Consider the following 115,343-nt stretch of genomic DNA (forward strand, 5'->3'; position numbering starts at 1 on the left):
TCCTGGCGATCAGCCTTGCTGATCTCATCGGCCTCGACGATCAGCAGCTCAATACTCATGTCGTCGAGATACGCAGCCGGCTGCGGGAGATCCACGAGACACTGAAAATCCAGTTTCCGGTGTATCTGCTGTTCACCAAGGCCGATCTTGTTTCCGGGTTCATGGACTATTTCGGCGCTTTCGACGAGCCACGCCGGCGCAGGGTCTGGGGCGCGACATTCCAGACCAGCGATCGCACCAAGAACATGGCCGCCGAAGCGCCGGCCGAATTCGATGCACTGGCAAGGCGCCTGGTCGAGGAGATGTCCGACCGCCTTCAGGAAGAGACTGACCCGGTCGCACGCATATCGGTCTTTGGCTTTCCGGCGCAGTTTGGCGCGCTGAAGGGCCGAGTTGCCAGTTTTGTCGCCAGCCTGTTCGATCCGGGCCGCAGCCAGGTGAATGCCAGCCTGCGCGGGCTCTATTTCTCGTCAGGCACGCAAGAGGGAACGCCCATCGATCAGGTGTTGGGTGCGATCGGCCGCAGCTTCGGCAGCAATTCCCGCGCCCATCTTTCCGGAAGCGGCAAAAGCTTCTTTCTGCATGATCTTCTGACCGGCGTCATTTTTGCCGAATCCGGATGGGTCTCGTACGACAAGTCGGCTGCAAGACGTGCAGCGATCGCCCGATTTGCCGGGCTTAGCGCCATCGCATTGATAGCCGCGGCCGCCCTCGGCACCCTGGCTCTGAGCTTCACCGCCAACAGGTCGCTGATCGCCTCCACCACGCAGGCCATGGGCCAGTATCGCACGACGGCGGACGCGTTGCTCAAAAGCACCGAGGTCACCGATGTCGACCTCGAAAACGTCATCGGTCCGCTCGACCAGTTACGCGACCTGCCGGCCGGGTTCGAGACCGGCGACGTGCCGGCACCGATCGAGGAAACGTTCGGCCTCAGCCAGCGGGAGCGACTGCTTTCGGCGTCCAAAACGGCTTACCGACAAGCGCTGGAACGCATGTTCCGATCACGTCTGCTGATCCAGGCCGAGCGGACGATCCAAGCCAAGATGGCCGATCCCGCCGCGCTCTACGAGCCGTTGAAAATCTATCTGATGCTTGGCGGCAAGGCGCCGAAGGTCGACGACGCGTTGATCGTTTCCTGGATGAAGCAGGATTGGGAGCAGAACCGCTATCCGGGCGAAAACAACCGCGCGGGACGCGAGCAGCTCGAAAAGCATTTGCGCGCCATGCTTGCCCTGGACGACGCCTATGATCCGGTTTTCGAACTGAACCAGCCGCTCGTCGAAGCCGCTCAGCGCTCGCTCGGGCGCATGAGCCTTGCCGACCGCGCCTCCGCCTTGATCAAGTCTGCGATATACGCGGCAGCATTGGAGGATTTTTCCGTCTCCGTCAAAGGCGGGCCGGAGGCGCCGCTGCTGTTCGAGCGTGTCGACGGCGGCGATCTGTCTGGCCTGCGTGTTCCCGGCCTCTATACCTATGCCGGCTTCAACACCTTCTATCTCGGTCAACTCTCGCGCATTGCGCAGACGCTCGTCGACGACCAGTGGGTCCTTGGCGGTGGCGGCGAACAGGGCGGTATCGATCAGGAGTTGCTCAAGCTCGGCCCCGAACTTCTCGATCGCTATGGCAAGGAATTCGCAACGGCGTGGAACAGCGTTCTCGACCAGTTGAAGTTCAAGGCGATGCTGAAAGACAAGCCGCACTACATCGCGCTTTCCGCCGTCGCCTCGCCCACCTCGCCGATCGAACAGCTGTTTACGGCGATCGCCGACGAAACCGCCCTGACGCGGGAGGCTAAAGACTCAGGCACCGGGGTTGAGGCCGGCACGGTTCAAGGCCAGTCTCCGGACGCAGCGAAGATGGTCAAGGGCCTGGCTCGCATCGGCATTCAGATCGCCACCGGAAAATCGCAAAGCCGTGCCGGCACGGGATCCGCAGCAAACCAGAATCCCGGGGCCAACATCGAAGCGCAGTTCAGGTCGTTCCAAGCCCTGGTGAGCGGTCCTGCCGGACGCCGACCGATCGATGCCTTGACGCAGAATTTCCGCGACATCTACCAGAGCCTGAAACTGGCGACCGACGTGCCGTCGCAGACGGAACGCGTCAACGCCAATCTGCAGCTGCAGATAGCCACCCTTCGCGCCAATTCCTCGCGCCTGCCCAAGCCACTCGCCAGAATGGTCAATGCGACGGCGGACGAATTCGAGGGCAACGTCACCGAGACCTCGGTGGCGAATTTGAACCAGATGCTCGACCAGGCGGTCACTGCGCCTTGCGAAGCGGCGATCAACGGCCGTTATCCGTTCTCCGGCAATGCCACCGAGGACATGGCGATGGCGGATTTCGCCAAACTGTTCGCTCCGGGCGGGCTGCTGGACCGGTTCTTCGCGCAAAACCTCGCATCGCTGATCGACATGAGCGGTCAGGACTGGAGCTGGAAACAGGATGCGCGCTTCGGCCGCGACCTGTCGAAATCGACGCTGAAAAGCTTCCAGCAGGCAGCCGAAATCCGCAGCGCGTTCTTTCCCCAGGGCGGTTCGACACCCTCGATCAGCATCACCTTCACGCCGTTCTCACTGCATGGCGATGCCGATGCGGCGGTGCTCGATGTCGACGGTCAGACCGTCCAGAGCAACCAGGCGGGCAACACGCCGAGCATCTTGACCTGGCCGAGCGGTGCGGCTTCCGGATCCGCCAGTCTGAGCCTGACGCCGGAGATGCCGGGCCGCGACTCCAGCATCAAGTTCGAAGGGCCGTGGGCGCTGAAGCGGCTCATGGACAAGGCGACCATCACCGGCACCGACAGCAATGTCGAAGCCCGCTTCGTGATCGGCGGACGCGACGTCAGCTATACGATCCAGACCGGCTCCGGCCCCAACCCGTTCCTGCTTCCGGCACTTTCCGGATTCAGCTGTCCGAAGGCGTTTTGAGATGGGATTCGCGCTTTTCAATGCGTTGACACCTTGTACGGGCCTCAGGCGGCCGGACCTTAATTTCGATACTTTAATGGCCGAGCCTGTGGCAGACTGGCGTGAGCGGGCGCCCAGGAGTGCGCCGCAGAGGACGCGTGAGACGCGTTTGGTGGCAAGGTGAGCGATGTCGCCCTTCCCTTTGACAGTTTCGGCGTGAGCCACAAAGGCTGTGTCCGCGAGCACAATGAGGACAACTATCTACTCGAGCCGCGAACCGGGCTTTGGGTGGTGGCCGACGGAATGGGCGGGCATGAGGCCGGAGAGGTCGCCTCGGCCAGCATTGTCGACCACCTGGCCACGATCGGCATCGCAAGCTCCGCTCCGGATCTGCGAGCGCGCTTCGAGGATAGGCTGAGCCGGGCCAATGCCGAGATCCGCGGCATATCGGAATCGCGCGGCATCACCATCGGCTCCACGGTCGCCGCCTTGTTGGCAATGGACGGACGGTTTGCCTGCCTTTGGGCGGGCGACAGCCGGGTCTATCTGATCCGCAACGCCGCGATCTCGCAGATTTCGAAAGACCACACCGAAGTGCAAGAGCTGCTGGATCGAGGCATGATCAGCGCGGCCGAGGCGCTCACCTGGCCACGCCGCAATGTCATCACGCATGCGGTCGGCGTCAGCGACGACTTCGTCATCGATTTCCAGCAGGGCGAACTGATGCCGGGGGACGTTTTCGTGCTGGCCACCGATGGGCTGACGGCGCACGTCACCGACGCCGAGATCGAGGCCGCGGTGGTGTCGGCAACGCCGCAGGCGGCCTGTGAAAATCTGCTGGAAACGGTGCTGGCGCGAGGCGGAACCGACAATGTCACCATCGTGCTGGTGAAGATCGCAAACGAGCGCAATGGACAATCGCTCCACCCTGATCTGTCCAGAGCGGAGGGCCGAGGCTGATGAGCGCCGACGACAAGACGCGAATATCGCCGCAGGTGGCCAACACCGCCGTCGGCACGCAGCTCAGCGGCATCTACGAGCTTGACGAGCGGATCGCATTCGGCGGCATGGGTGAGGTCTACCGCGGCCACAACATCCAGACCGGAGACCACGTCGCCATCAAGATCGTGCTGCCGGAATTTGCCCGTGACCAGACGATCCTGTCCTTGTTCCGCAAGGAGGCCTCGATCCTCAACCATCTGTCGCATGACGCGGTCGTGCGATACCACGTCTTCACCATCGATCCCGGGATCGGCCGTCCCTATCTCGCCATGGAATTCGTCGACGGCGAGTCGTTGTTCGACATCATGCGGCGTGGGCCGATGCCGACGGAAGATGTGCGCAAGCTCTGTCATCGCCTCGCATCTGGCCTGGCCGCCGTGCACCAGGCCGGAGCAATCCATCGCGACCTCTCGCCCGATAACATCATCCTGCCGGGGGGCCGGGTCGACCGCGCAAAGATCATCGATTTCGGCATCGCGCGATCGGCGACCGTGGGCGGAGAGACGCTGATCGGCGGAAAGTTCGCGGGAAAATACAACTACGTTTCACCCGAACAGCTCGGGCTGTACAGCGGCGACGTCAGCGAACAGTCCGACATCTACAGCCTTGGGCTGGTGCTCGCTGCCGCTCTGCGCGGCAAGCCGATCGACATGAGCGGATCACAGTACGAGATCATCGAAAAGCGCCGGACGGTGCCCGATCTCTCAGACATAGACGACGATTTTCGCGACATTGTCGAAGCCATGCTGCAACCGGATCCGCAAGACCGGCCGGCCAGCATGGCCGATATCGCCAGGATGACGCGCGGCGAAGACGAAGCAACAACGCCGCCGCCATCCAGGACACCCCGCGACCGGCCGGCTTTGCCAGCGGCGGGGCATACCCTTATCCCTGATCCCAAGGCACAGCCCCAGCCCTCCAATGTCGCGGGGCACGATGCGCCGGCGGCAACGGGCCCGGGCGAACAGCGCTTCGTCCCGCATGTCCGGCCCGCGCATTTGTCCGAGCCGCAGCCTCAGGCCGTCCCCAGCCCGCCGCGCACGGCCGCGAGCAATGTCCCTGGAAAACCCGCGAAGACCCGAACCATCGCGTTTGCTGCCTTGGCAGCGCTGGCCGTCGCGTCAGGCGCGGGCCTCTACCTGAGCGGCTTCATGACGCCGGCGGCGCCGCCTGCCGGCAAGACATCGCTTTCGCCCGAACCATCAAAACCTGTAGCGGAAACATCGAAGCCGACCCCCACGGACAAGGTCGCGAGCGCGCCCGAGCCGACAAAACCGGTTCCGCCCGCGCAGCCGCAGGCCAGCGTCCCTCCGGCTGAAAAACAGCCAGATGCCGCGGCGGCTCAAAAGCCGCAACCGGCCAAGCCCGCCGAGGCCCCCTCGCAGGCCGAGGAACCGCCGAAGCCGCCGACCACGGACGCGCAAACCCAAACAGAGGCGAGCGCGCCGGCGGCTGGAAGCCAGGCAGATGCCAAGCCAGTGCAAGCGCCGGAGCCGGCGAAGCCCACTGCCTCCGCGCAAAAACCCCCGAAGCCATCCGTAACGAAGGTGAAGCAGCCGCCCGAAACGGCATCGCCGGCAATCCAGCCAGATACGATGGCCAGCAACAGTCAAACGGCAGCTCCAGCGCCTGACACAACCGCTCCAGCCCCGCCAACCGAGAAGGTCGCAACGCTGCCGCCGGCCCAACCAGAGTCTGTGCAGACCCCAATGCCTGAGCCACAGATCGGCCAGCCGGAAGCACCCAAGGCGGCCGTGCCCGCACCCAAACCCAGCGTGAGCCAGACGGATGCCGCGAACGCCGAGGGCCAAAACGCCTCATCACTGCCGGCCAAACAATCGGACCAGGCTGTCGTCGCGTTGAACGTGCCCAAACCGGCGGTCCCCCCGGTCGTCGACGACAGTGCGCAACGTGTCTCCTGGGTTCGCGACTTCGGCGGCGGCGACTGTTTCTATGCGACCATGACGTCGTCAACCGACAAGGCCGCCGCGATCGAAGGGTTTGGCACGGCGGTCCAGCCGTTCGAACGGATGCTCGGCGATTTCCAGGCAAAATTCCATGTCGAGCCGGACATCAGCGTCCGCCTCATCGAGCCGAGCCAATGCGAAGTCACCAACTTTCTGCGCTTTCTCGGGCAGGCCGCGGCCGACAAGCCGCAGCTTGTTCTCGACCGGACATCGGTACCTGATGGTACGCCGATCAGCGGCACGCTGGTGACGCGCGGCGGGCTCATTTCCAGCGTCCTGCTGATCGATCACAAGGGCATGGTGTTCAATCTCGACGACCGCATCGTCGCGCAATCCGACAAGGCTACCTTCAGCATCCCGATTGGCCTCGGCGCCGCCGACAAGGCAGCCGGGAAGGCCGTGCCGCAGATCATAATGGTGATCACAGGCCCGCAGGATATTCAGGCGGCAGCCTTCTCGACGCCGACGCCAGCCTCGGTGCTGCTGCCTAAAATTCTCGAAGAGATCGAGACCGACGGATCGCAATTTTCAGCCACTGCCAAGTATTTCCGGCTCGGCGGATAGCATGGCGCCCGATGGAACTCCGCCGCGCGTGTTTGCCTCATTCGTCTGCCGACCTGCCGATAGAGCAGCGTGATCCGGCTCGAGCCCTGCTTGCCCTGACGGGCCGCATGAAGCTTGCGGTCATGGCAGGGGCGGCACTGCTGGCTGTGCTGTCGTCCGGCGAAGCGCGTGCCGAATTCACGGTCTGCAACCAGACACTCGACGTCGTCAATCTCGCGGTCGGCCAGAAGGTCGACAATGCGGACCAGACCGACGGCTGGTGGACCATCGGCGCCAATCAATGCGTGAACGTCATCCGCGAGGAACTGACGAACCGCTACATCTACATCTATGCGACGGATGTATTCGGCCATGCGATCCTGACCGGATCGACCGAGATGTGCATCGAGCGGCGGCGTTTTTCGATCCGCGGCATCGACGAGTGCTGGCAGCGCGGCCATATCGCGGCGCAATTTCTCGAAGTCGATACGCTTGAACAGGTGCGGTGGACCTTCTTCCTGACCGGAAGCAATCCGTGACGCACAGTATCGACACCAGCTTCAGGGAGAAAAAACAGGCGCGCGCCGCGCTTCGCAGGCGCACGCTTTGGCGCCGGCTCATTGCCGGGTTCGCCGTGATTGTTCTGCTTTCGATCGGCGCCGGTTTCTACCTCACCGCGGACTATTGGTCGTTCGGCGACGAAGACGAGGAGTTGCACGCGGTCGAAGGCGCGGACGACGTGCCGGCCGATGCATCCGTCTATGTGCCGGCCATTATCGACCTGGCCGGGGATCCGATGTGGATCACGCTTGCGCCCGATGCCGACACGGCAAGCAAGGGCCATGCGGTAGCGCGCCCGGCCGAGCTCGACAGTTCCGGCGCCTCGCCGCAGATCGAGATCCTCTCCGACGTAATGCTGAGTGCCAGCGAAAAGTTCATGACAACGATCCCGTCGACGCAGGAGGACTTCGCATTCTTCCAGGCACAGCGGCGGACCGCTCCGACTTCTTCGGCTGCCGCACCCACCGAGCAGGCCGCTCCGCCTGCCCCGGCGGTGGCACCGAACGACCAGCAGGGCGACCTGGACAATGACCTGGCGGCACCCGATGCGAGCGAAGCCCCGGCCGGTTCGGCGCCCAAAGCGGATGCCAACGACCCGGAGGCCGGCTGGGGAGAGACCATCGATCAGGGCGAGGCAGCGCTGCCGGCCTTCAAGAAGACCCAGATCGAGAACAATACGACCGTCGCAACCGTGACCAGCGAGTACCAGCGCTTCGAGGCGACCGAAGACACCTTCGTGAAGATCCTCAACGACCGCAGCCTGGACAGCGTTGCGCTCGACGCGCATTTCTCCGCCGACGATGCCAAGCTGGCCGGCGAAGCCCTGAAGGCGCTCTTCAACCGGGACGGTCTGGAAGCTGGTTATGTTGTTGCCATGCGTGGGTTCCGGCCGAACCGCGAGACGACGACGATGTCGCTGATGCAGGTTTCGATCTACGCCAAGAATGTCTTTGTCGGCACGCTGACACGCAACGCCACGGGCGCCTTCGTGTCGGGTGTCGATCCCTGGGTGCGCGAGGACCTGTTCAACTATTCCGGTGCCGATCAAGGCGGGCCCAAGCGGCAATACCGCCTGCTCGACGCGATCTATTCGACGGCTGCGCGCAATAAGGTTCCAACCGGCGTCATCGGCGAGGCGATCATGTACCTGTCGCGAGGACAGGACCTCGACGCCTTCGCCAGCGAAGACCAGCGCCTGGTGTTGATCTACTCGCAGACGCCGCGCGGCAAGGAAGAGACGTCCGGGCGGGTGCTTTATGTCGGCGTCCAGGGCGGTGAGAAGACCATCGACTGTTTCGTCTTCCAGCAGAGCGACGGCCAGTTCGCCTGCGTCACCGGCAATGACGAGGTGCGCTCGCTGACTGTCGCCAACGGCATGGTCACGCCGGTGAACGGGGTCATGACCTCGACCTTCGGCCCGCGCAAGCACCCGATCCTCGGCGTCGTTCGTATCCACAAGGGTGTCGATTGGGCAGCCCCTGTCGGCACGCCGATCATGGCGGCCTTCGACGGCGAGATCAGTTTCCAGGGCGATGGCGGCAGCTATGGCAATCTGGTGAAGATTTCGCACGCGAACGGACGCGAGACGCGCTACGCGCATATGCAAAAATTCGCCATTGCCAGCGGCGTCGGCACCAAGGTGAAGGCCGGCGACGTCATTGGCTATATCGGCACCACCGGGCTTTCGACCGGCCCGCATTTGCATTTCGAGCTCTACCAGAACGGCGAGGCGATCGATCCGCTGGGGACGGTCACCACGGTCGCCACCTATGATTCTGGCAATTCCGGCAATTCCGGCGATGTCGCTGTCGAAACGCTGACCGAGCGGATCGTTCATGTCGAAAGCGGCGGCAGCGCCCGCGCCAAGAACCCGAATTCCTCGGCGACCGGCGCCGGCCAGTTCATAACCAAGACCTGGATCCGGATGATGAACACCTACCGGCCGGAACTTGCACGCACGCTGTCGACCGCCGACCTGCTCGCCCTGCGCTACGACGCCACCATTTCGCGCGAGATGGTGCGCAATCTGGCGCGCGAAGGCGAGGCCTATCTGCGGGCGCGCGGTCACCAGATCACAGCCGGCCGGCTCTATCTCTGCCATTTCCTGGGCATGGAGGGCGCACACCAGGTGCTGGCCGCGCCAGGCTCGGCGCAACTGAGCGCCGTGCTGGGGTCGGCAGTCATCCAGGCCAACCCGTTTCTCGCCGGAAAGACAGCCAGCTATGTAGTGGACTGGGCCGAAAGGAAGATGGGCCAGAAGCTGAGCCGTGTGGCCACCGACGCCACCCCGCCGCCGCCGACGACGGAGATCCGCCAGACATCGCCGGAGTTCGAAAAATACAAGCAGGCCGTCACCGCCCTCATAAGCTCGATTCAGACTGCGCTTTGACCTGCCTGTGGTGGCATCAGTCGCTCAGACTATTGGTGTCACTATTTTCGGACCTTCGTGAACCAAAACTGCGGTCAAGACCACACACGTCCAGGAGCCATTTTTGGCACAGGCGACCCAGTCGCCGACGAAATTTAGCACCCTTGGTGGGTAGAGGGCTGGTCCATGAAAACGATCACAGTCTTTCTGAGCGGGATTATCCTGGTTTTCCTTGCCGCCTTCGGCGCCGGGGCCGCCGCGCCTGACGTCAAGCGCGTCGCGCTGGTGATCGGCAACAGCAACTATGTCCATGCGGTTACCTTGCCCAACCCCGCCAACGATGCCCGCCTCATCGCATCGACGCTGCGCAACGCCGGCTTCGAGGTGATCGAAGGGGTCGATCAGGACAATGCCGGCATGCACAGCCTCATCAGCCGGTTCACCGAGCAAGCCTACGACGCCGACCTCGCGGTCATTTTCTATGCCGGTCACGGCATGCAGGTCGACGGCAAGAACTACCTGATCCCAGTCGACGCCGATTTGACGTCGCCGGCCTATCTCAAGACCCGCACCATTCAGATCGACGACTTCATGGCCGCGCTGCCGCCCGACCCGGCGATTGGCGTCATCATCCTCGATGCCTGCCGCGACAATCCGCTGGCGAGGACGCTGGCGGCCTCGCTGCCGAAAAGCCGCTCCACCTCGCTGGGCACAGGCCTGGCGCCGGTCGAAGCGAGATCGGACGGTGTCGGTACCGGCGGCCTGCTGATTGCCTATGCCACGGATCCTGGCGCCATCGCCTTCGACGGCGACGGGGCCGACAGTCCTTACTCCACCGCGCTCGCCAAGCATCTGACCGAACCCGGCGTCGAAATCCAGAGCGCGCTGACGCGCGTGCGCGGCGAGGTCACCGAAACCACGCAAGGCCGCCAGCGGCCGTGGCATAACGCATCGCTGGGACGCGAGGTCTTCCTGGGAAAACTCGTCGCGGCGGCGGCTGCAAATCCCGTGGCCGACGCATCGAACGCAGCCGCGACATCCGCCTCTGCGCCTGTCGCCGGTGGTTCGCCTTCCTGGGAAATCGAGCAACGTCTTTGGGATGAGGCTTCGAAGCACAATTCCGAGCCGTTCTACCAGGCCTATCTCGACCAGTTCCCGAACGGTCGCTTCGCCACCGTGGCGCGGCTGAACATCGACGAACAGAACGGCCCGAACGCTCAAAACCGGCAGGTCGCAGGCCTCGATACGAACCAGGCGAACGCCGGTTCCGGCTCTGCCGTGCGCACCTCAGTCGGCGTTCCGGACGAGGTGAAGCAGACGCTGGGCACCGAATTGACGGAAAGTGCGATCGGCCTCGACCGCCAGGGCCGCATCGACCTGCAGTTGCGGCTCGAAGCGTTGGGCAACGAGATTGGGCGCATCGACGGAACCCTGGGCTCCCAGACCCGTGAGGCGATCGGCATCTGGCAAGCCGATAACGGACTGCCGCAAACCACCTATCTGACGCGCGAGCAACTGGCGTTCCTCGTAATCCAGTCAGATCCGCAGATCGAAGCCGTGCGTGCCGGATACGCCGCCGATCAAGCCCGTGCGGCGCAGCCGAAAAAGCAGGTGGTGCAGAAGGCCCGCACGATGAGGCCGGTGGCGCAGAAGCCCCGCAAGCAGCAGCAGGTCGTTTCGAAGTGGCGCAACCGCGAGACCATGGTGCGGCTGGATGATCCTTCGCCGCGCCGGCGCAACAACGACTTCCTGACAAGGGCACTGATCTTCGGCGCCGGTGTGGCCGTGGGTAGCGTACTCAAGCAGTGACAGCCTAGAGCAATTCACTGTTTCACGGAAACAGTGAATTGCTCTAACTCTTTGTTTTGACGCAATTCCCTAGGGAAAGCGCTACGCGCTTTTCCCGGGGAAAACCGTTCTCACTTTTCCTGGAATTGCTTTAGCGCGCTACTGCGTCTTAATTCGCATTTCCACGCGGCGGTTGAGCGGATCGTACGGGTTGGGACTGCGCGGATACTTTTCGCCCATGCCGATCGCGTTGATGCGGGCGGGATCGACACCACTGGCCGTCAGGAAGGCTGCCACTGATTTCGCTCGCCGTTGCGACAGGCCTTCGTTGTAATGCACCGTGCCGGTGGCGTCGGTGTAGCCTTCGACGACGAAGCTGAACGTGCTCAGCCGGCTGTCCTTCAGCGCCTTGGCGAACTCATCGAGTTCAGCGCGCGCGGTGGTGTCGAGTGTGGCCGAATCCAAGCCGAAATTGATCAGCATATCGAGACTGGATTTTCCTTGCGGCGCGTCCTTTGCCTTGGTCTTGCTCTTGCACTCTTCCTCGGTGCCGACGCAGATTCCCCGCGACTTGCCGAGATCGGCCGCGCCGGCAAAAAACTTCACGATGTCTTCTGATTTCTGAACGGGATCGGCGGAAGCGTGGGTCGAGAAAAACACGACCGCCAACACAAAGGCTGACTTGCCCCACTGCATAGCGGTTACTCCTGTTTGAGCATCCGATTTGGACGATGGTGATGATACCAAATTTCATGGCAATTGTCTGTCGATAAGCGCTGAGGGCATTATAGTGCCGATGGGGTGTTGCAGCAGCACAAGGTTCAGACTTGACCCGCGCCGCGCCTGAGGCTTGAGTGGCCAAGGCTTCTCGATGAAAGCGTGGCGGTCATGGCCAATGGGCTCCGATTCAAGACGGCACGAGATCTTTTCACGGCTTGTCCCGCCATTGCCCGGGACATGAGAACCCTTCCAACCGATCAAGGTTCGATCGCGTTTTGCCGCGACCTGCTGGCCGGGCGCGTTCCCGAAGAAGCGATCACATTCTGTGCCTACCTGCTTGCCGAGCGGGCCGCGGTCTGGTGGGCGCATGAATGCCTGAGCCATCTGACCGAGCTGTTTGATGGGACAGATCAGGAATTGCTTGCGCATGTTGGCGACTGTTTGAGTGAGCCGGACAATCCTCGCCATCAGGCAGCCGTCGGCACAGCGGCAGTGACACCCCCAATAACGCCGGTCGGCTGGATTGCACTCGCTGCCGGATGGCGCGACAATGGTTCGGCCATGGCCGCGACGATGGCACCAACCTTGCAACCATTTCCTGCCCAACCATTTCCTGCTGCCCATGCGGTCAATGCCGGAATTCTGGCCGGACTGGCCCGTGTCGCTCTCGCGGACCGGTTTGCCGTTCTTTCGGCCTTTGTCGAAATGGGCATCCAGATGGCCGAGATCGAGGCGCGCCAATCGGCGGATGCCTATTAGGGCGGCCTACTTGCAGCCGCCTTGCGCCCATTTGGCCAGCGCCACCTTGAAGCGTGTTCCCAGCGGATGTTGCAGGCGCAAGACAGAGACATCGTTGGCGGCGAAATTTTTCGCCTGATCGCACAGCCGGGCCTCGTTCCATTCATGGCAGCCGTCGCAGTGCTTGCCCTCCCAGACCGACTTGTCCAACCCCTCCACCGGACTGAACAGCGGCTTGCTTTTGATCAGTTCGGCGATGCTCTTGCCGTCGATCGCCGCATCGCCGAAGTCGATCGGATGGTCGAAAAGGATCGGGGCGTCCGATGCCAGCTTGGGGATTTTCTGGCGCAGCACATCGAGCGCGAGCTGATCGCCACTTTGGCCTGACGCACCGGCCGCGCCGGTGTTGCGCGCTTCGGAGCCGCCTTCGGCCTGAGGCGTGCTCGCTTCGCCCACGATCAATGGCGCCTTGAGATCGACCTTGTGCAGGACGACCTCCGTGGTCAACGAAACGTTGAGCCAGGGGCGCTGCTTGCCGGCGGTTGCCTTGAAGACGTCGCTCGTCACCCTGTTCATCGCCTCAGTGATGGACACGTTGGATTCGCCGATGTGCTGAAGCAGAGCCGATGTGAACGGCGAATGCTCGCCCGACCCGTCATAGGCGAGTTGATTGGGACTGGCGGCGAAGGCGACAAGCGTGCCGGCGCCTCCATTCTCGATCGGGATCTCGGCAAGGCCGCTGCTTGCGCCGTTGACGCCTGCGGTCTTGGCCAACACCTCTGCAAGGGGATTGTCGCGGCATGCGTCGAGAAATACCAGCCTGATGCTGGTTTCCCGCGACATCTGGCGCAGAACGAAATCAACCGGCACGGCCTCGAAGTCGAGGGAGGTCTCGTCCTCCAGCGCGGCGTCGACCGGAAGCAGATAGTTCTTGCCCGAAACCTGCAGGCCGTGGCCGGCATAGAAGAACAGCGCGATATCGGCGCCGCGCACCTGTTTTGCGAACTGGGCGATCGTTGCCTGCGTCTGCGATTTGGTCTGGTCGAATCCGGCAACCACCTCAAAGTCGAGATTCTTCAGGCGTTCAGCCATGGCCTGGGCGTCGCGCACCGGATTGGCGAGCGGCGGCGCGTGCTGGTACTGGGAGTTGCCGAGGACAAGGGCTATGCGACGCTCGGCGCTGGCGGCCGTCACAGCCAACAGCAAAGCGAGCACCGCGAGACCGGCGGCGCGAAAGAGGCCGCCGCAACGGGCGATCAGACCGGACCTCACCGCACCCTCAGAGCTTGGTCGCGGAAAACTCGATCCGCCGGTTGAGCGCCTTGTTCTTGGGCGTATCGTTGGCGGCAACCGGCCGCTCCTCGCCATACCCGATCGCCGTTATCTGCGTGCGCGGAATGCCCGCGGCAACAATGGCATCGGCGACCGCCTGGGCTCGCCGCTCAGACAGTTGCTTGTTCGCCTCCGGCGAGCCGTCGGAATCGGTGTAACCGGAGACCTCGACCTTGAGGCTCGGGCATTTGCCGACAACACCTTCGACCTCGGTCAGCAAGGGACGGCTTTTCGCATCGAGCCGCGCGCTGGCGGGACGGAAGTAGATGGCGCCGGTGCGGGAGAGCACGGCGAACCGGTTCAGGCACTCCTCGTCGCTGAAGTTCGCCTTGGCGGCATCGGTGGCAACCGGGCCAACCTCGGCCGAACTCGCCACGACGGTCGGTGCGGCTGCAGGCTTGCTGCCGTCGGCGGTGAAGACGAAATCGAACGACACCGACGCGGTGGGCACGATGTTGGTGACATTGGCCGCCTGCTGCAGCTTGTCGACGTTCGGCAGCAGGCCGAAATCCTCAACATGGACAGCGACCGGAGCCTCCGAAGCAACCGACACCATGCTGTCGCTGATCATGGTGACGACGACGCTGGCCTCGAGATCCTTGTCGACGCCGTGCAGATTGAGGCGGAACGGCAAGGTTGCCTTCACCCTGCGCTTCGTCGCCAGATCGGCGAATGCGGCGGGATCCACCTTCGCCGTCAGCTCGGCCGTCGGAAACTTGAATGTCTCGAAGAACAGGAAGCGCATGCGGACATTGCGCAGGTCGACGCCGGTATCGACGGAATTGAGGTCGAACGTGACCTTGGCATCACCCGCCGCGCTCAGCGTACCGGTGATGTTCCTGATCTTGTTGGTCTCGACGATCGTGTTCTTCTTGACCGACTGGTAGGTGATCACCGAAGCGGCGGGATCGAGCGTCCAGTTTGGCGCGGCGCTCGCGGCTTGCGGTCCGAGCAACAGCAACAACGCGACGGTCAGGCCAAGAGCTTTTGCTGCAGGGCCTTTCGACGTTGTCTTCCACCAGAATGCGACGACTTCGAACATTGACCGCCCCTGCCCAGGACCACCGTATCGATACGACACCAAGCGGAGCATAGAGCACTTGCGACTGGTTGGCGAGCACTGCCAGAAATCCTAAGAGTGCCTGCAGCGCTGGCATTCTAAGACCATACTGCACGAGGTCGGCCTTGCGCTACTGTCGTCGGTCGCTACTGACCACATCATAGTTCCAACTCGGCGAGTTCATCACCAACTGTGGCCACCGCCACCGCCACCGCCGCCGCCGCCGCCGAGAGCGGGAATGACAGGAGGCTTTTCAGGGGCTTCCTCTGCCGGAACTATCACTTTCTTGACGATCACCTTCTTGCGCTTAACTATTTTTGTCGGAGGCGTCGTCCGAACGACTTTCCGATGCTTCGTTGGCTCTGGCGTTGGCTCAATTTTGGGTGGAAGCGAGGTGCAGCCCACGAGCCCCATCAGTACGCTGGTCAGAAGTGCTCCGATAAATGCCTGCTTCACTGCCCTGCCCACCATTGCCTCCTCGTTGATTAGAACAAATCCCGACGCGGGTTGGCTTGCTCCCAGACCGCCCTGGCCGCCTTGACCAGTTGGTCGTCCAGCGAGCCGTTCGCCGCGATCTTCGACTTGAGTTCGCCGTGCAATTGCTTCAGCGCCGCCGTTTTCGCCTTCGCGCCGAATTTTGCCAGGCTCGCCTGGGCGCCCGGCAATTCCTGGCGAAGATCAAGTGCGACGGCGAAGGCTAGGTAACGCACCGCTATCGCCTGGTCGGCCTTGTCGCCCTTCTGCATTTCGAGAGCCGCGCGATCATAGGCACCGGATTGATCACCGCGTGCGGCAGCGAGTTCAAACAGTCTTTGCGCTTCATCAAGGTTCTGCCCTACGCCGACACCGTCCCGGTACATGCGGGCAAGGCTGGCCGGAGCGTAGGGCTGGCCGAGATCCATGGCCTTCTGGAAAAGCCCTTGCGCCTGGCTCGGATCTTTTTCGACGCCCACTCCGGCCAGGTAGTTGCGGCCGAGCAAGTTCATCGAATACATATCCTGCCGCTCTACGCCTGCCTTCAGAAAGGCCACCGCACGGGCCGGATCGGCGGTTATGCCATTGAGGCCCTCGGTAAAGATCGCGGCCAGCTCGTTCATGGCATAGGTGTGACCCATTGCAGCCGCTTTCAGCAGAAGGTCGAGACCCTTGCCCGTGTCGGGCTGGACGTCGTAGCCATTGAACAAGGCGCGTCCCCAGGCCATCATCCCGTAAGGATCGCCCTTGTCGGATGCCGCCGCGTAGAAGCTGTTGGCCCGCTTGCGGTCGATGGGCATTCCCGTACCCGTCGCGTTGAAGTAACCAAGCTCGAACACGGCGCGGACGTGGCCTTTGTCGGCTGCCGCCTGGATGGCTTTCTTCGCGTCCTCGACCTTGCCGACTGCCAGCAGCGCCCGGCCCAGTTCGTAGCGGAAACGAGCGACGTCGGGATAGGCCTTCACCGCCGCCTCGCAGGCCTTCACGGCCTCAGTGCCGATTTCATTCGGCAGCAGGCCTGGGACGACGCCTTGCAGGTCGAGAGGCTCGCCGGCGGCCTGGTCGCAAGGATCGACGCTTGGCGACAGCTTCATGGTGGCGGGCTTGGATGAGCTGCTGTCGGCGCGGATCTCGAAGCCGACCTCGACCGGCTGGGCGGCACCGATCTGGGGTTCGTAGCGCAACTGGTCGACCTCATCCGCCATCAGGCTCGACTCCGGCGACAGGGCACGATCCGGCAGGGACAGCGTACCCGTTGCCGGATAGCTCGCGAGTTTCAGGCTGACCGCAGGATCGTTTGTCGGGAAGTCCAGCTTCAGCGGAACCGGGCCGACACCGACCGGGACGCTGATCTCACGATTTTCGATCGCCTCGGCGGCGCCGGTGATATGGATGCCCCGCTCCAGCACCTGCTGCTTCTGCTCGGTCTCGAGCGAGGCCACGATCTTTTCGCCCTCGGCGCCCTCACTGTTTTTGACACGGAACACCATGATGCCCTGGGCTTGGCCGCCCCAATTGTCATGCGTGGCGTAGGCCAGCATGTCGACCTCTTCGGGCGCACCGACACCCTTGGGCACATCCATCTTCAGGCGCGGCAGGTCCTTGCCCTCGATCGGTTCGCCGACAGCGACAGCCTTGCCGTCCAGCAGCAGGCGCCCAAGTGCTGGCGGCCTTTCGATGCTGACGGTGATCGATCCGCCATCGACATCGACCGGTTCCGGCAGATCCAGGGCAACAGGCCCGACACCCGATGGCACCACCTTCTCCAGAACCGGCGGCAGCGAAGGCCGGCTGGCGCGGCGCATCAGGACAACCTCGTCGATGAGCGAGGAGTTTTCCCAGGGCACCTGCTTGCCTTCCGTGGCCTCGACCACATCGCGGCGCACCGCGGCCATGACCGTGCGTATCTCCTGGTTCGGCGCCAGCGCGCGACGCGAGAATGCGGAGGAAAACGGGCTGAGATCTCCGGCCCCATCATAGGCGACCGCCCCTGGCTCCGTGGCAAAGGCAATCAGCGTGTTCAGCGAGCTTTTGACCTGCGCAAGACCGGTGTTGCCGGCGGTGATCAGCTGGTCCCTCAGCCAATAATCCTTGCGCGGAAACGGATTGTTGCGACAGGCATCGAGGATGATCACCTGGATCTTCGATTTGGCGCGCAATTGCTGCAGGACATCGTCCAGCTTGACCGCCTGGACCTCTATGTCGGCCGCATTCTTCAACGAGGCATCGACGGGGATCAGGAAATTCTCGCCGCCAATCTGAAAGCCATGGCCGGAATAGTAGACGACGGAGAGATCGGCGCCGTCCGCCGCCGCGAGGTAGTTGCGGAACTGCTCCTCGAACTGCAGCTTTGTGAGATCCTTGGCGACGAACACTTCGAAGCCGGCCAGCCGAAACGTCTTGGATACGTCTTCGGCATCCTTGTCGGGGTTCTTGAGAGCGGGGATTTCCCGGTACTGGGAATTGCCGATCACCAGAGCGACCCGTCGATCGGCCGACGCATCGAAGCTCGTCAAGGCCGCTACGAGGAAGACCACGATCAATCCGCAAAGTCGGAGCATGGCAACCGCCTCAACCGCCGCGACCCGACCACCACAAGCTCCCCAGATGCGGTATCAGGTCTGTTGAAGAACTCACAATCCGCCGAGACAGAACAGGAACAAGTGTGAAAATCCGCCCCGTCAGCAGGCACCTTCCTCATCCGAATGTGTAAACTACCTCAGAGCCGAACCATCCGCAATGAGTGTCGAACTGCGTGGGTGTCCGGCTCGAGTCACAACTTTTTGAAACAGAAGGGGCCAGCAGGGCATCTCGTGTAGCAGCCACCTGCTACCAACGATGTGAAATTCGGCGCTACCTATTGTGAATGGCGGATCCGGCGATGGCGGTGTAGGGTTCGCTGCAAATAAGAATGACCCGTATCCCGGGCACCGCCAAGCCAACGAATCTGGGAGGATTCATGGTCGAGATCATCTCCAAGCGGGACGGCCTGCGGCGCGAGGATGTTCAGGTCAAGCGACTGATCGAGCAGAACCGCTCCACCATCACTCGAATTGCCGACCAGATCAGCGGCGGCGGCTACTCGGCCTCCAGGCAGCCGCGCCAGCAACCCAAGGCGGAAGGGCTGATCATCCATGTCGGCGGCAGCGCTGCAACCGCCACCGAAGCGAGCCCGTCCATCCGCGTTACCATGAACGGCCGTGTAATCTCGAAGGATCAGAACACGGGCCGCCAGCTTCACCATATCGGCGATGTCCGCAACCGCAATGGCGACCAGGTCTTCGTGCTGGCAACGAAGCAGAATGGCTTCTTCTCGCCGGTCGATGAAACCATCGCCGAGGCGCTCGCCGGGCTGGATGGGTCCCGGCTGACCGCGACCTATACCGAGGAGCAGCTTGCGGCCGACATCGGCGCGAAACTCGGCATCGACTGACGGCAGGCTATCGGGCGCGGCTCTGCACGTCCAATCCGCGACGGCATACAGAAATGGCATACCTCAAAAGGTACTGTGATGACTGAATGAGACAAGCGAGCGGCCCCAATCCGATGAAAACCGATGCTCTTGCGACGCATGCGTCGATGGCCACCGGACGACTGGTTCTGGACAGGATCGACTATGATGAGCGCGCCACCATGCGCGCCTGGGAGAGTTTTCTTTCCGACAAGCCGACATCAGCGCGCGATCCGGTCCACGTTCGCTCGCTGATCCATGATTCCTGGTATCGCAGCGCCACCGGCGGCATCAACGCACAAGGCATCGAAGCGCCGCTGAGCAGCGATCGCGACGAGATCGAATATCTGACCCGCGCCAATGCCGAACTGCTTTCGGCGGCGCGCCGGTCGTTCGCCTCGCTTGGCCAGTTGCTGGACGGGACAGGCGCGATGCTGGTTCTGGCCGACAGCGACGGCGTGCTGATCGATGCCATCGGCGACAAGAAGACGCTGCATGACGGCATGGATATCCACCTCGCCATCGGCGGCAAATGGAACGAAGGCGCCGTCGGAACCAACGGCATCGGTACAGCACTTTGGACCGGTGAGCCGACTTTCGTCCATGCGGCCGAGCATTTCTGTGCCGGCATAAAATCCTGGACCTGCGCCGGCGCGCCGATCCGCGATCCGCTGGACGGCAAGATCATCGGCGTCGTCGACCTGTCGGGCTATTCGCCGATCTTCCGGCCGCACAACACCGCACTCGTCGCCGCCACCGCCAGGCAGATCGAAAAGGCGCTGGCCGAGCAGCAGCAGGAACAGCGCACGCGCCTGCTCGAAGCCTTCATTTCCTCGGCGCCCAGCTATCGCCGGAAGGACGGGCTGGTGATCGTCGATCATCGCGGCCGCGCCATCTTCTGCAACAACGTGCCCAATGGCGACACGACCGAGATGATGGACGGCCCGATGGAGCCTGGCCGTGGCCGCTGGCTGATGAACCTGCCGGCCTCCGGCTCGGACACCGATCTCGCCAATGCGCTGCCGCCGCATCTGCGCTCCTGCCACGTCACGCCGCTGAAGCTCGACGGCGACCTTCGCGGCGCAGCCCTGGTGTTTCCTTCGGTGCCGGCCGTCACCAGCATGACGGTGATGCGGCGCGAGGAGAACAAACACCTGCGGGCAGCCGCGGCGATGATTGTCGGCGAAAGCGAAAAATTGCTGGCCGCCGTCGATATCGCGTCCCGCGTGGCCGGATCTAATGGCGTCACCTCGTTGCTGATCGAAGGCGAGACCGGCGTCGGAAAAGAGCTGTTCGCACGGCTTGTCCATGCCGGCAGCCGGCGCAGCGAAAATGACCCGTTCATCGCCATGAATTGTGGCGCGATCACCAAGGAACTGTTCGGCAGCGAATTGTTCGGTCACGTTTCCGGCGCCTTTACCGGAGCTTCGCGCGACGGCAAGCCGGGCATCTTCGAACTCGCCAATGGCGGCGTGCTCAGCCTCGACGAGATCGGCGAGTTGCCGCTCGAAATCCAGCCCTTCCTGTTGCGTGTCCTGGAAGAGCGCGTGGTCCACCGCATCGGCGACTCCCGGGGGCGGCCGGTGGATGTGCGGCTGGTCGCCTCGACCAATCGCGACCTCAAGCAAGAGGTCGCCGCCGGACGCTTCCGCAGCGATCTCTACTACCGCATCGGCGCGGTCTCGATCCATGTCCCGGCGCTACGCGATCGCGGCGATGACGTGCTGCTGCTGATCGAGCATTTCAACCGGCAGATCGCGAAGCTGGCCGGCAATGACTCGCTGGAGTTTTCAAACGAAGCGCTCGATGCGCTGCTGGCCTATCGCTGGCCGGGAAATGTGCGCGAACTGAAGAACCTGGTCGAGCGCCTGCACATCCTGGCGCGCGGCGGCACCATCGAACTGCAGGATCTTCCCGGGGAAATCAGTGCCGGCGATCGCAACGCCATGGCCGTGCACGGCGACCATCCCGCGGCCATGCTCGAAGCCCCCGTACGCACCTTCGAGGATGCGGAACGCCAGGCGATCAAGAATGCGCTTGCCGCGGAGAGCGGCAATCTCAGTAAGGTTGCGCTGCGGCTCGGCATTTCACGGCCGACGCTCTATCGCAAGCTCGGCCAATACGGCATCCGACGCGGCTTTCTCTGACACGCGGCGTAAAAAGAAACCCATGGCATTCGCGCCATGGGCTGGGGAATTGTGGCCGATGGATCAGGCCGGTGGCCTGCTTCCGAAAACCTCAGGGAACGATAACGCCGCGGCCGGTGAAACGGCGGTTCTTGAAATCGTCGAGCGCGGTGTTGATGCTGGCGAGGTTGTACTCGGTGTAGTGCATCTTCACCTTGCCGTCGGCGTTTAGCTCCATCAGTTCGACAAGCTCGGTGAAATTGCCGACCAGGCTGCCGCCGATGTTGATCTCCTCGATAACGAGATGCGCGGTCGGCACGTTGATGTTGCCGCCATAGCCGACGACGAACAATTGACCGCCCTTGCGCACCATCTTCCAGCAGATGTTCTCGACACCGAGTTCACCGACGAAGTCGATCACCACATGCGCGCCGCCGCCGGTGATCTGGCTGACCTCCTCGACGACGTTAGGCCCACCGTCGAGAATGAAATCGGCGCCAAGGTCCTTGGCCAGCACCCGCGCCGCCGGTTCGCGGTCGACGGCGATGATACGGCAGCCCGAAATCGCGTGGAGCGATTGCAGCGCGATGTGGCCGAGCCCGCCAATACCGAGCAGCACGCAATAGCTCCCTGGCCGCAGCAACTTCGCGGCGCGCTTGGCGGCGCGGTAGGCGGTGATGCCGGCATCGGCCAGCGGCGCCACTTCGATCGGCGTGATGTTGGCATTGAGCTTGATCAGCGAGCGCTCGCTGGTGATGAAGTATTCGGCGAAGCCGCCATTCATGCCGAGGCCGGGGAATTGGCCGTTGTCGCAATACATGTCCTCGCCATGGCGGCAGTTGAGACAGATGCCGCATGAGCGGAAGGGATGGCAGATCACCGCGTCACCGCGCTTGACCGATCTGACGCCGCTGCCGACCTCCTCGACCCAGCCGGCATTTTCGTGGCCCATGATGTAAGGCAACAGCGTGCCTTCGGGGTCCATGGTCGGCTTCCACACGCCTTCGATAATGTGCAGATCGGTGCGGCAGAGACCGGCAGCACCCACCCGCACGATCACCTCGTCGGGCGCGGTGATTGTCGGTGCCTTGACCTCCTCGATCTTGAGGCGGACGTTCATCGTCGGATCGTATTCATACAGTCTGGCAGCTTTCATCGTCGTCTCCTTTCAACGTCGAGATTGTCTGGATTGCTTCAGGCGCGGCCGAGCTTTTCGGAGCCGCCGCCACGTGCCGGCCCGGCCGTCGGATCTTCATCCTCGGCAAGATCGCCAATCAGCGTTTCGGTGGTCAGGATCAGCGTCGCCACGGAGGCCGCGTTGGCGAGCGCGGTGTAGGTGACGCGTACGGGGTCGATGATCCCTGCCTCGAACATGTTCTGATAGGCGCCGGTCGATGCGTTGTAGCCGTAGCCGCCATTGATGCGGGTGACCTCGATCACCACGGCTTCGGGATCGGCGCCGGCATTCGCGGCGATGCGCCAGAGCGGGCGCGACAGCACCGAGCGCACGAGGCGCACGCCCTCGGCGACATCGCCATCGACGCCGGCCGCCACCTTGTCGAGCAGCGGCGCGATCTGGGCGAGTGCGGAGCCGCCGCCGGCGACCACGCCCTCTTCTGATGCGGCACGCACTGCATTCAAGGAATCCTCGATCAGCTGGATGGTCCGCTTCTGCTCGACCGGGGTGACGCCGCCGGCATAGAGGATCGCGGTGCCGCCGGAGAGCTTGGCCAGCCGCTCGCGCAGCTTGTCCTGGTCGATATTCGGCGGCGAAGCTTCATACTGCCGCTGCACCTGGGCGCGACGCGAGGCGATGGTCGCATGGTCGCCGCCGCCACGAATGATCGAGGTGTAGGACGAGCTGGTCTTCACCCGGTCGGCCGTGCCGAGATCCTCGGGCGTGACATCCTCCAGCCGGCCGCCGAGATCGCGCGCGATCACCTTGCCGCCGGTGATGATGGCCAGATCCTCCATCATCGCCTTGCGCCAATGGCCATATTCCGGCGGGTGGACGACGAGATATCGTCCCGGTCCCTGCTTGCCGAGCAGCGTCACCACCACTTCCGGCGACATTTCCTCGGACACGATCAACAGCGGGCGCCCGGCCGCGTCGGCTATGCGGCGGACCGCATCGAGCTGCTCGGGTTCCTTGATCTTGAGATCGGTCATCAGGATGTAGGGCCGGTCGAGCACGGCCTCCATCTTCTCCTGGTCGGTCACCATGTGATGCGAGAGGTAGCCGCGTTCGAAGGACATCCCTTCGACGACATCGAGCGTGGTCTCGGTGGTGACGCTGAAATCCGTGGTGATGACGCCTTCGGCGCCCACCCGCTGATGGGCTTCAGCCACCAGTGCGCCAAGCTTGCTGTTGGTCGCCGCAATGTTGGCGACCGACGCCAGGATGCCGTTGCCCTTGGCCGGCTTGGCGGAAGCCTTGAGTGCGGCCACCACCGCCGCCACGGCAAGGTCGATGCCCTTGCACAGATCGACGGATTTCACGCCGCGTTCGTTCGCCTCGACGCCGCCCTGGATGAGCGCGTTGGCGAGCACGATGGCCGTCGTGGTGCCGTCGCCGGCGATCTCGTTGGTCTGCATCGACACTTCGCGGACGACCTGCGCGCCCATGTTTTCGAAACGGTCGTGCAGCTCGATCTCGGAGGCGATGCTGACACCGTCACGGGTCACCATCGGCGTGCCGATCGGCCGGTCGATCATGGCGTTCATGCCCTTGGGGCCGAGCGTCGGTTCGACGGCGGCGGCGAGCCGGAAGACGCCACGGGCGAGCGCACGGCGAGCCTCGGAATTGTGAAGCATTATCTTGGGCATGATTCCTCCTTCCGCCTTACGGGCGGGTTGTTGGTTAGGGGCCTCGTGCAAGGGAGGCCGTTGCTGTCGGCTCTGCTTCAGGCGGTCGGCGCTGTTCGTGCCGGCACGCGATCCATGATGAAATCGACCAGCGTCGGTTCGCCGTCGACCACATCCAGTTCCTTGTATCGGGTCTGCTTGAGCCCGCGGCACAGCGCACCGTTGAACTCCATGTTGATGCGCACACCGCGCAGTTCGGCGAGATGGGCGCTGAGTGCATCGGGCGGTATGCGATGCCCTTCCCAGGTCACGAAGACGGGATCGTCCGCCCGGCGGTCGGGAAAACCCTCGAGCAGCGCCGCCCGGTATCGCGGCTTCTGTTTGGCCGCCTCGCCCGGCTCGAACCGCGCGACGTCGTATGCCGGCAGGTCCATGCCGAGGATTTCGCGATCGGTCAGGCCGTGCGCCTTGAGGCCGCGCAGGACTGCCTCCTGGCGCCGCTTGAAGGCCTTCATCGCAAAGGTTTCGCGCAAGCCGCCGAGATCCTGATCCTCGGCGAGCACGGCGAAGATATCGCCGAAGCTCTTGCCTTCCGCCATGCCGCGATTGACCTCGTCGGCGAACATGTGGTCGTGCAGCTTGACGCGATAGGCCGGCGCCCAGGAGAGCTGGTCGAGCGCCTTGCGGACGCCGTCCAGCATCAGGAATGCGAAATTGGGCGAGCACCAGTAGGTCGGCAGGCGGAAGTCGATTTCCACGCTGCCATCGCCTGTCACATCAGCCCGCTCGACAAAGCCCATCTCTGTGATGGGTTCGTCGAGTTCCGGGTCGTTGACCTCACCAAGGCGCCGCCAGAGTTCCTTCTGGCCGTCGCCGGAAACGCTGGCGGTTGCCATGGCCCCTACTCCGCCGCGATGCTGAAGGGCGAGCTGGCAAGCGCCTTCTTCTTGGCTTCGATATCGATGTTGTAGAGACGCGCGGCGTTGAGGCCGAGGATCTTCTCCTTGATCTCGTCCGTCAGCTGCACGCCGCGTTCGGCGGCGATGTCCTCGGGTATCTGGTAGGCCCAGAACTTCTCGACCAGCCAGCGCGGCGTCCAGATCGCGTAGTCAGAACCGAACAGGATCTTCTCCGGCCCAAGCCAGAACAAAAGCTCGGCGATCACCTCGCCGAAATAGCGCGGGCGCGCGTGGATGAAAGGCAGCGCCACCGCCAGGCCACCATAGACATTGGTTTCCTGCGTCGCGATCCAACAGAAATCGTCGAGGCGCGGCAGGCCGCAATGCTCGATGATCCAGTTGAGGCCCTGGAAATCCGTCGCCGCATGGTCGACGTCATGGACGTCGAACGCATCCTTCGACAGCGGCAGGATGGTCGGGCCCTTGTGGACGTGGATGTTCTTGATGCCGAGCTTGTCGCAGAGTTCGAAGCATTTGTAGGCATCGGGATCGGTGAGTTTCCAGCCCTTGGAGGCGCCGTTCCATTCGGCCGTGTACATCTTCACGCCCTTGACGTTGTAGGTCTCCTTGAGGAAGTGGATGTATTCCAGCGCCTTCTCGCCATCGCGCGGATCGAAGGCGCCGTTGACGATGAAACGCTCGGGATAGCGCTTGGCCACCTCGGCGTTGCGCTCGATCGTGTTGAAGCCGGTCTTGTAGAAATCCTTGAGATAGGTCGACTGGACGATCGCCACATCATCGGGACCGTCGATGAACAGGTCGCGATAGAGATCGTCGGCGCTGTATTTCTCGAACTTGCTCTTCTCCCACAGCTGCTCCTTCGGGCTCAAGCCCGTGTGGTAGGCGTAGAAGCATTCGATGAACTGCTTGCCGTGGATGTTCTTCTGGTTTTCCGGGCTGCCGTCCCAGAAATGGGTGTGGCCGTCGACCACGAAAATGTCCTTGCCTTCCGGTGTTCTGTACATGGTTGCCTCCGCAGCAATCGCGTTGATCGGTTGGGCGCGCCGCACCCGGCGGCGCGCCGGATTTTCGTGGCGGCTATTCGATGTATTCGAACATCTCATCCATGTTGCCGAACAGGATCACGGTGTTGTCGTCGACGCGAACCATGCGGCCGTAATGGGTGGAGGTGTTGACCTCGAAGGTCTCGGCCGAAATCTCGCGGCCGAGGTACTCGCCGATCGCGTCCATCTTGAAGATCAGCTTGCCGTCGCCGTCGATGCGGATCAGCGCCGGCTGGTAGGTGATGGTTACCCCCGGCTTCTGGCCCATGAATTCGGCGATGGCGCGTGCCTCGACCGAGTCGTTCATGGTGACGCCGCACTGGTGCGAAATCGTCTGCTCGAAGGTGATGTCCTTCATCGCCTTGAAGATGTTGGAATGCGTTGCGTCGCGTGCAGATAGTGACATGACGATTTCTCCTGTTTCAGCGCTTGAGGCCGAGTTCGCCGAGGATCTGGCCAATCCGCTCTTCGGATTTGGCGCGGACATCCGCGAAGGCGACCGGCTTGGAATGCGGCATCGACCAGATCGGCTGCAGGCCGGTGGCTGCCTTGTCGGCGAGCGCGCCGTGTTTCTTGACCCAGCCCTGGAAGAGCTTCTTGTTGGCGGCGCCGTGCTTCTCGTCATTGGCGAGGAGATGCATGAGGTCGATCGTGTTGGCGAGGTTGCGCTCGTAGTCGGCCTCGGCCGCGGAAATCACCGCCGGGGTGATGAAGTCATGGTTGGCGGCGGCGATCTGCATCAGGAAGCCGGAGCGGAACATTTCGCCGACCAGCGGTTCGAAGACGATGTTGATGGCGAAATACTGCTCGAGATAGTCGGTCGCGCCCATGATGGTCTCGACCGCTTCGCGCGTGCCTTGCCAGTTCTTGTCCTCGAGCCAGGCCTTCTTGCCGAGTTCGTCGTCCCAGCCGGGCAGGTCCATGCCGATCTCGGCAAGGTAGAGCGTGATGTCCTGGGCAAGCCTGAGCTTGTAGGACGAGTTGGTCAGCGTCGCGTTGTTGATCATCTGGGTGTAGCCGTAACGCTGCGCCTGCATCAGCGAGGTGCCGAGTCCGAATTCGGCATGTTTCCAGGCGCCGAGCTGTGTCTGCAGGATCTTGACCCAGGCCTTGTCGAAGGTCTTGGGAGTGCCCGACTTGCGCGCATTGTTGATGACGCTCTGCACCATCGTCTCGATCTTAGACTGGCGCTGGTAGTGCGTGCGCTCCCACTCCTGGTCGGGGGCGCGGAAGGCGTGCCAGTTGGAGCTCTGGGCGGCGGTGTTCTGCTTGACATAGGCGCCCTTGCCGTCGGCGAAGGAGATGATCCAGTCCTGGATCAGATAGCGTTCCGGGTCGGGCTGGACGTCGACCGTCATATCCTCATAGTGGGTGGCGCGCTGGCCTTTCGGGTCGAAATACCGGTATTTCCGGCTGTCGGAGTCGGCGAAGATTGCCGCGCCGGCGGCTCCGGATCCGACTGAACTCGAGGTTGCAGGCATAGTCTCTCTCCCTTGTTGCAGTTGTGGTTGGCTGTGGTGTCGGCCGCCCCTCAATGGGCCGGCGTCGCACCTGCCGATGTGGTGAACTTGTCGAAGAAGATCCGCTCCGTTTCGAAGCCGTTCATGAACAGCACCGGCTGCAGCGCATCGATCATCGGCGGCGGGCCACAGGCATGGACATCGCCCTGCCCGTCGACCGCCAGTTGCTTGAGTATGGCGTCGACGCTCTGGTGCACGAAGCCACGCTCGCCTTGCCATTCGGCGTCGTCATTGGCGTGCGACAGCACGGGAATGAAGGTGACGTCGGAATGATTGCCGACCAGCTCGGCGATCCTGTCGAGATAGAACAGGTCGTTGCGGGTGCGGGCACCGTAGAAGAAATAGACCGGACGTTTTTCGCCGCTCTTCAGATGGTCGTTGAGGATCGACCAGATCGGCGACATCCCGGAGCCGGCGCCGACCAGGATCAGGGGTCCTTGCCGTTCGTCGCGGCGGAAACAGGTTCCGTAAGGTCCGACGACGGTGACTTCGGCTCCGGCGCTGATGCCTCCGGAATCGAGTTCGCCCGAGAACTTTCCCTCCGGGTATTTTTTGATGATGAAGGAGAGTTTTTCGGTTTGGTCCGGCGTATTTGCCATGGAGAACGAGCGCGTAATCGTCTCCCCTTTTTGCGTGGTAACCGTGATGTCGACATATTGCCCCGCCCAGAACTTCATTGGGGAGCCGAGTTCGATCTCGATGCCGCGAATGTCGTGGGTTAGGTGCTCGATGCGAGCAATCCGGCCCTTGTACGTTTTCACGGCGATCGCTTTCGCCAGAATCTCCTCGTCGTAGTTGAGGAGCTCGACTTCCAGGTCGGAGTAGGCAATGCAGCGGCACAACAGCACGTGCCCGCTTTCCTTCTCCATGTCGTTCAGCGCGAAGGTCGAGTATTTCAGCATGTCGACTTCGCCTTCGAGCAACACGCTTTTGCAGGCCGAGCATTGCCCTTCCTTGCAGCCGTGCGGCAGGGCGATGCCTTGGCGGAACGCGGCGTTGAGCACCGTTTCGCCATTCTCGACCTCGAATTCGACGCCGACCGGGCTGAGCCTGACCGTGTGGGTTTCCGACATACGGACCTCCAGTGAAAGGAAGGGCGGGACGAACCCGCCCCCCTTTTGGCCTGATCAGTTGCAGGGATTGATCGTGAACCCGGCCCGGTATTCGGCTAGGTGCTTCTCACGGTCGGCGGGCGACATGGCACGCAGCGCGTTGAGCGGCGATCCGAGCGTGTTGCCGCGCACATCGTCGAGCGTCCACATCTCCTTGTCGTCGAAGCGCAGATGCGGCTGTGGGACCAGCGTCTTGCCGTCGGAACGGACGAAGTTCAGGTCCTTGATCGCATCGGCCAGGTCCCAGCCGTCATAGAGCGTCTCCCACTCGCGCTTGCCGCTGAAGCGGCCCATCGCGGGCGTCGGGCGACCCTGATACTCGTCGGCGAAGGCGACCGTTGCGGTCCACTTGTCGAGCTCGTGGGCAAAGGTGTGAAGTTGGCCGTCGATCTCGCCGACCACCATGTCCTCGCGGATCAGGCAGGGAACGAGGCACGACCAGCAGCGGTGCGGATAGACGTAGCCGACGTCGCTGTTGAACAGCAGCACCTTCTCGCCCTTGTGGCTGAGCTTGGCGTACCATTTCCAGAAATCGCCGAACTCGGCGTACCAGCCCGGATACTTGTGCTCGAACCACTCGAAGTCCTTGTCAGTCTGGGCTTCGATGCGCCAGAAATTGACCGGCCAGCCGACCGCGAAGAACTGCCCGACCTTGTGGACGTAGTTCTTCTTGGTGATGCGTTCCCAGGCCGCTTGGACGTCGTCGTGATGGACCTTGATGCCGTATTTCTCGAGCGGCAGCATGTAGGTGCGGTAGTAGTCCTCATAGATCCAGCGGTGCCACATTTCCGCGTAGGATTCCTTGTTCTTGTCGCGATTGGTGGTGCCGTATTCGATGAAGGTGCCGATGGCCGCATCGACGATCGCGTGGTTCTGCCAGAAGGCGTAACGCAGGTCGCGCTCGAGCAAGAGGTGGTTCTCCGGCTCCTTGAGTGCCGCCATCAGCAGCGAGTGGCCGTTGCCGATATGCCGGCTTTCGTCGGACTGCACCGACAGGAAGACGGTCGGCAGCGCATAGTCGCCGTTGCGGGCGGCTTCCGAAGGCATGGCGACGAACAGCGTGTTGGTGAAGGCAGTCTCGGCGACCACGGTCAGGTACATGCAAGCGGCGGTCATCGTGTCGCCGGTGATGAAGCCTTCGGCGAACTGGCGGCCGATGGTGGTGGCGTAGCACTTTCCGAAGGCTTCCTCGGTGATGTCGAAGCCGGCCGGATCGATGTAGTTCTCCATGTACCATTTCTTCAGATTCATCTGGATCGTCGAGTGACGGAACTCGTCGATCATCTGCATGGTGAAGCCGGTCCTCAGTTCCTCGCCGGGAGCGATGCGGGCGACCATCGCCATCGAGCGGGCGGCGGAGATTTCCGGGAACGGAATGATGGCCAGGAAGAGCTTCATCCACTCGACCCAGCGTGGTTCGACGTTGCGGAACATGTCGCCGCGCAAGGCCGCATCGAGCGCGCCATAGACGCGGTTGTCCTTCTCTTCCTGCATCGGGAAGTAGGACCGCAGGACCTGCTTCATCGGGTCGCGCGGCGTCTTGTTGATCTTGTAGTCGGTCGGAAACGTCATAGCTTCCTGGACGTAGGAAGGATTCCAGCCGAGATCGGCAATCTTCTTGGTCGCCTCGCCGACGGAGATTCCGCGTTGCGAGGTAATCTTGTTGAGCGTCAGAGACGTCATGGTCATAAGCCTCCACCAGGTTTGAGCCGCAGGTCCCTTGACCCCGGCATGAAGCGGCAAAGCACCGCCAGTGAGAGTGCGAGCGGCATGACAAAGCGTTGCGCGCCGAGGCGCGACCCGAGGTCCGGCCGTTCAAGTGGATCGGGGCAAAGGTTTCGAGGCGTCTGGCAGGGTTCCGCGACGCCAACCGCATGTGCGATGGGCGTATCGAAGCGGTTCTGCTTCCTCCGTTCCTTCGTTCTTTTGGCACCGCGTCAAAGCGCGATGGGCTTCTTATGAAAATGAACAATGCAAGCGCCGTGCCAGTCTTAAAATAGCGCTCACGGCCGGCATTCAAAACAAGGCCGCCGCCCTTTCGACAGGCAATCCGGTGCGCAACTGTAACGTTCTTTTACAGTTGTAACTTACGCCTGTAATATTTGACATATATTCGCATGTGCAGCATATTTAGTTAGCATTCGCAGCAAATAACGAAAATCATATTATCTGTTTAACTCTTCGTCTTTCCGGACTATTTGAAGGCGACGGCCCATGGGCGGGCCGGGCGCTGGAGAAAGACCATGCCGAACGACAGGGACAGAAGAGGGTCACCCGAGCCGATGTCCAGCCATGCCGATGGCGTCACCGGCGATCTCGTCAAGCTGATGCCGCGCGATCTGGTCTTCGTCATGCGCTTCATGGGCGAGAGCCAGCACCGCCTGCAGAGCCATTTCCAGGACTTCATCCGGGCCGAGCTTGCCGCCGGCGGCGTCACCATGGAGACGCATCCGATGATCCACCTGTTCATCGAAAACCACGCGATCCTGCTGCGCGACTTCGTGTTTTCCGGGGTTTCGCTGACGCGTCAGTTCCGTGTCGAAGAGATCGAGCGCCTGACCGGCGACACGACATCGATGATCCGCGTCGACATCTGGGACCAGCTCAAGAGCCACATCGAGACGGCCGAAAAACAGTTTCAGTCGCAGGCCGGCACGTTGCCCAAATTGCTGTCGGCTTTCGAGAAACCGCAGGGGCCTTTGGGGAGCGAAAAATGACCCAAGGATCCAAAACGGCCAGGCGTGACGCGTTGCTTGCTCGCCGGCTCGATCTCGTCGCCAGCGTCTCGGCGCTTACCGCGGAGGCGCTGCGGCTCAACCAGAAACGCGCCGGCATCGAAATGGACGTGCTGCGCCTGGAGCTCGAAATCGGCAGAAGCGGCGCCAGCGCGCAACTGGTGCGGGACTTGCATGAGGCTGAAGAGAGCGCCGCGGCGATCATGCAGGCATGCGCGGCTTGCGAGGATCGCATCATAGCTGCAGAGGGCGATGTCGAGGACGTCGACCGAAAGCTTGCCGCAGCAGCGAACGAGGACTGACGGGAGAGAAACATGAACCAGCAGACGATGCAGAACCTGACCTTGTTCGACCTTCTGGCCCGCAGCTGGCAGCGGCCGTCGGCGATCGCCGATCTGCGCTTCAGCGCCGACGGTTCGGCTGTGGCGTTCACCGCAGTGGACGGAACGGTCGCCATCGCCGCGGTCGCGGATCACGAGCCGCCGGAAGCGCGGATCAGGGTGAGCAACGATCTCGGCCAGACGACGATCCGCCCCAGGGAAAAGCCGCCAGTGCCATTGACCGCCATGGCGGCATTCGGAGATGGCGATGTGCTGCTTGCCAGCTATGCGCATTCCGGCTTTCTGGTCGGCGCAGCGAGCGGCGACGTGCTGCACCTGACCGCCGGCGGTGAAGTCGCGGAACCCCTGGTCAGGATCGACGGGCCGGTCGTCGCCATCGACCACAGCGCGAAGGCCGGCACGATAGCCATCAGCAACGGGCATGATGTCTTCCTCTCGCACGGCCAAGGCAATGCCATACGGCTGGAACGCGAAGTGACATCGTCGACAGATGCCCTTGCCTTCTCTCCGGGCGGGCGGCGCCTCGCCTGCGGCCTTGGCGAAGGGCTGTCGATTTGGGCGGTCGAAGGCGACGCCGCCTTGATCCGTGACATCCCGCTTTCCGCGCGCCCGACGTCGATCCGCTGGAGCGGAGACGGCACCTGGCTGGCCTGCGGGCTCGAAACCGGCGGCTTTGCTCTGGTCAGCCTGGCTGATGGAAGAGCAGAAATCGTCGCAGGGTTTCCCTCGCCGGTTCGCACCGTGTGCTGGAGCCAGCCGGCGCATGCGCTGTTTGCCTCGGGCGCCTTCCGGATCGCAGGCTGGTCGATGACCGCCCAGCCTGTTGGCGGCGAAACCTCGGGCGCGCTGGAGACAGGTCGCGCCGGGCTGGTTCTTGTCGAGGCGGTGGCGGCACACCCGGAGAAGAAGCTGATTGCCGCGGCTTACGCCAATGGCCGTATCACTATCGCGCAGATCGGTGCGCGGGACGAGCTCGTCGTCAGACCCTTGGGCAGCGCCGTCACCGCTCTCGCCTGGTCCGGCGACGGGCGGCATCTGGCGATCGGCGCTGTCGATGGCACCGCCGCGATCGTCACCTTTCCCGCGCAGATGTTCAAATAGCGGACAAAGCCCGCACGAAACAGGAGGATGAAATGCAAACCGAACTCACAGCCGAGGACGAGAGCAAGGACGAATTTTTCGAACGGCTGGCCAAGCTGTCGGAAGAAATGGTGGCCAAGCATGGCAAGGATTTCAGCATGGGCGCGCTGGTGCTCGCCGCCCGCTGGATCGCGGAAAACCGCGTCGGCAAGCTGAAGACCAACTAGACGACGAGACTGCCCGTTGCTCAGGCGAAGAGGCGATTCTGTGTCGCTACGGTGATGGGCAGCCCCACGCCGCCGGACGTGGGCGATAGGAAGCCGGCCAGCATCGTCAGGCGGGTCGTCTTTCCCGAGTCGCCGCAGCAGCAATCGCAAAGTAGGACGCCGCGTGTCGGCACCGCGCCCTTGCATCCACCGGGGGGAGCCGACCGATGACAGCACCCCGGAAGATCGTTGGTTGCTGGCTTACGACGGGCTGCGTCCGATGCGCCATTGATATGGTGGTGGCGTGCCATTGACTGCGTAATCCCCGACGATGCGATCCTTGTAGATGCGGGGGTTGTGCGATGACAGGGTACGAGCATTGCGCCAATGACGATCGAGACCGATCGGCTTTCTGGTCGAAGATGCACCCAGCGCATCGAAGATGATCGTCGACGCCTCAAGAACCAGATTCGTGACGACCGTCACGGCCTGCGATGTCTCGAGCTCGGCGACGGCATTAGCCCTTTCCTCGGCATCGGCATCGCCGGCAAAGTGTGCCTGATAGGCGCGTTCGATCGCTTGCGCGACCTGCAAAACAATGGCGCCGGCCGCATAGGCGCTGCTGCGAATGCGGCCGACGACCTGAAGCACCTGCGGATCCTGGCTTGAGCGAGGGCCGGCGGCATTGGAGTAGGAGCGATTGCGCGCGGCAACGGCGGCAGCGGTCTCGTTGGCCATCGCCCGGCCGATACCGGCAAGGGTGGCAAGATGCACCAGCTGGTAGAAGGCGGCGCCATAGCGGAACTTGTCGTCGTCGACGACGACATCGTCCGGATCGACCGCGGCATCCGTAAAGATCGTGGTGCCGCTGGCCGTGAGCGTCTGGCCAAAACCGTCCCAGTCGTCGACGACATCGACGCCCGGATCGTCGCGGCGCACCTGCAACACGATGCCTTCGCCATCGAGCCCTGTCGCGCCGACATCGATCCAGTCGGCGAACAGCGAGCCGGTAGTGTAGTATTTGGTGCCGTTGAGCACCAGCCTGTGGCCCTTGTTCGAGATGCGGGTCGAGAAAGCGTCCTGTTTGGCATCGCCGATCTCGGTCCAGGCATTGCCGGCGATCTCGCCGCGGGCAATGCGCTCCGCCCAGCGCTTGCGGCTCTCGCCGGCCGTCTTGCTGACGACATCCTCGACAAAGCCAAAATGGCCGCGCAGCGCCTGGGTGATGTTGGAATCGGCCGCCGACAGTTCGATCAGGATGTTGGCCAGTTCAGGCAGCGTCGCGCCAAGACCACCTTCGGCTTCGGGTATGCGCAGCGCGCCCAGGCCCGCCTGCTTCAATTTCGCAATCTCCGCCACTGGCAGTTCCCGGCCAAGCTCCCGCTCGACCGCACCGGCGGCAATCTCAGCAAATATCGGCCGGAACCGTTCGGCCAGTGTCTCATAACGAGCGCTGGGGCCCGCGCCCCAGGCGGTATCGATCTGTGTCATTTTGTATGTCCTGAAATTAGCGACCTCACCCGGCGCGGGCGAGGCGGTCAGTGTGGTCTGGCAACATTGGCACCGCCCAGGTAAAAATCCTGGACATCCTCACGGGCTCGCAATTCCTCTGCCGTTCCCGACAGAACAACGCGACCGTTTTCGAGGATGTAGGCGTAATCGGCATAGCGAAGCGCGAGATTGGCGTTCTGCTCGGCAAGCAGGAAGCTGACGCCCTGCTCACTGTTGAGGATGCAGATGATCTCGAAGATTTCCTGCACGATGATCGGCGCGAGACCCATCGAGGGCTCATCCAGCAGCACAAGGCTCGGCCTGGTCATCAGCGCACGGCCGATGGCCAACATCTGCTGTTCACCTCCCGACGTCAGGCCGGCCTTGACCTTGCGCTTCTCCTTGAGGCGCGGAAACCATGTGTAGATCTGGTCGACGTCGCGCTGCAGGTCTGCTCGGCTCGGCTTGCGGACGAAGCCGCCGGAGAGGATATTTTCCTCGACCGTCAATTGCGCAAAGCAATGGCGGCCTTCCAGCACCTGCACGACACCCTTGGCGACGAGCCGAGACGCCGAGAGGCCGCTGACGGGTTCGCTCTGCCAGAGGATGCTGCCGCGGCTGACCTTGCCGCGCTCAGGTCCGAGCAGATTGGAAACCGCCTTCAGAGTCGTTGTCTTGCCCGCGCCATTGGCGCCGAGCAGGGCAACGATCTTGCCCTGCTCGACCTTGAGCGACACGTCGCGCACGGCAAGGATCGCCTGACCATAGAGCGCTTCCATATTCTGGATCTCGAGGAAGCTTCTTCCTGCAATGGTCATGGGTCGATCCTGTCCGTGCGTTTGGTGTCAGTTCGTTGCAACGCGGGGCTCGATGCCCTTTTCCTTGGCGTAGGCTGCGGCCTTTGCCTTGATGACGTCGGCAAACAGCGAGGCATCGGCCTTGATCCAATCGGTCCTGGTGTCCCAGGACTGACCGTTCCATTGGATGACCTTGGCGGCGATGGTTTCGCCCTTGTGGTTGTCGATGGAGGTTTTCAGCGGACTGATGAGGCCTTCCGCGCCAAGCTCGGCGATCCGCTTCTGATCGATGTCGAGGTTTTCGAGCGCCCACTGGCCTTCGGCAGCGGTCAATGGCCTGTTGCCGAATTTCCTGTGGCCGGTGCGCAGCGCCTCGACGAAGGTGATGGCTTCGATCACGCCGTAATTGTAGTAAACGGTGCCGAACTTCGAATTGTCCTTCAGATCGGACTTGCCCTGGTCGAGGATATCTTTCTTGAGCTTCTTCAGGATGCCGTAGTCGGTGCCCGGCGGGAAGACGGAGACGGCGAGGTAACCGTTGGCGGCGGCGCCCGCCGGACGGGCATCGTCTTCCGAACCACTCCAGATATCACCGATGATGCGATTGGCGGGGAAGCCGACGCGAGCCGCTGTCTTGATCGCCACCGGCGTCATCACGCCCCAGCCGCGCAGAAAGACCCAGTCGGCGTTTGCACGGCGGATCTGCTGCCACTGCGTCTGCTGCTGTTCGCCGGGATGCGGGACCGGGATCTGGATATCTTCGAAGCCATATTTCTTGGCGAGGATGCCGAGCGGCTCGATCGTATCGCGGCCATAGCCGCTATCGTGATAGAGCGTGGCGATCTTCAGCCCCTTGAGCTTGTCATAGCCGCCGGCCTGCTGGGCGATGTAGTCGACGATGATCTGGGCTTCGCTCCAGTAGTCGAACACCAGCGGATACTGATAGGGAAAGACGCGACCATCGGTGGCGATGTTCTGGCCGCCGCCAGGGCTGACGATCGGGATCTTGTCGATGCGAGCCTTGTCGGTGAGGGCCACGTCGAGGCCGCTCGAATGCGGATATATTGCCGCCGTCAGGGCGCCGTTATAGCCGTTCTTGTAGCGCTCGTAGCATTCGATGCCGCGCTCGATCGTGTAGGCCGTCTCGCATTCCTGGACCAGGATCTTGACGCCATCGACGCCGCCCTCGACCTCATTGATGTAGCGGAGATAATCGATGTTGCCGGCACCGAAGGGGATGAACGATGGAGCATAGGGCCCGGTGCGATAGGTAAACAGCGGATAGAGCTGTTGGCCGGTGCCATCTTCGGCGAAGGACGCGCTGCTCATCAGCGTGACGGCCATCGCGGCAGCGGCCGCCAGCGACATGGTCTTGGTTAACAATGACATTGTGCAACCTTTGGTTTGAGTGGTTTGGGGAAAGTGACGACCGATGCTTGGGAGGAGGCGAAAGACCCGGCGCCGAGGTGTTTCGTCTGTCTGAGTTCAGATGGATGATCGCGCTCGCGAGCGAAGGGCTTCCACGCCGCGCCTTCCCAGGCTCGACAATCCATCCGGTTCCTTGATCAGCAGCACGATGATGATCGTGCCGAAGATGATGTGCTGCAGGTTTGCCAGCGCGCCCTGATCGCCGAGGAATGACAAATCGATGATCAGCGACAGCCGGTCGAGCACGATCGGCGTCAGCACGATGAAGGCGGCACCGAGAAAGTTGCCGAAGATGGTCGACACGCCGCCGATGATGACGATGAACAGGATCTGGAACGATTTATCGAGATTGAACGCATGCGCATCCGAGGTGCCGAGATATCCGAAGGCCCAGAGCGCGCCGGCGATGCCAAGGAAGAACGAGCTTATGCCGAAGGACAGCAATTTGCGGCGCGCGACGCGGATGCCGATGACCGAGGCGGCGACATCCATGTCGCGGATCGCCATCCATTCGCGGCCCACCCGGCTCTTGACGATGGCGAAGGCCAGCGCGATGAGCAGCGCCGTGGTGGCAATGACCAGATAGTAGCGGCCGGTGGCCGTCTGCAGATCGTAGTCGAGGATCTGCAGGCGAGGCGCCGAGATGGTCAGCGACTGGCTGTCATTCGAAAACCAGCTGAAATTGGTGAACAGCCATTCGAAGAAGAACTGCGCGCCCAGCGTCGATGCGCCGAGATAGAAGCCCTTGATGCGCAGCGACGGCAGGCCAAAGAGGACGCCGGCAATCGCCGCGATCAGGCCGGCAATGATCAGAACCACCGGCAGCGGCAAGAACGGCGCGCGCAGCAGCAGATTGTAGGTCGAGAAGGCGCCGATCGACATGAAGGCAGCCGAACCGATCGACACAAGCCCGGTATAACCCATCAGCAGGTTCAGGCCGATGCCGGCAAGCCCCATGATCACCGTCGGGATGATGATCGAGCTCAGCCAGTAGTCATCGGCAATGGCCGGCACCGCAAAGGCGGCGATCAGGCCGGCGAAGACGGCGAGAGTGCCAACCCCGAATGCAGGCCGGCGGAACGGCTCGGACGGGGCGGATTCCTGAAGCGTGGTCACGATCAGACCCTTTCGATTTCGCGATCGCCGAACAGGCCGGCCGGACGCACCAGCAGGAAGCCGACAGCGAGGATGTAGGCAAACCAGGTGGAAACGCTGCCATTGACCAGCGGGCCGATATAGATGTCGGCCAAGGCCTCGGTCGCGCCGACAAGCAGGCCGCCGGCGATAGCGCCCGGGATGGAGGAGAAGCCGCCAATGATGAGCACCGGCAGTGCCTTGAGCGTGACCAGCGACAGCGAATATTGCACGCCCTGGCGCGATCCCCAGACAAGGCCGGCAACCAGGGCCACGATGCCGGCGACGCTCCAGACGATCCGCCAGATGACAGGCAGGCGGATGCCGATCGACTGCGCCGCAATCGTGTCGGAAGCCACCGCCCGAAGCGAGATGCCCATGCGTGTCTTGTTGAAAGCGATAGCCAGCGTGGCGACCAGCGTCAGCGCGATCAACGAGGCAATGATATCGAACTGGCTGACGTAGATGCCGGCGACCTGTACGGCTACATCGGGGATACCGAGATCGAGCATGTGAACATCCATGCCCATCAGCAGTTGCGCAAAGCCCTCGATGACATAGCTCAATCCCAGAGTTGCCATGAACAGGGTCAACGGATCGCGATTTCGCAGCGGCCGCAGCACCAGCCACTCGATCAACATCGCCATCACCACCATGACAAGCGATGTGACGATGAAGGCCAGGACGAACGGCATCCCTTTCTCGGTCAGGGTGACGAAGGTCAGCGCCGAAAACAGCAGCATCGCACCTTGTGCGAAATTGAAGACTCCGGATGCCTTGTAGATGAGCACGAAGCCGATCGCGACGAGTGAGTACATCACTCCGGCAAACAAACCGCCGACCAATGTTTCAAGGAAATAGGACATGAGTTCCTCAGTGAACCGTGCCGAGATAGGCGGCTATCACGTCGGGGTTCTTGCGCACCTCGTCTGGTGCCCCGTCCGCGAGCTTGCGGCCGTAGTCGAGCACCACCACATGGCTGGCGAGGTTGAGCACGATGCCGACATCGTGCTCGATCAGCACCACGGTCGAGCCGAAGACGCGATTGACCTCGCGGATCACGCGGCTCATCTCCTCCTTCTCTTCCTGGTTCATGCCGGCCATCGGTTCGTCGAGCAGCAGCAGCTTGGGGCCGGCGACCAGTGCGCGGGCGAGATCGACGCGTTTCTGCAGCCCGTAAGGCAGCGTCGAAACTACGCTGTCCGCATGGCGATCGAGCTCGAGGAAAGCCATGGTGCGCTCGGCGCGGGCAAGAAAACCGCGGCGCTCGGCGCTGTCCCTGCCCAGCCGGAAGATGTTTTCGAAAAAGCTGGCTGTGCCATGACGAGAAAGACCGGCCAGCACGTTTTCGCGCACCGACAGGCGCCGAAACAACGCATTGTGCTGGAAGGTCCGGCCGATGCCGAGATGGGCTGCCTTCTGCGGATGGATCGCCTCGAAGCGCAAACCGTCGAAGACAATGTCGCCGGCGTCGGCGCGATAGACGCCGTTGATGACATTGAGAAGCGAACTTTTGCCGGCGCCATTCGGGCCGATCAGGGCGCAGATTTCACCCTTAGCGACGCTGAAACTCAGCGCATTCAGGGCTCGCACACCCTTGAAGGACAGCGAGACATCGTGGAGGTCCAGCAGATTGGTCATCACGCGTTCACGGATTTCAAGCGGGCCACCGAGGCGCGTTCGACTTCGCGGCGCTTCACGGCTTCGATGTCGCGGTACCCGTCAGCGGGATGGGTCCTGGGAAGATAGGGTCCGTCGCCGAACAGCTTTTCGCGCAGCGTGCCGGGCTTGTAGGCGGTGGGATAGACGCCGCGCTTCTGCAATTCCGGTACGAGCAAGTCTACGGCAGCCTCGAAGCTTTCAGGCGTTACCGCATAGGCGAGGTTGAAGCCGTCGACATCGGTTTCATCGACCCATTCCTGCAGGATGTCGGCGATGGTGCCAGGCGAGCCGACGAAGACCGGCCCGACGCCGCCGATGCCGCCCCACTTCGCCAGTTCCTCGACGGTCCAGGCCTTGTCCTTGCCGGCGAAGTGCTCGACCATCGAAATGATGGCATTGGTCTCGACCTTCTTGAGCGCGTCGGTTGGGGCATACTGGCCGAAGTCGATGCCGCTCCAGCCGGACATGAACACCAGCGAGCCGTCATAGGACGTATAGCTCTGATACTCCTCGAAACGCTTCCGGGCCTTTTCGTCCGTTTCATCGATGATCAGTGTGGTGAGGTTGTAGATCAGAACTTTCTTCGGATCGCGGCCGGCAGCAGCGGCCTTTTGGCGGATTTCGGAAACATAGGCCTTGAGCAGCGATTTGGTCGGCGCGCCGACGAAGACGCACTCGGCATGCGCAGCGGCGAAGGCCTTGCCGGGACCCGAGGCGCCCGCCTGATAGAGAACCGGGGTGCGCTGCGGCGACGGCTCCGACAGATGGTAGCCAGGCACTTCGAAGAATTTGCCCTTGTGGCCGATCTCATGCACCTTGCTGGGGTCGGTGAAGATGCCGCGGACCGGATCACGCTGCACCGCCCCCTGTTCCCAACTGCCTTCGAACAGCTTGTAGAGCACCTCGACATATTCGGTGGCGACCTCGTAGCGGTTGTCATGGCTTTTCAGCCCGACCTGGCCAACATTCTTGGCGCCGCTTTCCAGATACGAGGTAACGATATTCCAGCCGACACGGCCCTTGGTATGGTGGTCGGCGGTCGAAAGGCGGCGAGCGAATGTGTAAGGGTGTTCGAACGAAGTCGAGGCGGTAATGCCGATGCCGAGATGTTCGGTGGCAAGCGCGATCGGCGCGGCGAGCTGCAGGGGATCATTGACCGGAATCTGCGCCGCTTGCTCGATCGCGTGGTAGTTCGAGCCCTTGTAGACATCGTAATAGCCGATGACGTCGGCGATGAATATGCCGTCGAAAATACCGCGCTCGAGCGTCCGGGCCAGATCCTGCCAGTAGTCCAGATCCTTGTATTTCCACGACTTGTCGCGCGGATGCTTCCACAGGCCCGGGGATTGGTGGCCAACGCAATTCATGTCGAAAGCGTTGAAGCGAATATGCCGACCCATCCGTCACTCCTTTGATAGCCCTGTTGGGCGACTGCGGGAGAAACCTAGCGACAGGGTGGCCGTCGACGAAGGCAGAATATAATGTCTATGGATTATATAGAGAATTATTATTCCGCCTTGCGCCGGGATCATGGCACGCTTGGACACGTCGCCTTTGAACGTCCGATGTATCTGCATCAAGCTTTTGCTGGTGCTTAGGTGCTCTGGCAGCGCTCGGGCGGGCGCAGGTATCCGCGCTGTCCGGCTTCGTCTTCGAAAGCCCCGATTCGCCCCATGGCAGCGGCCCGGCTTTGACGCGGTCATCGCCAGTCTGATCCGACCAACACGGATTTTCGAACGCCCTTGATCGCGTCGTGCTGCTCAGGCTTTCGCAGGGATCGATCATGGCGCTCGACGCGCCGGCCATGTTCCAGAATGACCGCAATGGGGGCCGAAAGCGGACAGGCGGCTCACAGCTCGGAGAGATGTTCGAAATCAGTCATTTTGGACGATGGCTCCAGGCTGATGCATCACTTTCGGTGGCGCAGCAGTTCGACGACGGTCTGGAACACCGGCGAGTTCTGTCGCCGGCTTGGATAATAGAGATGAAAACCAGACGTGGGCGGACACCACTCACCGAGCACCTCTATCAGTGTGCCTTTGGCTAGGTGCTCGGAGACGCTGTCCTCGGGAACGAACGCAATGCCGTAGCCGGCGATTGCAGCCGTCACCAGGGACCTGATGGTGTTGAATGTCAGTTGCCCATCGACACGAACGCGCTGGGCGCGGCCGTCTTTCTCAAATTCCCAGGCGTAGAGACCGCCTAACGTGGCCAAGCGCAGATTGATGCAATTGTGCCGGATGAGGTCTTGCGGAGTTTCTGGCCGGGGGGTTCGTGAGAAATAGGCGGCAGACCCTACCGGCACGAGCCGTACCTCAGGCCCGATGCGCACGGCGATCATGTCCTTTTCCAAGCTCTCTCCCAGACGCACGCCGGCATCGAAGCGCTCCGCAGCAATGTCCGTGAAGCCATGACCGATGTACAGCTCAACCTTGATGTCCGGAAACCCGGCGAGACCCGCGGCCAGCTTCGGCCACACGACTGTATCGGCTGCGTTCTCGCTGCAGGTGATGCGCACCGTGCCGGCGGGCTTGTCCCGCAAGTCGCTTAACGCCGCCAATTCCGACTCGATCTCTTCCAGTCGCGGCGCAGCCGTCCTGATCAGCCTCTCGCCAGCTTCCGTGGTGGACACACTGCGGGTGGTGCGCGTCAAAAGCCTGATCCCGAGTCGATCCTCTAGCCCGCGTATGGTTTGGCTCAGCGCAGACTGAGAAACTCCCATCTGGGCGGCCGCCCGGGTGAAGCTGCGCTCCCTGGCGACGGCCACGAGCGCGAGCAGGTCAGTCATGTCCTCTCGCCGCATTCATTAGTTCTCCTTATTGGTTCTTGCCGATACTAGCATCTAATCGAATGAATGAAATGGGCCTAGTTTGCCGTCACGAGATGGGCGGACGTGCCGCCGGCAACGAGAGCAAAGCCAATGACTGTGCGATCTGGGCAAGTAGCGCCTCCCAACACGGTTCTCGCCACCGTGCTGACCGCGTACCTGATGATTCTGCTGGACCTTTCCATCGTCTACACGGGCATGCCGGAAATCGGTCGCACCATGGCGATGAGCCCAATCATGCAGACGTGGGTGCAAAACGCTTATCTGCTGTTTTTTGGCGGCTTTCTGCTTCTGTCGGCTCGTCTCGGTGACACATTCGGTCGGAAGCGGGCCCTGCAGCTGGGCGTTATCCTGTTCACGCTGGCTTCGCTCGTAATCGGTTTCTCGCAGTCGTCGTACGAGCTGATCGCCGCGCGCGCCGTACAAGGGCTTGCGGCATCCATCCTGGCCCCGAGCGTGCTGGCGGTTATCTCCACCACCTTTGCCGAAGGTAGCGAACGCACCCGTGCCCTGTCGTGGTACTCGGTCGTCGCCGGCGCCGGCGCAAGCCTTGGCATGGTGCTGGGCGGTGTTTTTGCGGGCCTGTTGTCGTGGCGTATTGGGTTCCTCGTCAACCTTCCGATCGGCATCGGCCTCCTCTTCGCGATCAACCGCACCATTCCGGACGGCGAACGCATGCAAGGCCGCTTCGACATTATTGGCGCCGTCGCTTCGACGCTTGGCATGGGCCTGCTGGTCTACGGTCTGGTCAATTCGGCTGCTCAGGGCTGGCAAACCCCTGTCACGTTGCTTTCCCTTGGTGCAGCCGCAGTCGTCCTGGCTTTCTTTCTCTGGTTCGAAAGGCGTGCCGCCTTTCCGGTACTGCCCCTGCGTCTTTTCGCGAGCCGGGAGCGGTCGGCCGCCTATGCCGGGCGTATGCTCTATATCGGCTCGATGGTGTCGTTCTTCTTCTTCACCACGCAGTTCATGCAGCAGGTGCTGGGTTACACAGCACTGCAGGCCGGGCTGGGCTTCCTGCCGATGACTGTTCTGACCTTCGGCTCGGCGGCGACGATTCCACGACTGACCCGCGTCGTGGGTAGGCCCGTGCTTCTCATCATTGCGCTGGCATCCATGGCGGTCGGCTTGGTCTGGTTGGCTCAAGCCGGAGCCACCGCAACCTACTGGCAGCTGGCACTTCCGATGATCCTCATCGGTATCGGGAACGGCACCGCCATGGCGCCGCTAACTGCTGCTGGCGTCCACGGCGTCGAACCTCGCGACCAAGGTGCTGCCTCGGGCGTGGTCAACGTCGCTCATCAGCTCGGCGGCTCGATCGGCCTCAGCGTCTTGATCGTGGTCTTCGCTTCAGCAGCCAAGCCTGCAGCGTCAGCAGCTACGGCCATCGGTCACCAGATCAGTGCCGCCATGCTGGGCGCGGCCGTCATGAACATCGTCGCGATCGCCTTGGCGGCCGCTTTCATCCTGCCGGCCAGCAGGAGCAACGGCGCCGTGCTGCCGGCTTCCGGCCTGTTGCCTCAGACAGACTAACGACAAGGAGAAAACTCATGAAAAAGCGCACACTTGGAAAAGACCTGGAAGTCTCGGCCGTGGGCCTTGGTTGCATGAGCTTCGCGTCGACATACGGTGAGACGGGTGGCCATCAAGAGTCAATCGAGATCATTCGCAGCACCTTCGATCTGGGCGTTACCCTTTTCGACACCGCCGAGGCCTACGGGCCCTTCACCAACGAGGAACTGGTCGGCGAAGCTCTTCAGCCGATTCGGGGCAAGGTCGTCATCGCCACCAAGTTCGGCTTTGATATCGACCTTGCGACCGGCAAACGGAACGGCGGGACCAACAGCCGGCCGGAGCACATCAAGGCAGTTGCGGAGGCCGCTCTCAAACGGCTTCGCACCGACCACATCGACCTGTTCTACCAGCACCGCGTCGACCCGAACGTGCCGATCGAGGACGTCGCTGGTGCCGTGAAAGACCTCATCGCCGAAGGTAAGGTGAGACACTACGGGCTCTCGGAAGCGGGTGTCGGCACCATCCGCCGCGCCCACGCCATACACCCTCTCACGGCCGTACAGAGCGAATACTCCCTGTTCTGGCGCGGTCCTGAGGCCGAGCTGCTGCCGGCGCTGCAGGAGCTTGGGATCGGCTTTGTGCCGTTCAGCCCGCTCGGCGCCGGTTTCCTTGGCTGGCAAGATCGACGAGAATACGAAATTCGAGCCAGGCGACTTCCGCAACTCGGTGCCCCGGTTCTCGCCTGAAGCACGCAAGGCCAATATGGCGTTGGTCGACGTGGTCAAGGTCGTTGCGGAGCGCAAAGGCGCCACTCCCGCCCAGGTCGCACTCGCCTGGCTGCTTGCGCAGAAGCCTTGGATCGTGCCGATCCCCGGCACGAAAAAGCTCTCACGCGTCGAAGAGAACGTCGGCGGTGCCGATGTCGAGCTGACCGAGGCCGACCTTTCCGAGATCCGCGTCGGTCTGTCCAAAATCGAAGTGCAAGGCGAGCGGTTGCCGGAGGCGGTCCTGAAAATGACCGGGCTTTGAGAACGCATCGCTCGCGTTGGATGAACTCACCAAGGAAGGAATAAGCAATGCGATCAGAAATCACCCGAGTAAGCCGTCGCAGCCTGCTTGCAGCGGCAGGCGTGCTGGCGGCCGCACCGCTCGCAAGCGGTGCCTACGCTCAGTCGAATGGAGCTTCGCCAACCATCGCAAATGCGCCGCAGGCAGGCGTGGCAAAGCGCCGGAAACTGGGCTCCCTCGAAGTCTCAGCCGTCGGGCTTGGCGTCCAGAATATGAGCCGCACCTATCAGATGACGGTCCCTACACGAACCGAGATGCACAACATCATCCGGGCCGCCTTTGATCACGGCGTAACCTTTTTCGACGCGGCCGAAGCCTATGGTCCCCATGAGGTCGAGCGGATCCTGGGCGAGGGTATCAAGGGTTTCCGTGGCAAAGTCGCGATCACCTCAAAATTTGGTTGGAACATCGATCTGGAGACCGGCAAACGCCTCCCGGGGCTCAACAGCAAGCCCGATCACATCAAGCTCGCTGTCGAGGGCATGCTCAAGCGGCTGCGCACCGACAGGATCGATCTGCTCTACCAGCACCGCGTCGATCCGGAGGTGCCGATCGAGGACGTTGCCGGCGCCGTCGGAGATCTCATGGCAGAGGGCAAGGTCCTCCATTGGGGCCTCAGCGAAATGGGTCTCAAGACGCTTCGGCGCGCCCATGCCGAACGGCCCGTGACGGCGGTGCAGAGCGAATACTCGATGCTGTGGCGCGGACCGGAGGAATCGGTCCTTGCGACTTGCGAGGAACTCGGCATCGGCTTCGTGCCATGGAGCCCGTTAGGGGTTGGTTTCCTGACCGGGGCGATTGACCAGGCTACGCGTTTTGCCCCCGGCGACATCCGCGCCATTGAGACCCGTTTTTCGCCGGACAATTTGCCGAACAATCTTGCGCTTGTTGCTCTCGTTAAAGACTGGGCCAAGCGCAAGAACGCAACGCCCGGCCAGATCGCCCTTGCATGGCTGATGGCGCAGAAGCCTTGGATAGTTCCCATTCCCGGCACGACCCAGATGGCCCACATGCTCGAGAACATAGGAGCGGCCTCGATTGAATTTTCGCCGTCAGAGGTTGCGGAGCTGAATGCAGCGGTTGCGGCGATCGAGGTGCACGGTCAGCGGCTGCCCGATGCAGTCCTGGCCTATTCGGGCGTGGAAGCGGCGCCGAGATCGTGATGCATACCAAGCCGAGCACAATGATGCCCAACATCGCAAAAAAGACTCGACGAGAGATGCTTGTGTCTTCGCTGCTTTTTCCGCTGGCCGCCGTCAGCGCCATGTCCGCTGCATCGGCTAACGCCGAATCTGGCGCAGGCGGCAAGCCGCTGGTCGCCTATTTTACGCGCAGCGGCAACACCCGCACCATTGCCGCCCTTCTCAGCCGTGACCTCGACGGCGACCTGTTCGAGATAGAGCCGGCCACGCCCTATCCCGCCGACTATTTCGCGACGGTTGACCAGGCGACGCACGAACGCGAGAGAAATTTCCTGCCGCCACTCAAAGCGAGCGTCAGCAATCTCAGTTCTTATAAAACGGTGTTCCTCGGTTTTCCAATTTGGGGTGCTTCGGCGCCACCGATTGTTCGTTCATTCCTGGCCAACCAGGACTTCTCCGGGAAGACCATAATTCCGTTCAATCTGCACGGAGGCTATGGCCTTGGGAACAGCCGCGAAATCATAGCAAGGGCCGCGCCACAGGCAAGTTTTGCCCCAGGGTTCGTCATGGAGGGCCTTCAGGAGCGGCGGACCACCGAGCAGGTGCGCGACTGGCTGACTAAGTCGGATCTGGCTCGGTAAAAAAACCGCCCGCCTTACGGCTTTCGATATGTGTCGCGAACGGATGGCCGCGTCACCGCCATTCCAGCGTCGATGACGTCGTCACGAAAGCGACCCGTTGCTTGTAGGGACTTCGTACAGTTCCAGCGGCAAGTCGTCTGGGTCTCTGAAAAATGTAAACCGTTGATCCGTGTATGGGTCGATTCGGATTGGCTCAACGGCGACGTTGGCGGCTTCCAGCCGCGCTATTACCGGATCAAGATCAGCCACAGCAAATGCCAGATGTCTCAAGCCTGTGGCCTCTGGATGGGAGGGCCGCATCGCCGGTGCGGGGAAGGAGAACAATTCCAGTTGGACGGATCCGATCCGCAGATCCGCCTTCCATGACTGCCGCTCCTCCCGATAGACCTCTCGGATCAGATCGAGGCCGAGGAGCTCGACGTAGAACCGTCGCGACCGCTCGTAGTCGGTGCAGATGAGAGCGACGTGGTGAATAGCATTCAACATGCTGCCAACTCTAGCCAAGCTCGGATCTGAGGCCAAGGTCGTCAAGTTTTGAGTTGGCTTCCTGGAAAAACCGGGCCCCTCTGCCGCGGTGGCCCGTCCTGGAATCATCTATCCGAGAGTCTGACTGGCAAGCGCATAGGTCACCGGTGCCACTGCGCCGTCGATGGCAAAATCGGAGAGGCGTTTGCCCAGCGACATGGTGAGCACCGTGTCGAAAACCGGCATTCCGCTGTGCGACAGAAAGGCGGCGAACTCGCCATGGTCCATGTGAGTGTCGATCCGCAGGAAAGACCCGGAATGGTCGGCCACGTGCGGCCGGACGATCGCCACGGCGTCGGCGTCGCTTTCCGCCACGACCGGCCCCACGACATAGCCCCGCCCGAACGGCCGGCAGAGCGCGAAAGCGTTCAGCGTATCGCCCTTGAAAAGACCATAGCCGGCCGAGTGTGCGAAAAGCTTCTCGATGAGTGCCGCCCGCCTCACGCCAAAACCTGCCGCGTCGAGCGCGATCACGGCGGCAATATCATTTTCGACCAAACTCCGGACATCGCCTCGGTTATTTGGCGGCCCAACTGTCGTCTGCACACGAGCGATGCCCTGGCATTGATAAACGGTCTTCTCCGGCTGGAAGTCGAGCGAGAGATAGAGCCGCCTTGCCGCGCGCGTTGCGTTGAGGCGCAGGTCGCGGCCGGCGACCTTGTCGAAAACCCGCTTCATCAGCCATTGCCCCGCCCCCAGCGTCTGGAGCCGCGGCGAGGTGATGACCATGCCCACGGTTGCGAAATCGGTACCATGCGCGAACCACATGGCCGAACCGAGAACCCGGCCGATCTCGTCGAGCGCCACGAACCCCTGCCCCGATTCACGCAGGAATTGCCAATCCTCGGCGCGATGCGGCCACCCCACGGCGAGCGAGTGCGCGTGCAAGCGGTCCAGTTCGACGCCTTCGATGTCGCCGACCCGCATCGAGAAAGTGTCGATTTTCAAGCTTCCGGACGGCTTCAAGTCCATGCCCCTAAAAGATTATCGTACCGAGCGCGACGCACTGGTGGCCACCCTCTGCCCGCCAACGCTAAACGAGCAGACCGATACGATTTGCTCGAAAGCCGCCCAGCAACGCAAGATTCAACTGAAACATTTCAGCTTTCGGCACGCAATCGCGAAAGAACGCGCACATCCTCCTTGGAAATCTGGCAGCACATGGTCGACGGCACCGATTCCGGCGAACCCGAAACGCTTTGAGGGCTGGAATGGACGTCTTCGACATCCTCGACCGTCTCGTCGCCTTTCCATCGGTCGCCGGCAGGCCGAATGGCGATATGGCCGGCTGGATCGAGGCCTATCTCGCAAAGCAGGGAACGCAGGTTACCCTGCTTCGAGGACCGGAAGGCGACCGGTCCAATCTGTTCGCGACGATCGGCCCCGCCGAGGTCCCTGGGTATATCCTGTCCGGCCATATGGACGTCGTTCCCGCCAGCGAGCCGCAATGGAGTTCGAACCCTTTCGCGCTGCGCCGGGAGGGCGAACGGCTCTACGGACGCGGCACCACGGACATGAAGGGGTTTCTTGCCGCGGTGCTCGCGGCCGTGCCTGCGCTGACGGGACTGCGCCTTGCCAGGCCAATCCACCTCGCCTTCTCCTATGACGAGGAGCTGGGATGCCGCGGCGTGCCGCATTTGATCGCCCGCCTCCCCGAACTTTGCGCAAAGCCGCTCGGCGTCATCGTCGGCGAGCCGAGCGGCATGCGCGCCGTGCGCGGCCACAAGGGCAAGGCGGCCGCCCGCGTAATTGTCAACGGGCGCTCCGGCCATTCCTCCCGGCCCGATCTCGGCCTCAACGCCATCCATGCCATGGCCGCTGCGCTGAACGCGGCCGTGAGCGAAGCCGAGCGGCTGACGCACGGTCCGTTCGACCCTGCCTTCGAGCCGCCCTACTCCTCGCTGCAGGCGGGCGTGGTGGCGGGCGGACATCAGGTCAACATCATCCCCGACACCTGCACGCTGGACCTGGAGGCGCGCGCCATACCTGGCGTCGACCCGGCGAGCCTGCTGGCGCCTGTAAGGGTGCGGGCAGAGGCCCTTGCGGCCGATGGCTTTCGCATCGAGTGGACACCGATGAGCGCCTATCCGGCGATGTCGCTGCCGCCAGACGCACCGCTAGCGGGACTGCTGCATGCCTTGACCGGCGAGGTGCCGCTTGCCGCCGTCAGCTACGGTACGGAGGCCGGGCTTTACCAGGCCGCCGGGCTCGATGCGATCATCTGCGGCCCCGGCGACATCGACCGCGCCCACAAGCCGGACGAGTACATCCTTGCCAGCGAGCTCACGGCCTGCCAGCGATTGATCGAGGCCCTGGGCGCCCGCTGCGCGGCTTGACGAGGAACCGGAATGACATTTCTGTTCAACTCCGATGCGCGCCGCGGGGCGGTCTTCGCCGATGCCTTCGCGAGAGAGCTGCCGGACGTCCCCTTCACGATGGATGCCGCAACGGTCGATCCCGACACCGTGCGTTACCTGATCAGCTGGACCGTGCCGGATAATCTCGGCCGCTACAGGAACCTGGAAATCCTGTTTTCCATCGGCGCCGGCGTCGACCAGTTCCGCCTCGATGCGGTGCCTGCGAACGTGAAGATCGTACGCATGATCGAGGACGGCATCGTGCGCATGATGCAGGAATATGTGACGCTTGCCGTGCTCGCGCTCCATCGCAACCTGCCTGGATATCTGGCGCAGCAGCGCGCCGGCGAATGGGCCGATATCGCGCAGCCACAGGCCGGGTCGCGCCGGGTCGGCGTGCTCGGCCTCGGGCAGCTTGGCCAAGCCATCCTCGACCGCCTGAAGCCCTTCGGCTTCCCGCTTGCAGGATGGAGCCGCTCGCCGCTGCGGATCGAGGGCGTGCCCTGTCATCATGGCGAGTCCGGGCTTAACGAGATGCTCGCGGCCAGCGACATATTGATCTGCTTGCTGCCGCTGACCAAGGAGACGCGCGGCTTCCTCGATGCCGAGCTGTTTGCGAAACTGCCCAAGGGCGCGGCGCTCGTCCACACCGGCCGGGGGCCGCAGCTCGACCAGGAAGCGCTTGTCGCCGCGCTCGACAGCGGCCACATTTCTGCGGCGATGATCGACGTCACCGATCCCGAACCCCTGCCGGCCGGCCATACGTTCTGGTCGCATCAGAAGGTCATTTTGACCCCGCATGTCGCCAGCGTCACCCAGCCCGCCAGCGCCGCACAGGCCGTTGTCGAAAACATCAGGCGTTACCGCGCCGGTCTTGACCCAATCGGGCTCGTCGACCGCTCGCGCGGCTATTGAACTTCAACATGAAAGGTCCATCCCTTGTCCCTGCTCAAGACCGTCGATACCAGCCCTGCCTTCCAGCCGCGCGAATCCGGGGCGCTGCCCGAACGGCTGATTGCCGGCAACCCCGCCTTCAAGACCTGGGCGCAGGATGTCGCCAAGGGCGACCTCGTCCATACCGGCGTCTGGGAGGCGACGCCGGGCGAAACGCGCTCGATCAAGGGCGAGACTTTCGAGTTCTGCCACATCCTCTCCGGCGTGATCGAAATCACGCCGGACGGCGGCAAGCCGGTGACCTACCGCGCCGGCGACAGCTTCGTGATGAAACCTGGCTTCACCGGGATTTGGAAGACCATCGAAACGGTCCGCAAGGTCTACGTAACCGTAGGGTAACGGGAGCGCGGAGGCACCGGCCTCCGCAACAGATTTTGCCGTCTGTCATCGCCGGCACACAACAATCATCCGCGACCGATCGCCGAACGGTGCATGCTGCGCTGCCGCCCGCGCTAGGCTCCAGCAGAATAGTCCAGAGTGGGTGCCATGGGCCTGAGCTTCGACCCGGATACCGTCTCCCTTCCCGTCGGCCATTTCATCGGCGGCGAACTGATCGCTGCCGAGGGTGAGATCGAGATGTGCCGCCCGTCGGACGGCAAGGCATATGCCGCCTGCCCGGTGGCAGGCGTCGATATGGTCGGCCGTGCCGTGGAAAGCGCCAAGGCGGCGCTGAAGGCCAGCAACTGGGGTGGTGTTCGGCCGCGCGAACGGACGAAGGCGCTCCAGGCCTGGGCCGACCTGATCGAGGCGGAGGCCGAAACGCTGGCCAGGATCGAGGCGCTGTGCTCCACGCGCCCGGTCGGCCAGCTCGTTGCCGGCGACATCGCCATCACCGCCGAGCAGATCCGCTTCTTTGCCGAATTCGCCGACAAGGAAGGCAGCGAGCTCGTGCCGACCGACGACGCCACTCTCGGCATGATCATGAGCGAGCCCTATGGCGTGGTCGGCGCGATCACGCCCTGGAATTTTCCGATCTCGATGGCCGGATGGAAGCTCGGCCCGGCATTGGCCGCGGGCAATGCGGTCGTGCTGAAGCCATCTGAAATGACGCCCTTCTCGGCAGTCTACATGGCGCAACTCGCCGTGAAAGCGGGCCTGCCGGCAGGGCTCATAAACGTGGTGCTGGGAGACGGTCCGACGACCGGCACGGCGCTGACCGGCCATCTCGATATCGCCAAGATCAGCTTCACCGGCTCGACCCGCGCCGGCTCGGCGATCATGGAGAACGTCGCCCGCACCGGCGTCAAGCCGATGACGCTGGAACTCGGCGGCAAGAGCCCGCAGATCGTCTTTGCCGATGCCGATCTGGACAAGGCGGCGACGGCCATCGCCGGCAGTGTCACCTTCAATGCCGGCCAGGCCTGCGTGGCCGGCACGCGGCTGATCGTCCAGAGGAGCGTGGCCGACAGGTTGATGGCCGCCATCCGGGAGAAGATAAAGGCGGTGCGGCCTGGCCCGACCTGGGACGACGCGACGCAGTATTCGCCTGTTATCTCGGAACGGCAGCGGGCGCGTGTCGACAGCATCGTGCGGGCCGCGATCGCGGCCGGCGGCGAATGCCTGACTGGTGGCGGCGTCATGGATAGCCCCGGCTATTTCTACCAGCCGACGCTGATCGCGGATGTCGACCAGGCCAATCCTGCAATCATCGAGGAAATCTTCGGCCCGGTCCTGACCATCCAGACCTTCGAAACCGAGGACGAGGCGCTGGCGCTGTCCAGCCATCCGACCTACGGGCTGGCGTCCGGCCTGTTCACCTCCGACCTGTCCCGCACGATCCGCTTCGCGCGCAAGCTCGAAGCGGGCACTGTCTGGGTCAACCGCTACAGCCGCTCGCGCGACCATATCCTGCCGACCGGCGGCTACAAGCGCTCCGGCATCGGCAAGGATCTCGGCCGCGAGGCCTATCTCGCCAACCGCAGGACCAAGAGCGTCCTGATCAGCCTGTGAAGGGATGCCGATGAACTCCTACTCGATCGCCCTGATCCCTGGTGACGGCATCGGCCACGATGTGACCGCCGCCGCCTGGTCGGTGCTGCAAACGGCAGCCGGAACCTTCGGCTTTGCCCTGGTGGGCACCGAATTCCCCTGGTCCTGCCGTTTCTTCAAGGAGACCGGCCGCATGATGCCGGAGGACGGCATCGAGACCTTGCGCGGCTTCGACGCCATCCTTCTCGGCGCCGTCGGCTGGCCGGCGGAGGTGCCGGATTCCGTTTCGCTGCATGGTCTCCTGCTGCCGATCCGCAAGGCGTTCGTGCAATATGCCAACATCCGGCCGCATCGCCTGCTGCCGGGCGTGACCGGCCCGCTGCGGGCGGAAAATTTCGACATATTGTGCATCCGCGAGAACACCGAAGGCGAATATTCGGGCGCCGGCGGACGCGTGCATCAAGGCACGCTGGACGAGGTCGCGGTGGAGACCTCGATCTTCACCCGCGCCGGCGTCGAGCGCATCCTGCGCTTCGGCTTCGAGCAGGCGCGGGTAAGACGCGGCAAGCTGGCCTCCGTCACCAAGTCCAACGCGCAGAAATACTCGATGGTGTTCTGGGACGAGATCACGCGAAAACTGGCTGCGGAGTACTCTGACGTCGCCGTGACCAGCTATCATGTCGATGCGCTCGCCGCGCGCATGATCATGGCGCCGGAGAGCCTCGACGTGGTCGTCGCCTCCAACCTGTTCGGCGACATTCTGACCGATATCGGCGCCGCGATTCAGGGCGGGCTCGGTTACGCCGCCTCGGCCAACATCAATCCCGACCGCTCGGCGCCATCCATGTTCGAGCCGGTGCACGGCTCGGCGCCCGACATCGCCCATCTCGGCATCGCCAATCCGATCGCCGCCATCTGGTCCGGCGCCATGATGCTCGATCATCTCGGCGAAAAGGCTGCGGCCGACCGCGTCATGAAGGCGGTCGAAGCCGCCACCGCTAGGGGCATAGGCACCATTCCCGGCAAGGACCGGACGGAAGCCATCACGGCCGCCGTCGTCGCCGCGCTCCCCTGATTGCAAGGTCGTATCCGATGAAAAACCTCAGAGACAAAAACCTCTTCCGCGAAGCCGGCCTGATTGGCGGCGAATGGGTCGCTGCAGGCTCCGGCAGGACGGTCGACGTCATCGATCCAGCAACCCAGGTGGCGATCGGCACTGTGCCCGACATGGCCGGGCCGGAGACCCGCGCGGCCATAGACGCCGCGGCTTCCGCCTATGGGAGCTGGAAGAAGAAGACCAACGCCGAGCGCGCTACGCTGCTGGAGGCATGGCATGGCCTGATGCTGGCGCATCTGGACGATCTGGCGCTGATCCTGACGACCGAACAGGGCAAGCCGCTGGACGAGGCCAAAGGCGAGATCCGCTACGGCGCGTCCTTCGTCAAATGGTTCGCCGAAGAGGCGCGCCGTATCAATGGCCACACCATCCCCTCGCCCACGTCCGACCGCCGCATCATCGTGCTGAAGGAACCGGTCGGGGTATGCGGCATCATCACGCCGTGGAACTTCCCCAATGCGATGATCACCCGCAAGGTCGCGCCGGCATTGGCCGCCGGCTGCACGGTGGTCATCAAGCCGTCCGAGTTCACGCCCTATTCGGCGCTAGCGCTCGGCGTGCTGGCCGAGCGCGCCGGCATCCCCGCCGGCGTCATCAACATCGTCACCGGCATGCCCACGGAGATCGGCAACGAGATCATGGCGAACGAGGCCGTCCGCAAAATCTCCTTCACCGGCTCGACGCGGGTCGGCTCGCTGCTGATGCGCGGGGCGGCTGACAGCGTGAAGCGGCTCAGCCTCGAACTCGGCGGCAACGCGCCCTTCATCATCTTCGACGACGCCGATCTCGACCTCGCCGTCGAGGGTGCACTGGTCTCGAAGTTCCGCAATGGCGGCCAGACCTGCGTCTGCGCCAACCGCATCCTCGTCCAGGCCGGCGTCTACGAAACCTTCGCCGCCAAGCTATCCGCGCGTGTCAACGCCATGACGGTGGGGCCGGGCACGCAGCCCGGCGTCGCCATCGGGCCGATGATCAACATGGCGGCGGTCGAGAAGATCAACCGCCACGTCGAGGACGCGCTTGCCAAGGGTGCTGCGATCATCACCGAGACGCCCGCATTGCCCGACGGCCCTCAGTATGTCGCGCCGCTGGTGCTGACCGGCGCCACAAAGGAGATGCAGCTTGCCGGTGAGGAAACGTTCGGTCCGGTGGCGCCGCTTTTCCGGTTCGAGACGGAAGAGGAAGCAATCGCGCTGGCCAATGGCACGCCCTATGGGCTTGCCTCGTACTTCTACACCGAGAATTTGAAACGCGCCTGGCGCGTCGGCGAGGCGTTGGAGTTCGGCATGGTGGGCTTGAACACCGGCTCGGTCTCGATCGAAGTCGCCCCCTTCGGCGGCGTCAAACTGTCCGGCCTGGGCCGAGAGGGGGCGCAGGCCGGCATCGAGGAATACCTCGAGATGAAAAGCTTTCACATCGGCGGGCTGAGCTGAGGCAGTTCTTTTTGCCGAAGTCGGGCCGGACCGGCGATCACTGAATCCGGTCGAGCGCCTTGTAGTAGAGGCCGACCATCGGCAGGAACCACGGTTTGCCGGAATAGCCGGGAATGGCAGGCCATTCGAGCCCCTTCAGCGGATTGCGATCTTCGCGGCCGAGCATGGCATCGGCCAGGATCATGCCGAGATGGGTGGAGAGCTGCGCGCCGTGGCCGGAATAGCCCATCGCGAACCAGACCCCGTCATGATAGCCGGCGCGCGGAAAACGGTCCTTGGTCATGTCGACCAGCCCGCCCCAGCAATAGTCGATCTCGACCTTGGCGAGTTGCGGGAAGATCGCGGCGAGGCCGGCCCGCAATATCTCTCCGCTCCTGGCGTCGGAGCGCTGGTCCGATGTCGCCGAAAAGCGTGCGCGGCCGCCGAAGATCAGGCGGTTGTCAGGCGACAGCCGGAAGTAGTTGCCGATGTTCATCGAGGTCACGCATGTCCGGTTGCCCGGCATGGTCGTGGCGATCTCGGCGTCGCTCAACGGCCGCGTGGCGATGATAAAGCTGCCGACGGAGATGATCCTGCGGCGGAAATAGCCGAAGTCAGGCGTGGTGTAGGCGCCGGTCGCCACCAGCACATTGTCGGCGCTGATCCGGCCGCGCGAAGTGGTCAGTTCATGCCTGCTGCCGGCCTGCTTGCGGTCGGTCACCGCAGCGTTCTCGTGGATTGTGGCGCCGTGGCGGGCGGCTGAAGTGGCGAGACCCGCCACATAGCGGCCCATATGCATCATGGCGCTCTTCTTCGACAGCATCGCGCCGTGGAAAGGTGAACCGATCTCGGATTTGAGGTCCGCCGCCGACAGCAGCGCGGTATCCGGATCCACCTCGGCATGGAGGGCTTCGAAGTTGCGGGCGATTGATGCAAAATGCTGCGGCTTGGAGGCAAGCTTCAGCTTGCCGGCACGGCGGAAATCGCAGTCGATGCCTTCCTCGGCGACCAGCGCCTCGATTGTATCGACGGAGTCGTCGAGTGCCCGGTAGAGCGCGATCGCTCGCTCCTTGCCGAGCTCCGCCTTGGCGGAGAGGTAGCTGTGGGCGAGACCGTTGTTGAGGTGTCCGCCGTTGCGGCCGGATGCGCCCCAGCCGACACGCTGCGCCTCCAGCACGACGACCTTGGCACCGGCCTTCGCCAGCTGGCGCGCGGCGGCAAGACCGGTGAAGCCGCCGCCGATGATGGCGGCATCGTAGTGCCCCTCGACCGGGCCTTGCGCCCCGCCGGAAAAGACCGGGGCGGTGTCGTGCCAGTAGGAGACGAACTTCATTGGCAATCCGCCTGTTTCTAAAGACCGACCACGCCTGGAAGACCCGAAATGTCCGGTATCTCGACATAGCCGTAATACGGGTTGGCCGGTTCGTGTCCACGATTGACCCAGACCTTGTTCTTGATGCCGAGATCGTGCGCCGACATCAGGTCGTAGCGGAATGAAGACGAGCAGTGAAGAACATCCTCCGGGCCGCAGCCCAGCCTGTCGAACATGTATTCGAAGGCTTGGAAGCGGGGCTTGTAGGCCTGCGCCTGCTCGGCCGTGTAGACGGCATGGAACGGCGCGCCGAGCTTTTCGACATTGGACATGATCTGCGCGTTCATGGCGTTGGACAGGATGACCAGCGGAATCTCCTTGGCCACCTTCGCCAGGCCGGCCGGAACATCGGCGTGCGGCCCCCAGGTCGGGACACGCTCGTAGATCATCCCAGCGTCGTCGGCGCTGAAGGCGACGCCGTTGCGCTTGCAGGTGCGCTCGAGCGCATTGTGGACGACGTCGGCATAGGGCTTCCAGTCGCCCATGATCTCGTCGAGCCGATACGCCGCGAAGTTCTTGATGAATTCCTGCATGCGCGGCTCGTCGAGCCGGCTGCCATAGAGATCGCGCGCCGCTTCCGCCATCTGGAAAAAGGTCAACGTGCCGTAGCAGTCGAAGGTGATGTATTTGGGCCTGAAGGAAGCCATGTCAGTCGATCTCCGGTGGAAGCACATCCGCGCTGGGATGTATTTCATCATAGGACGGCCGGTGGCGACCCACCTGACCGAAATCGCCCTCCCGAAAGCAGAAAGTTCCGTATCCGCCATCCGGTTTGGCACGCTGTAGCATCTGGCGTGTCGATCGCGGCGCCGCGATCGGCCTGAAACGCATCCTCCGCGGACGATGCCAGCACAAGATGCGGCGCACCGCTTGCGCTACGGCGAAAGATACCGCCGAAGCCAATGCCTTCAGATGATCTGCGGCGCGCCGATGGCCGAGACTTGGGCGCCAGACGGAAGGATGCCTCATGCAGCAGGGCGAGATCGAACTCCAGGCCTTCGGGCCGGACCATATCGAGGGCGCCGTGGCGCTTTCTCGCCAGGAGAATTGGCCGCATCGCCCGCAGGACTGGCAGATGGCGCTGCAGCTCTCGACCGGTGCGGTCGCGCTCGACGACCAGGGCCGCGTCACCGGAACCATCCTGGTAACGCCCTACGGCGCGGATTGCGCCATGATCAACATGGTGATCGTCGACAGGACTGTGCGGGGCAAGGGGCTTGGGCGCCGGCTGATGGATCAGGCCTTCGTCCTTGCCGGCGACCGACCGCTGCGGCTCGTCGCGACAGCGGACGGCATGCCTCTCTATGAAAAGCTCGGCTTCGTGCCGTCCGGTACGATCCGGCAACATCAGGGCAACGTTGCCAAGCTTGGTGCGCCCGACGGCGTGGAAGCCGCAGGCATCGCCGATCTCCCCGAAATCAAGGCGCTGGACCGCGACGCCTACGGTGCGGACCGCGAAGCTCTGATCGATGCGCTGGCGGAGCGCGGCCAGTTCGCCGTCATCCGCCGCAACGGTGCCATCGAGGCCTATGCCGCCATCCGCCCGTTCGGACGCGGCGAGGTGATCGGTCCGGTCATCGCGGGAAGCACCGACGAGGCGAAGGCCCTGATCGGCTTCTTTGCCGCGCCGCGTTCCGGCGCCTTCCTGCGCGTCGATACCGGCAGCGGGACCGGCATTGCCGGCTGGCTCGAGGAAATCGGCCTCGCCCATGTCGGCGGCGGTGTAGCGATGGACCGTCCGTCCAAGAAGGGCGCGGAACAGGCCAGGCCAAAAGTTTACGCCCTCGCCAACCAGGCGCTCGGCTAGTCGGAGAACAACAATGCTCGCCAATTCACTGATCGAACTCGACCGTGCTCATTTGATCCACCCGGTCTCTTCATACCGTGGTCATGAGGCGCACGGCGTGCGCGTGCTGAAATCGGCGAAGGGGGCGACCGTCACCGATGCGTCCGGCCGGCAACTTCTCGACGGCTTCGCTGGACTGTGGTGCGTCAACGCCGGTTACGGCCACGACAGCATCGTCGAGGCGGCGGCCCGGCAGATGCGCGAGCTTCCCTACGCCACCGCCTATTTCGACCTCGGCTCGGAGCCGGCCATCCGGCTCGCCTCGGAGCTGGCCGAGCGTGCGCCAGGAGATCTCAATCACGTCTTTTTCACGCTTGGCGGGTCGGACGCGGTCGACAGCACGATCCGCTTCGTCCGCTACTACTGGAATGCCAAAGGCGAGCCGCAACGCGACCAGTTCATTTCCATCGAGCAGGGTTATCACGGGTCGTCGGTGGTCGGCGCCGGCCTGACCGCCCTGCCCGCTTTTCACGCCGGTTTCGGCATTCCCTTCGAATGGCAGCACAAGATCCCCTCCCCCTATCCCTATCGCAACCCGGTCGGCGAGGACGGCAACGCGATCATCGCCGCATCGCGCGCCGCGCTGAAGGCCAAGATCGAGGCAATCGGGCCGGAGCGGGTCGCTGCCTTCTATGCCGAGCCGATCCAGGGCTCGGGCGGCGTCATCGTCCCGCCGAAGGGCTGGATCAAGGCGATGCGCGAACTCTGCCGGGAGTACGGCATCCTTTTCATCGCCGACGAGGTGATCACCGGTTTCGGCCGCACGGGACCCTTGTTTGCCTGTACCGATGAGGACATCGTTCCCGATTTCATGACGACCGCGAAGGGGCTGACCTCGGGCTATGTTCCCATGGGCGCCGTGTTCATGGCCGATCATGTCTATGATGTCATCGCCGATGGCGCGGGCGCCTCGGCGGTCGGCCACGGCTACACCTATTCCGCCCACCCCGTCAGCGCCGCCGTCGCGCTCGAAGTGTTGAAGCTCTACGAAGACGGCCTATTGGAGAATGGCATCAAGGCCGGCGCTCGCCTGATGGCGGGCCTGGAGAGCCTAAGGAGCCACCCGCTCGTCGGCGACGTGCGCGGTCGAGGCATGCTTGCCGCCGTCGAACTGGTGATCGACAAGGAAAAGAAGACACCACTTCCGACATCGGCAATGCCGGCGCGGCGCATCTTCGACAGGGCCTGGGACAACGGCCTCATCATCCGTGCCTTTGCGCATGGAGTTCTCGGCTATGCACCGCCGCTCTGCTGCACCGACGCCGACATCGACGCGATCATCGAGCGCACGCGCCGTACGCTCGACCAGACGCTGGACGATCCCGATGTCCGCCAGGCTCTGGCATGATGGCGGCGAAATATGTCGTGTCTCGAAATATCGCCGGAGCAGACGATTTCGCAATTTTGTGCCGCCCCCTCACGCCTTTTCGGCGAATCCAGCGCGGGGGAAGTGCCAGACTGCTTATAAGACAAGGCCAGAAAGCTTGGATTTCCGGGCCTTCGAAAAAGGCCGACGCCCCGGACAGCACGGAATTTTGTTCTGTTCAACACATGCAATTCGGCCGCGCGCAGAGGAGACCCAGTCTTGGCCAGGGGCTTTAGCGAATTCAAATACATGACCTTCGATGTCGTCGGCACGCTGATCGACTTCGAAGGCGGGATCACGACCTGCTTGGCGGGAATCGCTGCCGAGGCCGGCGTTTCGCTTGATGGCGAGGAAGCGCTAAGCCTTTACCGGCAGGCCCGCTACATGCCCGATGCGAGCCTGTTTCCCGACGATCTCGTACGTGTCTACATGGTCATCGCGCCACGGCTAGGCCTGCCGGCCGAGGAGAAATACGGCATCCGCCTGCGGGACTCCGCCAGCCTCTGGCAAGGCTTTCCCGACAGCGCGGCGGCATTGGCGGAGCTTGCGAAATCGCACCGGCTGATCGCTATGACCAATGCCCGGCGCTGGGCGCTCGATCATTTCGAGAAGCAGCTCGGATCGCCCTTCTTCGCCACCTTCACGGCCGACGATACAGGCACGGAAAAACCGGACCCGGCCTTCTTCCAGAAGGTCTTCGATTTCGTAGCCTCAAGGGGCGACAGCAAGGATGACATCCTGCACGTCGCGCAAAGCCAGTATCACGATATCGGCATATCCCGGGCGCTTGGCATGACCAACTGCTGGATCGAGCGCCGGCATGCCCAGAAGGGCTATGGCGGCACGATCGAGCCCGAGCGCTTCACCGTGCCGGACTACCACTTCACCTCAATGGCCGCGTTGTCCTCGGCCGTGCGGGAAAGCCTGAAGCAACGAACCTGAGCCCAAGCCCGGAAAGCCGCGTCAAGACGAGCAACCCGGAAAACAAACAGAAAGGGGAATGATTATGACCGACAAGATCACGAACTGGACCAGCGCAGACTATGCCATGGTCGAAAATGCCATTCGGCGGGGCGCGAGCCGCCGCGAACTCCTCAAGATGCTGTTGGCCGGCGGCGCCGCGGTTGCCGCGGGCAGCATGGTGCTTGGCCGCGCCACCAATGCCGTCGCCGCCACGCCGGTTTCCGGCGGGAGCTTCAAGGCCGCCGGCTGGTCGTCCTCGACCGCCGACACGCTCGACCCGGCAAAGGCGTCGCTGTCTACCGACTATGTCCGCTGCTGCTCGCTCTACAACCGCCTGACTTTCCTCGACAAGGATGGCGTCACGCAGATGGAGCTGGCTGAAAGCTTCGACAGCAAGGACGCCAAGACCTGGACCGTGAAGCTGCGCAAGGGCGTCACTTTCCACGACGGCAAGGACCTCACCGCCGACGACGTCGTCTTCTCGATGAAGCGCCATCTCGATCCGGCGGTCGGATCCAAGGTCGCCAAGATCGCCGCGCAGATGACCGGCTTCAAGGCGGTCGACAAATCGACCGTGGAAATCACGCTGGCCGATCCGAATGCCGACCTTCCGACCATCCTGGCGCTGCACCACTTCATGATCGTGGCGGATGGAACCACCGACTTCTCCAAGGGCAATGGCACCGGCGCCTTTGTGCTGCAAACGTTCGAACCGGGCGTGCGGTCGGTCGTCACCAAGAACAAGAACTACTGGAAATCCGGCAAGCCCTACCTGGACTCGTTCGAATTCATCGCCATCAGCGACGACAGCGCCCGCGTCAACGCCCTGCTTTCCGGTGACATCAACTTCGCCGCCTCGATCAATCCGCGCGCGATGAAGCTCATCGGCGGCCAGCAGGGCTTCGAATTGTCGAAGACGACCTCCGGCAACTACACCGACCTCAACATCCGGCTCGACATGGATCCCGGCAACAAGGCCGACTTCGTGACCGGCATGAAATACCTCGTCAACCGCGAGCAGATCGTCAAATCGGCATTGCGCGGCCTTGGCGAAGTCGGCAACGACCAGCCCGTCTCGCCGGCGAACATCTTCCACAATGCCGACCTCAAGCCAAAGGCCTTCGACCCCGACAAGGCCAAGTTCCACTTCCAGAAGTCGGGCCTGCTCGGTCAGTCCATCCCGGTGGTCGCCTCCGATGCCGCGACCTCGTCGATCGACATGGCGGTGATCATCCAGGCCGCCGGCGCCGATATCGGTATGAAGCTCGATGTCCAGCGCGTCCCGTCCGACGGCTACTGGGACAATTACTGGCTCAAGGCGCCGGTCCATTTCGGCAACATCAATCCGCGCCCGACGCCGGACATCCTGTTCTCGCTGCTCTACGCCTCCAACGCGCCCTGGAATGAAAGCCAGTACAAGTCGGAGAAGTTCGACAAGCTGATGATCGAGGCGCGCGGCTCGCTCGACCAGGCCAAGCGCAAGGAAATCTACGGCCAGATGCAGACCATGGTCTCCGAGGAGGCCGGCACCATCATCCCGGCCTACATTTCCAACGTCGATGCCCTCTCCAGCAAGGTGAAGGGTTTGGAGGCGAACCCGCTCGGTGGCATGATGGGCTACGCAATGGCGGAATATCTCTGGCTCGAAGCCTGAGAGGCGCCTGCCAGGGACCGGACAGCCGGTCCCTGGCACCTATTGCGCAACATGGCTTGGCCGAACGCAACCGCAGGAGCGCTTCCATGACGTCTGGGGTTCTAAACCTCGTGCTGAAGCGGCTGGCGATCGCGGTCGTCACGCTTCTGATCGTCCTGTTCGCCGTGTTCTTCGCCACCAGCATGCTGCCCGGCGACACCGCGTCGATCCTGCTTGGCCAGGCGGCGACCCCGGAAGCCGTCGCCGGCCTGCGCGAGGCCATGCATCTCAACGATCCGGCAATCCTGCGCTTCCTGCGCTGGCTTCTCGGTCTGCTCCACGGCGATCTCGGCACCTCCTATGCCAATGAGATGCCGGTTGCGGCGCTGATCGGCGGGCGCTTCGTCAACACCATGGAACTCGCCGGCATCACCACGCTGCTCTCGGTGCCGCTGGCGCTGACGTTGGGCATCACCGCCGCGATGCTGCGCGGTTCCCTCTACGACCGCACCGTCACCATTCTTGCGATCGGCGTCATCTCGGTGCCGGAGTTCATGGTCGCGACCCTCGCGGTTCTGCTCTTCGCCGTCTATCTCAAATGGCTGCCGGCGCTGTCCTCGGTCAATGAGGCGCATACGCTGACCGACCTCGTGCGCATCTATGCAATGCCGGTGATCACGCTCACCTTCGTCATCTCCGCCCAGATGATCCGCATGACTCGCGCCGCGGTGATCGAAACGCTCTCCACGCCCTATGTCGAGATGGCGCTTCTCAAAGGCGCATCACGCGGCCGCATGGTGCTCAAGCACGCACTTCCCAATGCGCTCGGGCCGATCGTCAACGCGGTTGCGCTGTCGCTGTCCTATCTGGTCGGCGGCGTCATCATCGTGGAGACGATCTTCAACTATCCCGGTATCGCCAAGCTGATGGTCGATGCGGTCGCGACCCGCGACCTGCCGCTGATCCAGAGCTGCGCGATGATCTTCTGCCTCGGCTATCTCTTGCTCATCACGATCGCCGACATCATCGCCATCATGTCCAACCCGAGGCTCAGGTGACGATGGCGCGCGTGGCAGCTTCCCGGCGGTCCTTCCTGGGTCACAGTTACAATCTCGTGGGCGTCGTGGCCGCGCTGGTCATCCTAGCGTGGACGCTGATCGCCATCTTCGCGCCCACCATCATTCCCCATTCGATCGGCGACATCGTCGACGACGATTATTTCGGCCCGATGCGTCAGGGCCTGTGGCTCGGCTCGGACTATCTGGGGCGCGACATGCTCTCGCGGGTGCTGATGGGCGCGCGTTACACCGTCGGCATATCGCTCGCCGCCGTCGTCATCGCCTGCTTCTCGGGCGTGGTGCTGGGGATGATCGCGGCCGTCACCGGCGGTTGGCTCGACACCTGCCTCAGCCGCTTCCTCGACGCCATGAACTCCATCCCCAGCAAGCTGTTCGGCCTTGTGGTCGTCGCCGCGGTCGGCTCGTCGATCCCGGCGCTGATCCTGACGCTCGCCGTCATCTATATACCGGGCGCCTACCGCTTCGCGCGGGCGCTTGCCGTCAACATCAACACCATGGACTTCATGACCGTCGCTCGCGTCCGCGGCGAAAGCATCGCCTACCTCATCGGCTCCGAGATCCTGCCCAACATCATCCGTCCGGTGCTGGCCGATTTCGGCCTGCGCTTCGTCTTCATCGTGCTCTTGCTCTCCGGCCTGTCCTTCCTCGGGCTCGGCCTGCAGCCGCCGCTCGCCGACTGGGGTGCGCTGGTGCGCGAGAACATAGGCGGCCTGCCCTTCGCCGCACCCGCCGTCATCGTTCCCTCGCTGGCGATCGCCAGCCTCACCATCAGCGTCAACCTGCTGATCGACAACCTGCCGCAGAAGATCAGGGACCGCGACGCATGAGCAATCTGGTCGAGGTCAGGAACCTGAGGATCGAGGCGACGACAGACGGCGGACGTATCGTCGAAATCATCAAGGGCGTCAGCCTCGACATCGCCGACGGCGAGATCGTCGCCCTGATCGGCGAGAGCGGCTCCGGCAAGACGACGGTGGCGCTGTCGCTGATGGGCTATGCGCGGCCCGGCTGCCGGATCATCGGCGGCGAGATCAATGTGAACGGCAAGAACATGGCCGCACTTTCCGAAAAGCAGCGCGCCAAATTGCGCGGCACCGACATTGCCTATGTTCCGCAAAGTGCCGCCGCATCCTTCAACCCTTCGTCCACCATCATGGAGCAGGTGATCGAGGTTACGCGCATCCATGGCCTAATGCCGCCAGAGCAGGCGCGCAAGCGCGCGATCGCGCTGTTCCGGGCCTTGTCACTGCCGGATCCGGAAGGGATCGGCGCGCGTTATCCGCACCAGGTTTCAGGCGGGCAATTGCAGCGGCTGTCGGCGGCCATGGCGCTGATCGGCGATCCCAAGCTGATGATCTTCGACGAGCCGACGACGGCACTCGACGTGACGACGCAGATCGACGTGCTGAAGGCATTCAAGTCGGTCATGCGGGCGGGCGGAATAGCGGGGGTCTATGTTTCCCACGACCTCGCGGTCGTCGCCCAGATCGCCGACCGCATCGTGGTGCTGAAGGGCGGCGAAGTGCAGGAGACCGGCACCACGGCTCAGATTCTTTCGGCTGCCCAGCACCCCTATACGCGCGAACTGCTGGCTGCCTTCGAGCCGAAACCTCGGCAAGCCCATGCGGACGCGGATGCCGGCGCGAAGCCGTTGCTGCGCATCGACCATGTGACCGCCGGCTATGGCGCGGTGCGGGCTGACGGACTGCCGCTTGTCCGCGCCGTCAATTCCGTCAGTCTGGTCGTCGAGAAGGGGCGCAATCTCGGCGTCATCGGCGAATCCGGCTGCGGAAAATCGACGCTGGCGCGCGTCATCGCCGGCATCCACCCGGCAGCGGCCGGCGACATCATCTTCGACGGCAAGGATTTGCAGCGCGCCGCGGGGAAACGCAGCCAGGACCAGCTGCGCGAGATGCAGATCGTTTTCCAGTATGCCGATACCGCGCTCAATCCGGCCAAGCCGGTGGAAGACATCATTGCCCGGCCGCTGGCCTTCTATCACGGGCTCGACAGACAGGCGCGCTCGAAGCGCGTCGACGAACTGCTCGACATGGTTCGCCTGCCGAGAACGCTGCGCTACCGCCGCCCGTCGGAACTCTCGGGCGGCCAGAAGCAGCGCGTGAACTTCGCGCGCGCCCTGGCGGCCGGCCCCAAGCTCATCATCTGCGACGAAATCACCTCAGCGCTCGACACGGTGGTGGCGGCGGCCGTAATCGAACTGCTCAAGGAGCTGCAGCGCGAGCTGGGCCTTTCCTACATTTTCATCAGCCACGACCTCTCCGTCGTCGAAGCGATCTGCGACGAAATCATGGTCATGTACAATGGTGAGCGGGTGGAGCAGATCACGCCCGACAGACTGCAGGCGCCCACCCACCCTTATTCGAAGCTTCTGTTCTCCTCCGTGCCGAAGCTTGACCCGACCTGGCTCGATGGCCTCGTCCGAGATCCCGAGTTGGTCAGCCAGTACGGCCATCGCTAGAGCGGCTCAGCATTTTACGGAAACGGTGAGCCGCTCTGACTATCTCGGAAACAGGCTTGGCAGCGGCATGTGCGCCTTGACGATGGGGGACTTCAGCACCACGAAGCTGAAATACTTGTCGATGCCGATATCCATGTCGGTCAGCCGTTCCATGATCGTCTGGTACTCGGCGATGCCGGCGGTCACGAATTTCATCAAATAGTCGTAGCCGCCCGACACGAGGTGGCACTCAATGACCTGGTCGATCTTCTCCACGACGGCGAGAAAGCGAGCAAAGTCCACCTGACGATGGTTCTTCAAGGTGATTTCGGTGAACACGGTCAGCGTCTGGCCGAGCTTGCCGATATTGACCTGTGCGGAATAGCCTTCGATGTAGCCCTCCGACTGGAGCTTCTTGACCCGCATCAGGCACGGGCTTGGCGACAGATGCACCAGATCAGCCAATTCCACATTGGTGATGCGGCCGTTCTTCTGCAGCTCGTAGAGAATCTTGATATCGATCCGATCCAGTTTCACGGTCGTCTCCGAAGAACACGCCGCAGCACAAAATGCTGCCTTGCTCATAGGCATTGACACTACCACAGCCCGTTAGCCTGTCCATCCAAGCGGACAGCGCTTTGGAACGCAGCGGCTCCCGATTTGAACCTAGCTTACGGAATAAAATTCCGCGCCGACCGCAACTGCGGCAGCGGCTGCCTGTGCAACGCGTTAAATTGGCGCGTCAAGGCAGAGAGACCATGCGCGCACCACTGCAGCAAATCGAAACATCCGGCGACCTGCCACAGACCGCGGACGCGGTGGTGATTGGCGGCGGCATCGTCGGCATCTTCGCGGCCTACTATCTGGCACGGCGCGGCCTGAAGGTCGCGCTTGTCGAAAAAGGCCGCATCGGCGCCGAGCAGTCCTCGCGGAACTGGGGATGGTGCCGCCAGCAGAATCGCGACGCCCGCGAATTGCCTATGGCAACCCGAAGCCTTGACCTGTGGGACAGCTTTGCGGCGGAAACCGGCGAAGACACCGGCTTTCGCCGCTGCGGCCTGCTCTATCTCAGCAATGACGAGGCGGAACTGGCCGGCTGGGTGCGCTGGCGTGACTTCGCCAGGACGGCCGGTGTCACCACCCATATGCTCGACGGCGCCGAGGCCAGCGAGCGGGGCCGCGCCACCGGCCGGACATGGAAGGGCGGCGTCTTCTCGCCGACCGACGGCACCGCCGATCCGTCGCGGGCAGCACCCTCAGTCGCCCGCGCCATCCTCAAGCTCGGCGGCACCGTGCATCAGAATTGCGCCGCGCGCGGCATCGAGACCGAAGGCGGGCGCCTGAGCGGCGTGGTCACCGAAAGCGGAACGATCCGGACCGAGGTGGCGGTGCTGGCCGGCGGCGCCTGGGCCTCCTCCTTTTGCCGGCAGTTCGGTTTCCGTTTTCCGCAGGCGTCGATCCGCTCCTCCATTCTGTCCGTCTCGCCAGGCGCGAAAGGTCTGCCGGATACGCTGCACACGAAAGGGATCTCGGTCACGCGCCGTGGCGACGGCGGCTACACGCTCGCCATAAGCGGACGCGGCCGTGTGGACGTGACGCCGCAGCAGTTGCGCTTCTCCTCGCAGTTCCTGCCCATGTTCCTGAAGCGATGGCGCAGCCTCGCGCCCGGCGGCCTGCAGGGCATGCGCTCCGGACACGAAATGCTGCAACATTGGCGGCTCGACCAGCCGACGCCGATGGAGCGGATGCGCATCCTCGATCCAGTCCCGGACCAGGCGACCATCCGGCTGACCCACGCGCGGGCGCTCGAACTGCTGCCGGCACTGCGCCAGACCAGGATCAGCGCGGCCTGGGCAGGCTACATCGACAGCACGCCGGACGGTGTGCCTGCCATCGGCGAGATCAATACCGTTCCTGGTTTCTTCCTGGCTGCCGGGTTCTCGGGGCATGGCTTCGGCATCGGACCCGGCGCGGGACATCTCGTCGCCGATCTGATGACCGGGTCGCAACCGATCGTCGATCCGACATCCTACGATCCGCGGCGCTTCGATGCATCCGTGTGGGGGAAGGTCGCCGACTTCTAAGACGCTATCCGTTCCAACATCTAGACATGGTCTCCGGAACGCCTTCAATCTTGCCGGAGAAACGCACTGACAGGCGCCGGGCGTACAGGCGCTTGACCGCGAAACCGGCCGGCAGCGCCAGGCGTGCAGCCGGTCTGCGCCGCGATAAGTTCGACGGCGGCCAACTGACAATAGCGCCCCTGGCATCGCCCCATGCCAACGCGCGACAACGATTTCACCCTGTTGGCTTCACCGCCGCCGAAATCAGTGCTCTCACGCAGGGCCGCGGCGGTCACGTTCTCACAGCGGCAGACGACCGCGTCGTCGGGGAGCGCCCGCACCATCGCCACCGGCCAGGGAAAGCCGCGAGCCAGACCGCCGGCAAAGCGTTCGAGCCGCGCGAGCTTGCGCAGATCGGCACCGAGGGAAGGCGTCGGCAATCCGAGATCGGCAAGGCACGCCGCCGCTGCGAGGCGCCCAGCGATCTCCGCGCCGTCTGCTCCCAGAAGACGAACTCCATCGCCCGCAAGATAGACTCCGTTGCCGGCGCGGCCCATCCCGTCGGTCTTTGGCAGCCATTGCCGCCACTGGTCGTCATAGGCGAAGACGCATCCCGCCAGGTCTGCCAGATGCGTCTCCGCCCGCAAGTGCCAGCCCATGCCAATCGTGTCGCATGGGGTGAGGTGCAGCGTTCCGCCGGCGTCGCGCCAGCGCATCGCTGTGACACCCTTGCCGTCGCTCTCGATCGCTTCCAGCATCACGCCCGCATGGTAGCGGCCGCCGAGCCTCGCCCGCAGGGCCAGACCGCGCAGCAAGACCAACGGCCGGGCGGCAAGGTCCCGCAGCCCCCGCATCTGCTGACGCTGGGAAGAAGTATCCAACACCGACGCCACATCCGCTCCAGCCTTGACGAGTTGGGCGCCGACCAGCGTCAGCAAAGGCCCCGATCCGATCAGCACGATCCGCTGCCCCAGCGCCACGCCCTGCGCCTTGAGCGCGATCTGCGCCGCGCCAAGGCTGTAGACGCCGGCGCTCTGCCAGCCGGGGACCGGAGCGACACGGTCGGATGCGCCGGTCGCAAGGATCAGGCGGTCATAGCTGACTAGCTGCACGCCGCCCTCACCCAACACGTGCAGCCGCCCCTCCTGCACGGCGATAACCGAGCTGCCGGCGCAATGGGTGAGCCGTCCGTCTGCGGACAGCCGATCGAAGAGCGTGTGCAACGCGCGTGCCTTCCCCGCCTCCGATCCGTAGAGCTGCTCTGGCGTGCGGACGAACCCGTCGGGCGGACGGCGGTAGATCTGCCCGCCCGCGCGCTGCCCTTCATCGATCACCACCGGGTGGAGCCCGGCCTCGACCAGCATGGTCGCCGCCCTTATGCCGGCTGGGCCAGCGCCAACGATCACGATCCGCGGCAAGGTCTCGCTCACGGCCAGCTCTCCGGCACCGTCGTGCGCAACCGCATGCCTTCGGTGATCGGGGTTGAGCACGCGCGGATGCGCGATCCTTCATCCTGCCATATCAAGCAATCCTGGCAGGCTCCCATCAGGCAGAAGCCGGCGCGCGGCTCGGGTCCGAACTCGGACATTCGCAAGGCGTGTCCTGACGCCAGCATGGCGGTCAGCACGGTATCGCCCGCCAAGGCACTGCACATCTGCCCGTCGAGAAAGAAATGCAGCCGCGCCCGGTCGAACTCGGCCAGCCGGACGATGCGGCCGGCGGTGATCATTCCGCCGCCTCCCGCAGCGGGCCAGGACGAGGCAATTCGGGGAACCGTTCGCAAACCGCATCGAACGCCGCCTGGACGCCCTCCGGTCCCGAGCGCCCCTGCATGCGGCGGAAGATCTCCGTCTTGGTGAAGAACCGCCAGTGGATCGGCAAATCCCCCAGTATGGCAGTGAGCCGGTCATAGGCGGCCGGCGTCCACTGCGCTTCGTAGCCGTCGCGCTCTGGACCGAAATGGAAATGGCCGGCGGCCGGCTCCTGCCGCGCGCGCAATTGCCCCGTTGTCTGCTCGTCGATCTCGCCGCCGCGGATGACGACGCCATAGTCGCGTTCGGCCGCAGCCGTCGTGACATAGCCCCGGCGCACATCCTGCGCGACCCGCCAGGGTTCGCGTTGATGCGGATCGCCGCGCCCGCCGCCTCCGGCGGAGCGGATCTCGAGCACGTCGCCGGGCAGCAGCACAGTGGTGTCGATGTTGCCCAGCCGCCGCTCGTGCTCGGTCGCCGGATTGACGACCATGTCCGACAGGCCGGCCGCCTTGCCGCCCAGCACGCCCCAGGGACGAAAGAAGCTGCGGTCGCGGTTGCGCGCCGTGATCCTGGAATCGGGGGCGAAGACACGGAAGGCCATTTCGGTCGCCAAACCGCCGCGCCAACGGCCCGCGCCCCCGCTGTCCCTGGCGAGCCCGTATTTTATGAATTCGACCGGGGTCTCGGTCTCGGTGATCTCGATCGGAGTGTTCTTGAGATAGGCGGCATCCGCACCCGATCCGTTGGTCCCGTCGCGATGTGGCATCGCCCCGCCGCCGCCGACCACGGGGTTCACCGCCGTGATGACGGTCCGGTAGGTGCGCTCGTCCGTGGTCATGACATTGACGATGCAGTTGTTGCCGGCCGGAGCTGCTGGCAGGCGCTCCGGCACCGCTCGCGAGAAGGCGCCGAAGATGACCGACCGCAACCGGGCGCAGGTGAGCGAGCGCATACCCACGGCAGCGGGGTGCACCGGGTTCAACACGGAACCCCGGGGCGTGATGCAGGTAAACGGCCGGGTCAGGCCGGTGTTGAGCAGGATCTTCGGGTTGAGCGTGTAGAGCACGTAGTAGACGCCAACCAGCAGCATGGTGTGTCGCGGGTCGCCGCCCGAAGGCACATTGAGCGAGGAGCCGAGCTGCGGATCGGAGCCGGTGAAGTCGAGCACCGCCTCCTCACCCTTGATCGTCAGCGTCAGCTTCAGCCGGCACGGATTGGCCTCGACCGAATCCTCGTCGGCATAGTCGCAGAATTCCCATGTGCCGTCGGGCATGGAGCGCAGCACGTCGCGCGCCTGCGCTTCCGCCTGGTCGAGCAGAGCGGAAACGCCTTCGATGAAGCCGGCCTTGCCGAACTTCCTCACCATTGCCTGGATCTTGCGCTCGCCGGTGTTGAGCGCGCCGACCAGCGCCTTGATGTCACCGATGTTGAGGTCGGGCTTGCGCACATTCGTGCTCATGATCCGCAGGATCATCTCGTCGAAGACGCCCTCCCTCACCAGCTTCATCGGCGGAAAGCGGATGCCTTCCTGGTGGATTTCGGTCAGCGCCCGGCTGAGCGAAGCCGGCACTGCCCCGCCCATGTCGGTGTTGTGGATATGCCCGCCGGTCCAGGCGACGATCTCGCCGTCGACGAAGACCGGCTTCCACAAATGGGTGTCGGGTGCGTGCGTGGCTACGTGGCCGGAATAAGGATCGTTGGTGAAGGCAACATCTCCCGGCCGGTAGTCGTCGACCATGGCGATCGCGCGGTGATACGAAAGCCCCGGATACCAGGTGGCGCCGAGTTCCATCGGCACGGCGAAGGTCGCACCTGAACGGTCCATCAGCATCACGGTAAAGTCCTGCGTCTCCTTGACGAAGGCGGAATGCGCGGTGCGGTGCAGCGTGTGGGCCATGTTCTCGGCCGCCGCGCGGGCATGGTTCGCCAGAACCTGGAGGTTTGTCCGGTCAAACATGGCGTTACTCCGCGAAGGTCAGCAGAAGGTTGAGATGGCGGTCGACCCGTGCCCGCGCTCCGGCGGGAATGGCAAAGGTAGTGTCTTCCTGAACGACCACGGCAGGGCCGTGGAACGTGCTGCCCGGCACCAGAGCTTGCCGGTCGTGGAGGTCGACGGTCTCGACGCGCGCGCCCGTGTAGACCGGGAGCCGGCGCGCCGGAATGGCCGGGGCATCGATCTCGTCGATCTCCGGGAAGGAGAGTTTCGGCCCCGCGCCTATGGCCGATAGCCGGACATTCACAAGTTCGATCTCGCCCTCCGGGTCGTGGAAATCGTAGAGCCGCTCATGGGTGAGATGGAAGGCCTGCTCGATGGCGGCCACATTGCCGTCCGCCAGCCATTCCGGCAGAAGGACGACCTCGATCTCATAACTCTGCCCGACATAGCGCATGTCGCAGGTGAGACTGAGCTCCGCCGCCGCATCGTGCCCCTGCGCCGCAAGCCAGTCGCGGCCCTCACGCGCCAGCGCCTCGAAGGCCTCGCGAATTCCGGCAAGCGACACGCCCGACAGCGGGCTGAAGATGGTGCGAATGAAGTCCCCGCGCAAATCCGCCACCAGCCCGCCCAGCGCCGACACCACGCCGGGCCGGCGCGGCGCCATGACACGTTTCATCCCGAGTTCGCGGGCAAGGAAGGCACCAAGCATCGGGCCGCCGCCGCCGAAAGGCATCAGCGTGAAATCGCGCAAGTCGACGCCGGCGCGCGAGGCAAGCTTCTCGACCTCGACGAACATCTCCGACACCGCGATGTCGAGGATCGCCTGCGCGGTCTGCTCGATGGGGCGGCCGAGCCGGGTGGCAAGCTGGCCGACGGCGCGATGCGCCAGGCGGGTGTCGATTCTGAGCTGGCCATAGGCCATCTCGCTGTGACCGAGCCATCCGCACACCACCATGGCGTCCGTCACCGTCGCACGTTCGCCGCCACGGCCGTAGCATGCCGGTCCTGGCGTCGAACCGGCCGATTCCGGTCCGACCCGCAGCACCCCTTGCGCATCGACACTGGCGATCGAGCCGCCGCCGACGCCGATCGAGCTCACCGACACGGAAGGGATATGGAGCGGGAATTCGCCGATCAGTTCGCCGGTGCCGAACTGCGCCTCGCCGTCGATGATGAGTGCGAAGTCGGCCGAGGTGCCGCCGATGTCGAGGGTAAGAACCTTGTCTTCGCCGGCCTGGCGCGCCAGCCACGAGGCGCCGATGACGCCGGAGGCCGTTCCCGACAAAAGCATGTTGACGCAGGCGCGCTTGCCTTCGGCGGCGTTCATCAGCCCACCGTTCGACTTCGTCAGCATCGGGCGGGCCGGCACGCCGTGCTCCTTCAGCCGCTGTTCCAGCGCCGTCAGATAGGAGGAGACGCGCGGATGGACATAGCCGTTGAGGATGGCGGTCGAGCTGCGCTCGTATTCGCGAATGACCGGCCAGACCTCGGCCGAGGAGAAGACGAACAGGTCGGGCGCAAGACGCGTGATCGTCGCCTTCACCGAGGCCTCCTGAGCGGCATTGCGCCAGGCATGCAGGAAGGACACGATGATGCCTTGCGCCCCGTTCGCTTTCGCCGCTGCCACCGCCCTTTCCACCGCCGCCATGTCCGGCGCCCGGGATTCGCTGCCATCGGCACGCATGCGGGCCGGAATGCCGAAAACCATGTCGCGCGAGATCAGCGGGTCCGGCCGCGAGCAGAACAGCGAATACATGTCCGGCATGCGAAGCCGCGCCAGTTCGATGACGTCCTCGAAGCCGGCATTGGTGAGCAGCGCCAGCGGCGCGCCCTTGCGCTGGATGATGGTGTTGATGCCGACGGTCGTACCGTGCACAAAGCGCGTCATACGGGCAGGATCAAAGCCCTCGCGTTCGGCCAGAAGCGTGAGGCCCGTCATCAGCTCGGCGCCCGGATCCTCCGGCGTCGTCAGCACTTTCAGCGAGGCGACGCGCCCCGAATTTGCTTCGAGCGCGCAGAAATCGATGAAGGTCCCGCCGATATCGACGCCGACCTTCCAGTCGGCTTCGTTGCGCGCCTCGTTCGCCGCGATGGCACCATCCATGATGCGTCCCTTCCTGTCTGCCAACCGAAGCTGACACGACAGGATGGCCAGGGTCCAAGACGTATGATGGTGGAGGATATAAGTCTTGCTTATGCCCTTGCTTTGTCACCGCCCAGCACAGCGGAACAGGCCGCGCGGATTTGCTCGCGCATCATCTCATCGGCCAGCGAAAGCGCCCGTGTGCGCGAGGTCAGCAGCGCGATCGGAAATTCCGGCCCCGCCGCGAGCGGTCTGACGGCAAGCCCGGCAAACTGGTGCCATGGCAGCAGCGCATCGACGAGCGCGATACCCAGACCGGCCTGGACGAAGCCGACTGCCGAGATGGAGACGTCGATCTCGAGCGACGGCGAAAGCACCACACGCTGCGCGCGGGCAGCGTGGGCCAGTTCGTCGGCGGGACGGGTGTTTGCGCGATAGGATATCAACTCTTCGCCGGGGAGATCGGCGAGCGTCAGCTCGGTTTTGCCGGCCAATGCATGCCCGGCGGGCAGCAGGCAGGCGAAGCCGACGCTGCCGATCACCTCCGCCTCGATATCTGGTGGCAGGCGGTCGTCCATGGCCACGCCGAGGCTGGCATCGCCGGCGCGCAGCATGTCGACGATCGCGGCGATCGGCGCCATGTGGGACCGCAGCAAAATGTCGGGATGCCGCGCCCGGAAGCTCGTGAAGGCGCGCGGCAAGATGGCCATAGCCGGCGGCGGCGAGGCCGCGACCCGCACCAGCCCCGTCCGGCCCAAACGCAGGTCTGTGGTCTTGCGGCGTAGGCCCTCCAGCCCCGCCGACAGACGTTCGGCATCGGCGAATATCTCCAGCGCCTCAGGGGTCGGCCGCAGCCGGCCCTTAACGCGCTCGAACAGCGTGAAGCCGAGTTCGTCCTCGGTGTGGAGCAGAATCTGGCTGAGCGCAGGCTGGGAGATGTTCAGCATGCGCGCCGCGGCCGTCACGGTGCCCGCGCGCATGACGGCGATGAACACTTCGAGCTGACGGGCCCGCATTGCCACTCCATAGGTCAAGCTTATGGCTGTTGTCTAAACCCATCTTTGACGCAATGCCGTGGCGCCGACAAGATGGGCGCATCCAAGGATCAGCCGCTCTGCGCTAGGGACCGACTATGGATGTGATCGTGCTGGGCGGCGGACTGATGGGGACGGCATCGGCCTATTTCCTCGCCAGGCGCGGCGCGCGCGTGACGCTGATCGAGCGCAACCGGGTCGGCACCGGGGCAACCGTCGCCTCCTTCGGCAACATCCGGCGCACGGGGCGCCATCTGTCGCAGCTTCCACTGGCCCACCGCTCGCTCCGGCTATGGGGCGAAGCTGAAAAGATGCTTGGCCGCGACGTCGAGTTCCGCGCCACCGGCCATATCCGGCTGATCTTCGATGAAGGAAGCCTTGCCGACATGCGGGCCTATGCCGAGGCAGCGCGGCCGTGGGGGCTCGAGCTGGAAGAACTCGGCCCGCGTGAGATCCGTTCCCGGTTTCCCGGCCTCGGCCCTGACGCGATCGGAGCGTCGTTCTCTCCGCAAGATGGTAGCGGCAATCCACGGCTGATCGCGCCTGCCTTTGCCGAGGCGGCCCGCAAACTGGGCGCGCAAATCATCGAGGGAGCCGAGGTCGAGAAGATCACCCATACGGGCTCCAGTTTCCTTGTCGGCAGTTCGATAGGTGCATTCGCCGGCGACTGCTTGCTCAACACCGCCGGAGCCTGGGGCGCGCGCATTGCCGCACAGTTCGGCGAAAAGGTACCGCTCGACGCCCGCGGTCCGCAGATGGGGGTGACCGAGCCGCTGCCGCATCGGATCCTGCCGGTGGTCGGCATCTGGACGCGCGACAAGGACCATGGCGCCTATCTGCGTCAGGTCGAGCGCGGCAACATCGTCTTCGGCGGCGCGGCCGAAAGGGTGTCGGTGAACCTCAATCCAGGCCATGCGGTCGCCGATCCCATGCGACTTCCCCTGCAATTGCGCGCCGTCGCGCGGCTGCTGCCGGCAATCGCGCGGGTTGCGGTCATCCGCACCTGGTCCGGCTGCGAGGGCTATATCAGGGACATGTTGCCGGTCATGGGGCGCTCGGCAACGACGCCGGGCCTGTTCCATGCCTTCGGCTTCAGCGGACACGGCTTCCAGCTTGGTCCGGGCGTGGGCGACGCCATGGCCGAGCTCATCGCGACCGACCGGTGCGAAACGCCGCTCGACGATTTCAGGATCGATCGCTTCGGCCGCGCAGCCTAGAGCCGGTTGCGATACGGCGCGACATTCGCGGATTGAACGACGCCGCTTCAAGCGATCGCAACTCGGCTTCCGACCGGTTTACGGCAGGCGTTGCCGGCGTCCTGCCGCGTGTCAGTCGTGCGATAGGGACAGCCCGCCAAGAAGTGGAGCGTACGCGGTGAGCCTGCGAGATATGAACTCAATGAAGAGCCGCACACGCTTCGTCTTGCGTGTCTCTCCCTGTGTGAGAAGCCAGAGCGTCCCATGCATGGGCAGGTCGGTGCCTGGCACCCTCACCAATAGAGGGTCGGCATCTCCGACGAAGCACGGCAGCTTCGTCATCCCGATCCCTTGCTGCGCCGCGACGATCTGCGTCTCGGCGTCCGGGGTCCTGAACGGAACTCCCGTGGTGTGAACCTCTCCCTCGCGCGCCCAGTTCGGGAGTCCATGATCGTCTATGACGATCCATCGGATAGGATCAGGCGCGCCCGCACGCCACGCGGCTAGTCGATTGCGAGACATATAGACGCCGCTGAACAGCTCCGGTCCCTTCAGTCCGTGAAGATTGAGCGGCAGGGTCTTGCGGTCGGCGACAATGCGGATCGCGACGTCGGCCTCTCGGTTGGTCAGATTCGCCACCTCGCCGGACGACAGGATTTCCATCTCGATGTCCGGATGCAGACGTGCGAAGTCGGCGAGATCCGGCATGAGCAGATGTATGGCGAGGAACGGCGGAAGCGTCACCCGCAAAAGGCCGCGCGCGCTCTGGTCGCGCCCGAAGACGCGCGTCTCCAGCAGGTGCGACGACGCTTCCATCTGGTCCGCGAACTCGAGGACCTCCTCGCCAGCAGCCGTCAGGCGGTAGCCCGCAGGCAGCTTTTCGAACATGTGCACGCCCAGGCGTTCCTCGAGCTGGGCGATGCGTCGCAGCACGGTCGCGTGGTTCACACCGAGGCGCTTGGCGGCGGCCCGCACCGAGCCTCCGCGTGCGATGGCAAGAAAGTAGCGGACATCATCCCAGTCGATCATGGTGCAATCTCGCACCGTGCGGTGCGCCTTCCAAAGCCCATATCTAACACATCGGACAGCAGTATGGGTGGTCATTGCAGCCAATGTCGACAAGCGCGGCCGAATTTTGAACGGCGGACACCGATCGTCGCAGCTGGCGTCAGCCCCCCAGCCGGATCGATTTCGCACCACCGATGTGCGCGCTTCCGCACTCAACACCTGACGCCGGCGGACCCATTTGGAGGTTCTCGGGGCGTTCCCGAATGACCAAGGCGGAAGCCTGGAAGGATGCACGACATGACCAGACTGAATGGAAAGACCGCCGTCATCACCGGCGGCGCCACCGGCATCGGCCGCGCCGCAGCAAAGCGCTTCATCGAGGAGGGCGCCTTCGTCTTCATCTTCGGTCGCCGGCAGGAAGCGCTCGACGCCGCTGTGGCGGACCTCGGGCCCAATGCCCGCGCGGTGAAGGGCTCGGTCTCGGATGAGGCAGATCTCGACCGGCTCTATGCGGCTGTGAAGGCCGAGCGCGGAAGCCTCGACGTCGTGTTCGCCAATGCCGGGGCGGGAAGCCCGCTTCCGCTCGGCAAGATCACCGCCGAGCACATCGACGAAACCTTCGACACCAATGTGAAGGGTACGATCTTCACCGTCCAGAAGGCGCTGCCGCTGATGGGCGCGGGCGGTTCGATCGTCCTGACCGGATCGAGCGCCGGCACCACCGGCGCTCCGGGATTCACTGCCTATAGCGCGAGCAAGGCGGCGGTGCGCAACCTCGCGCGGACCTGGGCGGAGGACCTGAAGGGCACCGGCATCCGGGTAAACGTGCTGTCGCCCGGGGCGACGGCGACCGAACTCGCGAAGGAAGCGCTGGGCGAGGAGGGCCAGAAAGCCTACGGCGCGATGACTCCGCTCCAGCGCATGGCCGATCCGGCGGAGATCGGGGCAGTGGCAGCCTTTCTCGCATCGTCGGACAGCAGCTTCATGACCGCCAGCGAAGTCGCCGTCGACGGCGGCCTGGCGCAACTCTGACCCCGCGCGATCCCGCGTCTGGGCAACACAACGAAGGATAGAACATCATGAAAAAACTTGAAGGCAAAGTCGCAGTCATCACGGGCGGAAGCAGCGGGATTGGCTTGGCCACAGCCAAGCGTTTCGTGGAAGAAGGTGCGCAGGTCGTGATCGTTGGGCGACGCGAGAAAGTCTTGCAGGAGGCCGCGGCCCTTATCGGGAGAAACGTGACAACAGTCGTGGGCGACGTGTCACGCTTGGAAGATCTGGACCGGCTCTACGCCACCGTGAAAGAGAAACATGGTCACATCGACATTCTGTTCGCGAACGCGGGCGCAGGGACAGTCGCGCCGCTCGCGGCAGCTACTGAGGCCCATTTTGACCAGACCTTCGATGTGAACGTGAAGGGGTTGTTCTTTACGGTGCAGAAGGCCCTTCCCCTCTTCAAAGACGGTGGATCGATCATTCTGAACTCTTCGGTCTCGAATGTGATGGGGCTGCCAGCGTTCAGCACCTACGCAGCAAGTAAGGCAGCTGTTCGCAGCTTCTCGCGGTCTTGGACACTGGAACTGAAGGACCGCAATATCCGCGTCAATACGATGAGCCCTGGCGCGATCGAGACTCCCGCCTTGGCGACAACGACCGGCCTTAACGCTGAGCAAGCCGAGCAGGCGGTCGCCCAGTTTGCTGCACAGATCCCAATGGGTCGTAGGGGTAAACCAGAGGAAATCGCGGCTGCCCTCGTGTTCCTCGCCTCGGATGAAAGCTCCTACATCACCGGTATAGATCTCGCGGTCGATGGTGGTTGGGCGCAGGTCTGAGCCCGGCGCGGTCCCGTGGTTGGCCCTTCAGTCCCGCCAGGAGTGACCCCGCTTCTCAAACTTTGGTTCCAACACAAGATAGGAGAAACATTGTGAGTTACGCAATTATCGGCTTCGGCAATATCGGCCAGGCTTTGGCCAAGGCGTTTGCCCGCAAGGGCATCGAAGTATCCGTTGCAACCACGCGCCACCCGGAAAGCTTTGCAGCCGATGCGGCGGTGATCGGCCCCACGGTCATTCCCAAAAAGCTGGCGGACGCGGTCAAGGCGGACATCATCTTTTTGGCTGTCCGTTTCGAATCGCACCCGGAGGTCGCGGAGGCGCTCGCCACCTGGCAGGGGAAGACCATCGTCGATGTGACAAACGCCTACGGCGTGCCTCCTGAAAAACTGGGCGGACAACCTTCTTCCAGGTTCGTTGCGCAGGCCTTCACTGGGGGTAGACTGGTCAAGGGCTTCAACCATTTGGTCGCTGCCGTTCTTGACCACGATCCGGCCGTACATGGTGGCAGGAGAGTCGTGTTCCTGGCGAGCGACGATGACGCTGCCGCGGCGGAGATCGGTACGCTCGCGGAAAATCTCGGTTTCGCGCCGATCAAACTTGGCGGGCTGTCGGAAGGTGGGTTGCTCGTCCAGGCGCGCGGAAATAGCTGGGGTCATCTGATCTTCAAGGATCTGGTCAAGCTCGACGGATGAACACGACGTGCCACCGGCAGGGCCACGGTGCACGGATCGGATCGAGCGCGACCCGATCCGTGCGAAATGGAGAAATTCCCATGAGCATTGAGAAGAACATCCAGACCGTGAAGGACTTCTTCGCCGCGATCGGCCGCGACGACAAGGAGGCTCTGCTGGCGCTGGTCGCCGAAGACATCGAGTGGATCATTCCGGGCGAGGACTGGCCGCTGGCCGGAACACGCCACGGACACGCCGGGCTGGCGGATTTGCTTGAGACGGCATCCAGGTCAATAGAGACGTCCACGGAACCCCGGGAGTTCGTGGCGCAAGGAGACCGGGTGCTGGTTGTCGGCGTCGCTACGGGGAGGATCAAAGCCACGAACAAGACGTTCGACGACGACTGGGTCTTCGCCATCACCGTCCGGGACGGCAGACTGACCAACATCCGGGAATACGTCGACACACAAGCACTGGCGCGCGCCGCGCAGATGGGCGCGGCCGGGCCTGCATAGCGCTGGCCATATTCGGCCATCGGTTCGGGGTAGACGGTAGATCAGCCGAAAATCGCCCCATTGTACGCCGCGCACTCGTCTAATGCCCAACCGTAAAGGAGATTCCGATGTACGACCAATCCAAGCTATCCGATTTGATCCGGTTCGCACGTGTAGATGCGGGCTCCACCGTGATCGACGTGTACCCCGGCGACGGCGACTGGACGCGCCTCTTCTCCGACGTCGTGGGCCCCGAAGGTCGGGTCTACAGCTTCGTGCCGGCCGAAGTCGCCCACTTCAAGAACGATCCGGTCGGCCGCATGCGGACACTTGCGAAGGAGCCCGGCCGAGAGAATGTCGAAGCCGTCTCGGCGGACCTCGTCGCGATGCCGGAGGTCACGCAGCCAGCGGATGTCCTGTGGCTGCACCTGTTCTATCACGACCTCCACACCGCACTGATCCAGGCCAAAGGCGCGACGGCGGCCGATTTCAATCGAGTTGTGTACGAGCGGCTGAAGCCGGGTGGGTCCTATGTCATCGTCGATCACGCCGCAGCCGCAGGAGCGGGCATGGGCGACGCCCAGTCGCTGCATCGTATTGAGCCTGCATCCGTTCGCGAGGAGGTGGAGGCGGCCGGCTTCGTACTGGACGCGGAAAGCACCGTGCTCGCGAACAAGGATGACGCGCACTCGACCAAGGTGTTCGATCCCTCGATCAAAGGCGAGACCGATCGCTTCGCCTATCGGTTCGTGAAGCCCTGACAGGTCCCGGAACCGACTTCATGTCGACCTCGCCGATGGGTGCAAACAACCCTATCGGAGATATCGAGGCAAGCCTGCTTGCCGCCACGAAATCGGCTTTGGATGAGCTGGTCTGGCGGGCCCACGCGACGATGGCGGCGAACGCCGCTGAAGCGTCATTTTGGAGTTTTCCTTGAAGAGCTGGACGGCCTCCCGTTCACCGCCTTGGTCGCGAAGTCGTTCACCCGCGCCAAGTTCGTGAAAGGCTTCAATCACCTGATTGCAGCCACCCTGGCTACCGATCCGGTCGTCGAGGGCGGCCACCGGGTGGTCTTTCTGTCTGGTGACGACGAGGACGCGATCCCTGGCTGTTGCTCGTATCGCAGCAGCGGCGGATGCATCCGCCGCTGCTGCGTCCTACCTCGATGTCAAACTATGAAACGGATATGATCTCAAGTTCGCGCTGCCCCAGTTGGACAATGTCGCCAACGCTTTTGCCAATCAGCGCGATGGCAACCGGTGAACCATGCGATATGGACGCTTGGGAGGGGTTTGCCTCATCCTCACCGACGATGCGGAAGGTCTGCATGCGGCCATCATCACGCTCGAAGGTAACGGTGTGACCGAAGGCGATCACTTCATTGGACGTCGGCGCCGACATAAGCTGAGCGGTACGGACGCGCTCGGCATAATAGCGCATATCCCGAACCGGAACCGCCGATTGCCGTCGCCTCTCGTTGACGTCTTCCAGCACGCTGGCGGTCTCGAGAGCCTGCTGAGCGCGAGCCAATTCATCCCTTAGCATCTTGAGGCCCGCCTCCGTGACGAGGTTGATCCGGTCCGAGATAGGGCGAGCCGGCAGGATGGTTTCCGACGCTGCCTCGGCACTTTCCTCCTTGGCAAACGCTACGCTCATTTGGGCAAGACTCCTGTCGCAGCCGGCTGCACCAGACCATATACCGTTCGCGCGAAAACGTCACCCGAAGGCGATTTTCTTCGTATATTTCAAAATATTGGCCCGAAAAAACACCGTCGGATCCAAGAAACGGCTGACGTCCTTTTCTCGGACATTCAGCCGCAGGTGAAAAGTACCGTCAAATTGACCAGCTGCCCTTACATCGAACGCGGCCCCGTTATCGGGACCAATCACCGTTGTGCCGCCGCGCGAAAGACGCCTCGCGCAATTTCGAGGCGGCGCCACCGCCGATGCGCCGCTGCACTATAGCCCCATACCAGGCCGACGGCGCTTTACACCCACCGCTCTGCGCGTTCAGATTGGTCCAGCTGCTTAGAAAGGAGCACGAAGCCAACAAAGAGCGAATGCCGTTAGCCTTAAGCGGAGGTCAAAGAAGCCCGCCGAAAATACCGTCGACGTCTAACCGATTGCGTCCGCAGCAATGCCACGCGGCGGCGCGAAAGCCTCTCGGCTAATCGGTGGTGACCAAGGCGCGGAAGCCGCATGCCACAGGCTGCCGTTTGCCGACGTTCAAATCACGGTCACGGCCTCGTTCCGCAGTCGCTGCGGCGGCTTTGTCTCCCATTTGCGCTTGATGAATTCCGGCGATCCTCGCTCACCTCTGGCCGGTCAGGCGATACGCAACAGTTGGCGCAGGCGGAGTGGCAGTCGCGGCGAGGCTTGCAGCTCGGCACAGCTCGCCTCCCATCGCGTGAGATAGTCGGCGATCGGGATACCGGTACGGCCGGGCCAGCGGTTAAGTGCGCCCAGCGCCTCGACGCAGTCCGGCGTGCGGTCGTATTCGGCAAGGATGGTTAGCGACATTGCCTGGGCGAACGGATTGAGGGCGGGCATTTCGATCTCGCTGCGATGGCCGGCGAACCACGCCGCGGCGTCGCCGGCGAGCCCCTGGCTGTCGGCAAGCGTGGTATAGCCTCGAATGATGTTCTGGCGATACTCGGCAATGGCATCGCCGAAGGCGTTGTCGCCGGCGAAGGGCGGGTTCTGCTTCCAGTCCTTCGCCAGGCGTCCCAGGCCACGCAGCGAGAAGGCTTCAACCATCGCCTCCTCGAGCCACTGGCAGGGCGGCGCCGGCTTTGCGTCGGCCTGCCAGCTGTTGCAGAACACATGGCCGAGCTCGTGGCCGAACTGATAGGCAAGCTTCGACCAGTCCCGCTCGCCGATGTCGACGATGATCCACGCCACGCTGCTGCCGTCCGGATGCAGCCACACGGCCGGCGAGCCGGAAGTGTGCTCGTCGACACGCAGGCGCGTCGGCTGGCGGGCGGACACGAGGCGAACGCCATCGAGGCAGGCATGCCGCATCCGCTCGACGACCTGATCAGCCGCGCGTGGCAGCATGTGGCCCCAGTCGCCGGTGAGTTCGATGGGAGCGGAGAGGAGAGATGGCGAGGGGGTAGTCGGTGCCATGGTCGCGTAGCTCTCCCCGAGGGCGGGCCGACCCGTCAACGCTGCAGGAATCAAGCTTCCGGCCGCTGAGCCCCCCAAAAGTGTAACGAAATCTCGTCGTCGCACTTCGATTCCTGATGTCCGACCGCCCAGATTTAAACTACCATGCTATCCACCAATGGCGAAGGCTCGGGGAGCAGATAGGGCATCAGGAGTGGGCGAGGCTATCTTTTCGCAAATGTACAGCATCGGGCTGCTCAGCCTTGAGAGAGCCAAACTTGGAAGTCTTGCAGCACCATTCCATTGGATTGATCTTCCGCCGATTGATACTCAAGGACTTCGAGCGTGATCCCGGCGCGGAGAGTGTCGGTTCGTGTCAGGCTCTCAGAAGGGGACGAACGTTGAGTGAAAGTCATGACTTCTTGACCACCGCAATGAAGATGCGGAATAGATATCTTAATGTTCTGGAAGCATCACTCACCGGAACCTTATATGGCGACGCGCCCATTGATCCGTGGACGGGCGGGAAATACGACCCGAACAAGCGTGCTCTTGGGCGGGATTGGCCAGGATTGGCGCAAACCATGATTGGCTCAGCGAGGATGCGCAATCTGCGGCATTTATGCGAAACTGTGATCTTGAATGATATTCCTGGCGACTTCATTGAGACCGGAGTTTGGCGCGGCGGGGCATGTATTTTTATGAGAGGTATTCTTGCCTCGTACGCCGAGACTCAACGTCGCGTCTTCGTCGCTGACAGTTTCGCTGGCCTTCCTCCTCCAAGCCCGGAAATCTATGCGGCGGACGCTGGGGACATCCACCACACGCATACGCAACTGGCGATTTCCCGGAAGGACGTAGAAGAAAACTTCCGCAGATATGACCTGCTTGACGAGCAAGTTGTCTTCCTTGAAGGCTGGTTCAAGGACACACTCCCTAGTGCTCCGATACAAAAGTTAGCAATCCTCAGACTTGACGGAGACATGTATGAATCAACAATTCAAGCTCTTGACGCGCTTTATCGCAAGCTATCGTATGGTGGATTTGTAGTCGTTGACGACTATTTTCTCGCCCCATGTGCTCAAGCTGTAAATGAATTCCGGACTAGAGAGGGTATTACCTCGCCATTAATTCCAATCGATGGCTGTGCGGTGTGGTGGAGGGTTTGCTAGGCCGCAAATCGCGATTGTCAAGGTTTCTTCATTGGGAGAAACCGGCAATACTGGGGGACAGGCCACACTCAACGCCCTCGCTGCAGGGCGGGGCGGGGTCCGCGTCCCCGCCCCGCCCCTGGTGTCACCCAATACGCAACAGTTCGCGCAGGCGGAGTGGCAGTCGCGGCGAGGCTTGCAGTTTGGCACAACTCCCCTCCCATCGTTGGAGATAGTCGGCGATCGGGATACCGGTACGGCCGGGCCAGCGGTTGAGTGCGCCCAGCGCCTCGACGCAGTCCGGCGCGCGGTCGTATTCGGCGAGGATGGTCACCGACATCGCCTGAGCGAAAGGATTGAGGCCGGGTATTTCGATTTCGCTGCGATTGCCGGCGAACCACGCTGCCGCGTCGCCGGTGAGCCCCTGGCTGTCGGCGAGCGCGGCATAGCCTCGGATGATGTTCTGGCGATATTCGGCAATGGCATCGCCGAAGGCGTTGTCGCCGGCGAAGGGCGGGTTCTGCTTCCAGTCCTTCGCCAGGCGCCCCAGGCCACGCAGCGAGAAGGCCTCCACCATCGCCTCCTCGAGCCACTGGCAGGGCGGTGCCGGCTTGGCGTCGGCCTGCCAGCTGTTGGCTGCGACATGGCCCAGTTCATGTCCGAACTGGTAGGCAAGCTTCGACCAATCTCGCTCGCCAATGTCGACGATGATCCACGCCATAGTGGTGCCGTCTGCGTGCAACCAGACGGCCGGGGACCCCGAAGGGTGCTCGTCGACGCGCAGCCGCGTCGGCTGGCGGTCCGAGACGAGGCGCACGCCATCGAGGCAGGCGTGCCGCATGCGCTCGATGACCTGATCTGCCGCGCGTGGCAGCATGTGGCCCCAATCACCGGCGAGTTCGATCGGGGCGGTCAGGAGGGTGAGAGGGGGCGAAGACCTCAAGGAAGATAGGATTGGCACATCTGCAAACGGTGTGCCTAAGCCGCCGCGTCGTGTCAATACCCCCAGCGCCAACGTGGCGGCCACTGAGCCAATAGCGATTGTCAGGAGCTCCTCGCCTCGTCACGATTTGCCCCATATTGCGGACCGGTCAAAACAGGATGTAGGCTGTCACGCGCCTTCAGACAACCAGCAAGCCAGCGCAGAACTGAAAATTGTATGAGGCATTCTGTAGAAACAGATAATTCTATCTGGGGGCCAACGCCGATTCAAAAAGATCTATCCATGAATTAATCATATACTTCCAATCGAACATCTTAGCTGACTCTTTACCTTTAGCGCATTTGGCCGAAAATTCTTCCGGGTTATCTCTATAATATTTCAAAACTTCAGTAGTAAAGCTCACGTATCCGTTCGACTCGATCGGCGCGATTATACCCATACCCTCGTATGCTCTCAGCGGAAACACACCGACCGGTGTGCTAATCACAAGCCTGCCTGCGGCCGCAGCCTCCGTTGCTGGCATTGGGCCGCCAGCCTCGGTAAGAGAGCAGACGAGTACAGCGTCTACTGATTGGTAATATTTTGGCATGTCGTGAATCGGAGTGTTCCCCCCACTCCAAAAGCCGGCAGGTTTGAACTTCAAGCCAGCTCCGTCTGCGCATTCTTTAGCAAGTTGGCCTCGCTTTATTTCAATACCGTACCTGTTCTTCGCAGACAAAGAGCTCGCGCAACCAACAGTAAGTAGCCGTTCGGGAACTTGACCTTCGAACTCTTCATAGTCAATTCCCAAGGGGACTATCCTGGGTATGGTGGGAACTCCAAGCGTCAGCGAATCCCAGAGCAGTGTCTGACCTACAACGCCATACCCCGCGAGCTCCCCGAAAATATCACGTCCATACCTATCAATTAGCTCTTGTATATCGAAGGTCCAATGGGATATTCCAACTATCTTCTCCGCTCCAACACCATAGATGTCCCGCAATATGTGAATCGTGTCCAGACCAGCTACAATGAGGTCATAGAATCCTACCAGGTCATTTATATATGAGCCGTGCAGTTTGCGATAGTCAATAACATCCGCTATATATCCTCTCTTGTAAAGATTCTTGCAGAGGTCATAGTATACACGACCGTTAGACCATTGTATTGGCCCAAAGAACGCGACCTTAGTCTTCGACGAGGTAGCATTTATTCTGACGCGAGCTAGCGGATGCACTACAATAGCCGCCACTCCAAACTTATCAACGCCTTCGGCAGCCATATGCGGTGTCCGCACCGTATCAGTAGGCCATACTCGAGCGCACCAATCTTCGGATGCAAGGAAACTCTCCCATGCCGAACAGACTGGTCTTGACAGAGTTATCCGCCCATCGGGTTCCGCGCAGACGAACGCGCTTCTTGCGGTAAAGCCTACGAGGCCTCTTTCAAGTTGTATCGCTTCGAGAAGCGTCCCTTCAGCCGACTTCGCATCGCGGGAGGCGAGACATGAGCGATGGGGAAGGCAAGCAATTGGCTCCCACGTAGCCCCATTGTCAAAGGCCAACCAACCGCGTCCGGGACTCCCTGTTGATGCGGCGTCAGCGACGAATATTACATTCGCCGGGCTAGTGGCCAAGTCTCCATGCCGTAGGTCCCCCACGGCGAGATCCATATACAGCACTGTTCCGCCTGGCGTGAACACTCGTGTACATGGCACAGCGGACGAATATAGCTTCTCCAACAATGCCCATGCGCTCGATCGCAATATATCTTCCTTGCCTCTCTCAGGCTCCCGCGCCCGAAGCTTCCGTATCACGATTAGCCTGGTAGGCCCCCCCGCGCCATCGAAGGGAGGGAACTGGGCGAAGGATGCCGTGAGCGCATCAGATTCAGCCATAGTTGCAGGGGAAAGCAGTGGGTTGTCAATGTACTTGCCGTTCTCGAAGTATGAAGCAAAGAAATCAGCTGTCTTAGGCACCTGCGGAAGACTGGCCTCATAGATTGGTGGCTGCCAACCTAGGTCCTCTATGATGTACAGTCCGCCGGGCCTGAGGCGCGGAAATAGTACCTTGAATGCCAATTGCTGATGATACGACGCATGCGATGCGTCATCGATGATAACATCGAAGCCATCCACGATCTCGGCGACCTTGCGCAAATCTAGCTCTACACCAGCGTCTCCCCTAACGAATGTGAATCGCGTATCAGTAATATGGGAGAAGTCAGAAATATCAAAACCGAAAATTTGTGCCTTGCTGAAGTAGTTCAGCCACATCTGCACAGACGGTGGAAGCACCTTTCGGTCTTTCGGTCCGCCTACTTCTGGGCCGCCAACTGCCAATCCCAATTCCAAAAGATTGATATGTTTATCTCGGTATCCGTCAAAAAGAAGATCATAAATGTACGTGTACCTATTCGGTGCGAGCCCGAGCGGCGTTGGCGCTGAACCTTTGTCAGAGCCAAAGTAGTTTGCTAGTTCAGTGAGATTCACCATAAAAACCGCATTGGCTGGCGATCGGAGACCTGGAGGACACCATCCAGGCGGGTGTACCGCATGCGCTCAACGACTTGATCTGTCGCGCGCGGAAGCACGCGACCCCAATCGCCGGCGAGTTCGATCGGGGCGCTGAGGAGGGAGGCGCCGAAGGATTGAGGCGCGGCACCACGACTCAAACCTAGACTCCCCGAAAACGTCGCAAGCGCCACGATTGATCCCAAACGAAGCGCGCATTCGCGCCTATTCATATCGAGTTTCCTATAGGGTTTGGCTTGTGGACCACGGCTTTCGGAGCCAAGGACCATCCAGGTCTCCGCTTTGTGTTGGAAAGTTTGGTGCGCTTGCGTACGCTGTCAATCTGGACCTTAGCACCAACTCTCCCTCGAGAGAGAGGAGCAGCTCTATGAGGTTTTCCTTGAGATCCGTACCAAATGTGCATCCCACATCCGCATGAACAACGGGATGATAGTCGAGTATGCCTACTAAGGCACCTGTCATGGAGGCATCCAAAAACAAAGCGTCACTGCGATATGGTTCCGGGATCAGCTGCCTTAGGTCAGTAGCGGATTGAGCGCTCGTAATACAAATTGCGGCACCAAGTCCTGCCACGCGGCTTAACGAGTCCAGAGAATGCCGGAGCTTTTCAAGCTCCGAATGCTCGTTTCCGAGCAAGAAATGGATGAGCGGTCGAAAAAGTGAGAAATCGCTCTGAGCTTCTGTGCCGCTGTCGAATATTTTTAGTCGCTCGGGAATGATTTGCCCGAGAGCCGGATTGCATGGCTCAAAGACGAGTTGCGGGCGCCTCTCGATCAGTTTCAGCGCAGCTGGCCCGAACGCGACCTTGCGACGGAATGCAATTGCTCCTGGCGCAAGCGATGCCGCCAGCGCGCTCGACTCAGCAGGGCGCTCTCTGCCAAAGTCGATCGGCTGCGCAGCAAGCGAGTATACCCGTCGATCGGCGTGGCTGAGCCAAGAGTAACGGCGCAGAAGCGTTAAACCTTCGATCGTGTCCGCTCTAACCAGTTGGTAGCGCTCCCACTCCCGACACCAATCTTTTGGGCGAACAAAACCATCCAGGTCCGATCCCAGATAATGGTCACCGGTACGGATGCCGACACTGCCGTCGGAAAAAGTCTCAATATCGCAATCAAAGCTTGTGGGGGTCACGTGCGTTGTGGCGTCGTTGTCAGCCGTCCCAACCGACAGCTGGCGAACCTCCCCAGGAGACTTTCCTTGCGCCAACAATCGGCCCTTCTGACCCGCCAATTCAATCGCAAGGCTCCACGGAGCGATACCAAAAGGTGCGTGGCGAACCCGTCGGAGATCGGTATCAAAGAATACTACGGTATCATGATGAGTAATGAGGTAATACTGATCTGACAAAGCCGGCACGTTCTCGGCTAGGAGTGAAGCGTCGGCATCGAAAGCGTCGGCGGTGGCGTTGCTGGCAACCCCGGCGTGGTAACGGCCGGACTCATCGGAGCTTCCCTGTCTCTCATCGTCCAGATCGTCAGCGGTAATTGCGATTGAATTTGCGATGCTCCAGCGGCCTTCTTGCCCCAGTTCTCCAGCGCCGACGAACATCCGATCCATCCGAACCTTACCCAGAGCCGAGCGCGGATTGTCGGCATAGTTATTCGGCATGTGCCATACCCACGCAAAGGCCGGAACTGTGTCGGTTTTCTGATAAACTGGCGTAACGTATCGACTTTGGAAGGGCGCCGGGACATTTTCCAAGCACAGCCCCATAGCTGCCCGCTCCGCCACACCCCATGGACATACTGCCCCGCTTGCCTGTCGGTCGAATGAGGGCGACTGGACATATTCCGCAGCGAGTTCAAGATCAAGGATGAACAGGGGATTGTAGGGGTTCGGCATGTTCACCAGCACCATGTCACCAAGTACAACATGGGATTGAACTGGCACGTAAACAGGCCAAAAAACGTCGCTGCCGGTGAAGCCGCCAAGGGCTTTACTGTATTCCACCCGAACGAAGGACGGCAGTAGCCCGAATCCGCGGAGCGCCTCACGGTATTCGACGAAATAGCAAAAATTGAGGAAGCTAAGGCGAATGTCATTCTCGAGATAGATGAAATGCGTATAGCGACCGTGATTCTCATGAACGAACTCCGTGGCGATAATCGTCTTGTGACACCACGTCAGATCCCAGCCGTCGGCCAAGTCACCGTAACTGCGGACAGACACCTCGTCCTGCGGCAACGTCTCTCTGCAAAGGCGATTGAGTAGGCTCAATTCATCTTTGTGGAGCGTGTTCGTTACGACTATGACATCCATCGCGGCCACCGGATATTCCGCCAGCGAACGCAGGACTTCCGCTAGATAGCCAAGGCGTGATCGATTGAAGTGAAAAGTAATAGCGCAAAGGATACGGGCCGCCTGCGCATTTCTTTCAGAAATTATATGGGTGGGCCAAACACGCAAACGCGACAATCCTTCTGGTTAATTTCTAGCGGAATTCTCCATATTCGACTGATAATAATTTATAGTCTTGCTGATTCTATCAGGTCAACCCATTCAAGAATTGAATATTTCCAATCGAATTTTCGAGCGGCTTCCTGGATCGAACAGCATTTATCTACAAAAGCGGCCGAATTATCCTTGTAGTGTCGTAGAGTAGCCGTGGTAAAGCTCTTGAACTTGTCGGGCTCCACCGGTGCAACGATACCACCCCCTTGATAAGCCTTGAGCGGGAAATGCCCTACTGGCGTGCCAATCACAAGCCGTCCGGCGGCTGCCGCTTCCATGACAGGTAACTGAGCAGCCTCGCTGATTGAACTGGTTACCACAGCGTCAACCGACTTGTAGAAACTGGGCATATCGTGAAAGGAGGTTTGATTTCCGGTTGAACCCGCGACTTTGAAGGCGAGGCCGGCATCCAGCGTGGCTGCTTCCGCGAGATCGCCACGTTTCCACTCGACGCCATAAGTCTTGACGGACATGGAGGAGGCGTAACCAACCGTAGTCAGGCGCTCGGGGACGTTGGAATAGAATTCATCGTAGTTAATGCCTAGCGACGCAACCATTGGGGCGCGCGACACACCCCGCATCATTGACGCACAATATACGTACTCACTCACCACTCCATAGTTTGCAAATTTCTCGAAAACATCGCTCCCCTTCTGTTCACTCAACATTCGGATGTCGAATTCATGATGTGAAATGGCGATGATCTTTTCGTACGGAATGCCATAGGCGCCGACCAGCGTGGAGATCCCGTCGGGAGCTGCGATAATAAGATCATAATAAAGGAGAACCGGTCTAATGTATTCATAGTTGTCGATTTGCCAGTCAATTATGTCTACTATATAGCCTTGTTCGTGCAAATGTCTGCACAAGTCATAATATACGCGCCCATGCGACCATTTCGTGTATCCGTAGATTAGGATCTTTCTTGCCCGTGGTTGCCTATTTGCGTTCATCCGTATTGAAGGATGAACAATATAGCTCTCAATCCCTCTTCGATCGAAGGCGAGGTCGCTGGAGCGCCAAGCGTTGCCAGGTTCGAGCCCAGGTTTCTCAGTGCACCAGCTCTCCGAGGCGATGAATAGCTCCCAAGTGCTGCAAACGGCAGCGCAGAGCCTCATTTGGCCGTCAGGTGTGGCCGACAAGAAGAGACCGCCTGATTTCAGCGTCAGCAGACCACGCTCTAGCGGTATCAACTCGAATGTCGTGGGATCAACCGCCGGATTTTCGCGCCGCGACTGTGGAATGGTAAAGCAGGTTTCAGGATAGCAGGCAATCGACTGGTGTGAACCGTTGACGACATAGGTCAACTGACCCAGACGGCTGCCTCCGGAACTCGCGCCCGACTCAAAAAAAACGTTCGCCGGACTGCTCTCAACAGCGCCATGTCGCAACTCACCGGTGAACGGCTCGACATAAAGGACGGTGCCGAACACCGTGAACAGACGCGCAGGTTGCAAAGGCGAACCGCTCATGTGCCTGCCCGTAAGCTGTCTCGGCGACCAATGAAGAAATCGAGATTATCCTTCAGCCGCTGGTTGGCCGGGTCGAGCTCAACGGCCCTTTGCCCCCACTCAACCGCCCGGTCCATGGCATTGAGGCGCCACGACGCGATCGCACCGAGATCATACAATCGAAAGCCCCAGCAGTTCGCGTCGTCCAGGTAGCTCCCGGTGCGGTATGTCTTCTCGATCCCATTGGTGCAGGTCCAGAACAGGTTCAGCCAGTCGGCCTTGCCATGGAATTCCTCTGCGAGATCGAGCCAGATCTCGCGCCGGTGCGGCGCTTCCATCCTGGCCTTGTCCAGCCAGGACAATTTCTGCTCCGGCCGCATGCGCGCGATGTAGCGCATCGCCTCGGAGCGTTCTTCCGCCCACTTGCTTGTCGGCAATGCAAGGTAGCGCTCAAGCAGTTGGACGGCCCGCTCTTGCTGGTTCGCCCACATCAAGTCCCGCCCTAGCCAGAAACAAATCTGCGCGTCGTCGGGGTCTTCCTTGTGTGCCACCTCCATCAGCGGCAGGTAGCTGCTCCTCGTTGGCTTGGCGAGATCCTGTACCTCGAACATGACGATGTCGCTGCTGTTCGCGGCGACTTCCGTTTCTCCAGTGAAGACCAGGGCTTCGTGGACTGGCCGCCTGAAGCGATATCCCCAGCGATGATGAAAGTTTTTCGCTGGCCAGTCGCGAAGCGGCGTCGGGTCGTTGACGCTCGCTCTGTAGACCGTCTGACAATACAGGGCTGTCGTCTCGGGCGTCCAGACAGCCTCGAGCTTTGGCCGCCAGCCGGGTTCGAGGAACCGGTCCATGTCCATCGTGCAGCACACATCGACATCGGATGGGATCAGTGCCATGGCGGCGTTGCGGGCATCGTCGAAACGCCATGGACGGACCGCTATCCTGTGCACGGTGACGCCGGCTGCAGTCAGCCGTTCCACCGTGTCGTCCGTACTGCCGGTGTCGGCGACAATGCGATAATCTGCGTCGACCGCCGATTTGGCCCAACGCTCCGCGTTTGCGGCCTCGTTCAACGCAATGGTGTAGACGGCTACTTTCACCAGAAACCTTCCATAGAATCTATGCGCGAAAGGAGTAAGTGCGGTAGACAAAACGTATTGGCCTAGCGATATATGGATTGGTATCAATCATGGTAAGAATTGACTTCATCTCTTCATAGGGGTCGATACCGATCGAGCGAAGATATGAGTAAAATGCACCCGTATCGTGATTGCTTACTTGGGTATGGCGCATCAGAAATTCGTCGACGATACCGGCAGTCCAGCGATCCGCGAGGTGATGACCCCAATATAGATCGAGTCCCCATCCCGAGATCGATAGGTCGAAGGAATGAAGCATCTCCTTCAGGAACGCGCGCCTGAAGAACGGGGCCATGACCTCGACCCAATTCGTGGTCCGGAGCTTGAGGCCAGGATGCTCGCGCGTCAGCCCCATCGCGTCGATACAATCCGGGGTCAAGGCGGGTTGAGCGAGATCAAGCGAATACTCATCGCAAATGGCAAAAAACGCATCAGGATTGAAGAGAATTTCTATATCGTCATCAAGGAATAAGACTCCCTCGTAGATGTCATGAAGCCCTGTAACCTCGAAGAACCGTTTAGCTCCATGCATCTTTGATCGGCCGCCGGCAAAAACAATTTCGGCCCTATTTCGAAGAATATCATCCGGGTGTGGCGTGGCGTAGTAGTTTACGGCGAGGTCGTACTGGCGCTCCTCTTGCGGAATCTCGGAAAAAAAGGAAGGGCGGCGCTTCGATCCGGCTCGTATCAGAATCAGATAGCGCCTTGGGTCAGGCGGGACGGACAGCAGCTGAATATCGTTCGAATTCTCAAACATTCAATTTGGTCCGATGCGGCAACGAGGGTTCTCGCTACGATTTTTACCGAAGGTGCCCTGTTCCTGCGCGCTTTCGTATGGCCACGAGGCCACCCAGCAGCTTGGCTCTATTCAACTCATAGTGGCTGTCGAAGAACAGAATCTCGGCGAACTGATCGGCAAGCGCGCTCACCCCCAGCGGATCGATCGAGCGCGCACTGCCGTGCTGCTGGATTTCCCTCAGCAGGGTCTTCGTCAGCGTGATCTTGGCGGCATCCTCGCCGGGCGGCTGCCAGTCGAGGTCTTCGAGAAAATACCAACCGTCTTCGGCGAGCAGCGGGAAGAACTCGCGCAGCGTCAGCTGCTCATCGAACGAGGCGTGGCTGCCGTCGTCGATGATCACGTCGAGCGATCCCAGCTCAAGCTTCGCGGCAACACGGCGCAGGTCGTCGAGCTTGGACTGGTCGCCTACGAACGACTTGAACCGTTCATTGTTGAGCCGCGAAAAATCCGTTAGGTCGACACCGATCACCTGGCAAAACGGAAAATAGCTCTGCCACAGTGAGACGGATGGGGTCTCGGTCTGGTTGCCCTCGGCCAAACCACGGCACAGGCCGATCTCCATCAGCCGCTGCATGGACAAGCGCCGGGGCGATAGCAGGCGATCGTAGATCCTCGCATAGCAGTGACGGTTGCCGGTGTGCCGGTTCTTGTCGGTGTTGAAGCGGTCGGCAAGGCTTGTGAAGCTTGGGAGGCTGTCAAGCGGGCTGATCAGCAGCGAAATCAGCGGCGCCCCTTCGCCGCCCGGCCGGGCCTCGTTGCGTGCCGTCCACAGATGGATGCCGTATACACGGTCATCGTTCAGATAGTCGGCCAATTCCCCAATCGGCTTCTCGAACCGGTCGATCTCATTCCAATCGATGGTGTTGAAGAACATCGGGCTGAACACCCAGTCCCGCAGTTCGGCTCCGGCATCGGAGGCAATGTAGTCCGACAGCAGCTTGGGGCCGATGTCTCCGAATTCCTTGCCGCTGGTGTCATGGAAGCGCGAGATCGACATCTCGTAAAGCGCCCTGAGGTGGCGGCTGTAGGGCCTGGCATAGATGACGTTGCCGCAGACAAAATGACCTTTGTGCGATCCGCGCCATTGCAGATTGAAGAAATGATCGCCGCGAAACGGGAACGGCCGCAGCAGGATGACGTCTGAATCCATCCATAGCCCGCCATGCTCGTAGAGCAGGGCGTAGCGGAAGATATCGCTGAAATACCTGATCTCGGAGCCGGCGATGATCCGCTCGAACAAGGCCCGCGGCATGACGTCGTCGGCATTGCGGACTTCGATCCCGTGCGGGACGAGGAATTCGAGCTTTTCCGGTGCATAGCTCCATACCCGCACCGGATGCCCTGCCGCCCGCATCGACGTCGTGGCGGCAATCAAGGTGCGATGCTCGGCCTTGTCGGACATCACCTGGTAGAAGCAGTTGATCTGCGGAAGCGCGGTGTCGTCGCTGCCAAGGAAGGGAGAAATCCGCGCGTCGAACTGGCGCGATCCTTCCCGTCGTTGCAGCGGAGAATCGACGTCGCGCAGAAACGGCGCGAGTTCATGAAGGATTTCGTCTGTCGACTTGATGCCGCTGGCGCCGAGGTCCTTGCCTTCCGACGCCGTCTGGCTGGCATCACCCATGGCCCCATCGTCTTCAGCGCGGTCAGGCTTGATCCCTGCTTTCGTTGGCGGGCTGCTGTGCCCACCGGCCGGCGTCAGCCTCGACGCTGTATCAGCCACACCCGATGGCAGGCCATTCACGTCCTCCAGCAGCGACCTCACCTCCGCCTCGTCGACGGTGGCGATCCAGGACTCGCTGTCGGTGACGCTGTAGGATATCAGCAAACGCCTTTCGTCGGGGTGCCACGCCAGCCCGGCAGCGAACTCGACGCCCTTTTTGTCGAAGAAGAACGGACGACTTACTTTTCGCAAGGCGTTGGCTTCATCGAACCAGACGAACCGGTGCAGGTAATAACGCCGCTTCTCCGCGGTCCGCCACTGGACTTCATGAATCAAGGCGAGCCATCCGCCGGCGAATGCGATCAGCTGGGTTCCACCCCTGAAACTCTGGGCGGCAATCGCGGGAGGAGTCTCGCTGAGCGTCGCGCCCTGCTCGTCCACAATCCGGGTGGGGTCGCAGAGGTAGATGAACTGCAGCGTCTCTGCCCCTGCCCCCGTGCTGCCGGGCTTTACTTGCGGCATCCAATTCTTCTCGTGCACCCGCTGTCCTGCCGGATGGAGCACGCGCCAGTCAGTCAGCCGGCAGGCGCCACTCTCGTCGATGCGCGCGACGACCTGCTCGCACCAGCCCTCCTCTGTCAGCTCGCGTACGCATGAGACGCCCCACAGCGCATCGCGCCAAGCGAACAGGCGCATGTCCTCGAATCCGAGAACCCGGCCATTAGCGGGGTCTGGCATGTCAACTGGCGGCAAAATCTCGCTTGCGGACTGGATGGCAAGTTCATCGCTCAATCGGAGCAGGAAATTGCGCGTGTGAACCGGAGCTCCGCCCGGCGTGTCGTATTGCAGGTTGTCTTCGGCCAGGGTGTAGTTAACCGTCCGCTGCAAGAGCACGATCTGGTCGCCCAATCGAGCTACTGATGGGTTTGACGACCGATAGCCATCGGGCGCGTCGAAGCCGACCGGACGCGCGCTGAAGGACGGCATCATTGTCTTGGCTGGCTGGACATAGAAGAACAGGTTGGACCATGCCAGTTCCCTCGGTCCGTCGTCGATTGTCCGGTTCAGCGCCAGCCAGTTGCAGGCCGCGAAACCACGGTCCTTGCGTACGGGGTCGCGCGCATAGTTTGCCGCGATCGCAAACTCCTCCAGCAGGCCCGTTGTATAGATGTAATCCTCGATAAACAGGATGTCCTGCTCCGGTCGCTTGATTGCCAGCCCCGCTTCGGAGAACAGCACGCTGGTGTGGTTCATCCCCTTGTCGCGGTAGAACCTGGCCAGGTCATAGAGCGGCTCGGCACGTTGCGGTCGTTGATTGAAAGCGGCAAGCGCCTGCTCAATGAAGCCAGGCTCGTCGCCGAGTTTGCGCAGGCAGCGAGCCCCTTGCAGGCGGGCATTCCACGCCTCCTCATCCCAGCCGCCCATGGCGGCGCGTTTGGCGTAGGCCACCGCGGCCTCCGCCGTCCGCCCGGCGTCACGATAGGATTGCGCCAGGTAAAACCAGTAGCGCTGATTTTCCGGATCCTTCTCGAGGGCCTCGAGCAAAAGCCTGGCATCACGTTCGAATTTGTCGACGCGGTTCGATCCGCTGGCGTGGTCCTTGTACCAGGCGCCGCGCAGTTCCTGCACACCCTCGGGCACGTCGAGATATTCGTGGGTCACGCCGTAGTAGCGCGCGCCGGCGTCGCGCCTGACCAGGCGCGTATTCCAATAGGCGAGGCCCGAATCCGACCGCTGCAGCAGCCGGTAGCCCGAACTGTCGAGCTGCTCTCGGAAACCCGCGTCCTCGACCATCAACTCCATGTCGGCGTCGTCAAACAACAGATAGTCGTAGGCGAGTGGCGAGGCATAGGCGTGATCGAGTGCCACGTTGCGCGCCTGCTCGAAATTGTGGAATGGAAATTCGTGCAGCTCGCCCGGCAGGTTGCGGGCAGCGAAGAACGATTTGATGAAATCCTGGGTCCCATCGGTCGAGCCGGTATCACCGATGACCCAGCAGTCGATGTGGTCGACAACCGCCCCGAGACAGCGTTGAAGGTTCGCCATCTCGTTTTTGACGATCATGTTGAGGCAGAGTCGCTTGCCGTTTGTCATTCGTGCTCCATCGACCCTCAACATGACTGTTGGTGATGGGGACGGTTGGCGTGCCGCCTCACCTTGCGGGATCCGCTTCGATGCGGATTTGCCAGGCTTCGATCGCTCATACATTTCCCCCCGCAGTCGCCACCCTTTTGCCGGTCCGGCCACCGGAACAGCCTATATTCCTAAAGTCCGATCATTCCTTCTCACGGATCGTGCAGGTCGTCCTCTGGAAACCGCGCTTAACCTTATCCATCGTGGTTAGCAGCCAGCCGTCGCGGCAGCATGCGCGGCAACCACTATCGTGAAAGGATCGTGTTCGAATTGCAACCGCCGGCATTTACCGCTCCGTCCGGTTTAGGCTGTGCATTCCGCCGCCATTTGCAGGCTGCCGTCAAGGTTGAGACACCCACATCCGCCGACACGTTGCCAACCTGTGCGACATCGTCTGTACGCGCCATAGTCGGTGCGTTTGCATGGACGACGCGGACCTTCAACTGAAGGCTGATGCCGGCAGGATTCGAGGCGGGACCGTTAAGTATATGATTTTCAGAACGATTTTTTCCATCTGGCCCGCCGGTATTGCTCCAACGCCGTTATCCTGTTTTCAGCTAATTTAGAAGTTACTTAATTAATAGTTTACAACTTCCTAATTTTAGAATTTACTAAAATGCTGTACCGAGGGGCGCCTGTGGATTGGACGGCCGCGTGCCTGAAATTCCGCGAAAGCGTCTCAGGGAGTTGAGTTAGAGGGTCTGGGTTATCAGGGCCGTTTGGCAGTTTGGAGGGTGCGTCCATGGGCGCGCCACTCTTAAGTTGTGCCTAGATTTCCGCTTTGGAGGCGGACGGCTGCCCCTTCCCTCGAGAGTTATCGCCGAGACGTCAGCGTCACGGCAATGGGAGTGGGGTTTGTGAATCTGGTTGTGTCGCGTGCGCAACGTAAGCGCCGTGCAGGAGGCGTCAGAGCCGATTGCGCGGATGGGCCGACCGGCGCGCCTCGGCGCCGCGCTTCCGAACTCTTTTTCGTTGATGCCTCGGCATCCGATCTTGGCACGATCTTCCAAAACCCGAGGCAGGACGACGAGGTCGATCTCGCGTCGGTCGGCCGGGCACGCTGGCCGGCTTTGGCGGGCTGCTGCGGAGCCGCGCGGCGGGCTCCGGCGCGGCCGCAACGAATTTCATCGATGCACTGTCGCATTCAACTCAAGCACCCGATGCCAGCGATCTCGTCCGGCCGCGGGCACTCGGCAGCAAATGGAAATTGACTGCGCGGCACAGTTGCCGCCGACCAAGGAGGATAAGATGAGCTACATAGCAGGGTTTGCGGTCATGGAAGTTGCCGTCAGAGGCGTCTTGCCCATCGGCGACACGACCGAAAATGTGCCTTATTTAATCCTTGACACCGCCAAGAGCGCCATCGTCGGTCAGGTCATTCTTCCCAACGCCGTCAAGCGAAGCCTCGCCGTCGCTGTCACCGTCAAGGTTCCGGCCGCAGCCGGCTCATTGGCGATTGGCACGTTTGACGATGCCGGGACTTTCCAGGTCTGCAGCTTCCTCCGCGTAGAGAGCCCCACTGTTGCGCGTCCCGACGACGCCGTCGGGCCGTCTGGGCGATGACTGCGCCCAAGCTCCTTCTCCTGACCGCTCGCCGGCCAAGCCGATGGGCGGTTTTCCCTTGAATCGAATTCGAAGCCAACAGGAGCCAGTCATGGCCCGTGCCTCTGAAATTCTCTTTGTCGATCCTTCAGTCTCCGACCTCGCGACGGTTCTCGGCAATCTGAGGCCAGAAGTTCGGGCTGTCATGCTGGACGGCCGCCGGCCGGCGGTGCAGCAGATCGCTGCCGCGCTCGCAGGACACGAAAACCTCGATGCGATCCATATTATGGCGCACGGCGCACCTGGCCGGGTTAGCTTCGCGGCAGGAGAATGGTCGGCCGCCACACTGAAGGAAGAGGCTGAGGATCTTGCCGCAATCGGCAGGGCACTTGCCGCGGACGGCGAGCTGAGGCTGTGGAGCTGCGAGACCGCTTGGGGCCACTCGGGCAACGCGTTCGTCGAGGCTTTGGAAGAGGCTGTCGGCGCGGATGTATGCGCGTCCAGGTCATTGGTTGGAGCAGCGGCGCTGGGCGGCGCTTGGGAACTGTCAGCACGCGCGAGCGCGCCGACGCCCCTACCGCCGCTCACCCCAGATGGAGTCGCAAGTTACTCCGGAGTTCTTGAAACTGGCAATCTTACACTAAAAGGTACGATACAGAACAATGGTAACAGCTCAGCCGTTAATACCTATTATCTGGTAGATACATTTAACGGCTTGAACGTAGTTGTTGGTAGCTTTGTAATTCCATCTGCTACAAATAGCGGTAAAGCTCTTGCATTCGCGGTTACCATAACAATTCCAGATACAACTCATACTTATATAATTTACAATGACAATTTCAATGTAGTTGGAACACTTTCGCCTCCGCTAGTTCAAGACCCTCTTCATCCCACTTATAATTTCGACGGCGGCGCCGCCAATGGCGCTAACAACAATACGTTTGTTACAGGGTCTCTGACCCTCACGAGCCAGGGTCAAGTGGGCCCAACTGGTCCCACAGGCGCAACCGGAGCGACTGGTGCAACCGGCTCGACCGGAGCCACGGGCTCTACAGGCGCGACCGGCTCTACTGGCGCAAGCGGCTCGTCGGGTGCAACTGGCTCGACCGGCGCAACAGGTGCGACTGGGGCAACGGGCGCGACAGGAGCCACAGGCTCAACTGGCGCGAGCGGCTCGTCGGGTGCGACTGGCTCGACCGGCGCCACGGGTGCGACGGGCGCGACCGGAGCGAGCGGTGCAACCGGCTCTACTGGCGCGACCGGCTCATCGGGTGCGACTGGTTCGACCGGAGCCACGGGTTCGACCGGCGCGACCGGCGCGACCGGAGCCACAGGTGCGACCGGCTCCACTGGCGCGACCGGAGCCACAGGTGCGACCGGCGATACGGGTGCCACAGGTTCGTCCGGCGCCACAGGTTCGACCGGAGCGACCGGAGCGAGCGGTGCAACCGGCTCCACTGGCGCGACCGGAGCCACAGGTGCGACCGGCGATACGGGAGCGACAGGTTCTACTGGTGCAACCGGCTCTACTGGTGCGACTGGTTCGACTGGTGCAACAGGCTCGACTGGTGCGACTGGTTCGACCGGAGCAACAGGCTCGACTGGCGCCACGGGTGATACCGGCGCGACTGGCTCGACAGGTGCGACCGGTTCGACCGGGGCAACCGGCTCGACAGGTGCCACTGGCTCAACCGGAGCGACTGGTTCGACCGGTGCAACCGGATCGACGGGCGCCACGGGTGATACCGGCGCGACCGGCTCGACCGGTGCGACCGGTTCGACCGGGGCAACCGGCTCGACAGGTGCCACTGGCTCAACCGGAGCGACTGGTTCGACCGGTGCAACCGGATCGACGGGCGCCACGGGTGATACCGGCGCGACCGGTGCGACCGGTGCGACCGGGGCAACAGGCTCAACCGGAGCCACCGGCTCGACTGGAGCAACCGGCTCGACCGGAGCAACTGGTTCAACCGGAGCAACTGGCTCGACTGGAGCAACAGGCTCGACCGGAGCAACCGGCTCAACCGGAGCCACTGGTGCCACTGGCTCGACTGGTGCAACCGGGGCCACTGGCGCAACAGGCTCGACCGGCGCCACTGGTTCGACCGGAGCGACAGGATCGACCGGTGCTACTGGCTCGACCGGCGCCACTGGTTCGACGGGAGCGACAGGCTCGACCGGGGCAACTGGTTCAACCGGAGCAACTGGCTCGACCGGAGCAACCGGCTCGACCGGAGCAACCGGCTCAACCGGAGCCACTGGTGCCACTGGCTCGACTGGTGCAACCGGGGCCACTGGCGCAACAGGCTCGACCGGCGCCACTGGTTCGACCGGAGCGACAGGATCGACCGGTGCTACTGGCTCGACCGGCGCCACTGGTTCGACGGGAGCGACAGGCTCGACCGGGGCAACTGGTTCGACGGGTGCAACGGGTTCGACCGGCGCAACCGGCTCGACCGGCGCCACTGGTTCGACCGGAGCGACAGGATCGACCGGTGCTACTGGCTCGACCGGTGCGACCGGTGCGACTGGTGCAACGGGTTCGACCGGCGCAACAGGCTCGACCGGGGCAACCGGCTCGACCGGGGCAACCGGTTCGACAGGTGCCACTGGATCGACCGGCTCGACGGGTGCAACGGGTTCGACCGGCGCAACAGGCTCGACCGGAGCTACTGGTTCGACCGGCGCAACTGGATCGACTGGCGCCACTGGTTCGACCGGAGCAACGGGCTCGACCGGTGCTACTGGTTCGACCGGGGCAACTGGCTCGACCGGAGCAACTGGATCGACTGGTGCAACCGGATCGACTGGCGCCACTGGTTCGACCGGAGCAACGGGCTCGACCGGTGCTACCGGCTCGACAGGGGCAACTGGTTCGACAGGTGCAACAGGCTCGACCGGAGCGACCGGCTCGACAGGTGCCACCGGCTCGACAGGCGCCACCGGCTCGACCGGAGCAACAGGCTCGACCGGAGCAACAGGCTCGACAGGTGCAACAGGCTCGACCGGCGCAACCGGCTCGACCGGTGCCACTGGCTCGACCGGGGCAACCGGCTCGACCGGTTCGACTGGTGCGACCGGCTCGACCGGAGCAACCGGATCGACTGGCGCAACGGGCTCGACTGGAGCAACTGGTTCGACCGGTGCGACTGGCTCGACTGGAGCAACTGGTTCGACCGGTGCGACGGGCTCGACTGGTGCAACTGGCTCGACGGGCGCCACGGGCGATACCGGCGCGACTGGTTCGACCGGAGCAACCGGATCGACCGGGGCAACTGGCTCGACCGGAGCAACCGGTGCGACCGGCGCCACCGGCTCGACCGGAGCGACAGGCTCTACTGGTGCGACCGGTGCAACCGGCTCCACTGGTGCCACGGGCGATACCGGAGCAACCGGCGCGACCGGTGCAACCGGATCGACAGGGGCAACTGGCTCGACCGGCGCCACGGGTGATACCGGCGCGACTGGTGCGACCGGTGCAACAGGCTCCACTGGTGCCACGGGCGATACCGGAGCCACCGGCTCGACCGGCGCAACAGGTTCGACCGGAGCCACCGGCTCGACCGGTGCCACAGGCTCGACTGGTGCCACAGGTTCGACTGGTGCGACCGGCTCAACCGGAGCTACCGGCTCGACTGGTGCCACGGGAGCGACTGGTGCAACAGGCTCGCTAGGTCCGACAGGCCCGACCGGAGGAACCGGTTCGGACGGTGGTGGTACTGGTGGTCATGGCAATAACGGCTTTGGCAATGGAGATCAGGATGCACCTGGTGGTTCCGGGAACAATAACAATGGCGAAAACGGCCCTGGTCACAAAGCCAACGTCACGGCCAATACGCTCGGGCTCAAGGACACGGCGCAATTCCTGCAGTCCGGCTCGACTGACGGCGGCGGCGGTTCCGGCGGCCATGCGTCGGTCCGCAACCTGATCGGCCTTGCGGCGACTTCGGTGTCGTCAGACCTGCTGAACGTCCTCAAGACGGTTAGCGGATCTGGTGGCAACCAGAACAAGCCGGCTGGTGCGAGCACGGATCTCACCTCGGACCTGAGCAAGCCTGGCGCCGGCTACGCCAGCAACGACCACACGGCCAAGACCTCCATCAAGGATCTCTTGAAGCCGCACGAGTGAGCAGGAACGGAGTACGGACCAGGTTCGGTCCAAGTTGAAAAAATGAGGCGCGCGGACTTCGCTGGAAAGCGGTCCGCGCGTTTCCCGTTATTCTTTCCGCCTCTGGCGATGACGACTGTTGGCGGATTGGCGGGAACTGAAGCGAAGCCGCCAAGCCTGCTGTTTTCAAAACAATTCGCGCCGTTTTGGCCCTTCGATATTGACCAGGCTTCGCGGCCTTGGTCTTGGCCATTTACCAGTTCCCCACTTAATAGTTTACAAATCGCTAATTTTCGAATTTACTAATATACGGCATGAGGGGGGTCCGCAGGTCTGACGGTCGGGTGGCCGGAAATCTGCGAGAGTTGGGTGAAGGGGTTCTAGGGCCGTAAAGCCACATCGCGGATTTGTGAAAAGGCGCGCATTTGAGGTGCGCCTTGAAAGCCGCATGTACGTTTGCCCGTCGGCGGAGGCGGACAGGTTTCCCGTTCTGGAGTTCCCCTCGCGTGTTGACGCCGATCCGTCGGCGCGACCGGTTGGTAGGGGTGTGTAGTGGGTAGAGTGACATTGCGAGAGGTCGGGCGCGGAGCCAATTCCGGCGTCGATAGGCTGGCTGCACCATGGCGGCCATGGGCTGCCGCAACCGGCGACCGGCCGCTGGCCCGCTTCGACCTCCCCGAAAATCACGACGCCCGTCCTGCCCGCGCGCTCGACCCGGCCACGCCCGGCGTCGCCAGTTTTCAGCTTGAAACCAACCGACAGGATCTCGCCATGGCCACCGAACTCGTCTTCGTCGATGCCTCGGTATCCGATCTCGGCACGCTTCTTGGCAATTTGAGGCCGGAGGTCGAGGCGATCGTGCTCGACGCCAAGCGCCCGGCCGCGCGCCAGATGGCGCTGGCGCTCGAAGGCCGCGACGGTCTCGATGCCGTGCACATCATCGCCCACGGCGCCCCTGGTCGCGTGAACTTCGCGGCGGGTGAATGGTCGGCCGAGACGCTGGACGACGATGAGCTTGATCTCGCAGTGATCGGCCAGGCGCTGGGCGGATTTGGCGAGCTGCTTTTGTGGAGTTGCAACGCCGGCGCCGGTGTCACCGGAACGAATTTCATCGATGCGCTGTCGCGCGCGGTGGCAGCGCCGGTTGCGGCGGCGAACGACCTGGTCGGGTCGCCGGCGCTTGGCGGCGACTGGAAACTGAACATTCAAACAATGGACGCAGCGGCGCGGCCGCCGCTAACCCGGGGGGGCATCATGAGCTACGCAGCAGTTCTGGCGGCGATCGAGATCACCGTATCCGGCTTGGTCCCGAGCGGCTTGGCGGCCGGCTCGACGACATACTTCGTGGTGGACAGGGACCACGGCTCTATCGTCGGCAACATCAACCTGCCGAACATGGCGAACAGGGCCTTCCGGATCGCCATCAGGGTGCCCGGCGGATCGACGGGCCTCGACGTCGGCGTCTTCGACGAAGCCGGCAAGTTCACCTCGGCCGGCTTCACGGTGGATGTACCCGCGCCTCCATCCGGCGCCGTCGGGCCGAAGGGGTGATGTCATGCTGAACAACCCAGTTCCCTCCCATGGCCTGGTCGCCTCGCGGCCGGGCCTTGGTGCATCAACATGGCAAGCTTCGACCGAACACCCTCGGGGCGATCATGCGATGACGTCCGAAATCGTGTTCATCGATCCCGGCGTCAGCGATGTGCCGACCCTTCTGGCCGGGCTGCGGCCCGGCGTGCAGCCGGTGCTCCTCAATGCTGCGCAGCCCGCGGCCGCGCAGATGGCGGCGGCGCTGGCCGGCCGACGGGGTCTGGCGGCAGTGCACATCATCGCCCATGGCTCGCCGGGGCGGGTGAATTTCAGCTCCGGCGCCTGGTCGATCGATACCCTTGAAGACACAGCGGACGACCTTGCGGCGATAGGCAGGGCGCTGAGCGCCAAAGGCGATCTCAGACTTTGGAGCTGCGAGACGGGCAAGAGCAGGGCGGGCGAGGCGTTTGTCGCGGCGCTGGAGGAGGCGGCAAGCGCTTGCGTTGCGGCATCACGGACTTTCGTGGGGACGCGCTCTGCCGCCCTGAACTGGGAACTGGCGCTTCGCGGCACCGTTTCAGCAGAACCGCCACTGACCGCCGTAGGAATTAGCCAGTATGCCGCTTCGCTTGCTGACGATTACATTGAGTTCTCAGGAACTATCGGCAACGGTGCCAGTCAACTTTTAGGTGGAGACTACTATGTTGTAACAGGAACATCACCAAACCAGGTAATAGTTGGTCAATTTACTATAGGTGCCTTCGCCAAAAGCTTTGACTTGATTGTGCCGGTGTCGATTGCTATTGGTACCTCTTATACCCTGGTTGACAGTACCGGCGCTACGGTAGGAACAGGCCGTTATACTGCTAGCGCGATTCAGAGTAACGTCGGCGCGACGGGTGCCACCGGCGCCACGGGCTCAACCGGAGCCACTGGTTCAACCGGCGCTACGGGTTCGACCGGCGCCACGGGTTCGACTGGCGCCACGGGCGCCACCGGCGCTACAGGTTCGACCGGCGCCACGGGTTCGACTGGCGCCACGGGCGCCACCGGCGCCACGGGTTCGACTGGCGCCACGGGCGCCACCGGCGCTACAGGTTCGACCGGCGCCACGGGTTCGACTGGCGCCACGGGTGCCACCGGCGCAACAGGTGCGACCGGCGCTACGGGTTCGACTGGCGCCACGGGTGCCACCGGCGCAACAGGTGCGACCGGCGCTACGGGTTCGACTGGCGCCACCGGCGCTACAGGTTCGACCGGCGCCACGGGTTCAACCGGCGCCACGGGTTCGACTGGAGCAACAGGCGCAACCGGAGCAACAGGCGCGACCGGTGCAACCGGATCGACTGGAGCTACCGGTGCTACCGGTGCAACCGGCGCCACAGGCTCGACGGGCGCAACTGGAGCCACAGGAGCGACCGGTGATACCGGCGCCACAGGCTCGACTGGAGCCACAGGTTCAACCGGAGCCACAGGTTCGACTGGCGCAACCGGTGATACAGGCGCCACGGGCGCCACAGGTTCGACCGGCGCAACTGGTGCCACAGGCGCAACCGGCGATACGGGTGCGACGGGCTCGACCGGAGCAACCGGAGCCACCGGCGATACGGGCGCCACGGGTTCGACCGGAGCAACCGGTGCCACGGGTGCGACCGGCGATACGGGCGCCACGGGTTCGACCGGAGCAACCGGTGCCACGGGTGCGACCGGCGATACGGGTGCCACGGGTTCGACCGGCGCAACCGGAGCCACGGGTTCGACCGGTGCCACGGGTGCGACCGGCGATACGGGTGTCACGGGTTCGACCGGTGCAACCGGAGCCACTGGCGCGACCGGCGATACCGGCGCCACGGGTGCGACTGGCGCAACCGGCGCCACGGGTGCGACCGGCGATACCGGTGCCACAGGTTCGACTGGAGCAACCGGTGCCACAGGTGCGACCGGCGATACCGGCGCCACAGGCTCGACCGGAGCAACCGGTGCCACAGGCTCGACCGGCGATACAGGTGCCACCGGCTCGACTGGAGCAACCGGCGCCACGGGCGCAACTGGCTCGACTGGAGCAACCGGCGCCACAGGTGCAACCGGCGATACCGGTGCCACAGGCTCGACTGGAGCTACCGGAGCCACAGGCGCGACCGGCGATACCGGTGCCACGGGTTCGACCGGAGCAACCGGCGCCACGGGTGCGACAGGCGATACCGGAGCGACTGGCTCGACCGGAGCAACCGGTGCCACAGGCGCGACCGGCGATACGGGCGCCACAGGTTCGACTGGAGCAACCGGTGCCACAGGTGCGACCGGCGATACGGGTGCCACAGGTTCAACTGGAGCAACTGGAGCTACCGGAGCCACGGGCGCAACCGGCGATACCGGAGCGACAGGTTCGACCGGAGCAACCGGCGCCACCGGCGCGACTGGTGATACGGGCGCCACGGGTTCGACCGGAGCAACCGGTGCCACAGGCGCAACCGGCGATACCGGAGCGACGGGTTCAACTGGCGCAACCGGCTCGACCGGGGCAACCGGCGCCACGGGTGCGACCGGTGATACGGGCGCCACCGGCTCAACCGGAGCAACCGGTGCCACTGGCGCGACCGGCGATACGGGTGCCACTGGCTCGACCGGAGCAACCGGCGCCACGGGTGCCACCGGCGATACGGGTGCCACGGGCTCGACTGGTGCAACCGGCGCCACGGGTGCGACCGGCGATACCGGCGCCACGGGTTCGACCGGAGCAACCGGTGCCACTGGTGCGACTGGCGATACGGGCGCCACGGGTTCGACCGGAGCAACCGGTGCCACAGGTGCGACCGGCGATACCGGAGCCACGGGTTCGACCGGAGCAACCGGTGCCACAGGCGCGACCGGCGATACCGGCGCAACAGGCTCAACCGGAGCAACCGGTGCGACCGGCGCCACGGGTGCAACAGGCTCAACCGGTGCGACCGGAGCCACTGGCGCGACTGGCGATACGGGTGCCACCGGTTCGACTGGTGCTACCGGAGCCACAGGCGCGACCGGCGATACCGGAGCCACGGGTTCGACCGGAGCAACCGGAGCCACTGGCGCGACTGGTGATACGGGCGCCACCGGCTCGACCGGAGCAACCGGTGCCACAGGCGCGACTGGCGATACCGGAGCCACAGGTTCGACTGGAGCAACCGGTGCCACAGGCGCGACCGGCGATACCGGCGCAACCGGTTCAACCGGAGCAACCGGAGCCACAGGTGCGACTGGCGATACGGGTGCCACGGGTTCAACTGGAGCAACCGGTGCCACTGGCGCGACCGGCGATACGGGTGCCACGGGCTCGACCGGAGCCACAGGAGCGACCGGCGATACCGGTGCCACGGGTTCGACTGGTGCAACCGGCGCCACAGGCGCGACCGGCGATACCGGAGCCACGGGTTCGACTGGAGCAACCGGTGCCACAGGCGCGACCGGCGATACCGGCGCAACAGGCTCGACTGGAGCAACCGGTGCCACAGGTGCGACTGGCGATACCGGAGCCACGGGTTCGACCGGAGCAACCGGAGCCACAGGTGCGACCGGTGATACCGGCGCCACCGGCTCGACTGGAGCAACCGGAGCCACAGGCGCAACCGGCGATACCGGAGCCACGGGTTCGACTGGCGCTACCGGAGCCACAGGCGCGACCGGCGATACCGGAGCCACGGGTTCGACCGGAGCTACCGGAGCCACAGGCGCGACCGGCGATACCGGCGCCACCGGCTCGACTGGAGCAACTGGAGCCACTGGTGCGACCGGTGATACCGGTGCCACAGGCTCGACTGGAGCAACCGGCTCGACCGGAGCAACTGGATCCACAGGTGCGACCGGCGATACGGGCGCCACGGGCTCAACCGGAGCAACCGGTGCCACTGGCGCGACTGGCGATACCGGCGCCACGGGTTCGACCGGAGCAACCGGTGCCACTGGCGCGACCGGCGATACCGGCTCCACAGGCGCAACCGGAGCCACAGGTGCGACCGGCGATACCGGCGCAACGGGTTCAACCGGAGCTACCGGTGCCACAGGTGCCACCGGCGATACGGGCGCCACGGGTTCGACCGGGGCAACCGGAGCCACAGGTACAACTGGTGATACCGGCGCCACGGGTTCGACCGGAGCAACCGGTGCCACTGGTGCGACTGGCGATACCGGAGCCACGGGTTCGACCGGAGCAACCGGAGCCACTGGTGCGACCGGTGATACCGGTGCCACAGGCTCGACTGGAGCAACCGGCTCGACCGGAGCAACCGGAGCCACTGGCGCGACCGGCGATACCGGCGCCACGGGCTCGACCGGAGCAACCGGTGCCACTGGCGCGACCGGCGATACGGGTGCCACGGGTTCGACTGGCGCAACCGGTGCCACTGGCGCGACCGGCGATACGGGCGCAACAGGCTCGACTGGAGCAACCGGTGCCACCGGTGCAACCGGCGATACCGGCGCTACGGGTTCGACCGGAGCAACCGGTGCCACGGGTGCGACCGGGGATACTGGAGCAACAGGTTCGACCGGAGCAACCGGCGCCACAGGTGCCACCGGCGATACGGGCGCCACGGGTTCGACAGGAGCAACTGGTGCGACGGGTGCCACTGGCTCGACCGGAGCAACCGGTGCCACGGGTTCGACCGGAGCAACCGGCGCCACAGGTGCGACCGGCGATACCGGAGCCACGGGTTCGACCGGAGCAACTGGTGCCACAGGCGCGACCGGCGATACCGGGGCCACGGGCTCGACCGGAGCGACCGGCGCCACAGGCGCAACCGGCGATACGGGTGCCACCGGCTCGACCGGTGCAACCGGCGCCACAGGTGCCACCGGCGATACCGGCGCCACGGGCTCAACCGGAGCAACCGGCGATACGGGTGCAACAGGTTCGACTGGAGCAACCGGCGCCACAGGTGCCACCGGCGATACGGGCGCCACTGGTTCGACCGGTGCAACCGGCGCCACAGGCGCGACCGGTGATACCGGCGCCACGGGTTCGACTGGAGCAACCGGAGCCACAGGTGCGACCGGCGATACCGGAGCCACGGGTTCGACTGGAGCAACCGGCGCCACAGGCGCGACCGGCGATACCGGCGCCACGGGTTCAACTGGAGCAACCGGCGCCACAGGTGCCACCGGCGATACGGGTGCCACGGGCTCGACCGGAGCAACCGGCGCCACAGGTGCAACTGGTGACACGGGCGCCACGGGCTCGACCGGAGCAACCGGCGCCACAGGCGCGACCGGCGATACAGGCGCAACAGGCGCAACAGGCTCAACTGGAGCAACCGGTGCCACAGGTGCAACCGGCGATACGGGCGCCACGGGCTCGACTGGTGCTACCGGAGCCACTGGTGCGACTGGCGATACCGGCGCCACGGGTTCGACCGGAGCAACCGGTGCCACAGGCGCGACCGGCGATGCGGGCGCCACGGGTTCGACTGGAGCCACTGGAGCCACTGGTGCGACCGGCGATACGGGCGCCACGGGTTCGACTGGAGCAACTGGAGCCACTGGTGCGACCGGGGATACTGGAGCAACAGGTTCGACCGGAGCAACCGGAGCCACAGGTGCGACGGGCGATACCGGTGCAACAGGCTCCACAGGAGCAACCGGAGCCACAGGTGCGACCGGCGATACCGGCGCCACAGGTTCGACTGGCGCAACCGGAGCCACAGGAGCGACCGGCGATACCGGCGCCACGGGTTCGACTGGAGCAACCGGCGCCACAGGTGCAACTGGTGATACCGGCGCCACGGGTTCGACTGGAGCCACCGGAGCCACAGGCGCCACCGGCGATACCGGCGCCACGGGCTCGACCGGAGCAACCGGCGCCACAGGTGCGACCGGTGATACAGGCGCCACAGGTTCGACTGGAGCCACTGGAGCCACAGGTGCGACCGGCGATACCGGCGCAACGGGTTCAACCGGAGCAACCGGTGCCACAGGCGCGACCGGTGATACCGGCGCCACGGGCTCGACTGGAGCTACCGGCGCCACCGGCGCGACTGGTGATACCGGAGCGACGGGTTCGACCGGAGCAACCGGTGCCACAGGCGCGACTGGCGATACGGGCGCCACCGGCTCGACTGGAGCAACCGGCTCGACCGGAGCAACCGGCGATACGGGTGCCACGGGCTCGACCGGAGCAACCGGAGCCACAGGCGCAACCGGTGATACCGGAGCCACGGGCTCAACCGGAGCAACCGGCGCCACAGGCGCAACCGGCGATACGGGTGCCACGGGCTCGACCGGAGCAACCGGAGCCACAGGCGCAACCGGTGATACCGGAGCCACGGGTTCGACTGGTGCAACTGGTGCGACGGGTGCCACTGGCTCGACCGGAGCAACCGGTGCCACGGGCGCGACCGGCGATACAGGCGCCACGGGTTCGACTGGCGCAACCGGATCGACCGGCGCAACCGGTGCCACAGGTTCGACTGGAGCAACCGGTGCCACTGGTGCGACTGGTGCCACGGGTTCGACCGGTGCCACAGGTTCAACGGGCGCAACCGGCGCAGCCGGAGCCACGGGCTCCACTGGTGCCACGGGTTCGACTGGTGCAACCGGATCGACCGGAGCAACCGGCGCCACAGGTTCAACTGGCAGTACCGGAGCAACGGGCTCTACTGGTACCACGGGTGCTACTGGCTCGACCGGGCCGAAGGGCGCCACGGGTGCGACTGGCGCCACGGGCTCGACGGGAGCAACCGGGCCGAAGGGCGATACCGGGCCTAAGGGCGCCACGGGCGCGACTGGCGCCACTGGCTCGACCGGAGCAACCGGACCGAAAGGCGATACCGGGCCGAAGGGCGACACCGGACCCAAGGGCGCCACGGGTGCAACCGGCGCCACGGGTTCGACCGGAGCAACCGGACCGAAGGGCGATACCGGGCCCAAGGGCGACACCGGACCCAAGGGCGCCACGGGTGCAACCGGCGCCACGGGCTCGACCGGAGCAACCGGGCCCAAGGGCGATACCGGGCCCAAGGGCGCCACGGGTGCGACTGGCGCAACAGGTTCGACCGGAGCGACCGGACCCAAGGGCGATACCGGGCCGAAGGGCGATACCGGACCCAAGGGCGCCACGGGTGCAACCGGCGCCACGGGCTCGACCGGAGCAACCGGGCCCAAGGGCGATACCGGGCCGAAGGGCGATACCGGGCCGAAGGGCGCGACGGGTCCGACCGGCCCAACCGGTCCGACTGGACCCTCGAGCGGTCATCACGACTCGGTTGTCGCTTCGACCACAACCCTGGCAACGACGACCCAGAAGACCACCAATGTCACGACCGACTCGCTCGGCTTGAAGGACACCGGGCAATTCCTGCAGTCGGGCTCGCCCGGCAATGGCAGCAGCGGCCTGCCGTCGCTACACCACCTGATCGGCCTGGCGGCCGGTTCGGTGACGACCGATCTCCTGAATATCCTCAATACGATCAAGGGATTTGGTCAGAACCTGAACAAGCCGTCGGGCGCGAGTACGGACCAGACCTTGGATGTGGCCAAGCACGGTACCGGCTATGCCAGTACCGACCACACCGCCAAGACGACCCTGAAGGATCTTCTGAAGCCGCATGAGTGAGCAAGCATCCTGGCGACAGCCCGCCAAAGGGAAACGCGCGAACGTCGCGGGAGAGCGAGGTTCGCGCGTTAGACATGCCGGGAGACGGGTTGGCATGAGAGTCGCGCGGTCGATCAATTCGGAGTACAATGGCGGCATGATCGAAAACCTCGGCAGAGGCACCTCGGCCCGGGCATTGTCGATTTCGCTTGCCTGCCGGAAGGCACGTCCATGGTGAACATCCCTCTGAATGCCGAAAACCAACCGGTCCCGATCCGCGCCGGCATCGAAGCCGACACGACCGGCAAGGGTGAGGTTGTGAGCGACGTGGGGCGGATTCCTGGCGGCCCCGCCGAATTCGACAAGATCGCGCCACGCCTCAAGGCGATGCTGCGGGCCGCCCGCTATCACGGTGTCGAGCTCGATCCGAACGAATTCAGGTCCGCGAGCGCGGTTCCGGCCGCTGCCGACCTGTCGCAGTGGGCGCAGGACGCCGGCATGTGGTCACGCGCCGTGCGCATCCGCTGGTCTCACCTCTTGCGTTTCCAGGATGCCGGACCGGTCGTCCTGTTGTTCAATGATGGCGGCGCGGCTCTCCTTACCGGGGCGAGCGCCGAGCGAAACATCGTCTTCCTCAAAAGTGTGGATGCACCCGACGATGGTGAAGCGACCGCCATCGACGAACTGCGGCTGTCGCAGGTGTGGACGGGCGAGGCGCTGTTGCTGCGCGCCGCCCGGTCCTATGTCGCGGCGGACGCGCCCTTCACCCTTCGCTGGCTCGCCGAACTGGTGCGGCTCGAGGGTCACGCCCTGCGCGATATCACCATCGCCTCGTTCACGCTGAGCGTCCTTACCATCCTGCCGCCGCTCATCGTCATGACGGTGGTCAACAAGGTGCTGCAGTTCAACAGCATCTCGACGTTGGTGCTGCTGTCGGCGGTGATCGCCGTGGTGTTCGCCTACGAGACACTGCTTGGCCATGCGCGGCGACTGATCATCAATGTCGTCGGCGCCCGTCTGGACACCAAGCTGCAACTGCACGTCTTCAGCCGGCTCCTGCGCCTGCCGCTCGACTATTTCGAGCGGCATCCGGCCGGCGAGACGATGTATCACCTCGCCCAGGTCTATCGTATCCGCGAGTTCCTGACCGGAAAACTGCTCAGCACGTTCCTGGATATGATCACGCTCTGCGTGCTGGTGCCGGTCATGTTCTACATCAACGCCTCCCTCGCCTGGATCGTGGTGGCCTGCGCGGTGGTGATCATGCTGATCATCCTCGCCTTCCTCAAGCCCCTGCGCCGAAGGTACCAGCGGGTGGTCGAGGCCGAGACCTGGAAGTCGGCGGCGCTCGGCGAGACAGTCGTCGGCATCAAGACGGTGAAGGCGCTCGGTCTCGAGCCGCAGCGCAAGGCGCTCTGGGACGAGCGGGTGGCGGAATCCGGAAAGGCGCGCCTCGCCTTCGGACAGCTGGCAAGCTGGCCGCAGACCCTGGTCACGCCGATCGAACGTGTGATGGTGCTCGGCACCATGCTGATCGGCGCCTATCTCGCGATGAACGACCGCTCGGGCTACATGGTCGGCGGCCTGTTCGCCTTCATGATGATCGCCCAGCGCGTGGCCCAGCCGCTGGTTGGCCTGGCGCGACTGGTCGAAGACTACGAGGAGGTCGGTGCGGCGATCGGCGAGGCAGCGTCGGTCCTCAACCGGCCGCTGGAGAGCAGTTCGAATTCAGCCGGCCTGAGACCCAGGCTCGTCGGCGAGGTCGCGTTCAGCGACCTGACCTTCAGCTATATCGCTACCAAGACACCGGCGCTCGATCGGGTCAGCTTCCACATTCCAGCCGGCACCATGTTTGGCATTGTCGGCCGCAGCGGGTCGGGAAAGTCGACGATCGCGCGCCTCCTGCAGGGGATAAACCGCGACTACAGTGGTTTCCTCAAGCTCGATGGTGTCGACCTCAAGGAAATCAACCTGCGCCATCTTCGCCAGGGTCTCGGCGTGGTCCTCCAGGACAATTTTCTGTTCCGCGGGTCGATCCGCGACAACATCATCGCCGGGCGCCCGGGCCTGACGCTTTCCGACGCCATGCGCGCGGCGCATCTCGCCGGCGCCCAGGAATTCATCGAGCGGATGCCGAATGGCTACGACACCTACATCGAGGAAGGTTCGCCTAACCTGTCAGGCGGCCAAAAGCAGCGACTGGCGATCGCGCGCGCCCTCATCCACGATCCGACCATCCTCATCCTCGACGAAGCGACCAGCGCACTCGACCCGGAGAGCGAGGCGGTGGTGAGCGCCAACCTCATGCGCATCGCCAGCGGGCGCACGATGATCATCGTTTCGCACCGGCTCTCCTCCTTGACCGAGTGCGACAACATCCTGGTCATGGATCAGGGCAAGGTTCTCGACGTCGCGCCGCACGCGACCCTGCTCGAACGATGCGCGCTCTATCGCCAGCTGTGGTCGCAGCAGAACCGGCACCTCGACGGCCGCCACGGCCGCCCGGTCGCCGTTCCGCCGCGGTTGGTTTGACCATGTCGCGCGGCTCATATTCGCATCAGGTCCGGTAATCATGGGTAGCAGCACCTCTCTCACGGCCCTCCCCGCCCGGTGGCATCGGATGGAAACGAGGGATCCGACGACGCCAGCCATACTCGAGTTCCAGTGGCCATCGACGGCTGTCGCCAATGCGCCCATTCCGCGGGCGGCGCGCGGCATCGTCTGGATCGTTTCGAGCCTGGTCATCGCGCTGATCGCCCTGGCGGGACTGATACCGGTCGATCAGGTCGTTACGACCAGGGGCCTGGTGGTCTCGCAATCCCCCAACATCGTCGTGCAACCGCTGGAGACCGCGATTGTCCGCTCGATCGAGGTGCGGGAGGGACAGCGTGTCCAGGCCGGCCAATTGCTTGCCCGCCTCGATGCGACCTTTGCCTCCGCCGACCTGGCGGCACTGGCGATGCAGGTCTCGACGCTTGAAGCCGAGGTGGCGCGGTTGAAGGCCGAGGCCAGCGGTCAAGCGTTCACCTACAACGGCCTCGACCCGAGTTGGACCCTGCAGGTGTCGATATTCGAGCAACGCAAGGCGGTCTACGACGCCAAGGTGGAGAATTTCGAACGCCAGCGTGACGAACTCAGCTCGGTGATTTCGCGATCGCAATCGGATGCCGACGGCTACCGCCAGCGGCTCTCGGTCGCCGACTCGATCGAACAGATGCGCAAGCAGCTCGAGGCAAGGCAGGTAGGAAGCCGCCTCAATACGCTCCTTGCCGAGGACAACCGGGCGGAAATGTCCCGGGCGCTTGGCAATGCCGAGCAAACCGCGGAAGCCGCCAAGCGCCAGCAAGCAGCGGTGGCCTCCGAGCGCGACGGCTATATTCAGGGCTGGCGAGCTGAAGTCTCGCAGAGTCTGTCGGAGGCGAGCTCGCGGATCTCCGACGCCCGCGAACTCCTCAACAAGGCAAAGCTTCGCAAACAACTGGTCGAATTGAAGAGCCAATCGGACGCCATCGTTCAATCGGTGGCAAAGGTCTCCGTCGGCTCGGTCATGCAGTCAGGGGAGCGCTTCATCACGCTGGTACCGGCCGACGCGCCACTCGAGATCGAGACAAACATCGTTGGCAGGAGCAGTGGTTTTGTCCATGTCGGCGACCCCGTGGTCATCAAA

General features: G+C 63.0%; 86 protein-coding genes and 3 pseudogenes (2 of these 89 only partly in view). 47 read left to right on the plus strand and 42 right to left on the minus strand.

What is annotated here, in order from left to right:
* From tssM to AC1D05_RS05380, 6 genes are all read left to right on the plus strand, one after another.
* A protein-coding gene (tssM, locus tag AC1D05_RS05355) for a type VI secretion system membrane subunit TssM (RefSeq protein ID WP_477438879.1) crosses the window boundary here: on the plus strand, positions 1-2,930 show its 3' portion. 619 nt of this gene lie to the left of the window's left edge; only the last 2,930 of its 3,549 coding nucleotides appear in the window; its start codon lies beyond the left edge, outside the window; it ends in the stop codon at positions 2,928-2,930.
* 159 nt (positions 2,931-3,089) lie between these two features.
* Positions 3,090-3,869: a PP2C family protein-serine/threonine phosphatase gene (locus tag AC1D05_RS05360; RefSeq protein WP_477438881.1), complete on the plus strand. Its 780-nt coding sequence runs from the start codon at positions 3,090-3,092 to the stop codon at positions 3,867-3,869.
* Positions 3,869-6,442, plus strand: coding sequence for a serine/threonine-protein kinase (locus AC1D05_RS05365; protein ID WP_477438883.1), 2,574 nt, complete (start codon positions 3,869-3,871; stop codon positions 6,440-6,442). The genes AC1D05_RS05360 and AC1D05_RS05365 overlap by 1 nt, the downstream gene beginning before the upstream one ends.
* Before the next feature lie 107 nt (positions 6,443-6,549).
* On the plus strand, positions 6,550-6,960 hold the full coding sequence (locus tag AC1D05_RS05370; RefSeq protein ID WP_477438885.1) for a DUF1036 domain-containing protein: 411 nt from the start codon (positions 6,550-6,552) through the stop codon (positions 6,958-6,960).
* Complete coding sequence (locus AC1D05_RS05375; protein WP_477438887.1) at positions 6,957-9,371, plus strand: peptidoglycan DD-metalloendopeptidase family protein; 2,415 nt, start codon at positions 6,957-6,959, stop codon at positions 9,369-9,371. The genes AC1D05_RS05370 and AC1D05_RS05375 overlap by 4 nt, the downstream gene beginning before the upstream one ends.
* Before the next feature lie 165 nt (positions 9,372-9,536).
* Positions 9,537-11,159, plus strand: a complete 1,623-nt coding sequence (locus AC1D05_RS05380) for a caspase family protein (protein ID WP_477438889.1) — start codon at positions 9,537-9,539, stop codon at positions 11,157-11,159.
* 138 nt (positions 11,160-11,297) lie between these two features.
* Here AC1D05_RS05380 and AC1D05_RS05385 read toward each other — a convergent pair whose 3' ends face one another.
* A complete protein-coding gene (locus tag AC1D05_RS05385) occupies positions 11,298-11,834 on the minus strand; it encodes an OmpA family protein (protein WP_477438891.1) in 537 nt (178 codons plus the stop codon).
* Positions 11,835-12,026: 192 nt separating this feature from the next.
* Here AC1D05_RS05385 and AC1D05_RS05390 point away from each other — a divergent pair, with 192 nt between their 5' ends.
* Positions 12,027-12,617, plus strand: coding sequence for a DUF6931 family protein (locus tag AC1D05_RS05390; RefSeq protein WP_477439130.1), 591 nt, complete (start codon positions 12,027-12,029; stop codon positions 12,615-12,617).
* Between the two features lie 6 nt (positions 12,618-12,623).
* Here the strand turns inward: AC1D05_RS05390 and AC1D05_RS05395 are convergent, their stop codons facing one another.
* The 4 genes from AC1D05_RS05395 to AC1D05_RS05410 form a co-directional block, all read right to left on the minus strand.
* Positions 12,624-13,868 carry a caspase family protein gene (locus AC1D05_RS05395; RefSeq protein WP_477438893.1) on the minus strand — a complete coding sequence of 415 codons (1,245 nt, stop codon included), beginning with the start codon at positions 13,866-13,868 and terminating at the stop codon, positions 12,624-12,626.
* A gap of 7 nt (positions 13,869-13,875) precedes the next feature.
* Positions 13,876-14,970 carry an OmpA family protein gene (locus AC1D05_RS05400; RefSeq protein ID WP_477438895.1) on the minus strand — a complete coding sequence of 365 codons (1,095 nt, stop codon included), beginning with the start codon at positions 14,968-14,970 and terminating at the stop codon, positions 13,876-13,878.
* A 201-nt stretch (positions 14,971-15,171) separates the two neighbouring features.
* Entirely contained in the window at positions 15,172-15,459 is a 288-nt protein-coding gene (locus AC1D05_RS05405; protein WP_477438897.1) for a hypothetical protein, read from the minus strand.
* A 14-nt stretch (positions 15,460-15,473) separates the two neighbouring features.
* Entirely contained in the window at positions 15,474-18,023 is a 2,550-nt protein-coding gene (locus AC1D05_RS05410) for a caspase family protein (RefSeq protein WP_477438899.1), read from the minus strand.
* 350 nt (positions 18,024-18,373) lie between these two features.
* Between AC1D05_RS05410 and AC1D05_RS05415 the strand changes: the two genes are divergently transcribed.
* Both AC1D05_RS05415 and AC1D05_RS05420 read left to right on the plus strand, forming a co-directional pair.
* A complete protein-coding gene (locus AC1D05_RS05415; RefSeq protein ID WP_477438901.1) occupies positions 18,374-18,895 on the plus strand; it encodes a hypothetical protein in 522 nt (173 codons plus the stop codon).
* Between the two features lie 86 nt (positions 18,896-18,981).
* The gene (locus AC1D05_RS05420; RefSeq protein WP_477438903.1) at positions 18,982-21,060 is read left to right on the plus strand and encodes a sigma-54-dependent Fis family transcriptional regulator; all 2,079 of its coding nucleotides are present in this window, start codon (positions 18,982-18,984) and stop codon (positions 21,058-21,060) included.
* A 91-nt stretch (positions 21,061-21,151) separates the two neighbouring features.
* On the opposite strand, the gene AC1D05_RS05425 is transcribed toward AC1D05_RS05420, so the two are convergent.
* The 8 genes from AC1D05_RS05425 to AC1D05_RS05460 all read right to left on the minus strand — a co-directional run bounded on the left by AC1D05_RS05425 (position 21,152) and on the right by AC1D05_RS05460 (position 30,128).
* Positions 21,152-22,195 carry an NAD(P)-dependent alcohol dehydrogenase gene (locus AC1D05_RS05425; RefSeq protein ID WP_477438905.1) on the minus strand — a complete coding sequence of 348 codons (1,044 nt, stop codon included), beginning with the start codon at positions 22,193-22,195 and terminating at the stop codon, positions 21,152-21,154.
* A gap of 38 nt (positions 22,196-22,233) precedes the next feature.
* A complete protein-coding gene (groEL, locus tag AC1D05_RS05430) occupies positions 22,234-23,865 on the minus strand; it encodes a chaperonin GroEL (RefSeq protein ID WP_477438907.1) in 1,632 nt (543 codons plus the stop codon).
* A 77-nt stretch (positions 23,866-23,942) separates the two neighbouring features.
* Complete coding sequence (locus AC1D05_RS05435; protein WP_477438908.1) at positions 23,943-24,740, minus strand: iron-sulfur cluster assembly protein; 798 nt, start codon at positions 24,738-24,740, stop codon at positions 23,943-23,945.
* Between the two features lie 5 nt (positions 24,741-24,745).
* Positions 24,746-25,768, minus strand: a complete 1,023-nt coding sequence (locus AC1D05_RS05440) for an amidohydrolase family protein (protein ID WP_477438910.1) — start codon at positions 25,766-25,768, stop codon at positions 24,746-24,748.
* A 73-nt stretch (positions 25,769-25,841) separates the two neighbouring features.
* The gene (locus AC1D05_RS05445; RefSeq protein WP_027045792.1) at positions 25,842-26,213 is read right to left on the minus strand and encodes an MmoB/DmpM family protein; all 372 of its coding nucleotides are present in this window, start codon (positions 26,211-26,213) and stop codon (positions 25,842-25,844) included.
* A 16-nt stretch (positions 26,214-26,229) separates the two neighbouring features.
* Positions 26,230-27,288 carry an aromatic/alkene monooxygenase hydroxylase subunit beta gene (locus AC1D05_RS05450; protein ID WP_258585423.1) on the minus strand — a complete coding sequence of 353 codons (1,059 nt, stop codon included), beginning with the start codon at positions 27,286-27,288 and terminating at the stop codon, positions 26,230-26,232.
* A 50-nt stretch (positions 27,289-27,338) separates the two neighbouring features.
* The gene (locus tag AC1D05_RS05455) at positions 27,339-28,400 is read right to left on the minus strand and encodes a 2Fe-2S iron-sulfur cluster-binding protein (RefSeq protein ID WP_477438912.1); all 1,062 of its coding nucleotides are present in this window, start codon (positions 28,398-28,400) and stop codon (positions 27,339-27,341) included.
* Positions 28,401-28,454: 54 nt separating this feature from the next.
* The gene (locus tag AC1D05_RS05460) at positions 28,455-30,128 is read right to left on the minus strand and encodes an aromatic/alkene/methane monooxygenase hydroxylase/oxygenase subunit alpha (protein ID WP_197033322.1); all 1,674 of its coding nucleotides are present in this window, start codon (positions 30,126-30,128) and stop codon (positions 28,455-28,457) included.
* A 554-nt stretch (positions 30,129-30,682) separates the two neighbouring features.
* On the opposite strand from AC1D05_RS05460, the gene AC1D05_RS05465 reads away from it, so the two are divergent.
* From AC1D05_RS05465 to AC1D05_RS05480, 4 genes are read left to right on the plus strand one after another with little or no spacing between them, the layout of a single operon-like run.
* The gene (locus AC1D05_RS05465) at positions 30,683-31,156 is read left to right on the plus strand and encodes a hypothetical protein (RefSeq protein WP_477438913.1); all 474 of its coding nucleotides are present in this window, start codon (positions 30,683-30,685) and stop codon (positions 31,154-31,156) included.
* Positions 31,153-31,476: a hypothetical protein gene (locus AC1D05_RS05470; protein WP_477438915.1), complete on the plus strand. Its 324-nt coding sequence runs from the start codon at positions 31,153-31,155 to the stop codon at positions 31,474-31,476. Before AC1D05_RS05465 ends, AC1D05_RS05470 begins: the two co-directional genes overlap by 4 nt.
* 12 nt (positions 31,477-31,488) lie before the next feature.
* Positions 31,489-32,616: a WD40 repeat domain-containing protein gene (locus tag AC1D05_RS05475; RefSeq protein ID WP_477438917.1), complete on the plus strand. Its 1,128-nt coding sequence runs from the start codon at positions 31,489-31,491 to the stop codon at positions 32,614-32,616.
* Between the two features lie 32 nt (positions 32,617-32,648).
* The gene (locus tag AC1D05_RS05480) at positions 32,649-32,822 is read left to right on the plus strand and encodes a hypothetical protein (protein WP_164548627.1); all 174 of its coding nucleotides are present in this window, start codon (positions 32,649-32,651) and stop codon (positions 32,820-32,822) included.
* A gap of 240 nt (positions 32,823-33,062) precedes the next feature.
* Here AC1D05_RS05480 and AC1D05_RS05485 read toward each other — a convergent pair whose 3' ends face one another.
* The 8 genes from AC1D05_RS05485 to AC1D05_RS05520 form a co-directional block, all read right to left on the minus strand.
* Positions 33,063-34,292, minus strand: a complete 1,230-nt coding sequence (locus AC1D05_RS05485; RefSeq protein ID WP_477438919.1) for an acyl-CoA dehydrogenase family protein — start codon at positions 34,290-34,292, stop codon at positions 33,063-33,065.
* Between the two features lie 47 nt (positions 34,293-34,339).
* Entirely contained in the window at positions 34,340-35,110 is a 771-nt protein-coding gene (locus tag AC1D05_RS05490; protein WP_477438921.1) for an ABC transporter ATP-binding protein, read from the minus strand.
* Positions 35,111-35,137: 27 nt separating this feature from the next.
* Positions 35,138-36,478 (minus strand): ABC transporter substrate-binding protein, encoded by a 1,341-nt coding sequence (locus tag AC1D05_RS05495; protein ID WP_477438923.1) that lies wholly within the window; start codon positions 36,476-36,478, stop codon positions 35,138-35,140.
* Between the two features lie 96 nt (positions 36,479-36,574).
* Positions 36,575-37,633, minus strand: coding sequence for a branched-chain amino acid ABC transporter permease (locus AC1D05_RS05500; RefSeq protein WP_477438925.1), 1,059 nt, complete (start codon positions 37,631-37,633; stop codon positions 36,575-36,577).
* 2 nt (positions 37,634-37,635) lie between these two features.
* On the minus strand, positions 37,636-38,517 hold the full coding sequence (locus AC1D05_RS05505) for a branched-chain amino acid ABC transporter permease (protein WP_477438927.1): 882 nt from the start codon (positions 38,515-38,517) through the stop codon (positions 37,636-37,638).
* Positions 38,518-38,524: 7 nt separating this feature from the next.
* Positions 38,525-39,292, minus strand: coding sequence for an ABC transporter ATP-binding protein (locus AC1D05_RS05510; protein ID WP_477438928.1), 768 nt, complete (start codon positions 39,290-39,292; stop codon positions 38,525-38,527).
* Positions 39,292-40,713, minus strand: coding sequence for an LLM class flavin-dependent oxidoreductase (locus AC1D05_RS05515; protein ID WP_477438930.1), 1,422 nt, complete (start codon positions 40,711-40,713; stop codon positions 39,292-39,294). The genes AC1D05_RS05510 and AC1D05_RS05515 overlap by 1 nt, the downstream gene beginning before the upstream one ends.
* A gap of 509 nt (positions 40,714-41,222) precedes the next feature.
* A complete protein-coding gene (locus AC1D05_RS05520) occupies positions 41,223-42,116 on the minus strand; it encodes a LysR family transcriptional regulator (protein ID WP_477438932.1) in 894 nt (297 codons plus the stop codon).
* A 117-nt stretch (positions 42,117-42,233) separates the two neighbouring features.
* Between AC1D05_RS05520 and AC1D05_RS05525 the strand changes: the two genes are divergently transcribed.
* From AC1D05_RS05525 to AC1D05_RS05540, 4 genes and pseudogenes are all read left to right on the plus strand, one after another.
* Complete coding sequence (locus AC1D05_RS05525; RefSeq protein ID WP_477438934.1) at positions 42,234-43,670, plus strand: MFS transporter; 1,437 nt, start codon at positions 42,234-42,236, stop codon at positions 43,668-43,670.
* A gap of 17 nt (positions 43,671-43,687) precedes the next feature.
* Positions 43,688-44,681 (plus strand): annotated as a pseudogene (locus tag AC1D05_RS05530) (aldo/keto reductase).
* A gap of 47 nt (positions 44,682-44,728) precedes the next feature.
* On the plus strand, positions 44,729-45,883 hold the full coding sequence (locus tag AC1D05_RS05535) for an aldo/keto reductase (RefSeq protein ID WP_477438935.1): 1,155 nt from the start codon (positions 44,729-44,731) through the stop codon (positions 45,881-45,883).
* Positions 45,883-46,503 (plus strand): flavodoxin, encoded by a 621-nt coding sequence (locus AC1D05_RS05540; protein ID WP_477438937.1) that lies wholly within the window; start codon positions 45,883-45,885, stop codon positions 46,501-46,503. The genes AC1D05_RS05535 and AC1D05_RS05540 overlap by 1 nt, the downstream gene beginning before the upstream one ends.
* An 81-nt stretch (positions 46,504-46,584) precedes the next feature.
* On the opposite strand, the gene gloA2 is transcribed toward AC1D05_RS05540, so the two are convergent.
* Positions 46,585-47,034, minus strand: a complete 450-nt coding sequence (gene gloA2, locus AC1D05_RS05545) for an SMU1112c/YaeR family gloxylase I-like metalloprotein (protein WP_477438939.1) — start codon at positions 47,032-47,034, stop codon at positions 46,585-46,587.
* Between the two features lie 63 nt (positions 47,035-47,097).
* On the minus strand, positions 47,098-48,000 hold the full coding sequence (locus tag AC1D05_RS05550; protein ID WP_477438940.1) for a GNAT family N-acetyltransferase: 903 nt from the start codon (positions 47,998-48,000) through the stop codon (positions 47,098-47,100).
* 239 nt (positions 48,001-48,239) lie between these two features.
* Between AC1D05_RS05550 and argE the strand changes: the two genes are divergently transcribed.
* The 6 genes from argE to AC1D05_RS05580 all read left to right on the plus strand — a co-directional run bounded on the left by argE (position 48,240) and on the right by AC1D05_RS05580 (position 54,818).
* Positions 48,240-49,364: an acetylornithine deacetylase gene (argE, locus tag AC1D05_RS05555; RefSeq protein ID WP_477438941.1), complete on the plus strand. Its 1,125-nt coding sequence runs from the start codon at positions 48,240-48,242 to the stop codon at positions 49,362-49,364.
* Positions 49,365-49,376: 12 nt separating this feature from the next.
* On the plus strand, positions 49,377-50,300 hold the full coding sequence (locus AC1D05_RS05560) for a 2-hydroxyacid dehydrogenase (RefSeq protein WP_477438943.1): 924 nt from the start codon (positions 49,377-49,379) through the stop codon (positions 50,298-50,300).
* A gap of 24 nt (positions 50,301-50,324) precedes the next feature.
* Positions 50,325-50,678, plus strand: a complete 354-nt coding sequence (locus AC1D05_RS05565) for a cupin domain-containing protein (protein WP_477438945.1) — start codon at positions 50,325-50,327, stop codon at positions 50,676-50,678.
* Positions 50,679-50,825: 147 nt separating this feature from the next.
* A complete protein-coding gene (locus AC1D05_RS05570; RefSeq protein WP_477438947.1) occupies positions 50,826-52,289 on the plus strand; it encodes an aldehyde dehydrogenase family protein in 1,464 nt (487 codons plus the stop codon).
* Positions 52,290-52,299: 10 nt separating this feature from the next.
* The gene (locus AC1D05_RS05575; RefSeq protein WP_477438949.1) at positions 52,300-53,343 is read left to right on the plus strand and encodes a tartrate dehydrogenase; all 1,044 of its coding nucleotides are present in this window, start codon (positions 52,300-52,302) and stop codon (positions 53,341-53,343) included.
* A 17-nt stretch (positions 53,344-53,360) separates the two neighbouring features.
* Positions 53,361-54,818, plus strand: coding sequence for an NAD-dependent succinate-semialdehyde dehydrogenase (locus tag AC1D05_RS05580; RefSeq protein WP_477438951.1), 1,458 nt, complete (start codon positions 53,361-53,363; stop codon positions 54,816-54,818).
* Positions 54,819-54,855: 37 nt separating this feature from the next.
* On the opposite strand, the gene AC1D05_RS05585 is transcribed toward AC1D05_RS05580, so the two are convergent.
* Together AC1D05_RS05585 and AC1D05_RS05590 are read right to left on the minus strand one after the other, a co-directional pair.
* A complete protein-coding gene (locus AC1D05_RS05585) occupies positions 54,856-56,130 on the minus strand; it encodes an NAD(P)/FAD-dependent oxidoreductase (protein ID WP_477438953.1) in 1,275 nt (424 codons plus the stop codon).
* Between the two features lie 17 nt (positions 56,131-56,147).
* The gene (locus tag AC1D05_RS05590) at positions 56,148-56,816 is read right to left on the minus strand and encodes a haloacid dehalogenase type II (protein WP_477438955.1); all 669 of its coding nucleotides are present in this window, start codon (positions 56,814-56,816) and stop codon (positions 56,148-56,150) included.
* A gap of 320 nt (positions 56,817-57,136) precedes the next feature.
* Here AC1D05_RS05590 and AC1D05_RS05595 point away from each other — a divergent pair, with 320 nt between their 5' ends.
* From AC1D05_RS05595 to AC1D05_RS05625, 7 genes are all read left to right on the plus strand, one after another.
* Complete coding sequence (locus AC1D05_RS05595; RefSeq protein WP_477438957.1) at positions 57,137-57,976, plus strand: GNAT family N-acetyltransferase; 840 nt, start codon at positions 57,137-57,139, stop codon at positions 57,974-57,976.
* Positions 57,977-57,989: 13 nt separating this feature from the next.
* On the plus strand, positions 57,990-59,363 hold the full coding sequence (locus tag AC1D05_RS05600; RefSeq protein WP_477438959.1) for an aminotransferase class III-fold pyridoxal phosphate-dependent enzyme: 1,374 nt from the start codon (positions 57,990-57,992) through the stop codon (positions 59,361-59,363).
* 267 nt (positions 59,364-59,630) lie between these two features.
* Positions 59,631-60,323: an HAD-IA family hydrolase gene (locus AC1D05_RS05605; RefSeq protein WP_477439132.1), complete on the plus strand. Its 693-nt coding sequence runs from the start codon at positions 59,631-59,633 to the stop codon at positions 60,321-60,323.
* Between the two features lie 64 nt (positions 60,324-60,387).
* On the plus strand, positions 60,388-61,998 hold the full coding sequence (locus tag AC1D05_RS05610; protein ID WP_477438961.1) for an ABC transporter substrate-binding protein: 1,611 nt from the start codon (positions 60,388-60,390) through the stop codon (positions 61,996-61,998).
* A gap of 86 nt (positions 61,999-62,084) precedes the next feature.
* Positions 62,085-63,035 (plus strand): ABC transporter permease, encoded by a 951-nt coding sequence (locus tag AC1D05_RS05615; protein ID WP_095775982.1) that lies wholly within the window; start codon positions 62,085-62,087, stop codon positions 63,033-63,035.
* A 2-nt stretch (positions 63,036-63,037) separates the two neighbouring features.
* Positions 63,038-63,883 carry an ABC transporter permease gene (locus AC1D05_RS05620; RefSeq protein WP_477439134.1) on the plus strand — a complete coding sequence of 282 codons (846 nt, stop codon included), beginning with the start codon at positions 63,038-63,040 and terminating at the stop codon, positions 63,881-63,883.
* Positions 63,880-65,535, plus strand: coding sequence for an ABC transporter ATP-binding protein (locus AC1D05_RS05625; RefSeq protein WP_477438963.1), 1,656 nt, complete (start codon positions 63,880-63,882; stop codon positions 65,533-65,535). The genes AC1D05_RS05620 and AC1D05_RS05625 overlap by 4 nt, the downstream gene beginning before the upstream one ends.
* 39 nt (positions 65,536-65,574) lie before the next feature.
* Here the strand turns inward: AC1D05_RS05625 and AC1D05_RS05630 are convergent, their stop codons facing one another.
* Positions 65,575-66,051: an Lrp/AsnC family transcriptional regulator gene (locus AC1D05_RS05630; RefSeq protein ID WP_027167818.1), complete on the minus strand. Its 477-nt coding sequence runs from the start codon at positions 66,049-66,051 to the stop codon at positions 65,575-65,577.
* 221 nt (positions 66,052-66,272) lie between these two features.
* Between AC1D05_RS05630 and AC1D05_RS05635 the strand changes: the two genes are divergently transcribed.
* Positions 66,273-67,598 (plus strand): NAD(P)/FAD-dependent oxidoreductase, encoded by a 1,326-nt coding sequence (locus AC1D05_RS05635; protein WP_477438965.1) that lies wholly within the window; start codon positions 66,273-66,275, stop codon positions 67,596-67,598.
* A 44-nt stretch (positions 67,599-67,642) separates the two neighbouring features.
* Here AC1D05_RS05635 and AC1D05_RS05640 read toward each other — a convergent pair whose 3' ends face one another.
* The 5 genes from AC1D05_RS05640 to AC1D05_RS05660 form a co-directional block, all read right to left on the minus strand.
* On the minus strand, positions 67,643-69,007 hold the full coding sequence (locus AC1D05_RS05640) for an FAD/NAD(P)-dependent oxidoreductase (protein WP_477438967.1): 1,365 nt from the start codon (positions 69,005-69,007) through the stop codon (positions 67,643-67,645).
* Complete coding sequence (locus tag AC1D05_RS05645; RefSeq protein ID WP_477438969.1) at positions 69,004-69,306, minus strand: (2Fe-2S)-binding protein; 303 nt, start codon at positions 69,304-69,306, stop codon at positions 69,004-69,006. Before AC1D05_RS05645 ends, AC1D05_RS05640 begins: the two co-directional genes overlap by 4 nt.
* Positions 69,303-71,288, minus strand: a complete 1,986-nt coding sequence (locus tag AC1D05_RS05650) for a hydantoinase B/oxoprolinase family protein (RefSeq protein ID WP_477438971.1) — start codon at positions 71,286-71,288, stop codon at positions 69,303-69,305. The genes AC1D05_RS05645 and AC1D05_RS05650 overlap by 4 nt, the downstream gene beginning before the upstream one ends.
* 4 nt (positions 71,289-71,292) lie before the next feature.
* A complete protein-coding gene (locus AC1D05_RS05655; protein WP_477438972.1) occupies positions 71,293-73,371 on the minus strand; it encodes a hydantoinase/oxoprolinase family protein in 2,079 nt (692 codons plus the stop codon).
* Positions 73,372-73,460: 89 nt separating this feature from the next.
* Positions 73,461-74,366 (minus strand): LysR family transcriptional regulator, encoded by a 906-nt coding sequence (locus tag AC1D05_RS05660; RefSeq protein WP_477438974.1) that lies wholly within the window; start codon positions 74,364-74,366, stop codon positions 73,461-73,463.
* A 116-nt stretch (positions 74,367-74,482) separates the two neighbouring features.
* On the opposite strand from AC1D05_RS05660, the gene AC1D05_RS05665 reads away from it, so the two are divergent.
* Entirely contained in the window at positions 74,483-75,601 is a 1,119-nt protein-coding gene (locus AC1D05_RS05665; protein ID WP_477438976.1) for an NAD(P)/FAD-dependent oxidoreductase, read from the plus strand.
* A gap of 111 nt (positions 75,602-75,712) precedes the next feature.
* Here the strand turns inward: AC1D05_RS05665 and AC1D05_RS05670 are convergent, their stop codons facing one another.
* Entirely contained in the window at positions 75,713-76,609 is an 897-nt protein-coding gene (locus AC1D05_RS05670; protein ID WP_477438978.1) for a LysR family transcriptional regulator, read from the minus strand.
* Positions 76,610-76,885: 276 nt separating this feature from the next.
* On the opposite strand from AC1D05_RS05670, the gene AC1D05_RS05675 reads away from it, so the two are divergent.
* The 7 genes and pseudogenes from AC1D05_RS05675 to AC1D05_RS05705 all read left to right on the plus strand — a co-directional run.
* The gene (locus AC1D05_RS05675) at positions 76,886-77,620 is read left to right on the plus strand and encodes an SDR family NAD(P)-dependent oxidoreductase (RefSeq protein ID WP_477439136.1); all 735 of its coding nucleotides are present in this window, start codon (positions 76,886-76,888) and stop codon (positions 77,618-77,620) included.
* Between the two features lie 47 nt (positions 77,621-77,667).
* The gene (locus AC1D05_RS05680) at positions 77,668-78,420 is read left to right on the plus strand and encodes an SDR family NAD(P)-dependent oxidoreductase (protein ID WP_477438980.1); all 753 of its coding nucleotides are present in this window, start codon (positions 77,668-77,670) and stop codon (positions 78,418-78,420) included.
* Positions 78,421-78,512: 92 nt separating this feature from the next.
* A complete protein-coding gene (locus AC1D05_RS05685; RefSeq protein ID WP_477438982.1) occupies positions 78,513-79,115 on the plus strand; it encodes an NADPH-dependent F420 reductase in 603 nt (200 codons plus the stop codon).
* Positions 79,116-79,195: 80 nt separating this feature from the next.
* On the plus strand, positions 79,196-79,609 hold the full coding sequence (locus tag AC1D05_RS05690; RefSeq protein ID WP_477438984.1) for a nuclear transport factor 2 family protein: 414 nt from the start codon (positions 79,196-79,198) through the stop codon (positions 79,607-79,609).
* Positions 79,610-79,716: 107 nt separating this feature from the next.
* Positions 79,717-80,349: a class I SAM-dependent methyltransferase gene (locus AC1D05_RS05695; protein ID WP_477438986.1), complete on the plus strand. Its 633-nt coding sequence runs from the start codon at positions 79,717-79,719 to the stop codon at positions 80,347-80,349.
* Between the two features lie 20 nt (positions 80,350-80,369).
* Positions 80,370-80,525, plus strand: a complete 156-nt coding sequence (locus tag AC1D05_RS05700; RefSeq protein WP_477439149.1) for a hypothetical protein — start codon at positions 80,370-80,372, stop codon at positions 80,523-80,525.
* Positions 80,521-80,691 (plus strand): annotated as a pseudogene (locus AC1D05_RS05705) (NADP oxidoreductase coenzyme); the annotation flags it as partial. The gene AC1D05_RS05700 and the pseudogene AC1D05_RS05705, both read left to right, overlap by 5 nt.
* A gap of 70 nt (positions 80,692-80,761) precedes the next feature.
* Here AC1D05_RS05705 and greA read toward each other — a convergent pair.
* Positions 80,762-81,244, minus strand: coding sequence for a transcription elongation factor GreA (gene greA / locus AC1D05_RS05710; protein WP_477438988.1), 483 nt, complete (start codon positions 81,242-81,244; stop codon positions 80,762-80,764).
* 669 nt (positions 81,245-81,913) lie between these two features.
* A complete protein-coding gene (locus AC1D05_RS05715) occupies positions 81,914-82,714 on the minus strand; it encodes a hypothetical protein (protein ID WP_477438990.1) in 801 nt (266 codons plus the stop codon).
* 257 nt (positions 82,715-82,971) lie between these two features.
* On the opposite strand from AC1D05_RS05715, the gene AC1D05_RS05720 reads away from it, so the two are divergent.
* Positions 82,972-83,865 carry a TylF/MycF family methyltransferase gene (locus AC1D05_RS05720; protein WP_477438992.1) on the plus strand — a complete coding sequence of 298 codons (894 nt, stop codon included), beginning with the start codon at positions 82,972-82,974 and terminating at the stop codon, positions 83,863-83,865.
* 124 nt (positions 83,866-83,989) lie between these two features.
* On the opposite strand, the gene AC1D05_RS05725 is transcribed toward AC1D05_RS05720, so the two are convergent.
* The 7 genes from AC1D05_RS05725 to AC1D05_RS05755 all read right to left on the minus strand — a co-directional run bounded on the left by AC1D05_RS05725 (position 83,990) and on the right by AC1D05_RS05755 (position 97,046).
* Complete coding sequence (locus tag AC1D05_RS05725) at positions 83,990-84,721, minus strand: hypothetical protein (RefSeq protein WP_477438994.1); 732 nt, start codon at positions 84,719-84,721, stop codon at positions 83,990-83,992.
* 310 nt (positions 84,722-85,031) lie between these two features.
* On the minus strand, positions 85,032-87,260 hold the full coding sequence (locus AC1D05_RS05730; protein WP_477438996.1) for a hypothetical protein: 2,229 nt from the start codon (positions 87,258-87,260) through the stop codon (positions 85,032-85,034).
* A 261-nt stretch (positions 87,261-87,521) separates the two neighbouring features.
* Positions 87,522-89,705 carry a hypothetical protein gene (locus AC1D05_RS05735; RefSeq protein ID WP_477438998.1) on the minus strand — a complete coding sequence of 728 codons (2,184 nt, stop codon included), beginning with the start codon at positions 89,703-89,705 and terminating at the stop codon, positions 87,522-87,524.
* 59 nt (positions 89,706-89,764) lie between these two features.
* The gene (locus tag AC1D05_RS05740) at positions 89,765-91,222 is read right to left on the minus strand and encodes a glycosyltransferase (protein WP_477439000.1); all 1,458 of its coding nucleotides are present in this window, start codon (positions 91,220-91,222) and stop codon (positions 89,765-89,767) included.
* Entirely contained in the window at positions 91,219-92,301 is a 1,083-nt protein-coding gene (locus AC1D05_RS05745; protein ID WP_477439002.1) for a tetratricopeptide repeat-containing glycosyltransferase, read from the minus strand. The genes AC1D05_RS05740 and AC1D05_RS05745 overlap by 4 nt, the downstream gene beginning before the upstream one ends.
* Before the next feature lie 19 nt (positions 92,302-92,320).
* Entirely contained in the window at positions 92,321-93,097 is a 777-nt protein-coding gene (locus tag AC1D05_RS05750; RefSeq protein WP_477439004.1) for a DUF707 domain-containing protein, read from the minus strand.
* A gap of 43 nt (positions 93,098-93,140) precedes the next feature.
* Positions 93,141-97,046 carry a glycosyltransferase gene (locus AC1D05_RS05755; RefSeq protein WP_477439006.1) on the minus strand — a complete coding sequence of 1,302 codons (3,906 nt, stop codon included), beginning with the start codon at positions 97,044-97,046 and terminating at the stop codon, positions 93,141-93,143.
* Positions 97,047-98,180: 1,134 nt separating this feature from the next.
* Here AC1D05_RS05755 and AC1D05_RS05760 point away from each other — a divergent pair.
* A complete protein-coding gene (locus AC1D05_RS05760; protein WP_477439008.1) occupies positions 98,181-98,495 on the plus strand; it encodes a hypothetical protein in 315 nt (104 codons plus the stop codon).
* A 91-nt stretch (positions 98,496-98,586) separates the two neighbouring features.
* A pseudogene (locus tag AC1D05_RS05765) lies at positions 98,587-99,036 on the plus strand (DUF4347 domain-containing protein); the annotation flags it as partial.
* A 413-nt stretch (positions 99,037-99,449) separates the two neighbouring features.
* On the opposite strand, the gene AC1D05_RS05770 reads toward AC1D05_RS05765, so the two are convergent.
* Complete coding sequence (locus AC1D05_RS05770) at positions 99,450-102,119, minus strand: hypothetical protein (protein ID WP_477439010.1); 2,670 nt, start codon at positions 102,117-102,119, stop codon at positions 99,450-99,452.
* 304 nt (positions 102,120-102,423) lie between these two features.
* On the opposite strand from AC1D05_RS05770, the gene AC1D05_RS05775 reads away from it, so the two are divergent.
* The 5 genes from AC1D05_RS05775 to AC1D05_RS05795 all read left to right on the plus strand — a co-directional run.
* Positions 102,424-102,603: a hypothetical protein gene (locus AC1D05_RS05775; protein WP_477439151.1), complete on the plus strand. Its 180-nt coding sequence runs from the start codon at positions 102,424-102,426 to the stop codon at positions 102,601-102,603.
* Positions 102,604-103,134: 531 nt separating this feature from the next.
* Positions 103,135-104,133, plus strand: coding sequence for a DUF4347 domain-containing protein (locus AC1D05_RS05780; RefSeq protein ID WP_477439012.1), 999 nt, complete (start codon positions 103,135-103,137; stop codon positions 104,131-104,133).
* A 109-nt stretch (positions 104,134-104,242) separates the two neighbouring features.
* Entirely contained in the window at positions 104,243-111,697 is a 7,455-nt protein-coding gene (locus AC1D05_RS05785; RefSeq protein WP_477439014.1) for a DUF4347 domain-containing protein, read from the plus strand.
* A gap of 210 nt (positions 111,698-111,907) precedes the next feature.
* Positions 111,908-114,208: a peptidase domain-containing ABC transporter gene (locus tag AC1D05_RS05790; RefSeq protein WP_477439016.1), complete on the plus strand. Its 2,301-nt coding sequence runs from the start codon at positions 111,908-111,910 to the stop codon at positions 114,206-114,208.
* A gap of 88 nt (positions 114,209-114,296) precedes the next feature.
* Positions 114,297-115,343 carry the 5' portion of an HlyD family type I secretion periplasmic adaptor subunit gene (locus AC1D05_RS05795; protein ID WP_477439018.1) on the plus strand. 315 nt of this gene lie beyond the right edge of the window, so the window shows 1,047 of its 1,362 coding nt (coding positions 1-1,047); it begins with the start codon at positions 114,297-114,299; the stop codon falls past the right edge of the window.

This window comes from Mesorhizobium sp. P2_E9, from assembly GCF_056403815.1.

Excerpts from the sequence above, each read along its gene's own strand:
- AC1D05_RS05365 (WP_477438883.1), top strand. The coding sequence starts at position 3,869 with ATGAGCGCCGACGACAAGACGCGAATATCGCCGCAGGTGGCCAACACC.
- AC1D05_RS05370 (WP_477438885.1), top strand. The coding sequence starts at position 6,550 with ATGAAGCTTGCGGTCATGGCAGGGGCGGCACTGCTGGCTGTGCTGTCG.
- AC1D05_RS05380 (WP_477438889.1), top strand. The coding sequence starts at position 9,537 with ATGAAAACGATCACAGTCTTTCTGAGCGGGATTATCCTGGTTTTCCTT.
- AC1D05_RS05385 (WP_477438891.1), bottom strand. The coding sequence starts at position 11,834 with ATGCAGTGGGGCAAGTCAGCCTTTGTGTTGGCGGTCGTGTTTTTCTCG.
- AC1D05_RS05390 (WP_477439130.1), top strand. The coding sequence starts at position 12,027 with ATGGCCAATGGGCTCCGATTCAAGACGGCACGAGATCTTTTCACGGCT.
- AC1D05_RS05400 (WP_477438895.1), bottom strand. The coding sequence starts at position 14,970 with ATGTTCGAAGTCGTCGCATTCTGGTGGAAGACAACGTCGAAAGGCCCT.
- AC1D05_RS05405 (WP_477438897.1), bottom strand. The coding sequence starts at position 15,459 with ATGGTGGGCAGGGCAGTGAAGCAGGCATTTATCGGAGCACTTCTGACC.
- AC1D05_RS05410 (WP_477438899.1), bottom strand. The coding sequence starts at position 18,023 with ATGCTCCGACTTTGCGGATTGATCGTGGTCTTCCTCGTAGCGGCCTTG.
- AC1D05_RS05415 (WP_477438901.1), top strand. The coding sequence starts at position 18,374 with ATGACCCGTATCCCGGGCACCGCCAAGCCAACGAATCTGGGAGGATTC.
- AC1D05_RS05420 (WP_477438903.1), top strand. The coding sequence starts at position 18,982 with ATGAGACAAGCGAGCGGCCCCAATCCGATGAAAACCGATGCTCTTGCG.
- AC1D05_RS05425 (WP_477438905.1), bottom strand. The coding sequence starts at position 22,195 with ATGAAAGCTGCCAGACTGTATGAATACGATCCGACGATGAACGTCCGC.
- groEL (WP_477438907.1), bottom strand. The coding sequence starts at position 23,865 with ATGCCCAAGATAATGCTTCACAATTCCGAGGCTCGCCGTGCGCTCGCC.
- AC1D05_RS05435 (WP_477438908.1), bottom strand. The coding sequence starts at position 24,740 with ATGGCAACCGCCAGCGTTTCCGGCGACGGCCAGAAGGAACTCTGGCGG.
- AC1D05_RS05440 (WP_477438910.1), bottom strand. The coding sequence starts at position 25,768 with ATGTACAGAACACCGGAAGGCAAGGACATTTTCGTGGTCGACGGCCAC.
- AC1D05_RS05445 (WP_027045792.1), bottom strand. The coding sequence starts at position 26,213 with ATGTCACTATCTGCACGCGACGCAACGCATTCCAACATCTTCAAGGCG.
- AC1D05_RS05450 (WP_258585423.1), bottom strand. The coding sequence starts at position 27,288 with ATGCCTGCAACCTCGAGTTCAGTCGGATCCGGAGCCGCCGGCGCGGCA.
- AC1D05_RS05455 (WP_477438912.1), bottom strand. The coding sequence starts at position 28,400 with ATGTCGGAAACCCACACGGTCAGGCTCAGCCCGGTCGGCGTCGAATTC.
- AC1D05_RS05460 (WP_197033322.1), bottom strand. The coding sequence starts at position 30,128 with ATGACCATGACGTCTCTGACGCTCAACAAGATTACCTCGCAACGCGGA.
- AC1D05_RS05465 (WP_477438913.1), top strand. The coding sequence starts at position 30,683 with ATGCCGAACGACAGGGACAGAAGAGGGTCACCCGAGCCGATGTCCAGC.
- AC1D05_RS05470 (WP_477438915.1), top strand. The coding sequence starts at position 31,153 with ATGACCCAAGGATCCAAAACGGCCAGGCGTGACGCGTTGCTTGCTCGC.
- AC1D05_RS05475 (WP_477438917.1), top strand. The coding sequence starts at position 31,489 with ATGAACCAGCAGACGATGCAGAACCTGACCTTGTTCGACCTTCTGGCC.
- AC1D05_RS05480 (WP_164548627.1), top strand. The coding sequence starts at position 32,649 with ATGCAAACCGAACTCACAGCCGAGGACGAGAGCAAGGACGAATTTTTC.
- AC1D05_RS05485 (WP_477438919.1), bottom strand. The coding sequence starts at position 34,292 with ATGACACAGATCGATACCGCCTGGGGCGCGGGCCCCAGCGCTCGTTAT.
- AC1D05_RS05490 (WP_477438921.1), bottom strand. The coding sequence starts at position 35,110 with ATGACCATTGCAGGAAGAAGCTTCCTCGAGATCCAGAATATGGAAGCG.
- AC1D05_RS05495 (WP_477438923.1), bottom strand. The coding sequence starts at position 36,478 with ATGTCATTGTTAACCAAGACCATGTCGCTGGCGGCCGCTGCCGCGATG.
- AC1D05_RS05505 (WP_477438927.1), bottom strand. The coding sequence starts at position 38,517 with ATGTCCTATTTCCTTGAAACATTGGTCGGCGGTTTGTTTGCCGGAGTG.
- AC1D05_RS05510 (WP_477438928.1), bottom strand. The coding sequence starts at position 39,292 with ATGACCAATCTGCTGGACCTCCACGATGTCTCGCTGTCCTTCAAGGGT.
- AC1D05_RS05515 (WP_477438930.1), bottom strand. The coding sequence starts at position 40,713 with ATGGGTCGGCATATTCGCTTCAACGCTTTCGACATGAATTGCGTTGGC.
- AC1D05_RS05520 (WP_477438932.1), bottom strand. The coding sequence starts at position 42,116 with ATGCGGCGAGAGGACATGACTGACCTGCTCGCGCTCGTGGCCGTCGCC.
- AC1D05_RS05525 (WP_477438934.1), top strand. The coding sequence starts at position 42,234 with ATGACTGTGCGATCTGGGCAAGTAGCGCCTCCCAACACGGTTCTCGCC.
- AC1D05_RS05535 (WP_477438935.1), top strand. The coding sequence starts at position 44,729 with ATGCGATCAGAAATCACCCGAGTAAGCCGTCGCAGCCTGCTTGCAGCG.
- AC1D05_RS05540 (WP_477438937.1), top strand. The coding sequence starts at position 45,883 with ATGCATACCAAGCCGAGCACAATGATGCCCAACATCGCAAAAAAGACT.
- AC1D05_RS05550 (WP_477438940.1), bottom strand. The coding sequence starts at position 48,000 with ATGGACTTGAAGCCGTCCGGAAGCTTGAAAATCGACACTTTCTCGATG.
- argE (WP_477438941.1), top strand. The coding sequence starts at position 48,240 with ATGGACGTCTTCGACATCCTCGACCGTCTCGTCGCCTTTCCATCGGTC.
- AC1D05_RS05560 (WP_477438943.1), top strand. The coding sequence starts at position 49,377 with ATGACATTTCTGTTCAACTCCGATGCGCGCCGCGGGGCGGTCTTCGCC.
- AC1D05_RS05570 (WP_477438947.1), top strand. The coding sequence starts at position 50,826 with ATGGGCCTGAGCTTCGACCCGGATACCGTCTCCCTTCCCGTCGGCCAT.
- AC1D05_RS05575 (WP_477438949.1), top strand. The coding sequence starts at position 52,300 with ATGAACTCCTACTCGATCGCCCTGATCCCTGGTGACGGCATCGGCCAC.
- AC1D05_RS05580 (WP_477438951.1), top strand. The coding sequence starts at position 53,361 with ATGAAAAACCTCAGAGACAAAAACCTCTTCCGCGAAGCCGGCCTGATT.
- AC1D05_RS05585 (WP_477438953.1), bottom strand. The coding sequence starts at position 56,130 with ATGAAGTTCGTCTCCTACTGGCACGACACCGCCCCGGTCTTTTCCGGC.
- AC1D05_RS05590 (WP_477438955.1), bottom strand. The coding sequence starts at position 56,816 with ATGGCTTCCTTCAGGCCCAAATACATCACCTTCGACTGCTACGGCACG.
- AC1D05_RS05595 (WP_477438957.1), top strand. The coding sequence starts at position 57,137 with ATGCAGCAGGGCGAGATCGAACTCCAGGCCTTCGGGCCGGACCATATC.
- AC1D05_RS05600 (WP_477438959.1), top strand. The coding sequence starts at position 57,990 with ATGCTCGCCAATTCACTGATCGAACTCGACCGTGCTCATTTGATCCAC.
- AC1D05_RS05605 (WP_477439132.1), top strand. The coding sequence starts at position 59,631 with ATGACCTTCGATGTCGTCGGCACGCTGATCGACTTCGAAGGCGGGATC.
- AC1D05_RS05610 (WP_477438961.1), top strand. The coding sequence starts at position 60,388 with ATGACCGACAAGATCACGAACTGGACCAGCGCAGACTATGCCATGGTC.
- AC1D05_RS05615 (WP_095775982.1), top strand. The coding sequence starts at position 62,085 with ATGACGTCTGGGGTTCTAAACCTCGTGCTGAAGCGGCTGGCGATCGCG.
- AC1D05_RS05620 (WP_477439134.1), top strand. The coding sequence starts at position 63,038 with ATGGCGCGCGTGGCAGCTTCCCGGCGGTCCTTCCTGGGTCACAGTTAC.
- AC1D05_RS05625 (WP_477438963.1), top strand. The coding sequence starts at position 63,880 with ATGAGCAATCTGGTCGAGGTCAGGAACCTGAGGATCGAGGCGACGACA.
- AC1D05_RS05635 (WP_477438965.1), top strand. The coding sequence starts at position 66,273 with ATGCGCGCACCACTGCAGCAAATCGAAACATCCGGCGACCTGCCACAG.
- AC1D05_RS05645 (WP_477438969.1), bottom strand. The coding sequence starts at position 69,306 with ATGATCACCGCCGGCCGCATCGTCCGGCTGGCCGAGTTCGACCGGGCG.
- AC1D05_RS05650 (WP_477438971.1), bottom strand. The coding sequence starts at position 71,288 with ATGTTTGACCGGACAAACCTCCAGGTTCTGGCGAACCATGCCCGCGCG.
- AC1D05_RS05655 (WP_477438972.1), bottom strand. The coding sequence starts at position 73,371 with ATGGATGGTGCCATCGCGGCGAACGAGGCGCGCAACGAAGCCGACTGG.
- AC1D05_RS05660 (WP_477438974.1), bottom strand. The coding sequence starts at position 74,366 with ATGCGGGCCCGTCAGCTCGAAGTGTTCATCGCCGTCATGCGCGCGGGC.
- AC1D05_RS05665 (WP_477438976.1), top strand. The coding sequence starts at position 74,483 with ATGGATGTGATCGTGCTGGGCGGCGGACTGATGGGGACGGCATCGGCC.
- AC1D05_RS05670 (WP_477438978.1), bottom strand. The coding sequence starts at position 76,609 with ATGATCGACTGGGATGATGTCCGCTACTTTCTTGCCATCGCACGCGGA.
- AC1D05_RS05675 (WP_477439136.1), top strand. The coding sequence starts at position 76,886 with ATGACCAGACTGAATGGAAAGACCGCCGTCATCACCGGCGGCGCCACC.
- AC1D05_RS05680 (WP_477438980.1), top strand. The coding sequence starts at position 77,668 with ATGAAAAAACTTGAAGGCAAAGTCGCAGTCATCACGGGCGGAAGCAGC.
- AC1D05_RS05690 (WP_477438984.1), top strand. The coding sequence starts at position 79,196 with ATGAGCATTGAGAAGAACATCCAGACCGTGAAGGACTTCTTCGCCGCG.
- AC1D05_RS05695 (WP_477438986.1), top strand. The coding sequence starts at position 79,717 with ATGTACGACCAATCCAAGCTATCCGATTTGATCCGGTTCGCACGTGTA.
- AC1D05_RS05700 (WP_477439149.1), top strand. The coding sequence starts at position 80,370 with ATGTCGACCTCGCCGATGGGTGCAAACAACCCTATCGGAGATATCGAG.
- greA (WP_477438988.1), bottom strand. The coding sequence starts at position 81,244 with ATGAGCGTAGCGTTTGCCAAGGAGGAAAGTGCCGAGGCAGCGTCGGAA.
- AC1D05_RS05715 (WP_477438990.1), bottom strand. The coding sequence starts at position 82,714 with ATGGCACCGACTACCCCCTCGCCATCTCTCCTCTCCGCTCCCATCGAA.
- AC1D05_RS05725 (WP_477438994.1), bottom strand. The coding sequence starts at position 84,721 with ATGCTGCCACGCGCGGCAGATCAGGTCATCGAGCGCATGCGGCACGCC.
- AC1D05_RS05730 (WP_477438996.1), bottom strand. The coding sequence starts at position 87,260 with ATGGTGAATCTCACTGAACTAGCAAACTACTTTGGCTCTGACAAAGGT.
- AC1D05_RS05740 (WP_477439000.1), bottom strand. The coding sequence starts at position 91,222 with ATGAGCGGTTCGCCTTTGCAACCTGCGCGTCTGTTCACGGTGTTCGGC.
- AC1D05_RS05750 (WP_477439004.1), bottom strand. The coding sequence starts at position 93,097 with ATGTTTGAGAATTCGAACGATATTCAGCTGCTGTCCGTCCCGCCTGAC.
- AC1D05_RS05760 (WP_477439008.1), top strand. The coding sequence starts at position 98,181 with ATGAGCTACATAGCAGGGTTTGCGGTCATGGAAGTTGCCGTCAGAGGC.
- AC1D05_RS05785 (WP_477439014.1), top strand. The coding sequence starts at position 104,243 with ATGACGTCCGAAATCGTGTTCATCGATCCCGGCGTCAGCGATGTGCCG.
- AC1D05_RS05790 (WP_477439016.1), top strand. The coding sequence starts at position 111,908 with ATGGTGAACATCCCTCTGAATGCCGAAAACCAACCGGTCCCGATCCGC.